Annotated in this window: 73 protein-coding genes and 1 pseudogene (1 of these 74 only partly in view); 32 read left to right on the forward strand and 42 right to left on the reverse strand. The window is 73.6% G+C overall.

The window, feature by feature from the left end:
* Positions 1–754, forward strand: the 3' portion of a protein-coding gene (locus ACIQUR_RS03890) for an Ig-like domain-containing protein (RefSeq protein WP_403657695.1). Its footprint begins 470 nt before the window's first position; only the last 754 of its 1224 coding nucleotides appear in the window; the start codon falls outside the window, past its left edge; the stop codon is at positions 752–754.
* A 250-nt stretch (positions 755–1004) separates the two neighbouring features.
* Here the strand turns inward: ACIQUR_RS03890 and ACIQUR_RS03895 are convergent, their stop codons facing one another.
* From ACIQUR_RS03895 to ACIQUR_RS03930, 8 genes are all read right to left on the reverse strand, one after another.
* On the reverse strand, positions 1005–1445 hold the full coding sequence (locus ACIQUR_RS03895) for a DUF6278 family protein (protein ID WP_403657698.1): 441 nt from the start codon (positions 1443–1445) through the stop codon (positions 1005–1007).
* Positions 1446–1508: 63 nt separating this feature from the next.
* A complete protein-coding gene (locus ACIQUR_RS03900; protein ID WP_403657701.1) occupies positions 1509–2288 on the reverse strand; it encodes an exodeoxyribonuclease III in 780 nt (259 codons plus the stop codon).
* 71 nt (positions 2289–2359) lie between these two features.
* Positions 2360–2992 carry an MBL fold metallo-hydrolase gene (locus ACIQUR_RS03905; protein ID WP_403657704.1) on the reverse strand — a complete coding sequence of 211 codons (633 nt, stop codon included), beginning with the start codon at positions 2990–2992 and terminating at the stop codon, positions 2360–2362.
* A 19-nt stretch (positions 2993–3011) separates the two neighbouring features.
* The gene (locus tag ACIQUR_RS03910) at positions 3012–3590 is read right to left on the reverse strand and encodes a hypothetical protein (protein ID WP_403657707.1); all 579 of its coding nucleotides are present in this window, start codon (positions 3588–3590) and stop codon (positions 3012–3014) included.
* Positions 3587–4774, reverse strand: coding sequence for an ROK family glucokinase (locus ACIQUR_RS03915; RefSeq protein ID WP_403657710.1), 1188 nt, complete (start codon positions 4772–4774; stop codon positions 3587–3589). The genes ACIQUR_RS03910 and ACIQUR_RS03915 overlap by 4 nt, the downstream gene beginning before the upstream one ends.
* A gap of 16 nt (positions 4775–4790) precedes the next feature.
* Positions 4791–5651 carry an ATP-binding cassette domain-containing protein gene (locus ACIQUR_RS03920; protein WP_403657713.1) on the reverse strand — a complete coding sequence of 287 codons (861 nt, stop codon included), beginning with the start codon at positions 5649–5651 and terminating at the stop codon, positions 4791–4793.
* Positions 5648–6679: an ABC transporter permease gene (locus tag ACIQUR_RS03925; RefSeq protein WP_403657716.1), complete on the reverse strand. Its 1032-nt coding sequence runs from the start codon at positions 6677–6679 to the stop codon at positions 5648–5650. Before ACIQUR_RS03925 ends, ACIQUR_RS03920 begins: the two co-directional genes overlap by 4 nt.
* The gene (locus ACIQUR_RS03930) at positions 6676–7686 is read right to left on the reverse strand and encodes a sugar ABC transporter substrate-binding protein (protein WP_403657719.1); all 1011 of its coding nucleotides are present in this window, start codon (positions 7684–7686) and stop codon (positions 6676–6678) included. Before ACIQUR_RS03930 ends, ACIQUR_RS03925 begins: the two co-directional genes overlap by 4 nt.
* Positions 7687–7909: 223 nt before the next feature.
* On the opposite strand from ACIQUR_RS03930, the gene ACIQUR_RS03935 reads away from it, so the two are divergent.
* Positions 7910–8932 (forward strand): Gfo/Idh/MocA family oxidoreductase, encoded by a 1023-nt coding sequence (locus ACIQUR_RS03935; protein ID WP_403657722.1) that lies wholly within the window; start codon positions 7910–7912, stop codon positions 8930–8932.
* Between the two features lie 122 nt (positions 8933–9054).
* Here ACIQUR_RS03935 and ACIQUR_RS03940 read toward each other — a convergent pair whose 3' ends face one another.
* Together ACIQUR_RS03940 and ACIQUR_RS03945 are read right to left on the reverse strand one after the other, a co-directional pair.
* Complete coding sequence (locus ACIQUR_RS03940) at positions 9055–10239, reverse strand: cytochrome P450 (protein ID WP_403657725.1); 1185 nt, start codon at positions 10237–10239, stop codon at positions 9055–9057.
* Between the two features lie 76 nt (positions 10240–10315).
* Positions 10316–11245: a DMT family transporter gene (locus ACIQUR_RS03945; protein ID WP_403657728.1), complete on the reverse strand. Its 930-nt coding sequence runs from the start codon at positions 11243–11245 to the stop codon at positions 10316–10318.
* A 526-nt stretch (positions 11246–11771) separates the two neighbouring features.
* Here ACIQUR_RS03945 and ACIQUR_RS03950 point away from each other — a divergent pair.
* The gene (locus tag ACIQUR_RS03950) at positions 11772–12491 is read left to right on the forward strand and encodes an SDR family oxidoreductase (RefSeq protein ID WP_403658037.1); all 720 of its coding nucleotides are present in this window, start codon (positions 11772–11774) and stop codon (positions 12489–12491) included.
* A gap of 190 nt (positions 12492–12681) precedes the next feature.
* Here ACIQUR_RS03950 and alc read toward each other — a convergent pair whose 3' ends face one another.
* Both alc and allB read right to left on the reverse strand, forming a co-directional pair.
* On the reverse strand, positions 12682–13800 hold the full coding sequence (alc, locus tag ACIQUR_RS03955) for an allantoicase (RefSeq protein WP_403657731.1): 1119 nt from the start codon (positions 13798–13800) through the stop codon (positions 12682–12684).
* 2 nt (positions 13801–13802) lie between these two features.
* The gene (gene allB / locus ACIQUR_RS03960; RefSeq protein ID WP_403657735.1) at positions 13803–15158 is read right to left on the reverse strand and encodes an allantoinase AllB; all 1356 of its coding nucleotides are present in this window, start codon (positions 15156–15158) and stop codon (positions 13803–13805) included.
* A gap of 314 nt (positions 15159–15472) precedes the next feature.
* Between allB and ACIQUR_RS03965 the strand changes: the two genes are divergently transcribed.
* Positions 15473–16276, forward strand: a complete 804-nt coding sequence (locus tag ACIQUR_RS03965) for an IclR family transcriptional regulator (protein WP_399940884.1) — start codon at positions 15473–15475, stop codon at positions 16274–16276.
* 155 nt (positions 16277–16431) lie between these two features.
* Here ACIQUR_RS03965 and ACIQUR_RS03970 read toward each other — a convergent pair whose 3' ends face one another.
* On the reverse strand, positions 16432–17130 hold the full coding sequence (locus ACIQUR_RS03970) for an ABC transporter ATP-binding protein (protein WP_403657739.1): 699 nt from the start codon (positions 17128–17130) through the stop codon (positions 16432–16434).
* The gene (locus ACIQUR_RS03975; protein WP_403657742.1) at positions 17127–18206 is read right to left on the reverse strand and encodes an ABC transporter permease; all 1080 of its coding nucleotides are present in this window, start codon (positions 18204–18206) and stop codon (positions 17127–17129) included. Before ACIQUR_RS03975 ends, ACIQUR_RS03970 begins: the two co-directional genes overlap by 4 nt.
* A gap of 135 nt (positions 18207–18341) precedes the next feature.
* On the opposite strand from ACIQUR_RS03975, the gene ACIQUR_RS03980 reads away from it, so the two are divergent.
* Both ACIQUR_RS03980 and ACIQUR_RS03985 read left to right on the forward strand, forming a co-directional pair.
* A complete protein-coding gene (locus tag ACIQUR_RS03980) occupies positions 18342–19493 on the forward strand; it encodes a sensor histidine kinase (protein ID WP_403657745.1) in 1152 nt (383 codons plus the stop codon).
* The gene (locus ACIQUR_RS03985; protein WP_403657748.1) at positions 19490–20128 is read left to right on the forward strand and encodes a response regulator; all 639 of its coding nucleotides are present in this window, start codon (positions 19490–19492) and stop codon (positions 20126–20128) included. The genes ACIQUR_RS03980 and ACIQUR_RS03985 overlap by 4 nt, the downstream gene beginning before the upstream one ends.
* Positions 20129–20133: 5 nt before the next feature.
* Here ACIQUR_RS03985 and ACIQUR_RS03990 read toward each other — a convergent pair whose 3' ends face one another.
* Complete coding sequence (locus ACIQUR_RS03990; RefSeq protein WP_403657751.1) at positions 20134–21609, reverse strand: PLP-dependent aminotransferase family protein; 1476 nt, start codon at positions 21607–21609, stop codon at positions 20134–20136.
* Positions 21610–21696: 87 nt separating this feature from the next.
* Here ACIQUR_RS03990 and ACIQUR_RS03995 point away from each other — a divergent pair, with 87 nt between their 5' ends.
* Both ACIQUR_RS03995 and ACIQUR_RS04000 read left to right on the forward strand, forming a co-directional pair.
* On the forward strand, positions 21697–21873 hold the full coding sequence (locus ACIQUR_RS03995) for a hypothetical protein (RefSeq protein ID WP_403657754.1): 177 nt from the start codon (positions 21697–21699) through the stop codon (positions 21871–21873).
* Positions 21874–23722: 1849 nt separating this feature from the next.
* Complete coding sequence (locus tag ACIQUR_RS04000) at positions 23723–24154, forward strand: protein-tyrosine phosphatase family protein (RefSeq protein ID WP_403657757.1); 432 nt, start codon at positions 23723–23725, stop codon at positions 24152–24154.
* A 7-nt stretch (positions 24155–24161) separates the two neighbouring features.
* Here the strand turns inward: ACIQUR_RS04000 and ACIQUR_RS04005 are convergent, their stop codons facing one another.
* A complete protein-coding gene (locus tag ACIQUR_RS04005) occupies positions 24162–24443 on the reverse strand; it encodes a DUF5955 family protein (protein ID WP_403657760.1) in 282 nt (93 codons plus the stop codon).
* Between the two features lie 102 nt (positions 24444–24545).
* Here ACIQUR_RS04005 and ACIQUR_RS04010 point away from each other — a divergent pair, with 102 nt between their 5' ends.
* The 3 genes from ACIQUR_RS04010 (at position 24546) to ACIQUR_RS04020 (ending at position 28745) form a co-directional block, all read left to right on the forward strand.
* A complete protein-coding gene (locus tag ACIQUR_RS04010; protein ID WP_403657763.1) occupies positions 24546–25163 on the forward strand; it encodes an NTP transferase domain-containing protein in 618 nt (205 codons plus the stop codon).
* 299 nt (positions 25164–25462) lie between these two features.
* Entirely contained in the window at positions 25463–27082 is a 1620-nt protein-coding gene (gene aceB / locus ACIQUR_RS04015) for a malate synthase A (protein ID WP_403657766.1), read from the forward strand.
* 451 nt (positions 27083–27533) lie between these two features.
* Positions 27534–28745 carry a GDSL-type esterase/lipase family protein gene (locus tag ACIQUR_RS04020; RefSeq protein WP_403657769.1) on the forward strand — a complete coding sequence of 404 codons (1212 nt, stop codon included), beginning with the start codon at positions 27534–27536 and terminating at the stop codon, positions 28743–28745.
* Positions 28746–28859: 114 nt separating this feature from the next.
* Here ACIQUR_RS04020 and ACIQUR_RS04025 read toward each other — a convergent pair whose 3' ends face one another.
* Together ACIQUR_RS04025 and ACIQUR_RS04030 are read right to left on the reverse strand one after the other, a co-directional pair.
* Positions 28860–32186 carry a S8 family peptidase gene (locus ACIQUR_RS04025; RefSeq protein WP_403657772.1) on the reverse strand — a complete coding sequence of 1109 codons (3327 nt, stop codon included), beginning with the start codon at positions 32184–32186 and terminating at the stop codon, positions 28860–28862.
* Between the two features lie 144 nt (positions 32187–32330).
* Positions 32331–34457: an ATP-binding protein gene (locus ACIQUR_RS04030; protein ID WP_403657775.1), complete on the reverse strand. Its 2127-nt coding sequence runs from the start codon at positions 34455–34457 to the stop codon at positions 32331–32333.
* A 185-nt stretch (positions 34458–34642) separates the two neighbouring features.
* On the opposite strand from ACIQUR_RS04030, the gene ACIQUR_RS04035 reads away from it, so the two are divergent.
* Positions 34643–35884 (forward strand): Lrp/AsnC family transcriptional regulator, encoded by a 1242-nt coding sequence (locus ACIQUR_RS04035; RefSeq protein ID WP_403657778.1) that lies wholly within the window; start codon positions 34643–34645, stop codon positions 35882–35884.
* 74 nt (positions 35885–35958) lie between these two features.
* On the opposite strand, the gene ACIQUR_RS04040 is transcribed toward ACIQUR_RS04035, so the two are convergent.
* The 7 genes from ACIQUR_RS04040 to ACIQUR_RS04070 form a co-directional block, all read right to left on the reverse strand.
* Complete coding sequence (locus ACIQUR_RS04040) at positions 35959–37350, reverse strand: nucleobase:cation symporter-2 family protein (RefSeq protein WP_403657781.1); 1392 nt, start codon at positions 37348–37350, stop codon at positions 35959–35961.
* Positions 37351–37623: 273 nt separating this feature from the next.
* A complete protein-coding gene (locus ACIQUR_RS04045) occupies positions 37624–39018 on the reverse strand; it encodes an 8-oxoguanine deaminase (RefSeq protein ID WP_403657784.1) in 1395 nt (464 codons plus the stop codon).
* 219 nt (positions 39019–39237) lie between these two features.
* A complete protein-coding gene (gene pucL / locus ACIQUR_RS04050) occupies positions 39238–40161 on the reverse strand; it encodes a factor-independent urate hydroxylase (protein WP_403657787.1) in 924 nt (307 codons plus the stop codon).
* A gap of 5 nt (positions 40162–40166) precedes the next feature.
* A complete protein-coding gene (gene uraH, locus ACIQUR_RS04055) occupies positions 40167–40559 on the reverse strand; it encodes a hydroxyisourate hydrolase (protein ID WP_403657789.1) in 393 nt (130 codons plus the stop codon).
* 2 nt (positions 40560–40561) lie between these two features.
* Positions 40562–41068: a 2-oxo-4-hydroxy-4-carboxy-5-ureidoimidazoline decarboxylase gene (uraD, locus tag ACIQUR_RS04060; RefSeq protein ID WP_403657792.1), complete on the reverse strand. Its 507-nt coding sequence runs from the start codon at positions 41066–41068 to the stop codon at positions 40562–40564.
* A 164-nt stretch (positions 41069–41232) separates the two neighbouring features.
* Positions 41233–41616 carry a helix-turn-helix domain-containing protein gene (locus ACIQUR_RS04065; RefSeq protein ID WP_399940834.1) on the reverse strand — a complete coding sequence of 128 codons (384 nt, stop codon included), beginning with the start codon at positions 41614–41616 and terminating at the stop codon, positions 41233–41235.
* Positions 41616–41864: a hypothetical protein gene (locus tag ACIQUR_RS04070; RefSeq protein ID WP_403657795.1), complete on the reverse strand. Its 249-nt coding sequence runs from the start codon at positions 41862–41864 to the stop codon at positions 41616–41618. The genes ACIQUR_RS04065 and ACIQUR_RS04070 overlap by 1 nt, the downstream gene beginning before the upstream one ends.
* Positions 41865–41989: 125 nt before the next feature.
* Here ACIQUR_RS04070 and ACIQUR_RS04075 point away from each other — a divergent pair, with 125 nt between their 5' ends.
* The 3 genes from ACIQUR_RS04075 to ACIQUR_RS04085 all read left to right on the forward strand — a co-directional run bounded on the left by ACIQUR_RS04075 (position 41990) and on the right by ACIQUR_RS04085 (position 45465).
* Positions 41990–42823 (forward strand): TIM barrel protein, encoded by an 834-nt coding sequence (locus ACIQUR_RS04075; RefSeq protein WP_403657798.1) that lies wholly within the window; start codon positions 41990–41992, stop codon positions 42821–42823.
* 65 nt (positions 42824–42888) lie between these two features.
* On the forward strand, positions 42889–43779 hold the full coding sequence (locus ACIQUR_RS04080) for a 2-hydroxy-3-oxopropionate reductase (RefSeq protein ID WP_403657801.1): 891 nt from the start codon (positions 42889–42891) through the stop codon (positions 43777–43779).
* 228 nt (positions 43780–44007) lie between these two features.
* A complete protein-coding gene (locus tag ACIQUR_RS04085; RefSeq protein WP_399940822.1) occupies positions 44008–45465 on the forward strand; it encodes a catalase in 1458 nt (485 codons plus the stop codon).
* 500 nt (positions 45466–45965) lie between these two features.
* On the opposite strand, the gene ACIQUR_RS04090 is transcribed toward ACIQUR_RS04085, so the two are convergent.
* Positions 45966–47396 (reverse strand): MFS transporter, encoded by a 1431-nt coding sequence (locus ACIQUR_RS04090; protein ID WP_403657805.1) that lies wholly within the window; start codon positions 47394–47396, stop codon positions 45966–45968.
* A 208-nt stretch (positions 47397–47604) separates the two neighbouring features.
* The gene (gene gcl, locus ACIQUR_RS04095; protein ID WP_403657808.1) at positions 47605–49392 is read right to left on the reverse strand and encodes a glyoxylate carboligase; all 1788 of its coding nucleotides are present in this window, start codon (positions 49390–49392) and stop codon (positions 47605–47607) included.
* A 235-nt stretch (positions 49393–49627) separates the two neighbouring features.
* On the opposite strand from gcl, the gene ACIQUR_RS04100 reads away from it, so the two are divergent.
* Positions 49628–50476, forward strand: coding sequence for a hypothetical protein (locus ACIQUR_RS04100; RefSeq protein WP_403657811.1), 849 nt, complete (start codon positions 49628–49630; stop codon positions 50474–50476).
* Between the two features lie 66 nt (positions 50477–50542).
* A complete protein-coding gene (locus ACIQUR_RS04105) occupies positions 50543–51031 on the forward strand; it encodes a glutathione peroxidase (protein ID WP_399940815.1) in 489 nt (162 codons plus the stop codon).
* Between the two features lie 167 nt (positions 51032–51198).
* Here the strand turns inward: ACIQUR_RS04105 and ACIQUR_RS04110 are convergent, their stop codons facing one another.
* Both ACIQUR_RS04110 and ACIQUR_RS04115 read right to left on the reverse strand, forming a co-directional pair.
* Positions 51199–52728, reverse strand: coding sequence for an AMP-binding protein (locus ACIQUR_RS04110; protein WP_403657815.1), 1530 nt, complete (start codon positions 52726–52728; stop codon positions 51199–51201).
* 201 nt (positions 52729–52929) lie between these two features.
* Entirely contained in the window at positions 52930–54096 is a 1167-nt protein-coding gene (locus ACIQUR_RS04115; RefSeq protein WP_403657818.1) for a winged helix DNA-binding domain-containing protein, read from the reverse strand.
* Between the two features lie 146 nt (positions 54097–54242).
* On the opposite strand from ACIQUR_RS04115, the gene ACIQUR_RS04120 reads away from it, so the two are divergent.
* On the forward strand, positions 54243–55424 hold the full coding sequence (locus tag ACIQUR_RS04120) for a magnesium and cobalt transport protein CorA (protein ID WP_403657821.1): 1182 nt from the start codon (positions 54243–54245) through the stop codon (positions 55422–55424).
* Here the strand turns inward: ACIQUR_RS04120 and ACIQUR_RS04125 are convergent.
* From ACIQUR_RS04125 to ACIQUR_RS04135, 3 genes are all read right to left on the reverse strand, one after another.
* Positions 55402–56805: an MFS transporter gene (locus ACIQUR_RS04125; protein ID WP_403657824.1), complete on the reverse strand. Its 1404-nt coding sequence runs from the start codon at positions 56803–56805 to the stop codon at positions 55402–55404. The two genes, ACIQUR_RS04120 and ACIQUR_RS04125, sit on opposite strands and share 23 nt — an antisense overlap.
* A gap of 194 nt (positions 56806–56999) precedes the next feature.
* Positions 57000–58253: an NAD(P)/FAD-dependent oxidoreductase gene (locus ACIQUR_RS04130; RefSeq protein ID WP_403657827.1), complete on the reverse strand. Its 1254-nt coding sequence runs from the start codon at positions 58251–58253 to the stop codon at positions 57000–57002.
* A 119-nt stretch (positions 58254–58372) separates the two neighbouring features.
* On the reverse strand, positions 58373–59896 hold the full coding sequence (locus tag ACIQUR_RS04135; RefSeq protein ID WP_403657830.1) for an MFS transporter: 1524 nt from the start codon (positions 59894–59896) through the stop codon (positions 58373–58375).
* 168 nt (positions 59897–60064) lie between these two features.
* On the opposite strand from ACIQUR_RS04135, the gene ACIQUR_RS04140 reads away from it, so the two are divergent.
* Both ACIQUR_RS04140 and ACIQUR_RS04145 read left to right on the forward strand, forming a co-directional pair.
* Positions 60065–60526, forward strand: coding sequence for a DIP1984 family protein (locus tag ACIQUR_RS04140; RefSeq protein ID WP_403657833.1), 462 nt, complete (start codon positions 60065–60067; stop codon positions 60524–60526).
* 321 nt (positions 60527–60847) lie between these two features.
* A pseudogene (locus ACIQUR_RS04145) lies at positions 60848–61255 on the forward strand (YidB family protein); the annotation flags it as partial.
* Between the two features lie 57 nt (positions 61256–61312).
* Here ACIQUR_RS04145 and ACIQUR_RS04150 read toward each other — a convergent pair.
* The 3 genes from ACIQUR_RS04150 to ACIQUR_RS04160 all read right to left on the reverse strand — a co-directional run bounded on the left by ACIQUR_RS04150 (position 61313) and on the right by ACIQUR_RS04160 (position 64258).
* Positions 61313–62491, reverse strand: a complete 1179-nt coding sequence (locus tag ACIQUR_RS04150) for a cytochrome P450 (RefSeq protein ID WP_403657836.1) — start codon at positions 62489–62491, stop codon at positions 61313–61315.
* Positions 62491–63189 (reverse strand): tRNA-dependent cyclodipeptide synthase, encoded by a 699-nt coding sequence (locus ACIQUR_RS04155; RefSeq protein WP_399940734.1) that lies wholly within the window; start codon positions 63187–63189, stop codon positions 62491–62493. The genes ACIQUR_RS04150 and ACIQUR_RS04155 overlap by 1 nt, the downstream gene beginning before the upstream one ends.
* Positions 63190–63556: 367 nt before the next feature.
* The gene (locus ACIQUR_RS04160; RefSeq protein ID WP_403657840.1) at positions 63557–64258 is read right to left on the reverse strand and encodes a TetR/AcrR family transcriptional regulator; all 702 of its coding nucleotides are present in this window, start codon (positions 64256–64258) and stop codon (positions 63557–63559) included.
* Between the two features lie 117 nt (positions 64259–64375).
* Between ACIQUR_RS04160 and ACIQUR_RS04165 the strand changes: the two genes are divergently transcribed.
* Genes ACIQUR_RS04165 through ACIQUR_RS04175 form a run of 3 tightly spaced genes read left to right on the forward strand, consistent with a single transcriptional unit; the run spans position 64376 to position 70269 of the window.
* Positions 64376–65329, forward strand: coding sequence for an SDR family NAD(P)-dependent oxidoreductase (locus ACIQUR_RS04165; protein ID WP_403657843.1), 954 nt, complete (start codon positions 64376–64378; stop codon positions 65327–65329).
* Positions 65330–65339: 10 nt separating this feature from the next.
* Positions 65340–67862 (forward strand): SpoIIE family protein phosphatase, encoded by a 2523-nt coding sequence (locus ACIQUR_RS04170; RefSeq protein ID WP_403658040.1) that lies wholly within the window; start codon positions 65340–65342, stop codon positions 67860–67862.
* Entirely contained in the window at positions 67849–70269 is a 2421-nt protein-coding gene (locus ACIQUR_RS04175) for a SpoIIE family protein phosphatase (protein WP_403657846.1), read from the forward strand. The genes ACIQUR_RS04170 and ACIQUR_RS04175 overlap by 14 nt, the downstream gene beginning before the upstream one ends.
* A 10-nt stretch (positions 70270–70279) precedes the next feature.
* On the opposite strand, the gene ACIQUR_RS04180 is transcribed toward ACIQUR_RS04175, so the two are convergent.
* Positions 70280–71593, reverse strand: a complete 1314-nt coding sequence (locus ACIQUR_RS04180) for a phytase (RefSeq protein ID WP_403657849.1) — start codon at positions 71591–71593, stop codon at positions 70280–70282.
* A gap of 321 nt (positions 71594–71914) precedes the next feature.
* On the opposite strand from ACIQUR_RS04180, the gene ACIQUR_RS04185 reads away from it, so the two are divergent.
* From ACIQUR_RS04185 to ACIQUR_RS04195, 3 genes are all read left to right on the forward strand, one after another.
* Positions 71915–72547 carry a hypothetical protein gene (locus tag ACIQUR_RS04185; RefSeq protein WP_403657852.1) on the forward strand — a complete coding sequence of 211 codons (633 nt, stop codon included), beginning with the start codon at positions 71915–71917 and terminating at the stop codon, positions 72545–72547.
* A 75-nt stretch (positions 72548–72622) separates the two neighbouring features.
* Positions 72623–73549 carry an AEC family transporter gene (locus ACIQUR_RS04190; RefSeq protein WP_403657855.1) on the forward strand — a complete coding sequence of 309 codons (927 nt, stop codon included), beginning with the start codon at positions 72623–72625 and terminating at the stop codon, positions 73547–73549.
* Positions 73550–73679: 130 nt separating this feature from the next.
* On the forward strand, positions 73680–74630 hold the full coding sequence (locus tag ACIQUR_RS04195; protein WP_403657858.1) for an HET-C-related protein: 951 nt from the start codon (positions 73680–73682) through the stop codon (positions 74628–74630).
* Positions 74631–74636: 6 nt separating this feature from the next.
* Here ACIQUR_RS04195 and ACIQUR_RS04200 read toward each other — a convergent pair whose 3' ends face one another.
* Entirely contained in the window at positions 74637–75698 is a 1062-nt protein-coding gene (locus ACIQUR_RS04200; RefSeq protein ID WP_403657861.1) for a phosphatidylinositol-specific phospholipase C domain-containing protein, read from the reverse strand.
* A 122-nt stretch (positions 75699–75820) separates the two neighbouring features.
* Positions 75821–77035, reverse strand: coding sequence for an MFS transporter (locus ACIQUR_RS04205; RefSeq protein ID WP_403657864.1), 1215 nt, complete (start codon positions 77033–77035; stop codon positions 75821–75823).
* A 151-nt stretch (positions 77036–77186) separates the two neighbouring features.
* On the opposite strand from ACIQUR_RS04205, the gene ACIQUR_RS04210 reads away from it, so the two are divergent.
* Together ACIQUR_RS04210 and ACIQUR_RS04215 are read left to right on the forward strand one after the other, a co-directional pair.
* Positions 77187–77648, forward strand: coding sequence for a MarR family winged helix-turn-helix transcriptional regulator (locus tag ACIQUR_RS04210; RefSeq protein WP_403657867.1), 462 nt, complete (start codon positions 77187–77189; stop codon positions 77646–77648).
* A gap of 84 nt (positions 77649–77732) precedes the next feature.
* Positions 77733–78341: an HIT family protein gene (locus ACIQUR_RS04215; RefSeq protein ID WP_403657870.1), complete on the forward strand. Its 609-nt coding sequence runs from the start codon at positions 77733–77735 to the stop codon at positions 78339–78341.
* A gap of 105 nt (positions 78342–78446) precedes the next feature.
* On the opposite strand, the gene ACIQUR_RS04220 is transcribed toward ACIQUR_RS04215, so the two are convergent.
* Positions 78447–79376 carry an oxidoreductase gene (locus ACIQUR_RS04220; RefSeq protein WP_403657873.1) on the reverse strand — a complete coding sequence of 310 codons (930 nt, stop codon included), beginning with the start codon at positions 79374–79376 and terminating at the stop codon, positions 78447–78449.
* Positions 79377–79811: 435 nt separating this feature from the next.
* Here ACIQUR_RS04220 and cbiE point away from each other — a divergent pair, with 435 nt between their 5' ends.
* The 4 genes from cbiE (at position 79812) to ACIQUR_RS04240 (ending at position 83947) form a co-directional block, all read left to right on the forward strand.
* Positions 79812–81107, forward strand: a complete 1296-nt coding sequence (gene cbiE / locus ACIQUR_RS04225) for a precorrin-6y C5,15-methyltransferase (decarboxylating) subunit CbiE (protein WP_403657876.1) — start codon at positions 79812–79814, stop codon at positions 81105–81107.
* The gene (cobM, locus tag ACIQUR_RS04230) at positions 81104–81853 is read left to right on the forward strand and encodes a precorrin-4 C(11)-methyltransferase (RefSeq protein ID WP_403657879.1); all 750 of its coding nucleotides are present in this window, start codon (positions 81104–81106) and stop codon (positions 81851–81853) included. The genes cbiE and cobM overlap by 4 nt, the downstream gene beginning before the upstream one ends.
* Complete coding sequence (locus ACIQUR_RS04235) at positions 81843–82637, forward strand: cobalt-precorrin-6A reductase (RefSeq protein WP_403657882.1); 795 nt, start codon at positions 81843–81845, stop codon at positions 82635–82637. Before cobM ends, ACIQUR_RS04235 begins: the two co-directional genes overlap by 11 nt.
* Positions 82638–82873: 236 nt before the next feature.
* Entirely contained in the window at positions 82874–83947 is a 1074-nt protein-coding gene (locus ACIQUR_RS04240; RefSeq protein WP_403657885.1) for a hypothetical protein, read from the forward strand.
* Positions 83948–84156: 209 nt separating this feature from the next.
* On the opposite strand, the gene ACIQUR_RS04245 is transcribed toward ACIQUR_RS04240, so the two are convergent.
* The 3 genes from ACIQUR_RS04245 to ACIQUR_RS04255 are packed head-to-tail and all read right to left on the reverse strand — an operon-like array spanning position 84157 to position 87676.
* Positions 84157–85686 (reverse strand): precorrin-2 C(20)-methyltransferase, encoded by a 1530-nt coding sequence (locus tag ACIQUR_RS04245; protein ID WP_403657888.1) that lies wholly within the window; start codon positions 85684–85686, stop codon positions 84157–84159.
* Positions 85683–86330 carry a precorrin-8X methylmutase gene (locus ACIQUR_RS04250; protein ID WP_403657891.1) on the reverse strand — a complete coding sequence of 216 codons (648 nt, stop codon included), beginning with the start codon at positions 86328–86330 and terminating at the stop codon, positions 85683–85685. The genes ACIQUR_RS04245 and ACIQUR_RS04250 overlap by 4 nt, the downstream gene beginning before the upstream one ends.
* Positions 86327–87676, reverse strand: coding sequence for a cobalamin biosynthesis protein CobG (locus tag ACIQUR_RS04255; RefSeq protein WP_403657894.1), 1350 nt, complete (start codon positions 87674–87676; stop codon positions 86327–86329). Before ACIQUR_RS04255 ends, ACIQUR_RS04250 begins: the two co-directional genes overlap by 4 nt.
* Between the last annotated feature and the right edge of the window lie 335 nt (positions 87677–88011).

Consider the following 88011-nt stretch of genomic DNA (forward strand, 5'->3'; position numbering starts at 1 on the left):
CGGGATCGCGCAGCCGATCTCGCTGGTCTTCGACAACCCGGTGAAGAACAAGGCCGAGGTGGAGAAGCAGCTGAAGGTCACCACCTCGAACAGCACCGAGGGGTCCTGGGGCTGGATGAAGGACTACTCGGGGCAGGACCGGGTGGACTGGCGGCCCAAGGAGTACTGGAAGCCGGGCACCGAGGTGAAGCTCCAGATGAACCTGAACGGCGTGGACTCCGGCCAGGGCGGCGGGTACTTCGTCCGCGACTACAACACGCACTTCTCGATCGGCAAGGACCAGCGGATCAAGGTGTCCCTGGACGACCACCGGCTGACGATGACCCGCGACGGCAGCGAGATCAAGCAGATCCCGATCTCGGCCGGCACCCCGGGCGGCAAGAAGGCCTCCTGGGAGGGCAAGCTGGTCGTGATGGCGAAGGAGGGCACCATCCGGATGGACTCCCAGACGGTGGGCCTGGGCGACGCGTACGACAAGATGGTCGACTACTCGATGCGGCTGACCTGGTCGGGCATGTACGCGCACGCCGCGCCCTGGAACTCCGCCAACTTCGGCCGCGCCAACACCAGCTCGGGCTGCGTGGGCATGAGCAACGCCAACGCCGCCGACTTCTACGCGGCCGTGCAGCCCGGCGACCCGTTCGAGGTGGTGGGCAGCGGTTCCAAGGGCAAGCCGGAGATCGGCAACGGGTACGGCGAGTGGAACGAGTCCTGGGCCGAGTGGACCGCCCGGAGCGCCCTGCACGGCTCCTGACGCCACCGACCTGCGTCTTCAGCCCCACGGGCGCGCAGCTGACCTTCTCCTCAGCCGGGGCCGATCCCTCGTACGTCTCGGTCCCGGTGCGCGAGCAGTGATCGCGGCTGGCGCCGGTGCGGCGAGGCCGTCTGCCCATCTCCTCCTGACCTGTGGCGCATCAGGGCCCAGCGCAAACTATCCAGCCCGGCACGGGACTTCGACTCAGACACGCATAAAGGAGACATTGCCCCTGCGGGGGTGCCTCGGGTCAGCCCTCGGAGGCCTCCGCGTACGCCTGGGACAGCTCGGGGGACCCCGTCATGGCCCAGGCGATCCCCGACTCGACCACGTTCAGCTCGCGCCCCGAGGCCAGCCGGATCACCGGCTGACCGCTGGGCCAGATGCGCCAGCCCGCACCCGGCACGGTACGGATGATCACCGTGCCGAGGTAGAGCCCCGCGTCGTTGCCGAGCCAGGGCGCCGCCTCCGGGTCCCGGCGCCAGCGGGGCAGCAGCTGGTCCAGCGCTTCCAGGGAGGCAGGGGTCTCGTCCAGTTCGAGGCCCGCGGAGGCCGCCTGCGCGCGCAGCAGTTCACACTCCGAGAGCAGCTCGACCACCCCCTCCGGGTCGTCCGCGAGGGCGGTCGCCAGGCCCGAACCCTGTCCGGTTTCGTGTCGCTTTCGCCAGTTGTCCAGGAAGGGGATGTTCATACCACCCAGCGTCGCACCCGTGTCCGCCCTTGGGCCATAGGCGCGCCTGAGCCGCCGCACCCGCTAGACGTCGAGGTCGACCACCACCGGAGCGTGGTCGGACGCGCCCTTGCCCTTGCGCTCCTCGCGGTCCACGTACGCGTCCTTGACGGCCCCGGCGAAGGCCGCGTTGCCGTACACCAGGTCGATGCGCATGCCGCGGTTCTTGGGGAACGCCAGCTGGCGGTAGTCCCAGTAGGTGTACGGGCGGTCGTACTTGAGCGGGCGCGGCACGACGTCCGAGAGGCCGGCGGCACGCAGTGCCTCCAGCGCGGCGCGCTCCGGCGGGGTGACGTGGGTGAGGCCGACGAAGGCCGCCGGGTCGAACACGTCCTCGTCGGTCGGCGCGACGTTGAAGTCGCCCATCACCGCGAACGGCCGCTCCCCCGCCGCGTCTTGGCCCACGGCCTTGGTCAGCGCGCGGAACCAGTCGAGCTTGTAGCCGTAGTGGTCGTGCTCGGGCTCCCGGCCGTTGGGCACGTACACCGACCAGACGCGGACCCCGCCGCAGGTGGCGGAGATGGCGCGGGGCTCCTGGACGCCCTCGTAGTCGGGGCCGTCGGCCAGCCCGGCCACCACGTCCTCCATGCCGACCTTCGAGAGCAGGGCCACGCCGTTCCACCGGCCGGTGGCGTTCACCGCGGAGTCGTACCCCAGTTCCCGCAGCTCGGCGTGCGGGAACTGGTCGGCGGAGCACTTGGTCTCCTGGATGCAGAGCACGTCGGTGCCGCTGCTCTCCAGCCAGGCCAGCAGCCGGGGCAGCCGAGCGGTGATCGAGTTCACGTTCCAGGTGGCGATGCGCATGTACCCCAACCTACCGCCCGGCTCGGACAGTCACCTTCCGGCGCGGTCCGGTCACGGCCCGCGCGGGCCGGTCACAGCTCGGTGGTGCCGCCCGGGCCGAGCCGTGTGTGGTCCGCGCCGCCGAGGGCGCCGATCTGGCCGTCGTAGATCGGGCGGGCGAGGTCCGCGAGGTAGGCGTCGTGGATGTCGATGGCCCGGCGCGGCTTCACCTCCCGCACGTAGTCGATCACTTCGGCGATCTTGTTCCAGGGGGCGTGGACGGGGAGCATCAGCGTGTCGACGGGCCGGTCCGGCACGGTGAGGGCGTCACCGGGGTGGAAGAGCGAGCCGTCCACCAGGAAGCCGACGTTCGTGATCCGCGGGATGTCCGGGTGGATCACGGCGTGCAGCTCGCCGTGGACCTGTACGTCGAACCCGGCGGCGGTGAAGGCGTCGCCGTGCCCGACCGTGTGCACCCGGCCCGGGTAGGCGGGCGACAGCCGCTCGGCGACGGACCGCAGGGTCCAGATCTCCGCCTCCGGGTTCGCCTCCAGGGCGGCCCGCAGCCGGCCCTCCTCGAAGTGGTCCGGGTGCTCGTGCGTGACCAGCAGGGCGTCGGCGCCCAGGCCCGCGTCGGGCTCGCTGAAGGCGCCCGGGTCGATGACGAGCGTCCGCCCGTCCTTCTCCACCGTGACGCAGGAGTGCCGCAGTTTGGTGAGCTTCATGGGGACATCTTGGCCCGGGTCAGGGCGTCGCGGTGGAGACCACGTACACCCGGGCCGAGTTCGGGTCGGTGAAGTCGACCGTGATGTCCTGGGTGGGGCGCGGGTCGGGCTGCTCGTGGGTGGTGCCCTGCCAGGTGCGGTCCGCGGGGAACTTCCAGCCGGCCACCGTGGCGTCCTTGCCGCCGACGGTCACGCCGGGCTTCAGGGCGGCGCGGCTGGTGCCGGTCTCCGCCAGGAAGGTGTCCAGGTCGGCGTGGGTGACGGTGAAGGCGACGTACAGGCGGCTGGTGCGCCAGTTGTTCGTCTCGTAGAAGCGGACGCTCCACGCCCGGTCCGGCACCGGCACCTCGTAGATGCTGCGCTGCACGCGGGACGGCCAGCCGGCCCTGACCTGGGTCGCGGCGGCCTTGGCGGCCTTGTCGCGGCCGCTGCTGCGGCTCTGCTCGGCGGAGATCGCCAGGTAGCCGGCCGGGACGCCGATGAGCAGCACGATGATGATCGCGGTCAGCCAGCGGCGCCTGATCACGTGGCGGCGGTCCTCGACGGGCTTGGCGGCGCTCTCGGGGGCCGGGGCCTGGCGGGGCAGGGTGGGCGTCACTGCTGGTCCTCGGGGGTCTTGCCGGTGGGGCGGGTGCCGAACGCACCGCCGGGGCTGAAGAGGCGGCCGGTCTGCGCGTAGCGCTCGTACCGCTCGACGCGGCGGCGGTTGGCCCGGCGGAACCGGCGGGCCACCAGCCGGGCCAGGTCGGCGGCGCCGACCATGCCGGCCTCGGGTCCCAGCTGGGCCTTGGCGATCCGGGCCTCGGGCCGGTAGCCGCGGCCGGTCAGGTGGCGCCGGAACGCGTCCCGGGCCGGGCCGATGAGCAGGTCGTCGGCCGCGCTGACGCCGCCGCCGATGACGAAGCAGGAGGGGTCGAGGGCGGCGGCGAGGTTGGCGATGCCGACGCCGAGCCACTGGCCGATGTCCTGGAGCAGCTCGACGCACATGGCGTCGCCCTCGCGGGCCAGCTCGGTGATGAGCGGCCCGGTGATCTCCGGGACGTTGCCCTGGACGCGGTCGATGATGTTGTACGCGACCGGGGAGTCGGCGGCCGCCAGCTCGCGGGCCTCGCGGACCAGGGCGTTGCCGGAGCTGTACTGCTCCCAGCAGCCGCGGTTGCCGCAGGGGCACCGGTGGCCGCCGGGCACGACCTGCATGTGGCCGAACTCGCCCGCGACGCCGAACTTGCCCCGCTTGACCTGGCCGTCCTCCAGGATGGCGCCGCCGATGCCGGTGCCCAGGGTGATCATCACCAGGTGGTCCTCGCCCCGGCCGGCGCCGAACCGCCACTCGGCCCAGGCCGCCGTGTTGGCGTCGTTGTCGACCATGACGGGTACGGCCAGCCGGGACTGGAGGGCGTCGCGCAGCGGCTCGTCGCGCCAGGCCAGGTGGGGGGCGAACAGGACGCGGGAGCGGTTGGCGTCGACCCAGCCGGCCGCGCCGATGCCGACGGCGTGCACGTCGTGCCGGTCGGAGAGGTCCAGGACCAGCTCGACGATGGTGTCCTCGACGACCTTGGGGCTCTTGGACTTGTCGGGGGTCTCGGTGCGCAGCTTCTCCAGGATCACGCCGTCGGCGTCGACGACCCCGGCCATGACCTTGGTGCCGCCGATGTCGATGCCGACCGTGGGGACGCGCGGGGCGGTCAGGTGGGACCTGCGCTCCCGGGACCCGACGGTCCGCAGGACGGTGCCCCGCGCCGCGCCGCGGTGGGCGAGCGTGAAGTCCCGGTACGTGCTCATCGCGTGCTGGTGTCCCTCAGTGGTCGGGGGTGGCGGGTGTGGTGGCGGTGTCCTCGGGGGGCTGCCGTGCCCCGTGGGGCGCCGGTCCCCTGTCTGCCGATTCTGCCACCCGCTCCAGTTCGTGGCTCAGTTCCTCGAGCTCCGATCCGCCCGCCATCTGGCGGGTCAGCTCGTCCAGGGTGATGGAGTCGCGGGTGTGGCTGCCGGCCATGGTGCCGCGTTTCAGCAGCACGAAGCGGTCCCCGACGAGGTGGGCGTGGTGCGGGTTGTGGGTGATGAGGACCACGCCGAGACCCGCGTCACGGGCGGCGGCGACGTACTTCAGCACGACCCCGGACTGCTTGACGCCGAGGGCCGCCGTGGGCTCGTCCAGGACCAGCACCTTCGCCCCGAAGTGGACCGCGCGGGCGATGGCCACGCACTGCCGCTCGCCGCCCGAGAGGGTGCCGATGGGCTGGTCGACGTCACGCAGGTCGATGCCCATGCGCAGCAGCTCGGACCGGGTGGTCTCCCGCATCAGGGCGGTGTCGAGGCGGCGGAAGGGGCCCCGGCCCTTCGTGGGCTCGGATCCGAGGAAGAAGTTGCGCCATACGGGCATGAGGGGGACCACGGCCAGGTCCTGGTAGACGGTGGCGATGCCCCGGTCGAGCGCGGCGCGGGGGTTGGCCAGGCGGGTCTCCTCGCCCTCGATCCTGAAGGAGCCGGCGTCGTGCTGGTGCAGACCCGCGATGATCTTGATGAGGGTGGACTTGCCGGCCCCGTTGTCGCCGAGCACACAGGTGATCTCGCCCGCCGAGACCTCCAGGGAGACGTCGTCGAGGGCGCGGATGTTGCCGTAGTGCTTGCCGACCCGGTCCAGTTCGATGAGCGCGGTCACTTGCTCGCCTCCGCCCGCGTGCGCACCCAGGCGTTGAGCAGGGTGGCGAGGAGCAGCATGGCACCCAGGAAGAACTTGAACCAGTCGGGGTTCCACTGGGCGTACACGATGCCGTTGCTGGTCATGCCGAAGATGAAGGCTCCCACGGCGGAGCCGATGGCCGAGCCGTAGCCGCCGGTCATCAGGCAGCCGCCGATCACGGCCGCGATGATGTAGAGGAACTCGTTGCCGACCCCCTCGCCCGACTGGACGACGTCGAACGAGAAGAGGATGTGCTGGCCGGAGATCCAGGCGCAGAGCGCGACGCCCATGTAGAGGCCGATCCGGGTCTTGACCACGGGGACGCCCACGGCGCGGGCGGCCGGCGCGCCGCCGCCCACCGCGAAGATCCAGTTCCCGGCCCTGGTGCGCAGCAGGATCCAGGTGGCGAGGGCCACCAGGCCCAGCCACCACAGGATGGTGATCTTGAGGGTGACGCCGCCCACGTCCCACTGGGAGGCGAAGACGGCGCGGGCGGAGGGGAAGCCCTCCATGTCGGCGATGGACTTCGTGGAGACGGCACCGCTGATCAGCTTGGTGAAGCCGAGGTTCAGACCGGTCAGCATCAGGAAGGTGCCGAGGGTGATGATGAAGCTCGGCAGTCCGGTGCGGGTCAGCATGAACCCGTTGAAGAAGCCGATGGCCAGGGTGACCAGCAGCGAGACCCCGACGCCCACCCAGACGTTCGCGGTCATCTGGTAGCTGAACATCGAGGACACCAGCGCCGCGGTGGTGACCATCACGCCGGCCGAGAGGTCGAACTCGCCGCCGATCATCAGCAGCGCCACCGGCACGGCCATGATCCCGATCGTGGAGGCCGAGTACAGGATCGTGCTCAGGCTGCTGGCCTGCAGGAAGGTGTCCGCGGCGAAGGAGAAGAAGACGAAGACCGCGGCGGCGCCGACCACCGCGCCCAGCTCGGGCCGGGTGAGGAGCCTGCGTACGAGGGAGACGTGCGCCAGGCGCTCGTCCGCGGCGGCACTGCTCATCGGGTGCCCCGCTGGATGTACTCGGTGAGCTTCGCGGCGTCGGTGGCGTCCACGATCTGCGGGCCGGTCAGCACCGGCCGGCCGCCGCCGAGCACGTCCGCGTTGTAGCGGTAGAGCCAGAGCAGGTCCACGGCCTCGTACCCCTGGAGGTACGGCTGCTGGTCGACGGCGAAGCCGAGGCTGCCGTCCTTGAGGCCGGCCGCGACCTGCGGGTTCAGGTCGAAGGTGTCGACCTCCGCCTTGCTGCCGGCCGCCTGCCGCGCCTTGACCGCGGTGGCCGCGAAGGGCGCGCCGAGGGTGACGACGGCGTCGACGGACGGGTCGGCCTGGAGCTTGGCCTGGACCGCCGCCTGGACGGAGGGCATGTTGGTGCCCTCGACGTACAGGTTCTCCAGGGTGCCGCCGAAGGTCTTCTCGGCCCCGGCGCAGCGCTGCTCGTGGCCGACGTTGCCCTGTTCGTGCAGCACGCAGACGGCCTTCTTGCGGCCCCGCTTCGTCAGCTCGGTGCCCACGGCCTCGCCGGCGATGGTCTCGTCCTGGCCGATGTGGGTGAGGGCGCCGTACTCCTGGGACTGGGCGGAGCCCGAGTTCACCGTGATCACGGGGATGCCGGCCCGGACCGCCTTGCCGACGACGTCCTTGAGGGCCTCGGGCTTGGCCAGGGAGACGATCAGGCCGTCGACCTTCTGGTCGATCGCGTTCTGGACGAACTGGGCCTGCTGCTGCGCCTGGTCGTCGTGGGAGTAGACGAAGTTGATGTTGTCCTTGGCGGCCGCCTCCTTGGCGCCCTTCTGCACGATGTCCCAGAAGGTGTCGCCGTCCCCCGCGTGCGTGACCATCGCGAAGGTCCAGCGCGGGGTGGACACGGCCGGCCGCCCGGCCGCAGCCGCCTTACGGGCCTCCTCGGCGCGCTTCCCGCCCGTACTGCTGCACCCCGCGAGGGAGGCCCCCAGCACCGTCGCGAGCAGCACGCCCGCGATCCGCGCCCCTGTACCGATCCTGGCCACGTCGCCGCGCCCTTCCCTTCCCTGGTTCCTGGTGTTCCGCCGCGCCGTGGGTACGGCGCGGCGCCTTCCCGTACACCGCTGCAATCCGGTCAAACCGGTGCCAGCCGCCCAAGTATCCGCCACCGGGTGGCCCGCGGCCGTCATCGGGTCGGGGCGGGGCGAAGGGCGCGGTGGGAACGGACGAGACATTGACAGGCGGACCGGCCGGGGCCACGTTGAATCCATGCGTATCGGGCTGATCGGAACCGGCCGGATCGGTACCTTCCACGCGGCGGCGCTCAGCAGGCACCCCCAGGCGGGGTCGCTGCTGCTGGCCGACGCCGAACCGGCGCGGGCCGCGGCCCTCGCCGACCGGCTGGGCGCCACCGCCGCGCCCACCGTGGACGCCGTGTTCACCTGGGGCGTGGACGCCGTGGTGATCGCCTGCTCCACCGCCGCGCACGCCGGGCTGATCGTGCGGGCCACCCGGGCCGGGCTGCCGGTGTTCTGCGAGAAGCCGGTGGCGGCCGACCTGGCCGGGACGCTGGAGGCGCTGTACGAGGTGTCGGCCGCGGGCGGGGTGCTCCAGCTGGGCTTCATGCGGCGCTTCGACGCGGGCTACCGGACCGCCCGGGAGCTGGTGCGCTCCGGGGCGCTGGGCCGGCTGCACACCGTGCGGACGATGACCGCGGACCCCGCTCCCCCGCCGCCCGGGTACCTGCCGACCTCCGGAGGTCTGTACCGCGACTGCCTGGTGCACGACTTCGACATGGTGCGCTGGGTGACCGGGCGGGAGGTCGTCGAGGTGTACGCGACCGGTTCGGACGCCGGGCCGCCGGCCTTCCGGGAGGCGGGCGACGTCGACACGGCGGCGGCCCTGCTCACGCTCGACGACGGGACGCTGGTGACCGCCACGGGCACCCGCTGCAACGGCGCCGGGTACGACGTCCGGATGGAGCTGGCCGGCGAGCTGGACCAGGTGTCGGCCGGGCTGGACGACCGGACGCCGATCGCCTCGACGGAGCCGCTGGGCCCTCCGCCGGCGCGCAAGCCCTGGACCGGCTTCCTGGAGCGGTTCGCGCCGGCGTACGAGGCGGAGCTGGACGCGTTCGTCCGGCTGGTGCGCGGCGAGGGGCCGAACCACTGCCCGGGCGGCGAGGGGCTGGCGGCGCTGCGGATCGCGGAGGCCTGTGAGCTGTCGCGGCGCGAGCGGCGGCCGGTGGCGCTGCCGGAGATCGCCTCGGTGCGTCCGTCGGCCGCTGCCTGAGGCGGGCGCCGGCGGGCCTTCGGGGGCCGGCGGGCCTTCGGCGGACGGTGTGCCGGTGCGGGTGGGCTCGCTCGTGGGGGCGGGCGGGCCTTCGGGGGCTGCCGTGGGGGGCACGGGCGGGGCTACCAGGTCACCGGGAGCCGCTTCACGCCCCGGATCAGGGTGCCGGGGATCCACTCGGGCGGGCCCGCGTCGGGGTCCGCGGCCAGGTCCGGGAAGCGCGCCAGCAGGGCCCCGACCGCGATGCGGCCCTCCATGCGGGCCAGCGGGGCGCCGATGCAGAAGTGGATGCCGTGCCCGAAGGCCAGGTGCCCCTGCGGGGCGCGGCGGATGTCGAAGGTGTCGGGCGCGGCGAAGCGGGCCGGGTCCCGGTCGGCGGCGGCCAGCGAGATCATCACGGGCTGCCCGGCGGGGATCACGGTGCCGCCGATCTCCACGTCCTCGCGGGCGAAGCGGAAGGTGGCCGATTCGACCGGTCCGTCGTAGCGGAGCATCTCCTCCACGGCGCCGTCCAGCAGGCCCGGGTCGGCACGGAGCGCCGCGAGCTGGCCGGGGTGGGCGAGGAGGGCCCGTACCCCGTTGGCAATCAGGTTGACGGTGGTCTCGTGGCCGGCGACCAGCAGCAGGAAGGCCATGCCGACCAGCTCGTCCGGGGTGAGCCGGTCGCCGTCCTCGTCCTGGGTCCTGATCAGGGCGCTGAGCAGGTCCTCGCCGGGGGCCCGGCGCTTGTCGGCGATCAGCTCGGCGAGGTAGCCGTCCATGGCGGTGAGGGCCTGGGCCTCGGACTCGGCCCCGGTGGGGGCCACCACCTCGTTGGACCAGGCCCGGAAGCTCGCGCGGTCCAGGTCGGGGACGCCCAGCAGCTCGCAGATGACGGTCATGGGCAGCGGGAACGCGAGGGCCCCGACGAGGTCGGCCCGGCGGGCCCCGTCCGCCGCCATGGCGTCCAGCAGCCCCTCGGTGATCTCGTGCACCCGCGGGCGCAGGGCCGCGACGCGGCGGGCGGTGAACTCGCGGGCCACCAGCCCGCGCAGGCGGGTGTGGCGGGGCGGGTCGGACTCCAGCATGTTGGAGTTGACGCTCGCGGCCTCGGTGCGGTCGAACAGTCCGGAGACCTGCCAGTTCTTCGACAGGGCGGGGTGGGCGAGGGCCTGCCGGGCCTCCTGGTGGCCGACGACCAGCCAGACGCTCTCGGTCCCCGCGTCCCGGATGCGGTGGACGGGGCCGGACGCGCGGAGCTTCGCGTAGTAGGGGTACGGGTTCGCGTTGAAGTCCTCGGCGTACGAGCTGATGTCCATGACCGGCATGCGCGCCCTCCCCTGCCTCCGTTTGCGTCAGGGTACGGCCCGGCCGCGCGGGCGGGGTCGGGATCCGGACACGCGTTCAGTGCCCCGGAGCGCTGGCGGCGCGGCGGCCCCAGGTGGTGCCGGCGAGCACCAGGACGGCGCCCAGCAGGCCCCGGGCGCCGAGGTGTTCCCCGCCGACGAGGATGCCGGCGAGGGCGGCCCACAGGGGTTCGGTGCCGAGCAGCAGGCTCACGCGGGAGGGCGAGGTGCGGCGTACGGCCCACATCTGCACGAAGAACGCGAAGAGGGTGCAGAGGAGGGCGAGGAACAGCAGTCCGGCCCACTCCCGGGCGCCGAAGGCCGCGGCGGCGCTCCAGGGCGAGGCGCCGGAGCCGGGCAGGGCGGCCAGCAGGACGAACAGGGCGAGGGCACCGCCGAACTGCGCGGCCGTCAGGGGCAGCGCGTCGGCACCGCGGACGGCGGCCATCCGGGCCATCAGCAGCACGTGCACGGTACGGGCGCACGCCGCCAGCAGGACGAGCAGGTCGCCGGTGGAGGGGGCGGTGAAGCCGCTGCCCTGGGTGAGCAGCACGACCCCGGCGAGGGAGAGGGCGGCGGCCGCGAGGAACCCGCCGGAGGGGCGGGTCCGGGTCAGGGCCGCCTCGGCGAGGGGCGTGAGGACCATGGTGAGGCTGATGATCAGGCCGGCGTTGGTGGCGCTGGTGTGGACGACGCCGTAGGTCTCCAGCAGGAGGATGACGCCGAGGACCAGTCCGAGCAGCCCCGCGCCCCGCCACTGCGCGGCACTCAGTGCCCGCAGCCCGCGCCATCCGGCGACGGCGAGCACGGGAAGGGCGACGGCGAACCGGAGGATGAGCACGGCGGTCACCGTGGCGGGGGTGGAGATGCCCTTGGCGGCGAGGTAGCTGCCGCCCCAGACGACGGCGGCCAGCAGGACGGGCAGGTCGGTCAGCCAGGCACGGCGGGGCGCGAGGCGGGGGGCGGCGAGGGCGGGAGCGGTCGTCACGGGCCGGGTCTCCAGGGGTGTCGCTGCGCTGCGGGATGCGGGGGCGCACGGACGGGTGGAGACGACGGCGGCTCACACGGAAACGTGATCACGCTATACGGGGGCGGGGCCCGGGGGCACCGGGATTTCCGCCCGGGCCGCCGGCCCCGCCCGGGGGTCGGAGGCCGGGCCGAGCGCCCCTGCTCCCCGCGGCCGTCGGCCGGGCCCGGCTTCCTGGGCGAGGAGGTGGGGCCCGTGCCGCTCCGGGGCCGCCCACGACCGGCCCCGCGCCGCGGCGCGGGGAGACCGCACGGGCGAACCGCCGCGCCCCCGGCCGACTCCGCGGCTCCGTACGCGAGGTCGGATTCCTGCCAGCGGTCGCGCGGCGCCGACGATTTCATTGAACGCGCAACCAGTTGTCGGCACGGAGCCGGCGAACGGAAGGAGCGCGGTGATGGGTGAGGACGCGATGGGAGCGGCGGAGGCGGTGCGCCCCGGGGACACCCCGCGGGCCGGGGGCCGTGGAGGTGGGGCGCTCCGGGGGAAGGTGGCGCTGGTGACCGGGGGAAGCCGGGGGCTGGGGGCGGCGGCCGTCCTGCGGCTGGCGGCCGAGGGTGCGGACGTGGCCTTCACCTACGTGCACGACGAGGACGCCGCCCGCACGGTGCTGCGGAAGGTCCGGGCCACCGGGCGCCGGGGCCTCGCGATCCGCGCGGACGCCGCCGACCCGGCGGCCGTCGCCGGCGCGGTGGACCGGGCGGCCGGAACGCTGGGACGCCTCGACGTGCTGGTCAACAACGCCGGTATCGGGGTGCTCGGCCCACTGGAGGACCTCGGGCTCGCCGACGTGGACCGGGTGCTCGCGGTCAACGTGCGGGGCGCCTTCCTCGCGGCGCAGGCCGCCGCCGCGCACCTGGGCCCGGGCGGCCGGGTGATCAACATCGGCAGCTGCATCACCCAGCGGGTGCCCGGCCCCGGCGGCACGCTGTACGCGATGAGCAAGGCGGCGCTGACCGGGCTGACCAAGGCCCTCGCCCGGGAGATGGGCGAGCGGGGCGTCACCGCCAACGTGGTCCACCCGGGTCCGGTCGACACCGACATGAACCCGGCCGCCGGCCCGTACGCCGCGGGTCAGGCGGCGATGACCGCGCTCGGCCGGTTCGGCGCGCCGGACGAGGTGGCGGCCGTGGTCGCCTTCCTGGCCGGCGACGGGGCCGCGTACGTCACGGGCGCGGAGTTCGCGGTGGACGGCGGCCACGCGGCCTGACCGTACGGGCCGCCTCACACCGCCCGTACGCTGCCCACCCGGCTCTCCCCCGGGTGCGCCAAGGGGCGCACCGGTGCTGTCGTGCCGGTGCGCCCCGAGGGCTGTCCCTGGGCCGTGGCCGGATGTCGGTCCGGTCACGCCCCGGGTCACGGGCGGGTGTCGCTCCGCCCGGGTCTCATGTGCCGCGGTGTCAGCCGCCCAGCTCCTGGTGGCGGGCCGTCAGGGCGGCCGTGCCGGCCTCCGTCAGCGAGCCGTACAGGCGCAGGCGGGAGAAGCCGCCGTCCGGGAAGATGTCGATCCGGACGTGGGTGCCGACCGCCGGGGTGTCCAGCACGAAGCGGTGGTTGGTGTCGGGCTGCAGGCGGGTGCGCGGGAGGAACTCCTGCCACTCGCCCTCCTCGCCGGTCTTGACGGACAGCGAGGCCCAGCCGGCCGAGTTGCCCTTGAGGTAGGCGGTGTCGATCTCGATCGCGCGGATCTCGGACTCGGCGACGAGCTGGTAGCGGATCCAGTCGTTGCCGTTGTCGCGGCGGCGGGCGGTCTCCCAGCCGTCGTCCATCTTGCGGGAGCGGCCCGGGTTGATGGTGTTGGTCGGCGGCGAGTAGAAGCGGTTGGAGGCGTCCTGTACGGAGCCGCCGTTCTCCAGCGCGACCACGTCGAAGGAGCCCAGGGTGGCGAGCCACTTCGGGTCCGGGAGGACCTCGCCGTGCACGCGCAGGCGGGCGATGCCGCCGTCGGGGTGCTGGTTGACGCGCAGGTGGGTGAAGCGCTGCTCGAGGGTCACCTCGAAGCCGTTGGCCGCGTGGCCGCCGACGGGGGTGCGCGGGACGAGGGTCGTCCACTTCACGTCGTCGCCGAGGAGCTCCTCGGGGGTGGGCGCGAGGGCGCCCTCCCAGTTGGTGCCCTCGATGGACACGGCCTGCGGCATGTTGCCGCGGAAGTGGGCGGTGTCGACCACGATGCCGCGGATCACGCCGGGGGCGCCCAGGCGCACGAGGGCCCAGTCGTGGTCCTCGGGGGTGGGCCAGGGCTGGGTGGCGGAGACGCCGCGGCGGCGGCGGGTCTCCCAGCCGTCCATGACCTTGCCCTTGTGGCCGAAGTCCTCGGGGTCGAAGTGGGCGGCCTCGGAGATCAGGAGGTTCTCGCGCTGGGCGAAGAACTCGTCGTTGGCGGCGATGACACCGGCGCCGAGCTCGCGGGCGGCGAGGTTCGCGTACTGGGTGAACGGGAACTCGGCCGTGCGGTAGTCGGCGTACGGGTCGCCGCCCCCGTACGGGTTCGCGTTACCGGTGAAAGAAGGGATCGCCACTGTCAGTTCTGCCTTTCGAGGAGGAGGCCGGTGGGCTCGGTCGGGGTGCCGTGGGCGGCGATCCGGACCCCGCGCAGCCAGGTGGACTTCACGACGCCGTGCAGGGTCTTGCCCGCGTACGCCGTGACCTGGTTGCGGTGGTGCAGCTCGCCCGGGTCCACGGTGAAGGTCTCTTCGGGGGCCAGCACGGCGAAGTCGGCGTCGCGGCCGGCCTCGATGCCGCCCTTCTGGGTGAGGCCCGCGAGGCGGGCGGGGGCCTCGGACATCCAGCGGACGACGTCCTCCAGGCTGCGGCCGCGCTTGCGCGCCTCGGTCCAGATGGCGGGCAGGCCCAGCTGGAGGGAGGAGATGCCGCCCCAGGCGGTGGAGAAGTCGTCCGTCTTCAGGTCCGCGGTGGACGGCGAGTGGTCGGAGACGATGCAGTCGATCGTGCCGTCGGCCAGCGCGTCCCACAGGAGGTCCTGGTTGGAGGCCTCGCGGATGGGCGGGCAGCACTTGAACTCGCTGGCGCCGTCCGGCACTTCCTCGGCCGTGAGGGTGAGGTAGTGCGGGCAGGACTCGACGGTGATCCGTACGCCCTCGGCCTTGGCGGCGGCGATCAGCGGCAGCGCGTCGCTGGAGGAGAGGTGCAGCACGTGGACGCGGGCGCCGAGGCGCTTGGCCTGGGCGATCAGGTTGCCGATCGCGGTGTTCTCGGCGTCGCGCGGCCGGGAGGCGAGGAAGTCGGTGTACTTGGGGCCCGGCACGACGGGCGCGGCGTCCAGGTGGTGCGGGTCCTCGGCGTGGACGATCATCAGGCCGCCGAAGCCGGTGATCTCCGCGAGGGAGGCGGCCAGCTGGTCCTGGTCCAGGTGCGGGAACTCGTCGACGCCGGAGGGCGACAGGAAGCACTTGAAGCCGAAGACGCCGGCATCGTGCAGCGGGGCGAGGTCCTTGACGTTGTCCGGCAGGGCGCCGCCCCAGAAGCCGACGTCCACGTGGGCCTTCTCGCGGGCCACGTCCTGCTTGACGCGCAGGTGGTCCACGGTGGTGGTGGGCGGCAGGGAGTTGAGGGGCATGTCGAGGATCGTGGTGATGCCGCCGGCCGCGGCGGCGCGGGTGGCGGTCCAGAAGCCTTCCCACTCGGTGCGGCCCGGGTCGTTCACGTGGACGTGGGTGTCGACCAGGCCGGGGAGCAGCACGTCGTCCCCGAAGTCCTCCAGGCGGGCGCCCTCGGGCACCTCGGCCTCGTACGGCAGCACGGCGGCGATCTTCCCGGCGGCGACCGCGACCGAAGCGGCGCGGGTCCCCTCGGGGGTGATGACCCGAGTCGAGCGCAGTACCAGTTCCACGTCAGCCGACACCCGGAACCTCCCCATCTACTTCCACAGAGCGAAATTCAACGTTCTGTTGACGGAGTCTTCACGCCGATCCTGGACCCGTCAAGAGCGCCCGGAGGGACGCCCGATCCACGCGAGCCGCAATTGGATGTTTCCACAGAATGGAATTAAGATTTCACTCTACAGAACGTAGCTACCGCCACGGTGAGCGGGAAGGCCAACTCCCCGAGGGCGTGAGCCACCCGGACAAACCCCCTCTGACCGGCGGGTACGGCCGTGACCCTGGCACTAGGGCGCCGGGCGGCCGCCGGGTAGGCTGCTTCCTTGCCTGCCAGCACCGAAAGGACCGCGCCGTGCCGACGTCCAGCGCCAGCACCACCGACGCTTCCGCCAAATCCCCCGCCGCCAGCGGTGGCGTCCAGTCCCTCGAGCGCGCCTTCGACCTCCTCGAGCGGATGGCCGACGCCGGGGGCGAAGTCGGCCTGAGCGAGCTCTCCGCCGCGAGCGGACTGCCCCTGCCCACCATCCACCGCCTCATGCGCACCCTGGTCGCCTGCGGGTACGTGCGGCAGCAGCCCAACCGACGGTACTCCCTCGGCCCCCGCCTGATCCGGCTCGGCGAGTCCGCGTCCCGCCTCCTCGGCACCTGGGCCCGGCCGTACCTGACCCGGCTCGTCGAGGAGACCGGCGAGACCGCGAACATGGCCCTGCTCGACGGGGACGAGATCGTCTACGTCGCCCAGGTGCCGTCCAAGCACTCCATGCGCATGTTCACCGAGGTGGGCCGCCGCGTGCTGCCGCACTCCACCGGCGTGGGCAAGGCCCTGCTCGCGTACACCCCGGCCGACGAGGTGCGCGCCCTGCTCGCCCGTACCGGCATGCCCGCCGCCACCGAGAAGACCATCACCACGCCCGAGGGCTTCCTGGAGGCGCTGGAGCAGGTCCGCAAGGTCGGCTACGCGGTCGACGACAACGAGCAGGAGATAGGAGTCCGCTGCCTCGCGGTCTCCGTCCCCGACTCCCCGACCGCCGCCGCGATCTCCATCTCGGGCCCGGCCGGCCGGGTCACCGAGGCCGTCACCGAGCGCTTCGTACCGATCCTCCAGGGCGTGGCGGCGGAGCTGTCGGTGGCGCTCGCCAACCAGAACCCCGCCTGACCCGCGCGGAACGCGCCAGGGCCCCCGCCTCCACGAGGAGGCCGGGGGCCCTGCGTTTTCCCGGACCGGGTATCCGGGTGCCCGGACCCCGCCGGGGCCGGGCCGGTACGCGCCGCCGCCGAGGCGCGTCCGTTCGGGGGGAGGGGGGAGGCCCCTCACGCGGCCCGGAGGCCCGCCTCCGTCAGCCGGCCGTCGGTCATCACCACGGTCCGGTCCATCCGGTCCAGATGGGTGCGGTCGTGCGTGACCAGCACCGTGGCCGTGCCGCGCTCCCGCGTGAGCGTGACCAGCAGGTCAAGGACCGCCGCGCCCCGCTCGTGGTCCAGGGCGCTGGTCGGCTCGTCCACCAGCAGCACGGCCGGGTCGTTCATCAGGGCCCGCGCGATGTTCACCCGCTGCCGCTGGCCGCCCGACAGCTGGTGCGGCCGGCGGCCCGCCTGGCCCGCCAGCCCCACCGCGTCCAGCAGTTCCAGCGCGCGGGCACGCACCTGCCGGTCCCCCCGGCCCGACAGGTGCGCCATCACCTGGAGCTGCTCGGCGCAGCTCAGGGATGCCAGGAGGTTCGGCTGCTGGAAGACGATGCCGATCCGCTCGCGGCGCAGGGCGGCCTTCTCCGCCGCGCTGAGCGCGCCGGTCTCGGTACCGTCGACGACCACCCGGCCGCCGTCCGGCGTGACCAGGGTGGCGGCGACCGCGAGGAGGCTGGACTTGCCCGACCCCGAAGGGCCGACCACGGCCGTCAGCGTGCCCGCGGGCACGGCCAGGTCCACGGCGTCGAGGGCGGTCAGCCGGCCGTCGCCGTCGGGGTAGGTGAGCGTGACGCTGTCGAGCTGGAGGGCGGCGGTGGAGGTCATCGGGCACTCCCGAGGGCGGTGAGCGGGTCGACGGCGGTGATGCGCCGGATGGACAGGGCGGCGCCGAGCACACCGAGGACGATCATCACGGCGGCCGGGACGAGCACGGTGGGCGCGTCGAGCACGAAGGGCACGTCCCCGCCGCCGATCAGCGCGCCCAGACCGGCCGCGAGCGCGGTGCCCAGGCCGGTGCCGGCGGCGAGCATCACCACGGCCTGGCCCAGGGCGTCCTTCAGCAGGTACGGGGTGGAGGCTCCCAGCGCCTTCAGCACCGCGACGTCCCCGCTGCGCTGGATGGTCCAGACGGTGAAGAACGCGCCGATGACCAGGGCGGAGATGGCGAACAGGAAGCCGCGCATCAGCTGGAGCGAGCCGTTCTCCGCGGAGTACGAGCCGATGGCGGTCAGCGCCCGGTCCTTCGCCTCGGTCTTCGTGCCGGCCGCCGCGTCGCCGGCCGCGACGTCCGCCGAGCCGGTGAGGTCCAGCGCGATCACGGTGGCCCGCCGGCCGTCCCCGGACGGGCCCCCGGCCAGCTGCTGCCAGTCGTCGAGGGTCACCCAGACGACGGGGGTGTGGCTGTAGGCGGCGTCACCGCGCACCGTGCCGACGGTGGCCTCCGCGGAACCGACGCGGATCCGGTCCCCGGCGCGTACCCCCAGCTCCTTCGCGGCCTTCTCGGACAGGACCGCGCGGCCCGGGCCCGGCGCGGCCGGGGCGAGCCCGCCGTCCGGCTCGACCCCGAAGACGGAGACGGCGGCGGTCAGCTCACCTGCGGCGGCGTTCAGGGTGCGGATGCCGACCGGCTGGGCGGAGGTGGTGCCGGGCCGGCCGGCCCAGCTCCGCCAGGCGCTCTCGGGCACCGAGGAATTGGTGAAGGACACCTGCCGGCCGCCCGCGGGGGCGGCGAACGCGAGGTGGGTGGCGGGCAGGCCCGTGACGGCCGAGGTGTTCTCCCGGGCCAGGCCCGAGGTCAGACCCGACAGCAGCCCCACGAGCAGGGTGATGAGCACGACGACGGCGCCCATGAGGGCGAACCGCCCCTTGGCGAACCTCAGATCTCTCCATGCGACGAACATGACCCCCACCCTCGTCCCGGCCCGGCCCCCGGGACATCGCGCCGTGGGAGCGATCCTCGTATCGAAGGTGGCACCCGGACATCGAACTTTCGGTTGACCGGGGGCCGCGCATGCCCGGCTTAGGCTGGTTCCACCATGGACTCCCGCCCCCTGACGCCCGTCGCACTCGTGCTCCGGTGCTGCCTGCACGCCCTGTTCGCCGGGCTGCTGGCGCTCGCCGTCGTACGGTCCTCCGGCGCGGGCGACGCGTCGGCCGCCGCCCTCGTGCTGGGCGCCGTCTACGCCGCGGGCGTGTTCACGCCGGCCGTGCACCGCTCACCGCGCGCCGGGGCCCTCTGGCTCTGCGCCCTGGGCGCGGCCTGGCTCGGGCTGCTGGCCGCGTCCCCCGAAGGGCTCTGGCTGGCGTTCCCCCTGTACTTCCTCGAACTGCACCTGCTGCCCGTCCGCTGGGCGCTGCCCGCGGTCGCGCTGACGGCCGGCGCGGCCATCGGGAGCTTCGTGTGGCACGGCGCGGCACTCAACCCGGGGGCCTTCATCGGACCGCTGCTGGGCGCGGCCGTGGCCGTGGCGACGGTCCTCGGCTACCAGGCCCTGTACCGGGAGAGCGAGCGCCGCCGGGAGCTGATCGAGGAGCTGATCACCACGCGGGCCGAGCTCGCCGCCGCCGAGCGGAGCGCGGGCATCATGGCCGAGCGCGAACGGCTGGCCCGGGAGATCCACGACACCCTCGCGCAGGGCCTGTCCTCGATCCAGCTGCTGCTGCGGGCCGCCGAGCGGTCCCTGCCCGAGGGCGCGCCGGCCGCGGAACACATCGCCCGGGCCCGCGAGGAGGCCCAGGCCAACCTCGCCGAGGCGCGCCGCTTCGTCCGGGCGCTCACCCCGCCCGACCTGGAGCACGGCTCGCTGGCCGGCGCCCTGGAGCGGCTGTCCGCCGCCTCCCCCGGACCCCGGGTGCGCTTCTCGCTCAGCGGCACGCCCGTCGCGCTGCCCACCCCGTACGAGGTGGCGCTGCTCCGCATCGCGCAGTCGGCGCTGGCCAACGTGGTCCGGCACGCGGACGCCGGGCGCGCGGAGATCACCCTGACCTTCATGGACGCCTCCGTGACCCTGGACGTGGTGGACGACGGCAAGGGCTTCAGCCCCGCGTCGGCGCCCTCCGGGGACGGCGGCTTCGGACTGCCCGCCATGCGCTCCCGCGCCGAGTCCCTGGGCGGCACCTTCACCGTGGAGTCCGCCCCAGGCCAGGGCACCGCCGTGGCCGTGACCCTGCCGCTGGAGGTGCGGTGACCATCAGACTGCTGCTGGCCGACGACCACCCCGTCGTACGGGCGGGCCTGCGGGCCGTGCTCGACACCGAACCGGACTTCACCGTGGTCGGGGAGGCCGCCACCGCGGAACGGGCGGTCGAACTGGCCGCCGGCCTCGACCCGGACGTGGTCCTGATGGACCTCCAGTTCGGTCCCGGCATGCACGGCTCGGAGGCCACCCGCGCGATCACCGGCCGGCCGGGGGCCCCGCGGGTCCTGGTGCTCACCACCTACGACACCGACGCCGACATCCTGGCCGCGGTGGAGGCGGGCGCCTCCGGCTACCTGCTCAAGGACGCGCCGCCGGAGGAACTCGCGGCGGCGGTCCGCACGGCCGCGGCGGGCCAGTCGGCCCTCGCGCCGGCCGTGGCGCACCGCCTGATGGACCGCATGCGCACCCCGGCCGAGTCCCTCACCAAGCGCGAGCTCGAGGTCCTCCAGCTCGTGGCGGACGGCCTGTCCAACCAGCAGATCAGCAAACAGCTCTTCCTCAGCCAGGCCACCGTCAAGTCCCACCTCGTGCACATCTACGCCAAGCTCGGCGTGGACTCGCGCACCGCCGCCGTGGCCCTGGCGGCCACCCGCAAACTGATCCGCACGCCGGGCACCCCCTGATCCGCTCAGGCCACCCAGTGCGGCCGGTCGACGCCCCGGGCGAGCGGCGCCCCACCGTGGAAGGCGTCCGCGAGCAGCCGCACACCCCGCTCCAGCTCCTCCTCCCCCAGCGTGTACGGGATCCTCAGCCGGTGCTCGAAGGTGCCCGGGTCGACCCCGAAGCGGGCGCCGCGCCCGATGTGCACCCCGGCCGCCTCGGCGCGCTCGGACAGCGCGGAGCTGACCGGCTCGCCCAGGTCCACCCACAGCGAGAGCCCACCGGGCGGCACCCGCCAGGACCACTCGGGCGCGTGCCGCTCCAGCGCCCCGACCAGCGCCGCCCGCCGCTCGCGCAGCCGGTCCAGCCGCTCCGGCAGGGCCTGGTCCAGGCCCCGGACCAGCGGCACGGCCATCAGCTGGTCCAGCACCGAACCGGTCATGTCGGAGGCGACCCGGGAGGCGGTCAGCTCGGTGACCAGATTGCCGGCCGCCCGCACCCACCCGACGCGCAGACCGCCCCAGTGGGTCTTGCTCAGCGAGCCGATGGTCAGCACGTGGTCGGCGCCGCCGCGCGGCGCCAGCGAGGCGAGCGGCGCGGGCGCGGGCACGTCCAGCGCGATGTCGGCGATGGTCTCGTCGACCACCAGCCAGGTCCCCGTCCGCCGGGTGGCCGCCAGCAGCCGCAGCCGGTCCTCCTCCGGCATCAACGCGCCGGTGGGATTGTGGAAGTCGGGGATGACGTACGCGATCCGGGGCACGGTCTGGCGCAGCGCCGACTCCGCGATCTCCATGTCCCACCCGTCGTCCGACACCGCCACGGAGGCCGTGCGCAGCCGCGCGTGACGCAGTGCGTCGAGCGCGTTGGCGTACGTCGGGTTCTCCGTCATCACCCGGTCGCCCGCCCCGCACAGCAGCTGGAGCACCAGCACCAGGGCCTGCTGCGCCCCCGCCGTGATCAGGATCTGCTCGGGCCGGGTGGGCAGCCCCCGCCGGGTGAACCGCGCGGCCACCTCCTCCCGCAGCTCCGGCAGCCCGTACGGGTGGTACCCGTGGTGCCGGGCCAGCCGCGCCATCCTGGGCGCGGCCCAGGCCAGCGCCGACTCCAGGGCCCCCTCCGGAGCCCCCATCGCGGCGATGGCCAGGTCGACGGCCCCGCCCGGTGCCTCGACTCCGGTGACACCGTGTACCCCGACCATGCCGTGGCCCGCCGGAAGTTCCGTCCACGTACCGGACCCGCGGCGCGACCGTACGTACCCGCTCTCGCGCAGCAGGTCGTACGCCGCGGTGACGGTGGCCCGGCTCGCCCCGACCGTCTCGGCGAGGTCGCGCTCGGCGGGCAACCGCACGTGCAGGGGGATCCGCCCGTCGAGGATCAGCTCGCGCACGGCCCCGGCCAGCGCCCGGTACCCGGGGCGCGCGGCGACGTCGGGAGGCAGCAGACCGGTCAGCTGCCGGCTCCCGATGAACCTGTCCGCCGTCTGGACCACTCGCCCACTTGCCATGCCAACCTCCCCTGATTGGCTCTGCCTGCCAGGCCAATCCGGGGTCCAGACTCCCGTTATTGGCCCGAGATTGGCAAGGAGACCACCATGCGTAAGGACTCGAACACGCCCAGCACCCCCCTCACGGACCGCACCGAGCGCGCCCTCCTCGCCTCCCACGAAGCCCGCATCTCGACTCCTCTCCGCATCCGCCTCCCCCGCGCCCTGCGCCTCCCCCGGCTGCACCTCTCGGTCCGGACCGGAGGCAGGACGGCCACGGGCTGACCCCGCCCCCCCGACTGCCCGCCGGAACTCCGCCCAACGGACCGGAGAGCCGGACATCGAGCCCCCCCGGCACCGGGGAAGGGCCCGAACCGGTACAAACCGGGAGCCGGCACGGACGGAACGGCGCCACACCCTCCCGCCCGGGGGCCTCCGGCACCAGATGGGCCCTGAGGTCCGCTGAGCGGAACTGTCGACCGGTCATCCGCGGGCCCAGACGCCGGGAGGGCTCGGACCGGCGGCCGCGGGAGTGCCGGCGGCACGGTTCGCCCCGGACGGCCCGGCGGCCGCCGAGACCGGAGAAGCGCGTAGCGATCGCGGGCGGCTTATGTCCGGCCACTACGGACCGTGGGTCGCGTGGCGGGGCCGGAGCGCGTAGCGATCTGTGGCGGCTTATGAAGGGGCACGGACGGCCCGGAGGCCGCTGAGCCGGGCGGTGGGCCTACGGACGGGGGTGCGCGCCCGCATGGGCGGGGCTGGGCGGCAGCGTTGGGGGCCGGAGGCGTGCTGGGGCGCTGGGGATGCCTCCCTCTTGGTGCTGGGTGATGGCTGTGGGGGTGGGTGGTGGCTTGTGTTGCTCCGGGGCGTTTTTCGGGGGTTGTCCGCCGAGGGGTTTTGCCTTCCGGACCGGGGTGGGCGGTCAAGGGTGACCCGAAGGGTCATCGCGGAGCGACGCGACGAAGGAGCGCCCTTGAGGGCCCGCCCCGGTCCGGAAACCCTCGGTCGGCGGACAACCCCACACCGGGCGGCATCTAGGTACGGGCCCGGGGTGGAGGGCAGCGTTGAAGGGGGTCCGGCGAAGCTCCGGCTCGGGTCTCGGAGCGGTACCCCCGTGTCCGGGGGCTTCGGGTGCCGGCCCGGTCTGTGGGCGTCCGCCGACCGAGGGTTTCCGGGCCGGGGCGCCCTGTCAAGGGCGCTCCTTCGTCGCGTCGCTGCGCGATGACCCTCCGGGTCACCCTTGACAGACCACCCCGGCCCGGAGGCAAAAGCCCTCGGCGGACACCCCCAGAAAAGACGCCCAGGGGGAAGCCATGCCCCTGTCGGTACCGGGTGCGATTCCCCGCACCCAGGTGCGGGCCCGCCCCACGGGGCGGACGCGACAGCGTCCGTAGGCCCACCAGACGGCACGGCGGCCTCCGGGCCAGCCGTGGCCGGACATAAGCCGCCACAGATCGCTACGCGCTTCGGCCGTCCCAGCGGCCGCCAGGCCGTCCGGGGCCGATCACCCCGCCAGCACGGCAAAGCCGCCGCTTCCGAGCCCTCCCGGCGTCGTGACCCGCGGATGACCTGCCCACAATTCCGCCCAGCGGACCTCACGGCCCGGCGGGTGCCGGAGGCCCCGGGCCGGGAGGCCGCGACGCTGTTCCCGCCATACCGGTGGGTGATTTATCCCGGTTCCGAGCCCTGCCGGCGTCTGCACCTCCAGATGACCTGCCCACAATTCCGCCCAGCGGACCTCACCGCCCACCAGGTGCCGGACGCCCCGGGCCGGGAGGGCGCGACACTGTTCCCGTCATGCTGGTGGGTGATTTGTGCTGGTTTCGAGCCCTGCTGGCGTCTGGGCCCGCGGATGACCCTTCGACAATTCCGCTCAGCGGACCTCAGGGCCCACCAGGTGCGGGATGACCCCGGCCGGGAGGGCGCGACGCTGTTCCCGTCATGCTGGTGGGTGATTTGTGACGGTTTCGAGCCCTGCTGGCGTCTGGGCCGGCAGATGACCGTTCGACAGTTCCGCTCAGCGGACCTCACCGCCCACCATGCGCCGGACGCCCCCGGCCGGGAGGGCGCGGCGCTGCCTCTGCCGGTCCGCCGCGAGGATTGCCGCGGGCCCCGCCCGGATTAGGGTGCCCCCATGGCGTTCACCTGGACTTCCGGTTCACCCGGCGTGCTCGCTCTGCCTTCCGGGCGGCTCGTGCGGGGGAGGGCGCTGCGGGGTGGGGTGCCCGACGGGCCTCCGCCTTCCTACGGGGTGTACCTGCTGGGCCGGCCGCCCGCCGCCGCGCCCTGGGAGTACCGGTGGCTGCGCTGGCCGGACTTCCGGTTGCCGCATGACAGGCGGGAGGCGCTGAGCGTGCTCACCCTGGCCTGGGAGCGGGCCGGCACCGAGCGGGTCGAGGTCGCCTGCGGCGGTGGGCGCGGGCGCACCGGGACGGCGTTGGCCTGTCTGGCCGTGCTGGACGGCGTACCCGCGGACGAGGCGGTCGCGTACGTCCGCGCCCGGTACCACCCGCGGGCGGTGGAGACCCCGTGGCAGAAGCGGTACGTGCGGGGCTTCGGGGCCTAGGACCGCGTCAGCCGAAGGCTTCCACTGCCCCCCTGACCTCGCCCAGCGCGCGGGACAGGGCGCTGACCGAGCCGAGGGCGCCCGCCACCACCAGGAGGGACCGGCGGAGGCGGCGGGCCTCGACCGCGCCGCCCAGGGCCATGGCGTGGAGGGCGGCGAGTTCGTCCTCCGCGATGTGCCGGTCGGCGAAGTCGCCGCGGTACGCGGCCAGTTCCCGGCGCAGCCGGCTCACCGCCCGCTGCAGGCCGGCCACCCGGGGGTCCTCGTCCTCGCCCGCGACATCAGCCACCGCGCCGCTCTCCACTCGCGCCTCGCGCAGCGCCTCCGCTGCGCGGGCCAGTCAACCGGTACGGGGCCGCGGACGCCACCACCCCGTGGTAAGCAACATGGCATGTCCCAGAACCCGGTTCCCCAGTCCACGCCCATCGCCGGTCTCCTGCTCGCCGCCGGTGGCGGGCGGCGGCTCGGCGGGCGGCCCAAGGCGCTGCTCCCCCACCACGGCCGCCCGCTCGTGGAGAACGCCGTGCGCGTGCTGCGCGAGGCGGGGTGCGCGCCGGTCCACGTGGTGCTGGGCGCGTCCGCGGCCGAGGTGCGTGAGCGCGCCGACCTGACGGGGTGTGTCGTGGTCGACAACCCGGACTGGGAGGAGGGGATGGGGTCCTCCCTGCGGCTCGGGCTCGCCTCGCTCGGCGGGGCGGACCCGGTGCCGCCGGCCGTCCTGGTCTCCCTGGTGGACCAGCCGGGCATCGGCCCGGAGGCCCTGAAGCGGGTCCTCGCGGCGTACCGCTCCCCGGCCACACTGGCCGCCGCGGCGTACGACGGGGAGCGCGGCCACCCCGTGCTGTTCGGGTCGGACCGCTGGGCGGACATCGCCGCGACCGCGACCGGGGACCGCGGTGCGCGTGTACACCTGACAAACCACGCGGCGGACCTCACTCTGGTCGAGTGCGCGGACATCGCCGAGCCCTACGACATCGACACCCCCTCCGACCTGCGACGCCTGGGCTGAGGGGTGAGCGCGGTCCGTGACCGGCGTGGCACTCAGAGCCAGAATCTGTCGACTCAGAGAATCTCGACATCAACAAACCATTGAACTTCCACCACGTGGAAATTACTATCCACTGGTCAGAAGCGCCCTGAACCCCCAGACGGCGCCCGCGACCGCATTAGGAACTCTCTCCGCCCGGCGGCACTCCGTGCCGCAGGCCGGCCTCACCCGGCACCGGCCGACCTGCCCAGCACGAGCAGATACGAGCAGTACGAGCGTCCTCGCGGCCGCCAGGCACCGCCGCTGAAGGAGTGACAGCTATGTCAGCACCAGCGCCGTCCCCGCTGGCCATCGTCGACGCCGAGCCCCTGCCACGGCAGGACGAGGTCCTCACAGAAGCGGCGCTGGCCTTCGTGGCCGAGCTGCACCGGCGGTTCACCCCCCGCCGCGACGAGCTCCTCGCCCGTCGCGCCGAGCGGCGAGCCGAGATCGCCCGCACCTCCCACCTCGACTTCCTCCCGGACACCGCACAGGTCCGCGAGGGCGACTGGAAGGTCGCGCCGGCGCCGGCCGCGCTCAACGACCGCCGCGTGGAGATCACCGGTCCGACCGACCGCAAGATGACCATCAACGCCCTGAACTCGGGCGCCAAGGTCTGGCTCGCCGACTTCGAGGACGCCTCGGCTCCCACCTGGGAGAACGTCGTCCTCGGCCAGCTCAACCTGATCGACGCCTACGAGCGCCGCATCGACTTCACCGACCCGCGGTCCGGCAAGTCGTACGCCCTGAAGCCCGCCGCCGAGCTCGCGACCGTCGTGATGCGGCCGCGCGGCTGGCACCTGGAGGAGCGTCACCTCCAGATCGACGGCCGCCCGGTGCCCGGCGCGCTCGTCGACTTCGGCCTGTACTTCTTCCACAACGCCCAGCGCCTGATCGACCTCGGCAAGGGCCCGTACTTCTACCTCCCGAAGACGGAGTCGCACCTGGAGGCGCGCCTCTGGAACGAGATCTTCGTCTTCGCCCAGGACTACGTCGGCATCCCGCAGGGCACCGTCCGCGCGACCGTCCTGATCGAGACCATCACGGCCGCGTACGAGATGGAGGAGATCCTCTACGAGCTGCGCGACCACGCCGCGGGCCTGAACGCCGGCCGCTGGGACTACCTCTTCTCCATCGTCAAGAACTTCCGTGACGGCGGCGAGAAGTTCGTCCTCCCGGACCGCAACGCGGTGACGATGACCGCCCCGTTCATGCGGGCGTACACCGAACTCCTGGTCCGCACCTGCCACAAGCGCGGCGCGCACGCCATCGGCGGCATGGCGGCCTTCATCCCGTCCCGCAAGGACGCGGAGGTCAACAAGGTCGCGTTCGAGAAGGTCAAGGCCGACAAGGACCGCGAGGCCGGCGACGGCTTCGACGGCTCGTGGGTCGCGCACCCGGACCTGGTCCCGATCGCGATGGCCTCCTTCGACGCGGTCCTCGGCGACAAGCCGAACCAGAAGGACCGGCTGCGCGAGGACGTCGCCGTCGCCCCCGGCGACCTGATCGCGATCGACTCGCTGGACGCGAAGCCCACGTACGAGGGGCTGCGGAACGCCGTCCAGGTCGGCATCCGCTACATCGAGGCCTGGCTGCGCGGCCTGGGCGCGGTCGCCATCTTCAACCTGATGGAGGACGCGGCCACCGCCGAGATCTCGCGTTCGCAGATCTGGCAGTGGATCAACGCCGGTGTGGTCTTCGAGAACGGCCTGCTCGCCACCGCCGACCTCGCCCGCCAGGTGGCGGCCGAGGAGCTCGCGGCGATCCGCGCCGAGGTCGGCGAGGAGGCCTTCGCGGCCGGCAAGTGGCAGCAGGCGCACGACCTGCTCCTCCAGGTCTCCCTGGACGCCGACTACGCGGACTTCCTGACCCTCCCCGCGTACGACCAGCTGGTCGGCTGACGTACGGGTCCGGGCGGTAACGCACAGCGACCGGACCCACCCGCCGCCCCCGGAGTCACCGACTCCGGGGGCGGCTTCGTTTTCGGCCCGGTTTCGTCCCGGCATCGGAGCGGTTTTTCCGCCCCCGGAAGCCCCGGGGTACCGGAATGCAACCGCGGGTAACCCTTCTCCCCACTGACCCCAGCCCGCTCTCCTGCATCGCCGCTGCTCAGCGGCCGCGCAGCTGAGCACCCCTCAGGAGGAGGGGATTCCGGCCAGTGGGGAAGTGACAGGAACTCAGCCGAACGATCGGTCGGGCGTTACCCAATCGAAATCTGCGGCTACCTAGCGGTAACAAAACGCGCCATGGCACCTTTCCGTTTGCCACCGGCCGGCGGTACCCCCACTTCCCCAGCCATGCGTCCGCGTTGATCCGTTCTGCGTGGGTGCGGCCGAACGCAGGAGTTCCGCAGTGACCGGATCCCGCACCGCAAGCACCTCCCCGTTCCCCCACCGGCGCCCCGGCGCCGCCCCCCGCCGGCGCCTCGCCGCCGCCGCTCTCGCGCTGCCCCTGCTGGCCGGCTCCGTGCTGGCCGCGGGCACGGGCAGCGCCGTGGCGAGCCCCGGCAGCGGGCCCACCGCGATCGTCTCCATGGGCGACAGCTACATCTCCGGCGAGGCCGGCCGCTGGAAGGGCAACAGCCTGACCAACACCGGCAGCCGGGACGGCACCGACCGCGCCTGGGTCAGCGGCAGCACGTACGACCCCAGCCGTGTATACGGAACGACGGCGGCCAACGGCTGCCACCGCTCCGATTCGGCCGAGGTGAAGAGCACCACCGGCACCGGGGCGCAGGCCCTGATCAACCTGGCCTGCTCCGGCGCGGTCACGGACAACGTCTTCCGCTCCTCGAACGGCGGCGTTTCCTACAAGGGCGAGGCCCCGCAGGCGGACCAGCTCGCCGCCGTGGCGGCCGCCAACGACGTCAAGGCCGTCACCCTCTCGATCGGCGGCAACGACCTCGGCTTCGCCGACATCATCACCAAGTGCGCCACGGACTACATCGTCTGGTACTCGTACTGCCACGACGACCAGCAGGGCGTGGTCGACTCCAGGATCGACGGCGTGATGACCAAGGTGGGCAAGGCGATCGACGAGATCCGCGCCGTGATGTCGGCGGCCGGCTACAGCTCCTCGTCGTACCGGCTGATCCTCCAGTCGTACCCCTCGCCGATCCCGCGGGCGGCGGAGAACCGCTACTCCGAGAGCGGCTGGAGCCGGGTGAACACCGGTGGCTGTCCCTTCTGGAACAAGGACTCCGACTGGGCGCGCGACTCCCTCGTCCCGCAGCTCGCGAACCGGCTGAAGGGCGTGGCCGCGGCGAAGGGCGCGCAGTTCCTGGACCTGCGCGACATGCTCCAGGGCCGTGAGGTCTGCTCGAAGTCCAGCAAGCTGGTGAGCCCGACGGTGCCCGCCTCGGGCGCCTCCAGCGAGTGGGCCCGCTGGATCGACAGCAGCGAGTCGCAGGGCAAGGTGCAGGAGTCCATGCACCCGAACCACTACGGGCAGCTCGCCCAGGGGCGTTGTCTGTCCCTGCTGTGGGCGCAGCCGTCCGGCAGCTTCTCCTGCCGGAACACGGCCGGCTCGGACGCGTCGGGGATGTACCTCAGCCCGGTCTCGTAGACGGCGGGCGGGCGCCGGCAGGTCCCGCGCCGACGACGCCGGCCCGGCTCCGCGAACCGCGGGGCCGGGCCGGCGTGCTGCGGGAGCGGCCGCCGTGCCGCCGCTCCCGTCGGATCACGGCGCGAGCCGGTAGGCGTTGCCGATCGTCTCCAGGACGGAGTTGCCGCTCTTGTCCTTCAGGTAGACGCGGAAGGAGACCGCCTTGGCCGAGGCCGGGTGCTTCACGCTGACCGAGCGCGCCCCGTCGGCGGTGGTGGTCACGGTGAGCGGCTTCCAGGTCGTGCCCCCATCGAAGGAGACCTTGACGGTCAGGACGGCGACCCGTCCGGTGCCCGCGGCCGCCCCGGCCACGTGCAGCGGCACCTTCAGGGTGCTGCCCGCCGGCGCCGTGCTGCCCAGGCTCAGTGCCGGGGAGAGCCGCACCGTCGAGAGCGGCAGCCGGGCGGTCTCCTCGCCGGCGGGGCGGGCCGAGGTGAACGTCCAGACGGCGGAGACCTTGGTGCTGGTGGAGGTGTCCGCGGCGGACCGGGTCGCCTCCTTGGTCAGGCGGTACTCGGCCTTCGCCGCCGGGACCTCGGTGCTCAGCCAGTCGTTGGCGGGGGCCTCGGCGATGACCTTGCCGCCGGACTCCAGGCGGCTGAAGCCGCCGGTGGTCACGGAGTTGCCGGAGTGTCCGGCGCCATCGTTGAAGAGCTGGAGGTAGGCGTTGACGAAGTTGCCGCTCCGCGACGCCTCCTGGTCCGTGCCGGCCGCCAGGTCGGGGCCGACCACGCCGGTGTTGAAGTTCAGCGTGTAGCGCTTGCCGGGCTGGTAGGCGGTCATGCCCTGGGTGAAGATGATGCGGCCTTCGTCCCGGGCGTTGCTCTGGGAGGCGATCCAGGACCAGCGCACGCCCTCGGTGCTCAGGTACTGCGTGGTGGCGGCCGGCAGGGTGGTGGTGGACTCCTGGATGCCGACGCTGTAGCCCGCCTCGTCGGCCGGGGACGCGTAGAGCACGCCCTTGGCGGTGGTGACGGAGGCGCCGAAGCCGAGCCGGACCTCGGCGACGTCGGCCTTGGTGACGGTGCGGGTCAGGCCGGTGAACCAGCTGCCGGTGCGGTTGAAGGCCAGGCGGTGGTCGACGTTCTTGCCGGCCGCGCCGGGCACCTTCCAGACGCCGTTGTACTGCGCGCGCAGGCTGGACAGGGACGGGCCGAGGGCGGCGGTGCGGAACTTCGTCGAGCCGGCGACGACCCAGCTGCCGCTCACCCCGGTGCCGGCCGCGTCGTACCCGACGTTGGCGGAGACCAGGCGCGCGGCCGGGTCGGCGGGGGTGATGGCGAAGGGCTTGGCCTTGCTGGCGTCCATGGTGACCGTGGCCTTGCCGGTGACCTTGAGGACCGGCTGGACGAAGACGGCCATCCGGTTGTCGTTGCCGGGGCTGATCACCAGGCTTTCCAGGTGGTAGGTGCCCTTGGCCAGGCGCTGGACGGCCGTGCCGTCCCGCTCGATCTCCGCCCAGACGGGCTCCCTGGGGCCGCCCGCGCCGGTCCGCGTCAGCGACGTGTAGTAGCTGGGCGGGTTCGCGCCGTTCTCGTCCTTGTGCCGCAGCGTGATGTCGTACGACTCGACCTCGCGGACGACCGCCAGGCCGGTGCGCACCGACTGGCCGTCACCGGCGGCCAGCACGCTGCCGCCGAACTGGCCGTCGGCCGTGCCCTTGCGGGTGTCGACGGTGACGGTGGTCTGCGCGGTGCCGCCGGCCGGGACGGTGAGCTGCGTGTTCCTGACGGTGAACATGCCGGCCGGGGCCGGACGGCCGGCGGAGTCGCTGCCGGCTGCGCTCAGCTTGAGGGTGACGGCCTTGGTGCCGTAGTTGCGGTAGGTGAGGGTCTTGGTGGCCGGCTTGTCGTCGCCGTGCGGCCAGAGCTTCGTGCCGAAGTCGAGCGAGCCGGGCGAGGAGACGACGACGGCCGTGCGGGCGCGTGCCAGGTCGATCCGGCCGGCGCCCTGCTGGAGGGCGTTGTTCTTCGGGTTGGGCTTGGCCGACGCGGTGAGCAGGGCCTTGATGCGGGCGCCGCTCCAGGTCGGGTGCTGCTGGAACAGCAGGGCGGCGGCGCCCGAGACGTGCGGGGTGGCCATGGAGGTGCCGCTCTTGGGCACGTAGGCGTTGCCGCCGGTGTCGGCGCCCTGGGTGCTGAGGGCCGCGGTGATGTCGACGCCGGGGGCCGTCACGTCCGGCTTGAGCACCCCGGCGGCCGTCGGTCCGCGGCTGGAGAACTCCGCGAGCCGGTCCTGCTTGTCGACCGCGCCGACGGTGAGGGCCGCGGGGGCGCTGCCGGGCGAGTTGACGGTGCCGTTCTTGTCGCCGTCGTTGCCGGCGGCGACCACGAACAGGGCCTTGGAGGAGAGCCGGGCGACGGCGTCCTCCTTCGGGTCGACGTCGGGGCCGTCCTGGCCGCCGATGCTCATGCTGACGACCTTCGCGCCCTGGTCGACGGCCCACTGCATGCCGCTGACGATGTCCGACTCGCTGCCGTAGCCGTCGTCGCCGAGCACCTTGCCGTCGAGGATCCGGACGCCGGGCGCCACGCCCTTGTAGAGGCCGCCGGAGCGGGCGCCCGAGCCGCCGATGGTGGAGGCGACGTGCGTGCCGTGGCCGTGGCGGTCCTTGCTGTCGGGCGAGTTGCTGAAGTTCTTCTCCGCCTTCTCGACGCCCTTGAGGTCCGGGTGGGTCTGGTCGACGCCGGTGTCCAGGACGGCGACCGTGACGCCCTTGCCGGTGTAGCCGGCCTGCCACATGGCGGGCGCGCCGATCTGCGGCACGCTCTTGTCGAGGGTGGCGCGGACCCGGCCGTCGAGCCAGAGGCGTTCGACGGGCGCCGTCGCGGCGGTGGCTCCCGCCGTGAGGGTGTCCGCGCCGCCGGTGACCCGGGACCAGAAGGCCTTGGCCTGTGCCTTCGGGGTGCTGAGCGCCTCGCCGCCGACGGCCGGCAGCGGGCGACGGTCGCGGGCCAGCCCGGAGAAGGTGTCCCGTACGGGGGCGCCCTGCCGGTAGCGGACGATCAGCGGCAGCGTGGCGCTGTGCGCGTCGCCGAAGCCGTCCCGTACCAGCTGGGCGACGTCGAACAGGCGCCGGTCGAGGACGCCGTCGGCCAGCAGGCGCAGGGCGTCCTGCGGGACGACGTACGTGTGGGCGCCCTCGCGCCGCACCGAGAAGACGATCCCCTCGCGGCCCTCGCCGCGGTCGATGCGGGCGACGCGGCCGTCGGCGCCGACGTGCACGCGGTCGCCGGTGACGAGCGTGACGGCCGCGGGTGCCTTCGCCCGTGCCGCGGCGCCGTCCCGGGCGGCCGGCCGGGCGGCCGGGTTCGCGGCCTGCGTCGCCGACAGGGCGCCGGCCGGGGCCGTCCCCGCGATCAGCGCCACGACCGCCGTGGCGGCGAGCGCCGTCCTTCTCACTGCTGTTCTGGGTTCCACTCCGACCCCCCGTCATGACGTGCCCGTTGCACGCGTCGAGCGGTATCACGCCTCGTCAGGGCGCCCGGTTCTGCGTCCCGCGACGAATTTGATGACCGTTTCATGACCAAAAGCGGAGGGCGGAACTCAGCCTTCCCGGGACTCCGGAAGCAGGGCCCGCAGCCCCGCCCGGGCCCCGGCCGCGTAGGCCCGGGCGAAGACGGGTTCGGTGAGGCGGGCCCGCAGCACCGCCTCTCCCGGGGCGCGTCCCCGGGCCCAGTACGCGGCCGCCCTGGGGTCCTTGAGGAACCCGGCCCGGATCCGGTCCACCGCGCCCAGCAGCCGCGCCGCGTCCCGGTGCCGCCCCAGGTCGGTCTCCAGCCCGGCCAGCAGCTCCCCCGCGGCGGCCTGGCCGAGTACGTCGCCCAGCGCCAGCTGCGCGCCGAGCGCCCGCAGCACCTCGGTCCGGGCGGCGGCCGGCCGCGCCTCCCGCCTGAGCACCTCGGCGTGCGCGTACCCGGACCACGACCGCGCCCACCGGTCCCCGGCGGGCGGGACCCCCGCGACCGGCACCGCCGGGGGTCCGGTGCGGGCCAGCGCCATCAGGTACGAGGCGGCCAGCGCGGCCCGTCCGGGCCCGAACTCCGTTTCCGCGGGCAGTAGTTCCAGGGCCTCGGCGAACTCGGTGACGGCGTCGGCGGGCCGCAGCTCCCACAGCGCCACGGTGCCCCGCACGTGCGCCAGGTAGGCGAGGCAGGTGTCCTCCCCCTCCTGCACGGCGGCGGTCCAGCCCTCGACCAGCAGCGGGTCGGCCCCGTCGCACTCGCCGAGGCAGCCCGCGATCCACGCGTTCAGCCACAGGGCCCGGGCCGGGCGGGGCGCCGGGTGCAGGGCGAGGGCGCGTTCGAGGTGGCGGCGCCCCTCGGTGAGCAGGCCGCAGGCCATCCAGAGGAACCACAGGGTGACCGCGATCTCCAGCGTGGCAGCCGGGCCCGGACCTGCCATCGGGTTCATCGCGGCCCGCAGGTCGGGCAGCTCCCGCAGGGCCAGTTCCCGGGCCTCCCGCTGGCTGCCGCCCCGCCACAGCTGGGCCGCGCGCTCGGCCACCGTCCGGTACCAGTCGTAGTGCCGCCGCACCGCCTCCGCGTTGTCCCCGCGCGCCAGCAGCAGCCGGGCGGCGTGCGCCCGTACGGACAGGGGCAGCCGCCAGCGGCCCGGCCCCGCGTCCAGCAGCAGGCCGGACGCCAGCCGGCCCAGGGCGGCGGCCGCGGCCTCGCGGCCCAGCCGGCCGAACCCGCAGACCGCCACGACGGCCGCCCGGTCGAAGGAGCCGGCGAACACGGAGAGCCGCTCCCACAGCAGCCGCTCGTCCCGGGAGAGCAGCCGGTGACTGCGCTCGGCGTCGGCCCGGGTGCCGCGGCCGGCGCCGCCCGCCAGGAAGCCGAGGGGATCGGACTCCAGGCGGCGCAGCGCCTGCTCCGGCGCGTACTGGTGCAGCTGCCCGGCCGCCAGCTCCAGGGCGCCCGGGATGCCGTCGAGCGCCCGGCACAGCCGCGCCACCGGTTCCGCGTTGCGCCCGGTGATCTCGAAGAACGGGTCGGCACCGCGGGCCCGTTCCACGAAGAGCCGTACGGCGGGGTAGTCGGCGGTCTCGGGCCGGCCCGCGCGCGCCGGCCCGGCCGAGGGGGTCCCCCGGTGGGGCGCGGTGCCGTGGGGCACGGGGTCGCGGGGCGCGGGGTCGCGGGGCGCGGGGTCGTGGGGCGCATGGTCATGGGGCGCGGGGTCGTGGGGCGCGTCGGGCGGCACGGCCAGGGGCGGTACGGCGAACCCCGTCTCGCCCGGGACGCCGAGCCGGCGCTGGGACGTGGCCAGCACCCGCAGCCCCGGAAGCCGCACCAGCAGCTGCGCCACCAGCCCGGCACACAGGTCGCCCAGCTGCTCGCAGCCGTCCAGCACCAGCAGCACGCGCCGCCCGGCCAGTTCGCGGAGCAGCCTGCCCTCCAGCGCGGCCCAGCGGTCTTCGGGCAGCCCGGCGAGGTCGGCCCACACCACGTCGTCACCGGCGGCGGGAGCCGCACGGCCGGCGGCCGGGACCGCGGAGCCGGCGGCCGGGACCGGACGGTCGCGCAGCACGCGGACCGCGCGGAGCGCGAGGCGCGTCTTGCCGATGCCGGCCGGGCCGGTCAGCGTCACCAGCCGTTCGGTGGTCAGCAGGGCCAGTGTGGTGGCCAGTTCTCGCTCCCGGCCGACGAAACTGGACAGCTCGGCCGGCACGGCGGCCCGCACTCCCGCGCCGGCCCCGTCCGCTCTTCCCGAGCCGGACCCGCCCACGCCGCCTCCCCCGATTTTCCAAAGATGCACGCAAGAGCCCCCGTGACTTGTTGAATGCACCAAAGGGAGATCATCGGCTGTGACACCGGACCTCCGGCCGGTGGCCGGGAGAACCGCCAGGGGAGGGTATGAACTCAGCCATTTCCGCCATGGACGACATGGACCGGGCGCTCGTCCACGCACTCCAGCTCGCGCCCCGGGCCAGCTGGGAGCGGCTGGCCCCGGTCCTCGGCGCCCGCCCGGACACGCTGGCCAGGCGCTGGGAGCGGCTGGCGGCGGCCGGGGACGCCTGGACCGCGGGGCTGGGCCTGCGCAGCGGTCTCGCCGTACCGTGCACGGCCTGGGTGGAGGTCACGTGCACGGCGGGCACGGCCCCGGCCGTGGGCCGGACGCTGACCAGCGACGCGCACGCGCTGCGGGTCGAGCACCTCACCGGGAGCCGGGACCTGCTGCTGTTCGTGGCCGTGCCCGACCTGACGGCGCTCTACCGCTACCTGTCGTTCCGGGTGCAGCGGATACCCGGCGTCGTCGCCACCCGGTCCTCGATGGTGACGACGGTGCACTACTCCCCCAACCGGTGGCGCCTGGACCAGCTGACCCCGGCCCAGACCGCGCAGCTCACGGACCAGGTGCAGCGGCCGCCGTCGACGGCCGCGCCGGTCACCGCGCCGCTGTCGGCGGAGGACCGGCCGCTGGTGCTGGCGCTCGCGGGGGACGCGCGGCGCAGCGTGGCCGCGCTGGCCCGCGGGTGCGGGATGAGCGAGTCGACCGTACGGCGGCGGCTGGCCCGGCTGGAGGCGGGCGGGGCACTGCGCTTCAGCTGCTCGCTGGCGTCCGTGCACACCGGCTGGCCGGTGTCGGCGACGCTGTGGGGCGAGGTAGCGGAGCACGAGGTGACGGACTGCGCGGCGGCGGTGTCGGGGCTGCGCGAGACCCGGGCCTGCATGTCGACGAGCGGGCCGTGGAACTTCCTGATCAGCGCACGGCTGCGGACGGTGGCGGAGCTGTCCCGGTACACGGCCGAACTGACCCGCAGGGTGCCCGCGTTGCGCATCGCCGACTCGGCGCTCGCGCTGTACGTGCGCAAGTCCGCGGCCCAGGAGCTGGACCCGGAGGGCCGCCGCGTCCGCACGGTCCCGGCGGACATCTGGTCGGACCCGGCGCCCGCCCAGGCCCCGGGCGGGCGGTCCGATGCGTCTGCCCCGCACGGCCGGGACGGGCGGTCCGGGGCGGCGTCCGGGCACGCACCGGACGCCTGGCCGGGCCCGGGGGCCGGGCGTGCCCCGGCCCCCGCGGGTGACCCCGCGCTGTTACGGGCCCTCGGCCGGGGCCTGGCTCCGGCCTGGCCCCGGCCGCGTACGGCCGGCTGACGCGTCCCGTGGCCCGGACGTCACCGGGCGCGTCCCGTGGCCCGGAGGTCACCGGGCGGGTCCCGTGGCCCAGGTCAGTGCACCGGTACGGGGTCCTGGGCCGCGGCGGCGGCCCGGTCACGGCGTGGACCCAGGTGGTTGAAAGCGAGGTTGAGCAGGATCGCCACCACGCAGCCGGTGCTGATGCCCGAGTCGAGGACGACCAGCAGGTCCTCGGGGAAGGCGTGGTAGAAGTCCGGCGCCGCGATCGGGATCAGGCCGATGCCGATGGAGGCGGCGACGATCAGGGCGTTCTCGCCCTTCTCCATGGCGGCGCCCGCGAGGGTCTGGATGCCGCTCGCCGCGACGGACCCGAAGAGGACGATGCCGGCGCCGCCGAGCACCGGCAGCGGGACGACGGCGATGACGGAGGCGGCCACCGGGCAGAGGCCGAGGGCGATGAGGATCAGTCCGCCGGCTGCGACGACGAAGCGGCTGCGCACCTTGGTCATGGCGACCAGGCCGATGTTCTGGGCGAAGGCGCTGCACATGAAGCCGTTGAAGACGGGGCTGAGGGCGCTGCCGAGGGCGTCGGCACGCAGGCCGCCCTCGATGGTGCGGGCGTCGGCCGGGCGGCCGACGATCCGGCCGAGGGCCAGGATGTCGGCGGTGGACTCGGTCATGCAGACCAGCATCACGATGCACATCGAGACGATCGCGGCGACGTGGAACTGCGGGGCGCCGAAGTGGAACGGCGTGGGGAAGCCCACGAGTCCGGCACGGCCGATGGCGGAGAAGTCGGTGATGCCGACGGGGATCGCGATCAGGGTGCCGGCGACGAGGCCGAGCAGGATGGCGATCTGGCGGAGGAAGCCGCGCAGGAACTTCCGCATCAGCAGCACGAGGGCGAGGGTCGCGGCGGCCATGCCGATGTTGGTGAGGGAGCCGTAGTCGGAGGCGGTGCGGTTGCCGCCCTGGGACCAGTTGAAGGCGACGGGCAGCAGCGAGACGCCGATCAGCGTGATGACCGTACCGGTCACGACCGGCGGGAAGAAGCGCACCAGGCGGCCGAAGTAGGGGGCGGCGAAGAAGCCGAGGGCGCCGGCGACGATGATCGCGCCGAAGATGACGGGGATGGCGTCGGCGCCCTGGTCCTTGCCGATGGCGACCATCGGGGTGACTCCGGCGAACGAGACGCCGTTCACGAAGGGGAGTTTGGCGCCCACCCGCCAGAAGCCGAGGGTCTGGAGGAGGGTGGCGAGGCCGGCGGTGAAGAGGGAGGCCCCCATCAGGAAGGCCGTCTCGGTGGCGGAGAGGCCGACGGCCGGTCCGACGATCATGGGCGGGGCGACGACCCCCGCGTACATGGCGGCCACGTGCTGGAGGCCGCTGGTGAACATCCGGAGCGGGGGCAGGGTCTCGTCGACCGGGTGCCTCTCCGCTGGGCTGGCGACTGCGTCTTTGCGAAACCTGGGCGTGACGGCCACGGGCTTCCTCCGGTCGGTTAACACGTCGGCAGGTGACGTGGGTGTCAGGGAGTGGATCAGTCCTGTGCGCTGTTCGGTTGGGTACGGATGCCCGATTTGTTCAGGGCATGCCAAAAAAGACGGGAGGGGGTGGCGTGTGTACGTACACGAGTCACCGCCCCGGGGGGTGCGGGCACTGACGTCCGCACCCCCCGGGAACGGCTGCCGCGGACCCCGCTCGGGTCCGCGGCCACCGGCCGGGGGCCGTCCCCCCCGGCCGGATTCCGTGGGGGATCAGGCCTGCGCGGCGATCCGCGCGAGGCGCTGGGCCTCTTCCCGCGTGGACACGGCGATGGCGTCCTCGTCAGCGGTCAGCAGGCGGCTGTTCTCGACGATCTGCCGGCCGTTGACGAACGAGGCCGTCACCGGGGCCGCCGCACCGAAGACCAGGGCGGTCACCGGGTCGGCGATCGAGGAGTGCAGGAAGGTGCTCAGGTTCCAGAGCACCAGGTCCGCGAGCTTGCCGACCTCCAGCGAACCGATGCTGTCGGCGCGGCCGAGCACCTGGGCGCCGCCGTAGGTGCCCAGGCGCAGCGACTGGCGGGCGTTGAGCGCGGCCTCGCGGTGCACCGGGTTCAGGCGGTTGATGAGGAGCGCGTTGCGCAGCTCGGTGTGCAGCTCGCCGGACTCGTTGGAGGCGGTGCCGTCGACGCCGAGGCCGACCGGGACGCCGGCGGCGAGCATGTCCGGGACGCGGGCGATGCCGGCGGCCAGACGGGCGTTGGAGGACGGGCAGTGCGCCACACCGGTCTTGGTCCGGGCGAAGGCGGCGATGTCGGAGTCGTTCATGTGGACGCTGTGCGCCATCCACACGTCCTCGCCGAGCCAGCCGGTCGACTCGAAGTAGTCGGTCGGGCCCATGCCGAAGAGCTCGTGGCAGAACTTCTCCTCCTCGACCGTCTCGCTGCCGTGCGTGTGCATGCGCACACCGAGGCGGCGGGCCAGTTCGGCGCCCTGCTTGAGCAGCTCGGTGGAGACCGAGAAGGGGGAGCACGGGGCGACGGCGACCTGGGTCATCGAGTCGAAGGACGCGTCGTGGAACTTCTTGACGGTCGCCTCGGTGTCGGCCAGGGCGCCCTCGAGGGTCTCGACGGCGTGGTCCGGCGGCAGGCCGCCGTCCTTCTCGCTGCGGTCCATGGAGCCGCGGGCGAGGGTGAAGCGGACGCCCATCTCGGACGCGGCGCGGATGATCGAGCCGGAGAGGTCGCCGGAGCCCTTGGGGAAGACGTAGTGGTGGTCCATGGCGGTGGTGACACCGCCCTTGGCCATCGCGGCGAGGGAGCCCTGCGCGGCCGAGTACGTCATCTGCTCGTCGATGCGCGCCCAGGTCGGGTACAGCGCCACGAGCCAGTTGAAGAGGTTGTGGTCGGTCGCCAGGCCACGCGTGATCCACTGGTAGAAGTGGTGGTGCGTGTTGACCAGGCCGGGCGTCACGAGGTGGCCCGTGCCGTCGATGCGGCGTACGACGTTCTCGAGGTTCTCGGGGGCCTTGCCCGCGCCGATGGCCTCGATCCGGTTGCCTGCGATGACGATGTGACCCGAGGCGTACTCGGTGTCGTTGGCGTCGACGGTCGCGATCGCACAGTTCTCGATGACGATGCGCTCGACCGCGCTGTCAGTGGCTGCCATGGGGCTTCCTCGTGCTTTCAGTGGCGGTGCGGGCACGGCAGGACCCAGGGGATTTGAGTGCCGAAACCGGGGGCCCTGGCAGCTGACAGTACTGCCGCCCCGTGTGATGCTCCGGGTGCCGAGTTCAGGAAGTTCTGGGGTGTTGCGGGGGCCGCGCCCCGGGGCCACTGCGGTACCCCGGGACGCGGATGACCAGGCCGCCGGCCGGACGGGCGGTGCCTACAGGTTGGTCAGGTCCACCGGGATGCGCGCGTCGGCGCCGTCGCGGAGGATGGTCGCCTCGATCAGACCGTACGGACGGTCCGCGGCGAAGTACACCTCGTTGTCGTTCTTGAGGCCGAAGGGCTCCAGGTCGACCAGGAAGTGGTGCTTGTTCGGGAGCGAGAAGCGGACCTCGTCGATCTCCGAACGGTGGTTGATGATCCGCGAACCCATCTGGTACAGGGTCTGCTGGAGCGACAGGGAGTAGGTCTCCGCGAAGGCCTCGAGCATGTGCTTCCGGGTGGCCTCGTAGGACTTCTCCCAGTTCGGCATGCGCTGCTCGTCGTCGGTCCAGTTGAACCGCCAGCGGCCCGACACCTGGGTGGCCAGGATGCGGTCGTACGCCTCCTGCAGGGTCGTGTACTTGTCCTTCACGTAGCCCCAGAACTCCGAGTTGGTGGAGTTCATGACGATCAGGTCCTTGAGGCCGGAGATGACCTCCCAGTTCCGGCCGTCGTACGTGATCTGGGTGACGCGGGTCTCCTGGCCCTTGCGGACGAAGGAGTGCTTCACCTCGTCGGCGCCGATGAACTTGGAGTTCGCGTCCGAGGTCTGGATCCGCTCCCAGGCGTACTCCTCGATGCGGATCCGGGCGCGGCCGATCGGCTCCTGGCTGTTGACGAACCAGCGGGCCAGGTGGATGCCGAACTGCTCGGCGGACTCGATGCCGTACTCCTTGGCGAACGCGTACACCGTGTTCTTGGTGGTGTCCGTCGGCAGGACGTTGGCGTTCGAGCCGGAGTAGTGGACGTCGTCCATGTCGCCGGAGAGGGCGACCGAGACGTTCAGGTCCTTGATGTGGTGGGTGTCGCCGTCCCGCGTGATCTTGACGACGCGGTTCTCTGCTTTGCCGTACTGGTTCTGGCCGAGAATCGTGGGCATGTCTGCTAGCTCCCTCGGTAAACGGAGTAGCCGAACGGGTTGAGCAGCAGCGGTACGTGGTAGTGCTCGCCCGGGTTGACCGCGAACGTGATGGTCACCTCGGGGAAGAACGCACCGCTGTCCCTTACGCGGGGGGCGTCCTGCTGCGCCTCGGCGGCTTGCTTCTTGGAAAAGTACGCCTCGGTCTCGAAGTCGAGGCGTACGTGGGTGGTGCCCTCCGGCAGCGCCGGCAGGTCCTTGCAACGCCCGTCGGCGTCGGTGGCCGAACCGCCGAGGGCCGCCCACTCGCCGTCGAAGCCGCTGCGGGCCGACAGGGAGATGGCGACGCCCTCCGCGGGGCGGCCGATGCTGGTGTCCAGGATGTGCGTGGACACCGACGCGGTGGTCTCGGTGCTCATGCTCACTCTCCTTCTGCGAGGCGGGTCAGACGGATCCGGTTGATCTTGACGAGTTCTCCGCGGGCGATCTCCCGCTCGACCTCGTCCGTGTTCTGGATCCGGACCTTGACCGCGTCCCGCATCTGCTCACCGGTCGCACCGGTGGCGCAGATCAGGAAGACGTGGCCGAACTTCTCCTGGTAGGCCAGGTTCAGTTCGAGCAGCTCGGCCTTCAGTTCCTCGGACGCCCCGGCCATGCCGCGCTGCTCGCGCGCCGAGGTCGGGTCACCCGGCTTCGGGCGGCCGATCGGCGGGTGGCCCGCCATCGCCTCTTCCAGGTCCGCGGTGGTGAGCTCCGCCATGGCGGCGTCGCTCGCGGCGAACAGGGCGTCGGCGCTGGTGAAGGGGCGCTGGGCGAGCAGCTTGCTCACCCAAGCCGAACTGGCGCACACCTCGTGGAGCTCGGCCTGGGCCGCTGCGTCCACCAAGGTGTTGAACCGGGCGAGGCCCGGTGTCGTACTCGAAGTCACGGGAAGCCTCCGTGGCCTGTGTGCTTGGCCTTGTGCTTTGACGGGCTTCGCATAGCTAACGCCCTGGACAACACCGCGTCAACACTTTGTTGAAACTTCCGGTACACAAAAGCCGCCGCCCGGCTCAATCGGGCGGCGGCTCGTGACAACGGGTGACTCCGACGTCACCCTTGGCTGTTCTTGTTGGGGTTTTCCCTGTTCAGGTAGTTGTAGACCGTGAAGCGGCTTACGCCCAGAGCGCCGGCGACCGTTTCGACGCCGTGCCGCACCGAGAAGGCGCCCCGCGCCTCCAGTATGCGCACGACGTCCTGCTTCGCCTTGCGGTCCAGCTCCGACAGGGGCATCCCGTGGCGGCGCTCCAGCGCCGCCAGGATGTGGTCCAGGGAGTCCGACAGCTGCGGCAGCCGTACGGCGAGCACGTCCTCGCCCTCCCAGGCCAGCACGACGTCGTCGGGCTGCGCCAGGGACGGGTCCATCAGCTCGCCGCCCATGGCGTCGACCAGCGGCTTGACCGCGGCAACGAAGGGGTGGTCGCGGGGCTCGGTCATCAGGTCTCCTCCCGGACCACGTTGACCTGCAGCGAGACGCGGGTGGCCCCGGCCTCCAGCGAGTCGCGCAGCAGCGCGGCCACCGCGGTCAGCACGGCATCCGCCCCACCCTCGGCCGTATTGCCGAAGGGGCCGACGTCCACCGCGTCCAGCTGCGCCTTCTGGATGACCTCCCGGGCCGCCACGGCGTGGGCCGGGGCTTCCTCGAGGTCGAAGGGCTCGGTCGTGAACTCCACTCTCAATCGCACGCGGCCAAGCTACCCCGAGGTACGGAAAATCCGGCAGGTCCCACTTGACATTCGCGCAGCAGCCCATGCAACCTTCCATCAAGCAGAAAACAACTTCCGCAATACGGAAGGAGCGCACACCCCTCATGGGATACACGGACCAGCGCTTCGATGTGAACCTCTCGATCCTCTTCACGGAACTCCCGCTCCTGGAGCGCCCCGCGGCCGCCGCCGCGGCGGGCTTCACGGCGGTCGAGCTGTGGTGGCCCTGGATCGAGACCCCCACCCCGGCTCAGGAGGAGCTCGACGCCCTCAAGAAGGCCCTTGAGGACGCCGGCACCCAGCTGGTGGGCCTGAACTTCTACGCCGGCCAGCTCCCCGGACCGGACCGCGGCGCGGTGTCCGTCCCGGGTGAGGAGTCGGACCGGTTCCGCGCGAACATCGACGTCGCCGCGGACTTCGCCGCCTCGGTCGGCTGCAAGGCGCTCAACGCGCTCTACGGCAACCGCGTCGAGGGCGTGGACCCCGCCGTCCAGGACGAACTCGCCCTGGAGAACCTGGTCGTCGCGGCCCGCGCCGCCGACCGCGTGGGTGCGATCCTCCTGATCGAGACCCTCAACAAGCCCGAGTCGCCGCTCTACCCGCTGGTGAGCGCGCCGTCCGCGATCGAGGTCGTGGACAAGGTGAACGAGGCGACGGGCCTGGGGAACGCCAAGTTCCTGCTCGACCTGTACCACCTGGCGATGAACGATGAGGACCTCTCCGAGGTCATCGAAAAGTACGCCGCCAAGACCGGGCACGTCCAGATCGCCGACAAGCCGGGCCGTGGTGCTCCGGGCACCGGCGACCTGCCCCTCGAGGAGCTCCTCGACCAGCTCAGGAAGGCCGGTTACGAGGGCTACGTCGGCCTGGAGTACAAGGCCGTCGACGCCGCCGCGTCCTTCGAGTGGCTGCCGGCCGAGGCCCGCGCGGCCCGGTAGGTCCGGACGAAGACCCGGACACCGCCCGAACTTTTCGTACGAAGCTTCAAGAGAAGGACCTCATCATGAGCAACCTCCCCAAGATCGCGTGGATCGGCCTCGGCATCATGGGCTCCCCCATGTCCGAGAACCTCCTGAAGGCCGGCTACTCGGTCACCGGCTTCACGCTGGAGCAGGACAAGCTGGACCGCCTCGCGGCGGCCGGCGGCACCGCGGCCGGCTCGATCGCCGAGGCCGTCAAGGACGCCGACGTCATCATCACGATGGTGCCCGCCTCCCCGCAGGTCGAGGCCATCTCCTACGGCCCCGAGGGCATCCTGGAGAACGCCAAGTCGGGCGCGCTGATCATCGACATGTCGTCGATCACCCCGCAGACCTCGGTCGACCTGGCCAAGAACGCCGCCGAGAAGGGCATCCGCGTCATCGACGCCCCGGTGTCCGGCGGCGAGGCCGGCGCCATCGAGGCCGTGCTCTCCATCATGGTCGGCGGCGAGCAGGCGGACTTCGACGCCGCCCTCCCGATCCTCGAGGCCCTCGGCAAGGTCATCGTCCTGTGCGGCCCGCACGGCTCCGGCCAGACGGTGAAGGCCGCCAACCAGCTCATCGTCGCGGTCAACATCCAGGCCTGCGCCGAGGCCGTCGTCTTCCTCGAGAAGTCCGGCGTGAACCTCCAGGCCGCCCTGGACGTCCTCAACGGCGGTCTGGCCGGCTCCACGGTCCTGACCCGCAAGAAGGACAACTTCCTGAACCGCGACTTCAAGCCCGGCTTCCGGATCGACCTGCACCACAAGGACATGGGCATCGTCACCGACGCCGCCCGCAACGTCGGTGCGGCCCTCCCGGTCGGCGCGGTCGTCGCCCAGCTGGTCGCCTCGCTGCGCGCCCAGGGTGACGGCGGCCTGGACCACTCGGCCCTGCTGCGCGCCGTCGAGCGCCTCTCCGGCGCCCAGGTCTGAGCCTGAGGCCGCCCCTCCGGGGGCGGCGCCTCCCCTCCGGGGGACCTGAGTTTCCGGACGGTGCCGGTGCTGACACCTGTCCTGTCGCGCCCAAGCGCCGGCACCGTCCGGATCACCTCTCCTCCATCTTTCTTCAACAAACTGTTGACGCTGCGTTCCGCCTGAATTTAGGCTCATCCGCATGGCGGAAGACGCTTTCCGTCAGCAGCTCCCGTACGGAAGGTCACCATGTCGAAGCGCGTGCTTACGACCGAGTCCGGCGCCCCGGTCGCCGACAACCAGAACTCCGCCACCGCCGGCGTCGGTGGCCCGCTCCTCATCCAGGACCAGCAGCTCCTCGAGAAGCTCGCCCGCTTCAACCGTGAGCGCATCCCGGAGCGCGTCGTGCACGCCCGTGGCTCGGCCGCGTACGGCTACTTCGAGGTGACCGACGACGTCACCGCCTACACCTCCGCGAAGTTCCTCAACGAGGTCGGCAAGAAGACCGAGACCTTCCTGCGCTTCTCCACCGTCGCCGACTCCCTCGGTGGTGCGGACGCCGTCCGCGACCCGCGCGGCTTCGCGCTGAAGTTCTACACCGAGGACGGCAACTACGACCTCGTCGGCAACAACACCCCGGTGTTCTTCATCAAGGACCCGATCAAGTTCCCCGACTTCATCCACTCCCAGAAGCGCGACCCGTTCACGGGCAAGCAGGAGCCGGACAACGTCTGGGACTTCTGGGCGCACGCCCCCGAGGCGACGCACCAGATCACCTGGCTGATGGGTGACCGCGGCATCCCGGCCTCGTACCGCCACATGAACGGCTACGGCTCCCACACCTACCAGTGGACCAACGCCCAGGGTGAGGCCTTCTTCGTCAAGTACCACTTCAAGACGAACCAGGGCATCCGCTGCCTGTCCTCCGAGCAGGCCGCCGAGGTCGTCGGCAGCGACGCGAACTCGCACCAGACCGACCTGCTCCAGGCCATCGAGCGCGGCGTGAACCCGAGCTGGACCCTGTACGTCCAGATCATGCCGGCCGCCGAGGCCGCGGACTACCGCTTCAACCCGTTCGACCTCACCAAGGTGTGGCCGCACGCGGACTACCCGCTGCAGCGCGTGGGCCGCCTGGTCCTCGACCGCAACCCGGAGAACGTCTTCGCCGAGGTCGAGCAGTCCGCCTTCTCCCCGAACAACTTCGTCCCGGGCATCACCGCCTCGCCGGACAAGATGCTCCAGGGCCGCCTGTTCGCCTACGCGGACGCCCAGCGCTACCGCCTCGGCGTGAACCACACCCTGCTGCCGGTGAACGCCCCCAAGGCCACCACCGCGCAGAACTACGGCCGCGACGGCGCCATGGCGCTGCGCAACGGCTCGCGCCACGACAAGAACTACGAGCCCAACTCGTACCAGGGTCCGGCCGAGACCGGCGACGCCCTCGGCGCCCCGCTGGCGGTGTCCGGCTACACCGGCACCCACGCGGCCCCGGCCCACACCAAGGACGACGACTTCTTCCAGGCCGGTGAGCTGTACCGCCTGATGTCCGAGGACGAGAAGCAGCGTCTGGTGGCGAACATCGCCGGCGGCCTGTCGCAGGTCTCCCGCGAGGACGTCATCGAGAAGAACCTGGCTCACTTCCACGCCGCCGACGCCGACTACGGCAAGCGCGTCGAGGAGGCCGTCCGCGCCCTGCGCGAGGACTGAGCCCACAAGGCCGCGCTCGGGACCTGACGGGAGGTCAGGACCTGGGCGCTGAGCCCGGCACCGCGGACCCGGATGAGGGGTGGTTCGTCGGTGAAGGGTTCAGGACGAGGACCGTGGCGGCGTGCGAGCCAGTGCGGTGGTAATGGGTGTTCGCAGGCCCGTCCCTTGACCTGAGGGGGACGGTGCCGGGACGCCCGTCGCCCGCCGCCACGGTCCCAGCCACTCCTCCACGTACAGGGGCCACGCACAGAGCCCCCTGTAGGTGAGGACCCGGACTCCCGCGAGGGATCCACCAAGACTCCGCCCGGCGGTGCGAACGTCCTGTCGCGCCAGCCTCGTTCCGTCGGGCGGTCACACCTCCCAGGCCAGAGCGCCGGGTTTGCGGACGGTCCCGCGAACCCGGCGCTTTGTCGTTCCCGGCCGGTACGTCCGCCCGGTACGGCGCCCCCGCCGCGGTCCTCAGTGCCGGCCCGCCCGGTACGGCGCTCCCGCCGCGGGCCTCAGTGCCGGGCGGCGATCTCCTCGGGCAGCCGGTACGAGGCCAGCAGGGCCACGACCAGCAGCCCCACGACCGCCAGCGCCGTACCGGCCAGCGCCCCGCCCGGGCCGTAGCCGTGGTCCCCGTACGCCGACCAGCAGGTGACCAGCAGCGCGACGCCGAAGGCGTTGGCCAGCTGCTGCGCCGCGTTGAGGACGCCCGCCGCCGAGCCGGTCTCGGGCCCGGTGACCCCGCCCAGGACCACGTCGAACAGCGGCGGCACGACCAGCCCCATGCCCAGCCCCGTCAGCAGGGTGGCCGGGCCCAGCCGCCAGCCGCTGGTCGCCCACCCGGCCGGCCCGGCCAGGACCGCCAGCAGCACCAGCCCCAGCAGGCTCACCACGATGCCCGCCTGGATGACCAGCCGCCCCTTGCGCCGGGCCAGCGCGGAGGCGGGACCCGCCGTCAGCGCCATGCCGAGCGCCAGCGGGGCCACGGAGTACCCGGCACCCTGCGGGGACATCCCCAGCGGGCCCTGGAGGAAGAGCGAGAGCACCAGCGTCACCCCGCTGAAGGCGGCGAAGAACGCGGTGACCACCAGGAGGCCGCCCGTGTAGGCGGTGTTCCGCAGCAGGCTGGGCAGCACCAGCGGGCTGGGCCGGCGCGGCTGGAGCCTGGCGAAGAGCCAGAAGCCCAGCGGACCGGCCGCCAGGAGCACCAGCGACCACCAGGGCCAGCCCAGGCCGGGGCCCTGCACCAGCGGGTACACCAGGGCCGCCGAGGCCGCCCCGGTCAGCAGCATGCCGGGCAGGTCCAGCCGCAGCGCGGGGTCCGCCTCGCCGCGCGGCATCCAGCGCAGCGCGCCGAGCACCGTGAGCAGGCCCAGCGGCAGGTTCACCAGGAAGACGGACCGCCAGCCGGTGCCGAACAGGTCCGCCCCGACGAGTACGCCGCCCAGCACCGGTCCGCCCACCGCGGCCACGCCGAGCACCGGGCCGAAGAACCCGAACGCCCGGCCCAGTTCGGGGCCGTGGAAGACCTCCTTCAGCAGGCCGAAGCCCTGGGGCAGCAGCAGCGCCCCGAGCGCGCCCTGGAGCGCCCGCCCGGTGATGAGCCAGCCCGGCTCGGTGGCCAGCGAGCACAGCGCGGAGGCGAGGGTGAAGCCGGCGCTGCCGATCAGGAAGAGCCGGCGGCGCCCGTACCGGTCCCCGAGCCGGCCCGCGGTGATCAGCAGCACCGCGAAGGGCAGGGTGTAGGCGGCCTGGAGCCACTGGCCGAGCTCGCGCCCGCCCCCGAGGTCCGCGGCCACCTCGGGGGCGGCGATACCGGTGATGGTGGCGTCGAGCAGGTCCATCACGTCGGCGGTGAGCACCAGGGCGAGGACGGCCCAGCGGTACGGGTACGGGGCTGCGGTCGGGGGCGTCTTCCCGGCGGTGTCCAGGGCGGTTTCCATGGCCGGAAGCTCCCAGGAGCCGGGCGAGCCGCGGTCGAGCCGCACCGGACCTGCCGGAAGGGGGTCCGGGGGGAACCGGAACCGCCGGGTGGGGTTCCGGAACGCGGAGCGGCCCCCGTCCCTCCCGGAGGAGGTGCGGGGGCCGCTTCGTGCGGGGCGGGCAGTTCGTGCTGCCCGCCCCGCGGTCCTGGGGCCTGAAGGGCCTGGATCAGACCTGCAGGGCCTTGATGGCGGTGGGCGCGTGGCCGGGCTCCGTGGCGAGCTCCTCGAACTCGGTCACGTCGCTCATGTCGACCGTCTTGCTCATCGCGATGTTGGTGACGCGCTCCAGGATGGCCTCGACGACGACCGGGACCTGGTGCTCGGCGGCCAGCTTCTTGGCCTGCTCGAAGGCCTCGCCCAGCTTCTCCGGGTCGGTGACGCGGATGGCCTTGACGCCCAGGCCCTCGGCGACCTTGACGTGGTCGACGCCGTAGACGCCGATCTCCGGGGTGTTGATGTTCTCGAACTCGAGGTTGACCTCGAAGTTGATGCCGAGGCCGCCCTGCGCCTGACGGATCAGGCCCAGGTAGGCGTTGTTCACGAGGACGTGGACATAGGGGACCTTGTGCTGGGCGGCGACCGCCAGCTCCTCGATCATGAACTGGAAGTCGTAGTCGCCGGACAGGGCGACGACCGGGACGTCCGGCTGCGCGGTGGCGGCACCGATGGCGGCCGGGATGGTCCAGCCGAGCGGGCCGGCCTGGCCGCAGTTGACCCAGTGGCGCGGCTTGTAGACGTGCAGGAACTGCGCGGCGGCGATCTGCGAGAGGCCGATGGTGGTGACGTAGCGCGTCTCCGGGCCGAAGGCCTTGTTCATCTCCTCGTACACGCGCTGCGGCTTCATCGGGATGTTCTCGAAGTGCGTGCGGCGCTGCAGGGTGGCCTTGCGCTCCTGCGCCGAGGCGGCCCAGGCGGTGAAGTCGGGGAGCTTGCCCGCGGCCTTCCACTCCTTGGCGATCTCGATGAAGAGCTCCAGGGCGACCTTGGCGTCGGAGGCGATGCCGTAGTCCGGGGCGAAGATCTTCCCGAGCTGGGTGGGCTCGATGTCGACGTGGACGAACTTGCGGCCCTTGGTGTACGCGTCCAGGTTGTAGCCCGTGTGGCGGTTGGCCCAGCGGTTGCCGATGCCGATGACGGTGTCGGACTCCAGGAAGGTCGCGTTGCCGTAGCGGTGCGCGGTCTGGACGCCGACCATGCCGGCGGCCAGCTCGTGGTCGTCCGGGATGGTGCCCCAGCCCATCAGGGTGGAGATGACCGGGATGTTCGTCAGCTCGGCGAACTCGACCAGCAGGTCGGAGGCGTCGGCGTTGATGATGCCGCCGCCGGCGACGATCAGCGGGCGCTCGGCCTCCAGGAGGAAGCCGAGGGCCTTCTCGGCCTGGGCGCGGGTCGCGGACGGCTTGTAGACCGGCAGCGGCTCGTAGGTCTCGGGGTCGAACTCGATCTCGGTCAGCTGGACGTCGATCGGCAGGTCGATGAGGACCGGGCCGGGACGGCCGGAGCGCATCAGGTGGAAGGCCTGCTGGAAGACGCCGGGGACCTGCGCGGCCTCCAGGACGGTCGTCGCGGCCTTGGTGACCGGCTTGGCGATCGTCGCGATGTCGACGGCCTGGAAGTCCTCCTTGTGGAGCTTCGAGACCGGGGCCTGGCCGGTGATGCACAGGATCGGGATCGAGTCCGCGATGGCGGAGTACAGGCCGGTGATCATGTCGGTGCCGGCGGGGCCGGACGTACCGATGCAGACACCGATGTTGCCCGCCTGGGCACGGGTGTAGCCCTCGGCCATGTGCGAGGCGCCCTCGACGTGGCGGGCGAGCGTGTGGTTGACGCCGCCGACGTTCTTGAGCTCGCGGTAGAAGGGGTTGATCGCAGCGCCGGGCACGCCGAAGGCCTGCGTGACTCCTTCGCGCTTGAGGATCTCCACTGCCGCGGCGGCGGCTGTCATACGAGGCATCGGTACTCCTGCGATCAGGCTGTTTCCGTCATCCGGAAAATCTGTTCTGCTATGCGAAACAATCTAGGAGGCGTCTTCCGGCGCGTCAAGGCGGTGGGGCACCCCCGAAACCACCAAATGGCGCGTAACCGCCCCGTGAGTCGCACAAATCCGGGGGACCCTCGCGCGCGCCGTCGCTTGTGGTGGACGATGGACCACGCAGAGCGACGGCGGTGGGGACGGCGGAGGGATGTCGATGGCCGAGACGTTTGCGGTGCGTTGCCCGGCGTGCGGGCGGGAGAACGCGTACGCCCCGCCGGTCTTCCCCTGCGCCTGTGGTTCCCCCGTGACCCCGCCCCTGGACCGGGTGGCCTCCCCGGTGCCGCTGACCCACCGGAACTGGTCGGAGACCTGGGTCGCGGTGCGCTGTACGGCGTGCGGGCGGCGGGACGAGTGGCCGCAGCCCGAGGTGGGCTGCTCCTGCGGGACGGTCGTACGGCTGCCCGTGACGCCGCCGGAGGAGATGGACACCCCGGTCGCCCCGCCGGCCGCCCGCCCGGTACGGGAGGACCCGGCGACCCCGCCGGCGCCGCCGGTGCCGCCCGACCGCGCGCCGGACGCGGCCCCGCCGCGCGGGGAGGGCGGGCGGGACTCCGTACCCGCTCCCGGAGGGCACGGTCCCGCGCACATTCCACTGCCGGTGACCGGGCCGGTGCCGCGCCCGGCGTTCCGGCCGGTGACCATCCGTACCGCGCGGGACGCGGTGGCGACCGCCGCGCTGTACCTCCGCTGGCTCGGCTTCCAGGACGTACGGCAGCCCGACGCGCGCCCCGTGCCGTCCGCCGCGGTGGACCTGCGGGCGCCGGGACTGGTGGCGCAGGTGGACCCGACGACCGCGCCGGCCGGCCTGCGGGCGGTCGAGTGCGTCTGGCTGAACGGTCTGACCGCCTCCGCGACCAGCGTGTACTTCTCCCTGGCGGGCTACACCGAGGACGCCCGGGCGCGCGCCGACGACCTGGGCATACCGCTGTTCGTCATGGACCTCACGGGCATGCCCCAGCCGGTGAACGACCCGGCGGACGAGCTGGTGGGCACGGGCGCCTGATCACCTGTTCGACGGGATCGGGCATCATCGGATGCGGCGCACACCATCCCGTCGAGGAGACCCGTCTTGAGCCTGTACGACATCCCCCTGACCACCCTGTCCGACGAGCCCACCAGCCTCGCGCCGTTCAAGGGCAAGGCCATCCTGGTGGTGAACACGGCCTCGCAGTGCGGCCTGACCCCGCAGTACTCCGGACTGGCGCGCCTGCAGTTCAAGTACGAGGAGAAGGGCTTCACCGTCATCGGCGTGCCGTGCAACCAGTTCGGCGGCCAGGAGCCCGGCACCGCCGAGGACATCCAGACCTTCTGCGCGGCCGGCTTCGGCGTCACCTTCCCGATGCTGGAGAAATCGGACGTGAACGGCGCGGACCGGCACCCGCTCTTCGCCGAGCTGGTGAAGACGCCGGACGCCGAGGGCGAGGCGGGCGACGTCCAGTGGAACTTCGAGAAGTTCCTGATCTCGCCGCAGGGCGAGGTCGTGGGCCGCTTCCGCCCGCGCACCGACCCGGAGTCGCCCGAGGTGCTGGCGGCCATCGAGGCGGTCCTGCCGGCGTAGCCGCCGCGCGGTACGTACCGGGGGGCCGCCCGCGCGGGCTGCGGGCGGCCCCTCCGCGTACGGCACGGTCGGCACCCGGGAGGCCCCCGGCCTCCTCGGCGCCCGCGACGTCCTCGGCACCCTCGGCACCCTCGGCACTCCCCTGAGCGCCCGCGACGTTCTCGGCGTCAGTTCACCTGCCGGTCGCGCCCCTCCCAGTACGGTTCGCGCAGCTTGAACTTCTGGATCTTGCCGGTCGCGGTGCGCGGGATGGCCTCGCGGAACTCGACGCTCGTCGGTGCCTTGTACCCGGCCATCCGCTGCTTGCAGTGGGCGATGATCTCGGCCTCGTCCGCGGTCGCCCCCTCCGCGAGGACCACCAGCGCCTTGATCGTCTCGCCCCACTTCTCGTGCGGGACGCCGATCACGGCCACTTCGGCGACCGACGGGTGGCTGAAGATCGTGTCCTCGACCTCGATGGACGAGACGTTCTCGCCCCCGGTGATGATCACGTCCTTCTTGCGGTCGGAGATCGTGAGGTGGCCGTCCTGGCCGTCGAGCGTGCCGCCGTCACCGGTGTGGAACCAGCCGTCCGCCAGCGCCTCCCGGGTCTCCTCCGGCTTGTCCCAGTAGCCGTCGAGGACGACGTTCGAGCGGGCCAGCACCTCCCCGGAGTCCGACACCCGGAGCCTGACCCCGAGGGCGGGCAGTCCGGCGCGGGACAGCTTGTGGGCCCGCTCCTCCGGCGGCAGCCCCTCGTCGGCCGGCCGGGACCGGTTGAAGGTGAGCAGCGGGGAGGTCTCCGTCAGGCCGTAGATCTGGGTGAACTCCCACCCCAGCTCCTCCCCCACCCGCTGGATCGTCCGGCTCGGCGGCGGGGCGCCGGCGCAGACGATCCGCACCCGGTCGCGGCCGGGGATCTCGCCCTCCCACGAGGCCGCCGCGTCGAGCACCGCGTTCCAGACGGCGGGCGCTCCGCACATGAGGGTGACCCCGTGCTCGTCGACGCGGCGCAGGATCTCCGTGCCGTCGACCTTGCGCAGCACCACCTGCTTCACGCCGAGGCCGGCCATCACGTACGGCATGCCCCAGCCGTTGCAGTGGAACATCGGCAGCGTGTGGAGGTAGACGTCGCGCTCCCAGACGCGGGTGTGCAGGCCGAAGGTCACGCCGTTGACCCAGATGTTGCGGTGGGTGAGCTGGACGCCCTTGGGGCGGGCGGTGGTGCCGGAGGTGTAGTTGATGGTGGCGGTGGCGTCCTCGTCGGGACGGGACCAGGGCCGCGGCTCGACGCCGAACCGCATCAGCCCGGTCTCCGTCTCCGCACCGAGCACGAAGCGGTGGCGGGCCTTGACGCCGGCCAGCGCGGCGTCGAGCTCCGGGTCGACGAGCAGGACGGACGCGCCGCTCTGCCGGACGACGTACTCGACCTCCTCGGGCTTGAGGCGGAAGTTCACCGGTACGCAGATCCGGCCGCTCATCGGCACCGCGAACAGCAGCTCCAGCAGCCGCGCCGAGTTGTGGCTGACCACGGCCACCCGCTCGCCCTCGCCCACGCCGAGGGCGTCGAACCCGGCCTGCCAGGCCCGGACCCGCTCGCCGAGGCGGCCGTACGTCGAATCCGGTACCGGCGGGCCGGGCTGGTCGGGCTCGTCGATCACACCGGGGCCGGCGGCGAACCCCAGCTCTGCCCGGTCGAGGAAGTCGGACACGGTCATGGGAACCCGCACTGCTCACTCCTGGCATCTCGTCTGCACGTCGGCACGTCGCGTCGCGCGATGGACTGCGGTCGGTGTGGATGTGGATCACTGCGCAGGGGCATCGTGCCGGGCGGGACGGCGCAGCACCAGTGGGCGTCAGCCGCGGTTGACCGAGGAGCGGCCCACTGGGCCGGGTGGTTCCCGTCCGTCCGCGGGTCCTCAGCCGTCCACCGCCCCGAACCGGACGTCCCCCTCCCCCGCCTCCGTCATGGCGGCGAGCAGGGCCTGTCCCTCGGCGGTGAGCTCGGCCCGCTGCTGCCGGGTGAGCCGGCCGAAGGGCTCGACGGTGAGCACCGCGGCCGCGCCGCCCTTCGGCTGCTCCAGCCGCCAGGTGCCGGCGAGGAACCCGTCGACGAGGAACGTGCACCGCGCCTGGTTCCCCTGCCAGGTACGGCCCCGGTACTCCTCCGGGACGAGGCGGGTGCGGTCGGCGTGGGAGAGGAGCAGGTTGTCGAACTCGGGCAGGAAACGGGCGGGCGCCGGGGTGTCCTCGTCGGGGCGGGGCGCCTCGGGGAGATCGAAGAGCTCGGTGCCGGAGTCGCTCCGGAAGGTGAGGAGCCGGGGCCGGAGGCGTTCGAAGGCGTCGCGGAGCCGGGTCAGCCCGGCCCAGGTCTGCATGTCCTGGACGGAGGCGGGCCCGAAGGCGGCGAGGTAGCGCAGTACGGTCGCATCGAGGACGGCGTCGGCACCGGCGCCGGCGCCGGCAGCGGCGTCCCGGCCGTCATCCGGGGTGTCCCCGGACTCCGTACGTCCGAGCCAGCTGTCCAGCGTGGTGAGCCGGACCTGCCCCGACCGCCCCCAGACCCCGCGCGGGGTGACCTGGACCAGCGGCAGCAGGCAGCGCGCGGCCACCGAGAGCGCGGGCGGGTCGGCGTGCGGCCACTCCTTGAGCAGCTCCTCGCGGATCTCCGCCATGGTGCGGGGCTCGGCCTCCACGAAGCGGCGGCTCAGTGCGGCGAGCCGCGGCAGGTCGACGTCCACGAGGCCCTTCCGGAAGTTGTTGATCTCCCGGTCGCGGGCGGGCTGGACGAGCGGGCGCAGCACGAGTGCGTCCTCGGCCGTGTGGGTGTGGATGGTGGAGCGCATGGTGACCATGCGGAGCACCTCGCGGGACTCCATGAGCGCGGCCAGCGCCACCGGCTCGAAGCCCTCCAGGCGGGACCACAGCTGGAAGTAGGGCGGCTTCACGTTCTGTGCCTGCAGCCCCAGCAGGTGCGCCACGGCGTCCGCCGCGCCCTTCTCGGAGCGGCGGAGCAGCAGCTGGCGGGCGAGGGTGGCGCGGTTGAGGGCGCGGGTGCCGAGCACGGGCTTCTTCGTGGCGTCCATGGGGACCACGCTAACGAGCATTGCGGACGATTTCGGTCCGCAATGGTGATCCGGCCTCCCCGCCCGCGGCCCGATTCATCCGTATATCCTGCTCGGTGTTCGCAAAAGGACCCCCTGGCAGGAACCCGACCGGGAGCTGACCCGACATGGCCGAGCGCCGCGACCGCCGCCCCTCCTCTCCGCAGAAGAGGACCTCCTGGCTGCGCCCCGCCGCTCCCTCCCCCGCACCGGCCTCTCCCCCCACCCCCTCCTCACCCTCTGCCCCCTCCCCCCCCTCGTCCGACTCGCCGGACGCCCCCGGGAACCACCGCAGCGTGGTCGAGGCCGCCCTCTACCGCGACGGGCGCCGGGTCGCGTCCCCGGCCACCCTCGCAGAGACGTTCCGGCAGCTCCGCGAGCAGTGCGACGGCATGGCCTGGATCGGCCTGCACCGCCCCACGGAAGCCGAACTCCACTCCCTGGCCGCCGAGTTCGACCTCCACCCACTGGCGGTGGAGGACGCCCTGGAGGCCCACCAGCGCCCCAAGCTCGAACGCTACGGCGACACCCTCTTCGTCGTACTCCGCGCGGCCCGCTACCTGGACGCCCCGGAGGAGGTCGACTTCGGCGAGCTGCACGTCTTCGTGGGCCCGGACTTCCTGATCACGGTCCGCCACGCGGCCGCCCCGGACCTCTCGGCGGTCCGCCGCCGCATGGAGGAGACCCCGGACCTCCTCAAGCTCGGCCCCGAGGCGGTCCTGTACGCGATCCTCGACGCGGTGGTCGACGGCTACGCGCCGGTGGTGGACGGCGTCCAGACCGACATCGACGAAATCGAGACGGAGGTGTTCCGCGGCGACCCGGAGGTCTCCCGCCGCATCTACGAACTCTCCCGCGAAATGGTCGAGTTCCAGCGCGCCACCCGCCCCCTGGTCGGCATGCTGCACGGCCTGATGGCGGGCTTCGCGAAGTACGGCACGGACGAGGAACTCCAGCGCTACCTCCGCGACGTGGCCGACCACGTCACGCACACCAGCGAACGCGTGGACGGCTTCCGCCAGGCCCTCACCGAAATCCTCACGGTCAACGCCACCCTGGTCACCCAGCAGCAGAACGCCGAAATGCGCGCCCTGGCCGAAGCCGGCTTCGAACAGAACGAGGAGATCAAGAAGATCTCCTCGTGGGCGGCCATCCTCTTCGCCCCCACCCTGGTCGGCACGATCTACGGCATGAACTTCGAAACCATGCCGGAACTCCACTGGGCCGGCGGCTACCCCTTCGCCATCCTCCTCATGGCCGTCGTCTGCACCAGCCTCTACGTCATCTTCAAGAAGCGCGACTGGCTCTAGCGGGCGGTGCGGGTGCGGACTGGGGGGTGGGGCGGAGGGAGGGGGCGGTCAGGGTTGCGGTGAGGGTGACGGCTGTGGTGAACCAGTAGGCCGTGGCGTAGGGGTGGGCGTCGGGGGTGGGGGATGCCGCGAGGATGGCGGCCGTGGCGGCGATGCCGAGGCCGCCGCCGAGTTGGCGGGCCGCCATGACCGTGCCGGTTGCCGCGGCGAAGTGTTCGGGGGCGGTCGAGAGGGCGGCGGCGCTGGAGATGCCGACGGTGGCCGTGCCGATGCCGGCGCCCATCACGGTTCCGGCCGGGAGCCAGAGCGTCCAGAAGTGCGGTTCGGTGTCGATCAGGAGGGCCAGGACCGCCGTCGAGGTGGTGATGAGGGCCGAGCCGGCCGTCACCAGGGTGCGGGGGGTGGGGGTGAAGGGGAGCCGGCCGATGCCGATGCCGGCCGCGGCGGCCACCAGTGCCGCCGGGCTCATCGCGAGACCGGCCTCCAGCGGTGAGTAGCCCCAGGCGTCGGTGAGGAAGAGGACGCCGAGCAGCATCGTGGCGAAGAGGGCCGTGCCGTAGGCGAAGGAGACGCCGCTCGCGACGGCGAACGTGCGGTTGCGGAAGAGGTCGAGCTGCAGCGCCGGCCGCTGGTGGCGGCGCGACCGCTGTACGGCCGCCGCGCCGGTGAGCACCGTGACGCCGGCGGCGGACAGCACGTACGCGGAGGACCAGCCGTGGTCCGGCACCTGGGTGAGGCCGTGGACCGCGGAGCCGATGGAGAGGGCGAGGAGCAGGCCGCCGGCCAGGTCGGGTACGCCGCCGGTGCGGGCTTCGCCGGGGAGGAGTTTCCTGCCGGCGACCAGGACCCAGAGGCCCACCGGCAGGTTGAGGCAGAACAGCGCGCGCCAGTCGAGCGCCTCGACCACGAGGCCGCCGAGTGCGGGTCCCGCCGCGGCGGCCAGGGCGCCCGCCGCGCTCCAGACGCCGATCGCGGCGCGCCTGCGTCCGGCGGGGACTTCGGCGAGGACGAGTCCCAGCGAGGCGGGTACGAGCAGGGCCGCCGCCACGCCCTGGACGGCTCGGGCGGCGAGCAGTACGGGCAGGGTCGGGGCGGCGGCGATCAGCAGCGAGGACGCCGTGAAGAGGGCGACGCCGATCAGGAACAGGCGGGCGCGGCCGACCGCGTCGGCCAGCGGTCCGGCCGGGGCGAGCAGGGCGGCGAACGGGATCACGTAGGCCGTGGCCACCCACGAGACGGTGGTCAGCGAGACGTCGAAGCCGGCGGCGATCGGCGGGACCGCCAGGTTGGTCACGGTGGCGTCGAGGAAGCTGAGGAAGGCGCCCGCGCAGGCGAGTTGGAGGGCCACGGAAGCCCGGCGGGCGGTGGCGTCGGATGTCATGCCGGGGATTTAAGTGCACGATCGTTCGTACGTCAATGAGGTTATGGGCGCGCGCGGCTCCGGCCCCGGCCGGGACACCGGGCTGCGGCGGCCGGGCCCGCGGAGGCTCGCCGCGACAGGCTCCGTTGCGGCGGCTGCGGCCGGTTCCGGATGGCCGCGACCCGCCGACCGGGACCTGTCGGCGGGTCGAGCGGTCAGGTCCGGCGGGTGCGGAGGTTCACCGTCGCCGACCTGAGGACGGCCGCCGGGCTGAGGAAGCCGAGGGGGGTGATCAGGCGGGAGCCGAAGAGGTGCATGTGGCGGGCCAGGGAGGGGTCGCGGGTGGCCGCCGAGAACATCAGGCGTTCCATCGGGTTGAAGGGGCGGGAACGGGCGAAGTCGGCGGCCAGGGACTGGTGGCCGCGCAGCCGCCGGCGGTGGGTACGGGCGTACGCCGCGAGGGAGCGGTCCAGGTCGCCGCGGCCGATCGCGGCCGGGGCGACGGCCTCCGCCAGCCACTGGGCGGACTGGAGGGCCCAGCCGCAGCCGACTCCCCACAGGGGGTCGCCGGTCAGGGCGGCGTCGCCGATCAGCGCCAGGCCCGACGCCGTCGGCCGGCGGGTGTGCAGCGGGTGGTCGACGGTGCCGATGAACTTCGAGACACGCCGGGCGGAGTCGACCGGCGGCGCCTCCGGCAGGGAGCGGATGAAGGAGTTGAAGCTGCCCTCGAGGTCGTTCCGGAAGGCCGGCAGCCGCTTCTTGTCCGCGACCACGGCGAGGACCGTCACGCCGTCGTCGTTCGGAAAGGCGTACGCCATGTCGGGTTCGAGGAACCACGTCTGGCCGATCCCGCCGGGCAGCGGGAGGTCGCGGTAGTGCGCGAGGTATCCGAACCGCGCGTTCTCGTGCTGCCGGGTGGGCACCCCCGCGAGCTTCGCCACGGCGGAGTCCTTGCCGTCGGCGCCGACCACCAGGCGGGCCCGGACCTCCCGCTCGCCCTGCCGGGTCGAGGCGCGTACGCCGACGCTGCGGCCGGCCTCCCGGACCACTCCGGTCACCCGGTGGCCGAGGAGGAGGTCGACGCCGGGGGTTTCGGCGGCCCGGGACCTGATGAGCGGGTCGAGGATGCTGCGCCGGACGTTGTACCCGTACGGCAGCTCGGGGCCGCCCGGCGCCGCCTTCGGCTCGATCCAGCCCCAACGGGTGTGCCAGCGGGCCTCGTTGCGCACGGCTCCCGCCTTCTCGAGGTCGGGTACCAGGCCGAGCTCGTCCAGCACCGGATGGGCGTTGGCCGTGAGGGAGTGGGTGCAGAGCACCTTGTACGCGTCCGGGTCCGGGTCCGACCGGCGTTCCAGCAGCGCGACGCGGACCCCCCGCCTGGCGAGCAGGATCGCCGCGGCGCTGCCGGCGAGGCTGGCCCCGCTGATCACGACGTCGTACTCGTACACCGCGCTCTCGGGCATGGTCATGCGCCGGTCGTTCCCTTCGTCATGGGATACCGCTCGATGGGGTGGGCAGGCGTGGGGCAGTGCATGACTCTACGGAATGGTGCCCAATTCCGGTGCGGTGAGTGTGAGTTGACAATCAGTCATCTCACGGCGGAGGGATGGCCGGCGAGGGAGGCCAGCCGGGCGAGGGACGTGCGGCGCTGGAGGAGGGCGAGGCCGGTGACCGCGGCGCCGAGGGCGAGCCAGCCGACCGGCCCCGCGGGCGTGACGGCCGCGGTGAGGAGGAGCGGGCCGGCGGCCTTCTGGGTGGCCGAGGAGATGCCCGCCACGCCGAGGTACGAGGCCTTCCCCTCGGTCGGGGCGAGGGACACGGCCAGCTCCCAGGACGACACCGACCGCACCAGTTCGGCCGCGGTGACCAGGACCGCGGCGGCCAGCAGGGTCGCGGAGGCCGTCCAGGGGCCGCGGGCCGGGGTGACGGCGACGAGGGCGCAGGCGCCGAGCAGGAACAGCCCGTACCAGGCCACGGACCGGGCCGCCTGGCGCGGCCGCTCGACCTTCGCGGACACGGGGAGCTGGAGGACGACGACCAGCACGGTGTTGAGGAAGAGGAAGGCCGGCACCAGGGCGTGGGGGGCGTCCGTGTGGTGGACGAGCCACAGCGGGAGCCCGACGGACAGGATCGCGTCGTCCAGGCAGAGCGGGATGTCCAGGAGGACGAAGCGGAGGTAGCCCCGGTCCCGCCAGGGGTTCGCGGCCACGGCCGCCGAAGGTGCGGGGCCGACCACGGCCGCCGGAGGGGCGGGGGCCGCGGGGGCCGTCGGTGGTTCCGCCGCGCCCGCGGCTGGTGGTTCCGCCGCGCGCACGGGCCGCGGTTCCGAAATGCGTACGGCCGGCGGTTCCGCCGTGCGCCAGGTCAGGGCGGCCGCCAGCAGGTAGGAGAGGGCGTTGGCCAGGATGAGGAGTTCGTACGCGCCCCGGGTTCCCACGGCGAGTCCCGCGGCGGCGATGCCCGCGCCGACGGCGTAGCCCGCGTTGGCCGCGCTGCGCGACAGCGCCTGGTAGGTGGCGCGCCGTTCGCCCGCCACCCGGGTGGCGAAGAGCATCTCCAGGGTCTTCGCCGCGCGGTCGCCGAGGAACGTGAGGGCGACGATCAGCAGCAGCGCCTCGAAGCGGGTGACGACCAGCAGCGCGAGGAGCGCCACCAGCCGAATCAGGTGACAGGCGATCAGGAGGGGCCGTACGGCGAAGCGTTCGGCCAGGTGGCCGGCGATGGGCGAGCCCACGATGCCGGCCACCGCGCCGGCGCCGAGCATCAGGCCGAGCCGGCCGGCGTCGAGGCCGATGACGAACGTGAAGAACAGGACCATGGAGGCGGCCCAGACGCCGGTTCCGGTGCGGTCGAGGAGCTGGGCGAACAGCATGATGCGGGCGTCGCGACCGCCGGGCGGACGACGGAGCTGCGCGAACAGGCCGCCGCCGGGGGCTCCTCCGGGTACGGGCCCCTCGCGGCCCGTCGCAGAGCCGGTCGCCGCCCCGGCGTCCGGCGCGCCGGCGTCCGACACCCCGGCGTCCGGCGCGCCGCCCGGTTGCCGCCCCGCCGCGCCCCCCGCGCCCCCCGCGTACCCCTCCGGGGCCGTCCCCCGCGTGCCGTTCCGTCCCATGTCGGGCTTCCTCCGTGTCCCCGTAGAGGTATCTCGATGTCGAGATACCTGCGCCAGGGTGCCCGCCCATGAATCTCGACGTCAAGATATTTCTGTCGGGCGCCTCCCCAACGGCCCCTCCGGGACCAGGCATAATGCGGCACTGATCCACGCACAGGGGGACGGACCATGAAGCTTGCCGAAGCACTGGCGCTGCGGGCCGACGCGGCGCGCCGGGTGGAGCAGCTGCGCTCCCGCGTGGTCGGCAACGCGCGCTACCAGGAGGGCGAGACGCCCGTCGAGGACGCCGCGGCCCTGCTCGCCGAGGCCGGGGAGACGCTCGACGGGCTGGAGTCCCTGATCCGTCGCATCAACCGGACCAACTCCCAGGCCGTCATCGACGGCGGCGGCACCCTCACCGACGCGCTCGCGCGCCGCGACGTCCTGCGGCTGCGGCACTCCGTGCTCACCTCGGCCGCGGACGCGGCCGCCGGGCCCGCCGCCGGCCGCCAGATGCGCTCCGAGCTGCGGATGTTCGCGGCACTCCCGGTCGGGGAACTGCGGGCGCAGGCCGATCTGGTGGCCAAGGAGATCCGTGAGATCGACGTACTGATCCAGCGCTCCAACTGGGAGGTCGACCTGCTGGACTGACCTTCACCGGGTGTGGAGCAGGTAGTCGTCACGGAGGCGTGCACAAGCCGAGGACCGGCGGTCAATCCGGTCCTGCGGTGCGCGGAGAGCAGCGCGGGGGTTCGAGTCCCCGGGTCACGGTGCAGCTCAGCACGGCGCACAGGTAACGGCGCACGGCGCACGGTTCACCACCATGTGCAGATCCGCGACGGCGAGGGCGGGTTCGGGGAACCTCCACACCCCGGTACGGGTGAACGTCGCGCGCCGGGCCGCGTGCCGGGGTGCCCCCGTCGCGGGTGCCGACCAACGTAGGGGTCTCCGGGTACTCGACGAAAGGCGGCCGGCATGGGCGACGATCTGGGCAGTCTGCTGGGCGGCCTGCTCGGCGGTGGTTCCGACAGGGGCGGCGACCTGCTGGGCGCCCTGCTGACCTCGCTGGGCGGGGCCGGTACGCACGGGGCGGGCAGCAATCCGCTCGGCGCGCTCATCGACACGCTGAAGGAGGGCGGTCTGGGCGCGAAGGCCGACTCCTGGGTGGGCACGGGCGGCAACCAGGAGGTGAGCGGGCCCGAGGTCGCGCAGGCCCTGCCGTACCAGGCCCTGGACCACGTGGCCGGGCAGGCGGGCGTCACCCCCGAGGAGGCGGCGGACCGGCTGGCCGAGGTGCTGCCCACGGCGGTGGACCGGCTGACCCCCGACGGCACGGTGCCGGAGGGCTCGCTGGAGGACCTGATCAGGCAGCGGATGTGAGCGGGGGCGGGCTCCGCGTCGGCGCCGGAGCCCGCCCCCTGGTTCAGTCCGCGGGGACTACCACATCACGGGCAGGCGCTCCGGGAGGCGCTTCATGAAGCCGGTGCGCCAGACGAGCTGCTCGACCGGCACGGCCAGGCGGATCCGCGGCATGGCCTCCAGCAGGGCGGTCAGCGCGATCTCCGCGTGCTTCTTGCCGAGGGCGGTGGCCGGGCAGTAGTGCGAGCCGCCGCCGAAGGAGAAGTGGGCGGAGGAGTTCTCGCGGTGGAAGTCGAGCTTGTGCGGCTGCGGGAAGACCTTCGGGTCGAAGTTCGCTCCCTCGGGCAGGACGAGGATCAGCTCGCCCTTGCGCACTTCCTGGCCGCCGAGGACGGCGTCCTCCATGACCAGGCGGGGCAGGCCGTCGCCGATGGACAGGTTGATCCGCAGGAGTTCGTCCACCGCCTTCGGCATGATCTCCGGGTGGGCGGCGAGCTGGTCGAGCTCCTCGGGGTGGGTGAGGAGGGTGACCAGCGCCATCGCGAGGAACCCGGCGGTGGAGATGACACCGGCGCCGAACAGCGTGACGCCGACGGTCGCGAACATCTCGTCCGAGACGTGGGCGTACTCCTCGGTGCCGCGCAGCTTGGCGAGGTCGCCGATGAGGCCGCCCTCGGTGTCGTTCAGCCGCTCCTTCATGTACGCGATGTCCCGGTCCCAGTTGAGCCGGGCGGCCGGGATCTCGGTGGCGGAGTTCATGAACGCGATCGGCAGCGACTCGGCCAGGAGCGGGGTGTCCTCCAGCGGGATGCCCAGCAGGTAGCTGTGCATGGCCTCGCTGAAGGGGTCGGCGAACATCGAGCGGACGTCCACCGGGGCGCCGTGCTTGAGCATCCGCTCGACCAGCTCGGCGGCGTGGTCGCGCATCCACTCCTGCAGGCCGGGGGACTTGGGGTTGATGGCCTTCATCACGGCCTTGCGGAGCCCGGCTCCGGTGATGTTGCCCATGTTGTTGACCACCTCCGGCGGGATGGTCAGCGCGTACTGGCGCGGCACACCCGGGTCGGAGGTGTTCTTGAGGCTGAAGTTGTCGTCCTCCAGCACCTGCTTGACCAGTTCGTACGAGGAGACCAGCCAGGCCTCGGCCCCGGCGATGGTACGCACCTTCGTGATCGGCGCGAGCTCGGCGACCTCCGTCGGGAGCTGGGTCCCGTCCCAGGTGAACGGGAAGTCCAGGATCGTCTCGGCGGCGGACATCAGTGGTCTCCTTCAGCGGGGGTGACGATGGCGTGGCCCTGGTTGCGGGAGGCCCGCACACCGGCGCCGCGCGCGTAGAGCAGGTCCGCCATGGGCAGCGCGGCGTGGTAGCAGTTCAGGGAGGACTGCACGCCGAGGATGGCGGGGGTGTCGAGGAAGAGCGGGGCCTCGGCGCACACGTAGTCGATGCAGACCTGGCGCTGCCGTGCGGTCGGGGCCCTGCCGTCGAGGACCTTCGAGGACAGGAAGATGTCGACCAGGGCGTTGCAGGTCTCGCGGAACGCCGGGTCGCTGTCGAGGCGGCCGATCAGCTCCGCGTGCATCCGCCGGTACTCGGGGATGTCGCGCAGCGCCGACATGGGCCGGCCGCGGAGGCGTTCACCGCTCGGGTCGTTGTCGGCGACGGCGGCGGTGACCTTGGCGCGAACGCCGCGGAGGTTCTTGACGGCCTTGCGGCGCGCTTCGTCCTCCGGGTAGCCGAGCGCCTCGTACATCTCGGCCACGTGCAAGTCGGTATATATCAGGTCGACTTGTGCGAAGTTGTCGAGTCCCCAGCGGGCGAGATCCTGAACCCGCTGGTGGGAGAAGTAGGAGTTTCCGGGGCTGATGCCGATCACCGCGTGTTCGCCTTCATCGGCGATGACCTGGCAGTGCGGGGTGTAGGGCTGAACCTGGAACGCAACTGTCGTTGTCGTCATGGATGTTGCCGCATCCTTGACGCCGCGATTCCCCGTGCGGGCTCCTTGCCCAGGGTGCGGCGACGTCCGCACAGAACCTACTGACGATCTTCGCCACGACAACACAAGTAACTGAATGTACACCTGATGTTCACTTTGCGTGGCTGAAACTGGCCCCTCGTGGACCGGAGTTCCGGTCGGCCGACCGGGACCGCCCGGGCGATGCGGCGCCCGGGTCGACCGAGGGGCCGCGGGGTCACGCCGCGCGATCGGCCGTGGCCGAAAGTGATTGGACCATCCCATGGCACCCACGCGCCCGCTGGACCCCGCGCACCCCCGGCGACCCGGAGGTCACTACCCGGGGAGGCGGGGCGAGGCCGCCGCCGGATCAGGCCGGCCGCAGTCCGCGGAGGGCGGTTTCGACCACCCGGTCGGCATACTCGGCGGTGAGCGGACCGCCGCGCTGGAGCCAGCGGTTGGTGAGCGGGCCCCAGATCAGGTCGACGGCGACGTCGAGGTCGACGTCGGCGGCGAGCTGACCGGCCGCGCGGGCGGCCAGCAGGCGGCCGCGCTTCATCGCGTGCAGCGGCGCCTGCAGCCGCTCGGCGTACGCGTCCGCCAGTGCGGGGTCGTTGATGACCTCGGTGGTGAGCGCGCGCAGTACGCCGTCGAAGGCCGGGTCGGCGAGCTCGGCGGCGGTGGCGCGCAGCACCGTCTTCAGGTCGGCCTCCAGGTCCCCGGTGTCGGGCAGGCCGGGCGCGGCCTCCGCCGCGGCCCCCCTGTCCCGCGCCACCCCGCCGGGCACTCCCCCGTCGGCCTCGCCGCCGCCGGCGCCGCCCTCGCCCTCGGCGCCGCTCAGCATCAGCACCGCGTCGAGCAGCACGGCGCCCTTCGAGGGCCACCAGCGGTAGATGGTCTGCTTGCCGACGCCGGCCCGGGCGGCGATGGCCTCGATGCCGAGCTTCGCGTAGCCGACCTCGCCGGCGAGTTCGACGGCCGCGGTGAGGATGGCGCGCCGGGAGGCCTCACTGCGGCGCGCGGCGCTGGGGGTGCCCTTCGCGCCGCCCGGGGGGTTCTTCGCTGGAGTCATGGCCGCACCCTAACAAAGAGACGAGACGGTCCGTCTTGACAGCCCGGCGAAGGTGGCCCATAGTCATCCCATCAAGGCGAGACGGACCGTCTCGTCTCATTGAAACGAGGAGACCGCATGACCCGCGCCACCGCCCCCGCCACCACCCCCGCCGCCTCCGCCACCCCCCGCGTCTGGCTCGTCACCGGCGCCAGCCGCGGCCTGGGCCGGGCCTTCGCCGAGGCCGCCCTCGCCGCGGGCGACTCCGTCGCCGCGCTCGCCCGCACCACCACCGCCCTGGACGAGCTCGCCGCCGCCCACCCGGGCCGGGTGCACGTCCTCACCGCGGACGTCACCGACCGCGCGGCGGTGTTCGCCGCGGTCGCCGACGCCGTCGGCCACTTCGGGCACCTCGACGTGGTCGTCAACAACGCCGGCACCCTGTCGATGGGCATGACCGAGGAGTTCACCGAGGCCGAGGCCCGCGCCCAGATGGAGGTGAACTTCTTCGGCGCGCTGTGGGTCTGCCAGGCCGTCATGCCGCACCTGCGGGAGCGCAAGGCCGGCCACATCGTCCAGATCTCCAGCATCGGCGGCATCGCCGCCTTCCCCGCCACCGGGCTCTACAGCGCGAGCAAGTTCGCCCTGGAGGGCATGAGCGAGGCCCTGGCCATGGAGGCGGCCGCCTTCGGCGTCAAGGTGAGCATCGTCCAGCCGGGCGGCTACTGGACCGACCTCTACACCTCGATGCACGCGGCCGCGCCCCTCGACGCGTACGCCCCGCTGCGCGCCGAACTGGAGGCCCAGTGGGCCGAGGGGTCCGTCGACAGCGAGCCGCGCCTCGCCGCGGACGCCGTGCTCGCGCTCGTCGGCGCCGAGGAACCGCCGCTGCGGCTGCTGCTCGGCTCCATGGTGTACGACCTGGCCTTCGACGTGGCCCGGCGGCGCATGGACACCTGGGCCGCCTGGGAGCGGACCAGCCGCGCCGCGGAGCGGGCCGTGCCCATGCCCGTACCGGCCGAGGCGGGCCACGTACCCGCGGAGGCCGGCCCCGTCCAGGCGGCCGGCGGGCCCGCCGGTGACCCCGCCTGACCCGCGCGAGATGCGGGGGGCGCCGGAACGGGAGCATGCTGTCTGTGTGAACGGACGGGCTCCGGACGGACTGGCCCTGGTGCTCGCCCATGCCGTCGTGGGCGCCATCGAGTCCGTGGGCGGGTACGCCGGCGGCGTGTACCTGCGGTCGGGGACGGCAGAGCTGCTCAGACTGGCAGTGCTCGCCGGCCTGCCCGGACCCCTCTTCCGGCCCTGGTGGCGGATGCACATGAACCGCCCGTTCCCCGTCGCGGAGGCCCACCGCTCCGGCATGCCGGTCCACCTCGCCGACCCCGACGAGGCCATGCGCCGCTTCCCGCAACTGATGGCGGGCCTGCCGTACCCCTTCGGCTCGCTGTTCGAGCCGGTCGCCGCCCGCGGCGAGAAGTACGGCGTCCTGATGGTGCTCCGCCCCGCCACCCCCGGCACCCCCGTCAGCCATGCCCACCGGCGCCGCCTGCACCGGGCCGCCGACCGGCTCGGCGCGGCCCTCGCGGCCCTCACCGACGAGGGCGCGAGCGTGGAGTGGGAGGCCGAGCCGGTCACCGTCCAGCCCCCCGGCAGCCCCGCCCCGCCCGCCCGCGTCGGCCGCTTCGCCTGGGACCCGGCCACCGGTGAGGTCACCCCCGACCCGGACCTCCGCGCCGACCTGGCCCGCGGCGCCGGCCGGGGCCGCCGCGACCGCCCCGCCCCCGGCCGCTTCCCCGGCACCGTCGACGCGCTCACCGAGGGCTGGGCACCCGAGGACGCGTACGGTCTCCGGGTGGCCGCCCGCCGGCTGGCCGAGTCACCGGGCGAGGGCTCCCGCCGCATCCGGCTCCGCGGCCCCCGGGGCGGCATGCGGCTGCTGGAACTCTCCGCGCCCGAGGCCCCCGGCGCCCCCCTGACCGGCGTGCTCCTCGACCTGCACGGCGGCCCCGTCGCCGGCGAGGCCACCGACCGCCTGCCGCAGGCGCTGCTCTGCCTGGACCGGCTCGGCCGGGTCGGCTACGTCAACGACAGCGCCGAGGCCCTGCTCGGCCGCGCCCGCGAGGAACTGACCGGCGAGGTGCTGTGGGAGGCGCTGCCCTGGTTCGCCAACCCCGCGTACGAGGACTTCTTCCGCGCCGTCTTCCTCTCGCACGACCCGGTGAACTTCCTGGCCCGCCGCGGCACCGCGGAGTGGGTCTCCGTCTCGCTGCACCCCTCCCCCGGCGGGGTGACCGTCCTGCTGTCCGCCGCCGAGCACCCGGCGTACGCGCCCGGCTCCGTGGTCAGCCCCGGCACGGGTCTCGGCTCCCCCGCCGACCGGGCCGCGGCGCTGTACCGGCCGGTGGCCCTGGCCATCGCCCTCACCGAGGCCATCACCGCCCGCCAGGTCTCGGCCGTGGTCACCGAGGAGCTGCTGCCCGCCTTCGGCGGCCGCCAGCTGGCGATCTACCTCCTCAACGAACGGCACCTGTACCTCGCCTGGGAGACCGGCTTCCCGCAGGGCTTCCTCGACCGCTTCGACGGGGTCGCGCTCGACACCCGCCTGCCGGGCGTGGAGACGCTCACCACCGGCCGCCCGCTGTTCTTCGAGTCCATGGAGCACCTCGCCGCCGCCTACCCTGGCATCCCGCTGGACTCGCACGTCGGCGCCCGCGCCTTCCTGCCGCTGATCGCCTCCGGCCGACCGGTCGGCTCCTGCATCCTCGGCTTCGACAAGCCGCGCGGCTTCAGCCCGGAGGAGCGGACCGTGCTCACCGCCCTCGCCGGACTGATCGCCCAGGCCCTCCAGCGCGCCCAGCGGTACGACACCGAATCCGCGGTCGCCCGCGGCCTCCAGGACGCGCTGCTGCCGCACCGGCTGCCCGTACGGCCCAACGTGGACACCGTGGGCCGCTACCTGCCCGGCACCCAGGGCATGGACGTCGGCGGCGACTGGTACGACGTCATCGAGACCGACGGCGGGCTGCTGGCCCTGGTCATCGGCGACGTCCAGGGACACGGTGTGAACGCGGCCGCGACCATGGGCCAGCTGCGCAGCGCCGTACGCGCCTTCTCCCTCAGCGGGCACGACCCGCGCGAGGTGATGACCGGCACCAACCGGCTGCTGATCGACCTCGACCCGGGCCAGTTCGCCAGCTGCCTGTACGTGGTACTCGACCCCTCCGACGGGCGCGCCCGGGCGGTCCGGGCCGGCCACCCCCAGCCGCTGGTCCGCCACCCGGACGGCATCACCGAGGAACTCGACCTGCCGGGCGGCGTGGTGCTCGGCATCGACGGGGCGGCCGAGTACCCGATGACCGAGCTGCGCCTCGAACCCGGCGCCGTCCTGGCCCTGTTCACCGACGGCCTGGTCGAACAGCCCGGCGCCGACATCGACCTCGGCATCGAACGCCTGCGCCGCGCCCTCGCCGAGGCCGGCCAGGACTCCCTCGCCGCCACCGCGGACCGGCTCATCGGCGAGGCCGGCCAGGTCGACGACCGGCCCGACGACATCGCCCTGCTGCTCGCCTCCCGCCGGGTGGACGCCGGGACCGCGGGAGGTGACCGCAGTGGACGCTCCTGACCGCGACCCGGCCCGGTACGGGCGGGACGAGGACCCGCGCGGCCCGCTGGACGTCTCCCGCGCCGCCACCGCCGTGATCGACGCCGGTGGCACCGTGCTGGGCTGGAGCACGGCGGCCGAGGACCTGCTCGGCTACTCCCCCGCCGAGGTGCTGGGCCACCCCGTGGCCCGGTACGTCGCCCAGGAGGCCGGCGCGCCCGTGCCCCTGGACGCCCTCCCCGGCCCCGGCCGGCGGACCGCCGTACTGCGGCACCGGGACGGCCACACCGTCCGGGTCAGCCTGGCCGTGCTGCCGCTGCACACCGAGGACGCTTCCCCCGCCCGGCTGTTGGCGATGGCCGACGCCGACGAGAGCGAGCAGTGGGAGGCCCTCCAGTCGATGCTGCGCGGGCTGGTCACCCAGTCCCCCGTCGGCCTCGCCATCTACGACACCGCCCTGAAGGTGGTCTGGACGAACCAGGCGCTCTGCGAGGAGATGGGCAACTCCCAGTACGTCGGCCGGGGCCCGGACGAAATGGTCGGCGACGGCCACGTGCTCACCCCGGACAGCCCGCCCACCCTCACCGAGACGCTGCGCAGGGTGCTGGAGAACGGGCAGCCCGTGATCGACCTGCACTACCGCGGCCGGGCGCCCGTCGACCCGGACCGCGAACGCGTCTGGTCCTGTTCGTACTACCGCCTCCAGGACGCCGCCGGCACCCCCCTCGGCGTCTGCGAGGAGTCGGTGGACATCACCGAGCGGTACCTCGCCCAGCAGCGGCTCGACCTGCTGGTCCGGGCCGGCGGCAGTGTCGGGGTCAGCCTCGACATGGCGCGCACCGCACGGGAGCTCGCCGCGGTGGCCGTGCCGAGCTTCGCGGACGACCTGGTGGTGGACCTGCTGGCCGAGGTGCTGGAGGGCGACCGGCCCACGCCCGGCGCCACGCCCCACGGTCCGCTGGTCCGGGTGGGCGCGGGCGAGGAGCCGCAGCGGATCGCCCTGCTCCCGGACGGCCCGCAGGCCCGGGCGCTGACCACCGGCCTGCCGGTGCGCGAGGACGGCTCGGCGGGCGCCGCCGCGGGCGGGCGGGCGCGGCTGGCGGTGCCGCTGCGCGCCGAGGCGAGCGTGCTCGGGGTGGTCACCTTCACCTGGGAGCACCGGACGAACGCCTTCGACCCGGGGGAACTGGCCGTCGCCGAGGAGCTGGTGGCGCGGGTCGCGGTGTGCGTCGACAACGCCCGCCGCTACACCCGTGAGCACACCGCCGCCCTGATGCTCCAGCGCAGCCTGCTGCCGCGGATCCTGCCCCGGCTGACGGCGGTGGAGCTGGCCTACCGCTACCTGCCGGCGGACAGCAAGGCGGGGGTGGGCGGCGACTGGTTCGACGTGATCGCCCTGTCCGGCACCCGGGTCGGGCTGGTGGTCGGCGACGTGGTCGGGCACGGGCTGCGGGCCGCCGCGACCATGGGCCGGCTGCGGACGAGCGTACGGGCGCTGGCGCGGCTGGACCTGGCCCCGGACGAACTGCTCTCCCGGCTGGACGACCTGGTGGCGCAGGCCGCCAACGAGCGGGCCGCGGTGCTGATCGACGGGGAGTCCGTGCCGGACGACGAGGCCCTGGGCGTCACCTGCCTGTACGCGGTGTACGACCCGGTGGCCGGGACCTGCTCGATGGCCCGGGCCGGGCACCCGCTGCCGGCGGTGGTGGACCCGGCGACGGGTACCGTCAGGTTCCCCGACCTGCCGGCCGGGCCGCCGCTCGGCCTGGGCGGTCTGCCGTTCGAGTCGGCCGAACTGCAGCTGCCGCGCGGCTCGTTGCTGGCGCTGTTCACCGACGGCCTGGTGCGGGGGCGGGACCGGGACGTGGACGTGCAGCTCGACGCGCTGCGCCGGGTGCTGGCCGACCACCGCCGGCCGCTGGACGAGCTGTGCGACGAGACGGTCGCCACGCTGCTGCCCCGCTCCGTGGACGACGACGCGGCGCTGCTCCTGGTCCGTACGCACACCCTCGGCTCGCACCAGGTGGCCGTGTGGGAGCTGGAGTCCGATCCGCGCTCGGTGGGCCGGGCCCGCGCGCTGGCGGTCCGGCAGGTCTCCGAATGGGGCCTGGACGAGCTCGCGTTCACCACCGAGCTGGTGGTGAGCGAGCTCGTCACGAACGCCGTGCGGTACGCCGCGTCGGGCCCGGTGCAGCTGCGGCTGATCCGGGACCAGACGTTGATCTGCGAGGTGTCCGACACCGGCCACACCTCGCCGCACCTGCGGCGGGCGTCGGGCGACGACGAGGGCGGCCGGGGCCTGTTCCTGATCGCCCAGATGACCCAGCAGTGGGGCACCCGGTACACCTCCTCGGGCAAGACCATCTGGGCGGAACAGGCGCTGCCGTTCGTGAAGACGCCCTCGGCGCGGAGGGTCCGGCCGCGGTGAGCGGGGCCGGTCAGCGGCGGACGGCGTCCAGCACGGTGCCGAGGTCCACGAACTTGAACCCGGTGGCCTCGCGGCCGGCCGGGGCCGGGGTGGCCCGGCCGTCCTGGACGACGAGGAGTCCGCGCGGGTAGCGGCGGCCGAGCGGGCCGGTGAACGCGGCGGCGCCGTCGCAGACCTCGGAACCGTCGAGCACCGTGTCGCGGGCGCCGATGCGGAAGCCGCCGCGGTACGCGTTGCGGTCGGCGACGTCCCGGTCGTACAGGGCGAAGGTGTCGTCGCCCTGGCTGGAGGCCAGCAGGTAGCCGTGGCCGCCGCGGCGGACCAGGGTCAGGCCCTCGACGTCGGCGGTGAGGTGCTTGCCGCCGTAGCCGGGGTCGGCGCCGGGCGTGCACTCCTCGGTGTCCGCGTCGTACGTGGCCGGCACGCCGTACTCGCGGACCTTGTCGATCAGCTTCGGGGTGCCCTTGAGGTCGGCGCTGACGCGCCAGATGCCCACGTCCTCCTGGCCCGCGTAGAGCACGCCGTTCAGCGGGTCCACCACCATGCCCTCGATCTGGGGCAGTTCACCGGGCTCGCCGCAGGGGCGCCAGGTCCGGCCGTCGGGGAGCCGGAAGGAGGAGGGCAGGTCCAGGGTGCGGACGGTGCGGTAGGTGACGGTGCCGGTGGCGGTGGGGCGCAGCTCCAGCAGGGCGACCCGGGTCCGCTCGCGGCGGCTGACCAGGGCGTACGAGCGTCCGGTGCGCGCGTCGGTCCAGGTGGCCAGGCCGTAGGCGGTGCGCTGGTCGTTGATCTGGTCCTGGTCGCGGTTGAAGACCGGCGGGACGGACGGGTCGGTGACGTCGACGAGCGGGCCGCCGCGGTGGCCGGGGGCGATGCGGTGGAAGCGGAGGCGGTCGTTGCCGCGGTCGGTGGTGACGGCCAGGTCGGCGCGTCCGGTGGGCAGGCGCAGGCCGTGCACCAGGTCGACGTTGTTGAAGCGGCCGGGGGCGTCGTCGGGCCGGCCGGTGGAGGGCGGGGTGATCTTCTGGACGGTGCGGGCGTCGAGGTCGTAGACGCGCAGGCCGCCCTCCTTGGCGGTGGCGATGACCAGGCTGCGGTCGGGGTCGGCCGGGTTGCGCCAGATCGCGGGGTCGTCGGCGTTGGCGTTGCCGCCGGCCTCGTCGTCGTACAGCGTCGCGGTCTCGGCGCGGGGGGTCACGACGGGCAGCGCCCGCGCGGCGCCGGCCGGGCCGGGCTGGGCCTGGGCGGGTACGACGGCGGCGAGCACGGCCAGGGCCGAGGTGAGGACGAGGGCCGCCGTGCGGACGGGACGGGGCTTGGGCATGAGGGGGTCTCCCGACGGTCGGTAACACGCGGATCGGGCGAGAGAATCGAACGCGGAGGCGGCGGGCGGGCCGACGCGGTCCGGCCGGGGACCGTCCGCAGGGTGAACACCCGGGGCGGTGCGCCCGTGCCGCGCGGTACGCGACGCGGGCCCTCGTATGTCCCCGCGGTCTCCGGGAGTTCCCCGATCGGCAACAGCGCGATCGCGGATCCGTGACGAACGGGCGGACGGCGTTACCCTGCGGGTTCCGGCCACGCTACCTTCCTCCCCGAGGTTCAACGGCTGCCGGTCGGCGGCACCTGGCGCAGGGGGAGAGGCGACATGAAGCGGAGCGGTCGGAGAGCGGGGTTCGCGACGGCGGCACTGTGCGGTGCGCTGGTGCTGACCGGATGCAAGGGCGACGGGGACGCCGCCGGGGCACCGAAGGCCCCCGCGCCCGCGAAGCCCGCCGCCTCCGCGCCCTCGGCGCCCGCGGGGACGGCGAGCGCCACCCCCGTCGCGGAGCCGACCGCCGACGGCAAGCCGGCCGCGACGACCGCGCCGCCGAAGGCCCCGGCCGGGAAGCCGAAGGCGCCCGCCACGGCCAAGCCGGGGGCGGCCCCGTCCTGCGACCACAAGATGCCGATCTCCCCCGACGAGGTCGCGGTGTACCGGTACACGCCCGAGGGCGGGTTCCTGAGCCTGATCGTGCGGCACGGCAACTGGGGCTGCGGGACGCCGGACTCGGACGGGGCTCCGTTCGAGACGGTGGGGGTCGAGACCTTCATCCCGCTCGACCAGGCCGCTTCCATCACGGTGGTCACGCCGATCGTGGAGTCCACCGAGAACCAGAAGATCGGCGTGCAGGAATTCCTCGACTGGCTGGAGGCGCACCCGAACTCGGGCCTGGTCTTCAGGTACGGCCTGGGCAAGGACGGGGCGATCCACCAGCTGGACCAGGTCTTCACGCCCTGACCGGGGGACCTCCGAAAAGCACCGTGGCGGGACCTGCCCACCGGGTTCCGCCACGGGTGATCGATACTGGGCGCCGTGACGGGGACGGTGCTCGCGGGTTTTCTGCCGATCTGGTCCATCACCGCCGTGGGGTGGGCGGCCGGGCGCTTCGACGTCCTGGGGCCGCACGCGCAGGGGGTGCTGGGCCGGTTCGCGTTCACCTTCGCCATGCCGGCCCTGCTGTTCCTGACGATGTCCAGGTCCCGGGTCGGCGACCTGTTCCAGCCCGGGGTGCTCGTCTTCGCGCTCAGCCTGCTGGCCGTGTTCGCGGTGGGACTGGTGCTCGGGCACTGGGTGTTCCGGCGCGGGCCCGGCGAGCGGGCGATCGGGGCGATGGCCGCCGCGTACGTGAACTCGGCGAACCTGGGCATCCCGGTGGCCGTGCACGTACTGGAGGACACCTCGTTCCTGGTGGCGGCGGCGCTCTTCCAGACCCTGCTGATCACTCCGCTGATCCTCACGCTGATCGACCTCGGGACCCGGCGCGGGACGCGGGAGCGCTGGCTGGCGCTGCTGAAACTGCCGTTCCGGAACCCGATCGTGGCGGCCTCGGGGGGCGGGCTGGCGGTGGCGGCGCTGGGCCGTCCGCTGCCGCCCGAGGTGACCGAGCCGCTGCAGCTGCTGGGCGGGGCGGCGGTGCCGGCGGCGCTGTTCGCCCTCGGGATGTCCCTGCACGCCCGGGTGCGGCCGGACACCGGGGGCCGGGCCGAGCGGGGGGTGCTGGTCACGCTGAAGGTGGTGGGGCAGCCGCTCCTCGCGTACGCGCTGGGGCGCTGGGCGTTCGGGCTCGGCGGGCACGCGCTGCTGTCGGTGGTGCTGGTGGCCGGGCTGCCGACCGCCCAGAACGCCTTCCTCTTCGCCTCCGAGTACCGGCTGGACACCGATCTGGCCAGGGACACCGTCCTGCTGTCCACGCTCTGCTCGATGGTGTCCCTGTCGGCCATCGCCTGGCTGCTGGCCTGAAACGGCCTGGCTGCCGGGCCGCGTCCGTTCGGCCGTACGGGTGAGTCGCGGGGGCGCGGGAACGGTGCCATCCTGGGCACACGCCGGCAGCGGGCGGGCCCGGTGCGGCGCGTCCGAGGGGTGACCTGCCATGTCCGGAACCCGCCGGCGGGGGCGTGGGGGCCTGCTGCTGGCCTGCGTGTCGTCGGTGGCCCTGACGCTGGCGGTGCCGGCCCCGGCGGGGGCGTACACGCTGGGCAACCACGCGGAGATCACCCGGGCCGCGCTGCCGTGGCAGCCGCTCACCGAGGACCAGATGGCGAGCCCGGTGCGGGGCGCGGTGGTCGCGAGCGACGTCGACCCGGCGTACCGGCACCAGGGGCCGATGCACTGCGACAACGCCGACTGGTTCCCCGACGGGTCGTACCCGCGCACGATCGAGGACCGCAACACCGAGCTGACGGCCTGTGCCACCGGGGCGCTGGCGCAGTTCGAGGCGGCGGTGGCGGCGGCGGACGGGCTGGTCGACGAGCGCGGCCGGGTGTCCGAGGGCCAGACCGGGCTGCGTGCCGGCTGCGTCTGGAACGGGCCGGAGCGGCGGGCCAAGTGCGAGGTGATCCGGCACCTCGGGCTGGCCTGGCACGCCGTGGAGGACTTCTACGCGCACAGCAACTGGGCGGACGTGGCCGGGTCCGGGTCCCTGGGCCTGGCGAACCCGGCGGGGCTGGCGCGGCCCGAGGTCGCGCCGTTCTTCGCGTTCGCGCGCTACCGGCACATGAGCGACGCCGCCGTCCGCCGGGACATCGTGGAGAGGGCGCCGGACGAGCTGACCACCGGCTGCTACGAGGACCTGGACTCGGCCGGTGTGCAACAGGACTGCACGGACCGGGTCGGCCACGCCGATCTGGCGAAGGACTTCCGCGGCATGCCGCGGACCCGGACCGAGCACAACTTCGACCGGGCCGCGGTGCTGGCCCAGGAGGCGGTCGAGCGCCAGTGGGCGGACTTCCGGGAGGCGCTGCGGACCACCTACCCGGGCGGGCGGGGGGAGCTGATGGTCTGCGCCCTGGTCCACGACACGCCGTGGGAGAGCTGCCGCTGACGCCGGTCAGCCGCGGGGGACGACCGTGGACAGGACCCGGGGCAGCGGGTACCAGTCGGCGGAGACGATGCTGGCGTGGCCGCGGGCCAGGAGGTTCACCCGGTCCAGGGCCTGGGCCTCGGTGGGGCGGGTGCCGTCGATGGCGGGGGCCACGCCCGCCGCGTCGGTCATCACCAGGAGGTAGTGCCGCTGGTCGTACCAGGCGGCGTCGGCCGTGCCGGTGACATAGGCGTTGGCGTCGCCGTCGAAGACCACGAACCAGGGGCGGATCGAGGCGTCGGCGTAGCGGGTGCGCGGGTCGCCGGCGGCGGCGCGGAGGACCGCGGGGAAGACGCCGGCCTGGCCGAGGCGGCCCGCGGTGGCGAGGTCGCGCAGGTACTGGGCGTACTCGCGGTCGGTCCAGAGGGTGTCGTTGGGGTTGTCCTGCTCGACGGTGCCGGGGATCAGCTCGATGACGAACTTCCCGGCCAGGGCGGAGCGGGCGGGCCAGCCGCGCGCCTGCACGGCCGCGTCGAGGGTCGGGTACCCGGCGGCGAGCTCGGCGGGCCGGTAGAGCGCGTCGCCCAGCTTGGCCGTGAGCAGCGCGTCGAGCTGGGCGGGGCCCCGGCTCAGGTTGGACGCGAAGCCGTCCTTCAGCTCCATCTTGATGAGCACGGGCCGGTGGCCGGGGTGCCCGTCGTGCCAGGCGCGCAGGTCGGAGAGGCAGCCGGCCAGGTTCTGGTTGCGGGACTTGGTGCGCAGCTGGCCGGGGCTGGTGGCGTTCTCGCAGTTGTTGTCGTTGCCGAAGGGGTTGCTGTGCGAGACCCGCCAGGAGCTGCCGAAGAAGTTGGTCCACACGTCGAGTTCGAGCATGGCCGCGCCGGAGTCGAGGGCGTCGGCGAGGTACGGGAACTTCGACTTCTCGTAGGCGTTGTGGACGCCGACCCCGGTGGAGGCCGAGTAGGCCTGGTCCGCGGCGGCCTGCGGGGCCGCCGTCCGGTCCGCGGCGCCGGCCGGTGCCGCGGTCAGCGCGCCCACGGCCAGGGCCAGTCCCGCCAGTGCCGCTCCCGCGCGTACCAGTCTCCGCATGCCAGCGCTCCCCTCGCTCGTCGGTCAACGAGGGGGGAGCGTAGGGGAGTTGGGTGGCCGGGGGGAAGACGTCGGGTTACCGATCAGTACGGCGGGTTCCCGCCGCGCCCGAGGGGCTTGCGTCAGTGGCCGTTTACTGCCAACTCCTGCTGTGCGGGCTGGTGTTGGGCGACGACGCGGCTCCTGCTGCGGGTGTCCCGCCGCTCCAGGGCGCCGGACAGCAGGGCGAGGGCCAGGGCGGCCGCGGCGAGGGCCGCGCCCACCCAGTCGGGGGCCGTGTACCCGTACCCGGCGGAGATGACCAGGCCGCCGAGCCAGGCGGCCAGGGCGTTGCCGAGGTTGAAGGCGCCGATGTTGACGGCGGAGGCGAGGGTCGGGGCGCCGGCGGCCTGGTCGAGGACCCGCTTCTGGAGGGGCGGTACGGTCGCGAAGCCGAGGGCGCCGACGAGGGTGAGGGTGACGGCGGCGGCCGCCTTGTGGTGGGCGGTGACGGTGAACAGGGCCAGCGTCACGGCCAGGGCGCCGAGGCTCACGTACAGCATCGGCATCAGGGCGCGGTCGGCGAACCGGCCGCCGACGAGGTTGCCGCCGACCATGCCGAGGCCGAAGAGCACCAGGAGCCAGGTGACGGAAGAGCCGGCGAAGCCGGTGACGCCGGTCAGCATGGGGGCGATGTAGGTGACGGCCGCGAAGACGCCGCCGAAGCCGAGCACGGTCATCGCCATGGCGAGCAGCACCTGGACGTTGCGGAAGGCCGCCAGCTCGTGGCGGAGCCGTACGCCCTCGGGGCGGGGCAGCTGGGGGACCAGCCGGGCGATGCCGAGCAGGCCGACCACGCCGAGGGCCGCGACGACGAGGAAGGTGACGCGCCAGCCCGCGCGCTGGCCGAGGAAGGTGCCGAGGGGTACGCCGACGACGTTGGCGACGGTCAGGCCGGTGAACATCAGGGCGATGGCGCCGGCCCGCCTGGCGGGGGCGACGAGGCCGGCCGCGACGACGGAGCCGATGCCGAAGAAGGCACCGTGGGCGAGCGAGGCGACGATGCGGCCCGCGAGCATGACGCCGAAGGCGGGCGCGAGGGCGGAGAGCAGGTTGCCGGCGACGAACAGCCCCATCAGCAGCATGAGCATCCGCTTGCGCGGGACCTTGGTGCCGAGGGCGGTCATCAGCGGGGCCCCGGCGACGACGCCGAGGGCGTAGCCGGTCACGAGCAGTCCCGCGGCGGGGATGGTGACGCCGAAGTCGGCGGCGACCTCGGGGAGCAACCCCATGATCACGAACTCGGTGGTGCCGATGCCGAAGGCACCGATCGCGAGGGCGAGGAGGGCGAGGGGCATGGGAGGAGGGGCCTTCCCGGGAGTGCGGTGCGGGTCATTCATTGCATGAGCCTTTAACGAGCGTCCACAATAGTTGCAGACGCGGGTTATTTGCAAGCGCGGTACATTGGGGGTGACGGTGACGTCGTACGGAAGAGGAGAGGAGCGCCCGATGACCGCCACGGACGCCTCGCTGACCGGCCTGGCCCAGGGCTGGTGCGCGCTGTCGCTGCTGCACGGCCGGATCGAGGCTCACCTGGAGCGGGCCCTGCAGGCCGGCCACGGGCTCAGCGTGCGCGAGTTCTCCCTGCTCGACGTCCTCAGCCGGCAGCACGACGGGCCCGGCGGGCACCTCCAGATGAAGCAGGTCGCCGACGCCGTCGTCCTCAGCCAGAGCGCGACGACCCGGCTGGTCACACGACTGGAAGAGCGCGGACTGCTCTCCCGCTACCTCTGCCCCACCGACCGGCGCGGGATCTACACCGAGGTGAGCGAGGCGGGCGCGGCCCTGCTGGCCGAGGCCCGGCCCACGAACGGCGCCGCGCTGCACGAAGCCCTGACGGAGGCCGCCACCCGGCCCGAGCTGGCACCGCTGGTCGAGGCGCTGGGCGCGGTGGGGGCGGCGCGCGGCTGAGGCCGGGCGGAGGGCGGCGCGCGGCTGAGGCCGGGCGGGGGGCGGCGCGCGGGTCCCGCGTGCACGGTGTGCGAGGCTGCGGCCATGACTGTCGAACCCAGTGAATTCGTCAAGCGGTTGCCCCTCGGGGAGCGCATCCCGATGCCCGAGGGCGGCATACCGTTCTGGGAGGTGTTCCCCTACGAGGGGGACCTCCGGATCAAGGTACTGGACGAGCCCGTGCTGCCCGAGCCCCCGCGGGAGGGCGAGGAGGACCGGCCCTGCAAGGTGTGCCCGTCCGCGGACGGCGCGTACGACGGCATCCTGTGGAGCGACGAGCACTGGTGGGTCCGCGGGTTCGCCGATCCGGAGGGGCTCCCCGCGATGGTGATGCTGCTGCCCCGCGCGCACTTCGACCTGAGCGACATGCCGCCCGAGCGGGCCGCCGAGCTGGGCCCCCTGCTCCAGCGGGTGGAGGGGGCGGTGCTGGCGGCGGACGGCGTCGCGCGGGTCCACGTCAACCGGTACGGCGACGGGGCCGAGCACCTGCACTGGTGGTTCTTCGCCCGCCCGGCCGGGATGCTGCAGCTGCGCGGGACCTGCCTGCCGCTGTGGGGCGACGTGCTGCCCAAGGTGCCCCTGGAGGAGTGGCGGGAGACGCACCGGCGGATCGCGCGGGCACTGGCGGCCGGGGGCGGCGCGGCACACGTGTAGGCGGGGCGGGCCCCGTACGCCGCCTCGCAGGCCGCCTCGCGCGCCGCGCCGTGCGCCGCGCCGTGCGCCGGGTCCGGGAGGCCCCCGCCCCGCCGGAACGTGCCGTCAGGCGTCCAGGGACGCGTACCGGACTCCGGTGAGGTCCTCGGACGCGGCCCAGAGGCGTTCGCCCGAGGCGTCGTCCAGCGTCCATCCGGCCCGCCAGGACCGGGTGGGCGCCCCGCGCCAGCCCAGCCTCGGACCGATGAAGGCGTCGGGGGCCACCCCGGCCGCGGTGGCGGCGTACAGGGTGGGCAGGGCTCCGCCGGCGGCGGGCTGGGCGACGACCCGGTTGGCCAGCTCCATCATCCGCTCCGCGACCCTGCGGCCCTCCTGCCGGGCGGCCGCCGTCTGGAGGTTGGTGGCCGCGTAGCCGGGGTGGGCGGCGGCCGCGACCACGCCGGAACCGGCCGCCGCCAGCCGCCGGGCCAGCTCGTGGACGAAGAGCAGGTTGGCGGTCTTGGAGCGGCCGTACGCGATCCAACGGCGGTAGCGCCGCTCGGCGTTGAGGTCACCGTGGTCCAGGTCGGACAGGGCGTGGAAGCCGCTGGAGAGGGTGACCACCCGCGCCCCGCGGGTGCGCAGCAGGGCGGGCATCAGCAGTCCGGTGAGCGCGAAGTGGCCGAGGTGGTTGACCCCGAACTGCGTCTCGAAGCCGTCCGCGGTACGGCCGTACGGCAGGGCCATCACGCCCGCGTTGTTGACGAGCAGGTCGAGTCCGTCGTGCCGGTCGGCGTGGCCGGCGGCGAACTTCCGTACGGAGGACAGGTCCGCCAGGTCGAGCTCCGCGAACTCGGCATCGGCCCCGGGGACTTCGGCACCCAGCCGGGCGAGGGCCGCCTCTCCCCTGCTCCGGCTGCGGCAGGCGAGGACGACGTGCGCCCCGGCCCGGGCCAGCTCGCGGGCGGTGACGTAGCCGATGCCGCTGTTGGCCCCGGTGACCACGGCCGTACGCCCCCGCTGGGAGGGGATGTCCTGCGCGCTCCACCCCGTCATTCGCCCGCACTCTCCTTCCGGCCGCGGCGACGGACCGGGCACCGCTCCCCGGCCGGCCGCCGGACCACCCGACTCTCCACGCCCGATTCCCGACACCCGCATCATGCCGCTACCGCCGGTAAGGGCGCCATGGGGTCCGGGCGGCGAGGCCGCGGACCGGAGCCCGCCCCCGGTCCGCCTGCCCGGGCGCGCCCCGGCGGGAGCCGGGTGGGCCCCGGCGGGAGCCGGGTGGGCCCCGGCGGGAGCCGGGTGGGCCCCGGCGGGAGCCGGGTGGGCCCCGGCGGGAGCCTGGCGGGAGCCCGGCGGCGTGAGGACGGCCACAGGGGCCGGGGCCCCCGTGCAGGTCAGGGGCCAGTAGAGTCGGGTCCCGCTCCCCTCCAGCTGACCCCGAGGACCCGGCCCGTGAGTTCCCCAGTGCCCCCGTCACCGTCACCCGTGACCGTCGTCGGGATCGGCGCGGACGGCTGGGCGGGGCTCTCCGCCACGGCCCGCGCGCACCTCGGCGCCGCCGAGGTGCTCATCGGCGGCGGCCGGCAGCTCGACCTGCTGCCCGCGGCGGACTGCCCGGGCGAGCGGGTGGCCTGGCCCTCGCCGCTCCGGCCCGCCGTCCCGCGGCTGCTCGCCGCGCACGCCGGGCGCCGGATCGCCGTACTGGCCAGCGGGGATCCGATGTTCTACGGGATCGGCCGGGCCCTCACCGAGGAGCTGGGCGCCGGCCGGCTCCGGGTGCTGCCGCACCCGTCCTCCGTCTCCTACGCCTGTGCCCGGCTGGGCTGGCCGGTCGAGGAGACCGAGGTCGTCACGCTGGTGGGGCGGCCCGCCGCGGGCCTGGTCGCCGCCCTGCACGACGGCCGCCGGCTGCTGGTGCTGAGCGCCGGTGCCGGCACCCCCGCCGAAGTGGCCGCACTGCTGCGGGAGCGCGGCTTCGGGCCGAGCCGGATGACCGTACTGGAGCAGCTCGGCTCCGAGCGCGAGGACTCCTTCACCGGCCGGGCCGAGGACTGGTCGCGCGCTCCGGGCGATCCGCTCAACGTCATCGCACTGGAGTGCCGGCGGGCCGAGGGCGCGCTGCGGCTGGCCGTCACGCCGGGCCTGCCGGACGCCGCGTACGAGCACGACGGACAGCTGACCAAGCGTCACGTACGGGCCGTCACCCTGGGCGCGCTGGCTCCCGCCCCCGGCGAGCTGCTGTGGGACATCGGCGGGGGCTCCGGGTCCATCGCCATCGAGTGGATGCGCGCGCACCGGTCCTGCCGGGCCGTGACCGTCGAGCGGGACGCCGTACGAGCCGAGCGCATCGTGCGCAACGCGCTCGCGCTCGGGGTGCCGGGGCTGCGCGTCGTCCGCGGCGCCGCGCCGGACGCACTGTCCGAACTGCCCGTGCCGGACGCGGTGTTCATCGGCGGCGGCCTGACCGCGCCCGGGCTGCTGGAGGCCTGCTGGGCCGCACTGCGGCCGGGTGGCCGGCTGGTCGCCAACACCGTCACGCTGGAGTCCGAGGCGCTGCTCGCCCGGTGGCACCGGGAGCTGGGAGGTGAGCTGGTGAAGCTCGCGGTCTCCCACGCGGTGCCGGTGGGCGGGTTCACGGGCTGGCGGCAGGCGATGCCGATCACGCAGTGGTCCGTGAGCAAGCCGGGCGGCGCGGCGGAGGCCGCGGGTCCTAAGGCGGGGACCACGGCCGCGGCCGGCACCGCCACGACACCACACGTCACATCGGGAGATCACATATGACCGTGTACTTCATCGGCGCCGGCCCCGGCGCCGCGGACCTGATCACGGTGCGCGGTGCCCGGACGCTGGCCTCCTGCCAGGTCTGCCTGTACGCGGGCAGCCTGGTCCCCCGCGAGCTGCTGGCCGAGTGCCCGCCCGGCGCCCGGCTGGTCGACACCGCGCAGCTGAACCTCGACGAGATCGTCGCGGAGCTGGTGCGGGCCCACGAGGCGGGCCAGGACGTCGCGCGGCTGCACTCGGGCGACCCGTCCGTGTTCAGCGCGGTGGCCGAGCAGATGCGGCGCCTGGACCAGGCCGGCGTGCCGTACGAGGTCGTGCCGGGCGTACCGGCCTTCGCCGCGGCGGCGGCCGCGCTGAAGCGGGAGCTGACCGTGCCCACGGTGGGCCAGACGGTGATCCTGACCCGCATCGCGCAGCAGGCCACCCCGATGCCGCCGGGCGAGGACCTGGCGACGCTGGGCCGCAGCGGGGCGCTGCTGGTGCTGCACCTGGCCACCCGGTACGTGGACCGGGTGGTGGAGGAGTTGCTGCCGCACTACGGCGCCGACTGCCCGGCCGCGGTGGTGGCGATGGCCAGCCGCCCGGACGAACTGGTGCTGCGCGGCACGCTCGACGACATCGCCGGGCAGGTGAAGGCGGCCGGCCTGGTGCGCACGGCGGTCATCATCGTGGGCCGGACGCTGGGCGCGGAGCAGTTCCGCGACAGCCACCTGTACTCCGCCGAGCGCGACCGGCATGTCTGCTAGGACGCCCGCGGCGGCGCACGTCCTGGTACTGGGCGGCACCACCGAGGGGCGCCGTCTGGCCGAGGCGCTGGCCGGCGAGCCCGGCCTGCGCGTCACCAGCTCGCTCGCGGGGCGCGTGAACCGGCCCGTGCTGCCGCCGGGCGAGACCCGGATCGGCGGCTTCGGCGGCCCCGAGGGCCTGGCCGACTGGCTCCGGGAGCACGCCGTGGACGCGGTGGTGGACGCCACGCACCCCTTCGCGGAGCGGATGAGCTTCCACGCGGCCGCGGCCGCCGCCGCGGCCGGCGTGCCGCTGCTGGCGCTGCGCCGGCCCTCGTGGGCGCCGGTGCCGGGCGACGACTGGCACGAGGTGTCCTCGCTGGAGGAGGCGGCCGCCGTGCTGCCGGGGCTGGGCGAGCGGGTCTTCCTCACCACCGGCCGGATGGGCCTGGCGGCCTTCGCCGGCCTGGACGACCTCTGGTTCCTGGTCCGCTCGGTGGACGCACCGGAGGGCCCCCGGCCGGCCCGCACCGAAGTCCTGCTGGACCGCGGCCCGTTCACCCTGGACGGCGAACGCGCCCTGCTGCGCGCCCACGCCGTCGACGTCCTGGTCACCAAGGACAGCGGCGGCGCCGCCACCTCCCCGAAGCTGACGGCCGCCCGCGAGGCGAACGTCCCGGTCGTCATCGTCCGCCGCCCACCGGTCCCCCCGGGCATCGCGGTCGCGGCCGACGTACCCGAAGCGCTCGTCTGGCTGCACCGCACGGTCCGTCCGCTCCCGGAGCCCGGCACCACCGGACGCTGACCCCGCCCGGCGCCCCAGCCTCCCGGCCACCTCTCCGACGCCCGCCCGCACGCACTCGCCCCCGCCCCCGCCGCCACCGCCACCGCCACGGCCACCGCCACCGCGCACACGCTCCTCCGCGTCACCGCTCGTGACGTCCCCGACGCCCCCGGTATGACCTCCGAGGTAATCGACCGGGGCGTGGGGCCGCGGCGATGGTGGTCCCACGCAAGCGGCAACAGGGAGAGGTGCGGGGGATGTTCGCGGGTCGGCGTGGTGTGGTCGTGGGTGTGGCGGCGGTGCTGGCGGTGGGGGCCGGGGGTGGGGGGACGGCTGCCGTCGCGGGTGCCGCCGCCGGGGCGCCGTCCTTCGGGGACTGCCCCGCGGTGCGGGAGCGGGTGGACCGGCTGGAGGGCCGGATCACGCCCAATGCCTGCGCCTTCATACGGCGGCAGCTCGCCTTCGGGGAGATGCCGACCGGCACTCCCCCGGCCCCCGGGGACCTGGCCCACCCGCGGGTCAGGGCGTACCTGGACGTCTTCGATGCGGACGCCTCCCTCTGGGAGGCCGGCGGCACGGTGCAGCGGGGCCACACCACGATCGGCACCTCCATCGCCGGCTCGCTGCGGCTCGCGCCGGACCTGCGCTACCGGGGCACGGACGTGGTCGCGGACGGCGCCGTGATGATGTTCGGCCAGTGGAACGAGGTCACCCTCAAGGGCCGCACGGTGGCCTACCCGCAGATCGCCCGCAACGTGCTCGGCGACGACGGCAAGACCCTCCAGGCGCGCCGCTACTACGACCGGGCCGCGCTGTTCCGCGACACCCTTCCCGGCGCGGTGCCGGACCTGTTCGGGAACGTCGCCGACCAGGCGGACGGCGCGCCGGGGACGGACCGGCGGGCGCCGGAGCGGTTCCGGGCCGACGAGATCGCCGACCGGCTGGCCGCGTGGAACGCCGGGGACGCCGGGGCGCTGGTCCGGCGGATGGCCGGGGCACGGCTGACCGGCCCGGGGGTGGGGCGGCCGCTGGCGGCTCCGGAGGCGAAGACGGCGTACCTGGAGCGGCTCTTCGAGACCGCGGGCCTGCGGTTCCAGGCCGGCCAGGCTGCCTTCGAGCGGACCACGGCGTACGTGGAGTGGCACGGCACCGCCCGCATCCCCCTCGCCCAGGACGACCCGGCGGCGGAACCCCGCTTCCGCGAGGTGTCCTTCGGCATCGTGGAGCGCTTCGGGCCGGGCGGCGCCTGGGAGCTGTACTTCGACACGCTCCCGCTCGTCGCCGACCAGTCCCGGATCGGCACCCTCTTCCAGCAGCTCGCCCAGCCGTAGCCCCAGCGGGCGGCGGGCACGGATCGACTTCCTTTCGTGTTCCATGCCCCCAAGCTCCCAGCCCGCCGGGGTGCGTGCCTCCCCCCGCACGGGGGATCCCCCTCCCCCGCACGGGGGAGGGGGAGGGCCGTCCGCGTCGGGCGGCGGGCGTCAGGGCGCCGCGGCTCGCGCGGCCGCCGCCGCGGCCCGTCCGCCGCCCCGTCCGGGCGTCACGCCTCCGGGTAGCGGCGCGGGGTCCAGGTGACCTGCTCGCCGTCCCCGCGGCGGGCCACCTGGGTCTGCGACGAGCCGACCAGCAGGATCGTCCGCATGTCGACCTCGGCCGGGTCGAGGTCGGCCAGCCTCACGATGCGGACCGACTGCTCCGGTCCGCCCACGTCGCGGGCCAGCACGACCGGCGTGTCCGGGGACCGGTGCTCCAGCAGCAGCTCCCGGGCCTTGCCGACCTGCCAGGTGCGGCTGCGGGAACCGGGGTTGTACAGGGCCAGCACCAGGTCGGCCCGGGCCGCCGCGGCCAGCCGCTCCGCGATGACCTCCCACGGCTTGAGCCGGTCCGAGAGGGAGATGGTCGCGTAGTCGTGGCCCAGCGGCGCGCCGGCGGCCGCCGCCGCGGCGTTGGCGGCCGTCACACCCGGCAGCACGCGCACCGGCACGTCCCGGTACCCGTCCTGCGCCGCGACCTCCAGGACGGCGGTGGCCATGGCGAAGACACCCGGGTCGCCGCCGGAGACCACCGCGACCCGCTTGCCGCGCCGCGCCAGGTCCAGGGCGAACTCGGCGCGCTCCGACTCCACCTTGTTGTCCGAGCCGTGCCGCACCTGGCCCGCCCTGCGGGGCACCCGGTCGAGGTACGTGGTGTACCCGACCAGCACCTCGGCGTCGGCCAGCGCCCGGCGGGTCTCCGGGGTCAGCCACAGCGGGCCGGCCGGCCCGGTGCCCACGACCACGACCTCGCCGGTCTCCGCCGCCGGCCGGCTGCCGGGGTTGCCGACCCGGCTCGGCACCACGGCCACCGCGAAGTACGGGACCGACTCCGGATCCGTGTCGGCGAGTTCACCGGTCCGCTCGCCCGCCATGGTGGCGCGCTCGACGTACTTGGCCTCGGCGAGCCGCCCGGACGTCTCCATGGCCCGGCGGACGGCCGGGAAGGTGCGGCCGAGCTTCATCACCACGGCGGAGTCGGTGGCGGCCAGACGGGCCGTCAGCTCCTCCTCGGGGAGCGTGCCGGGCAGGATCGTGAGCACCTCCTCGCCCTCGACCAGCGGCGTCTGGAGCCGTGCGGCGGCGGCGCTCACCGAGGTCACACCGGGAATCACCTCGGTCGGGTAGCGGTCGGCCAGCCGCTTGTGCATGTGCATGTACGAGCCGTAGAAGAGCGGGTCGCCCTCCGCGAGCACCGCGACCGTCCGGCCGGCGTCCAGGTGCGCGGCCAGCCGGGCCGCGGCGGAGGCGTAGAACTCCTCCATCGCACCCTGGTAGCCGCCCGGGTGGTCCGTGGTCTCGGTCGTGACCGGGTAGACCAGGGGTTCCTCGATGTGGTCCGCGCGCAGGTGCTCCGCGGCGATCGAGCGCGCTATCGAGCGGCCGTGGCGGGCGCTGTGGTACGCCACCACGTCCGCCTCGGCGATCACCTGGACGGCGCGCAGCGTCATCAGCGAGGGGTCGCCGGGGCCGAGCCCGACACCGTAGAGGCGCCCGGCGGCGGGCCGGGTGGTCTGCTCGGCGGTCTGCTGGCTCATTCTTCCTCGCTCGCGATCGCGTTGATGGCGGCGGCCGCGATCGCGCTGCCGCCACGCCTGCCCCGCACGATCAGGTGGTCGAGCCCGGAGTGGTGCGCGGCCAGCGCGTCCTTGGACTCGGCGGCCCCGATGAAGCCGACCGGCACGCCGATGACCGCGGCCGGGCGCGGCGCGCCCTCCTCGATCATCTCCAGCAGCCGGAAGAGCGCGGTCGGCGCGTTGCCGACGGCGATCACGGAGCCCTCCAGCAGGCCCCGGTCGCGCCACAGCTCAAGGGCGGCCGCACTGCGCGTCGTACCCATCTTGCGGGCCAGCTCCGGCACTTCGGGGTCGGAGAGGGTGCACACGACCCGGTTGTCGGCGGGCAGCCGCCTGCGGGTCACGCCGCTGGCGACCATCTGTACGTCGCAGAGGATCGGCGCGCCGGCGTGCAGGGCGGCCCGGCCGCGCACCACGACGTCGTCGGTGTAGCCGAGGTCCCGGGTGAGGTCGGTCATGCCGCAGGCGTGGATCATGCGCACCGCCACCTGGGCGACCGAGGCGGGCAGCCCGGCGAGATCCGCCTCGGCGCGGATCGTGGCAAAGGACTGGCGATAGATCGACGCGCCGTCCTTCTCGTACTCGAACACGGTGTACTCGCTCATTTCTTCACTGCGGTCTGCGACGACGGGTGAGGGGTGGTACGCGCCTCCGCCAGGGCGGCGGCGAGGTCGGAGGGGGCCAGGCCGGTACGGGCCGGCCGACCGGGGGCGGTGAGCCGGTAGCCGTCGGGCGCGGCGACGAGGTCGGCCCAGGCGGTGCCGCGCGGGTGTCCGCACCGCCGCTCGCACCCGGAGAAGTGGACGGGCATCGCGCCCGGTGCGGCCGGCCGGTCCGCCCGTACGGCGAGCTGCGCGTCGGCCCGCACGTCGGCCAGGGACTTGGCACAACCGGGGCGCCCGGTGCAGGCCGTGACGGACTCCCAGACGCTGTCGGCCGCGACGACGAGCCCGGCAGCCTCCAGCAGCCCGGCACCGTCGACCGGCACGTCCGCGAGGACGACGCCGCGCCAGGGGGTGATGCGCAGGGGGCCGCGGGACTGCCCGGCGACGCGGACCAGCTCCCGCCACTGACCGGCGGTGAACCGTCCGAGGGGCGGCAGCACGCACAGGTGCGACCGGGGACCGGGACCCACCCCGCGGGGCCGCACCGGCTCCGCGCAGGGCCACTTGACGTCACCCCGGTACCGGGCGCCGATCCCGGCCCGGCTCAGCCGGCCGGCGAACTCCCCCGCGGACAAGGCGTGTCCGGCGGGCAGCTCGGCCACCCGCCAGGCCCTGGTCCCGGCCACGTCCACGGCGTCGAGGAAGGCATGAGCAGCGAGCAGCGCGGCCCGCGGCGCGTCACCGGCATCCACCTCAACGGCATCCGCGCCACCCCCGAGCCGCACCAGGGCCCGCCCCGACCCGAGAAGCCCACCCCCTGGGGCGGATCCACCGAGCGCCAGCACGGTGACGTCGGGATCGAGCGCGGCGACATCGCCGCGGCCATCATCAAAAGCAAACAGGAAACGCCCGGACAAAGCGGTCACCCGCGCATCCGCACACAGCATGCGGTCGAACTCCCGCACCCAGGGCAGCACATCACGCTCCGGCGGCCCGTCCAGCCCGGACATGGGGGTGGCCACGATGTTCCGCACCCGCTCGTGACCGGGCGCGGGCAGCAGCCCGGCCCCGTCCAGCAGCGCGGCCAGCTCCGCCCCGCAGGCATCCGCGAGACCGCGCAACTGCACGTTGCCGCGCGACGTGACGTCCAGGTTTCCGTCCCCGAACCGCCCGGCGGCCTGCCCCAGCAGGTCGGCCTGACGAGCGGTGAGGAGACCGCCGGGCAGGCGTACGCGCGCCAGGTACCCGTCGTCCGCCGCGTGCAGACGCAGCGCACCCGGGCAGGCGTCTCCGCCGTCCCGTATGACTGGTTCGTCCCGGGACGCGGGGGAAGGGGCTGGGGGCATGGCGGCGAGCATACCCACGATTCTCGGGCCCCGGTCTGTGGCCGTCACCACCCCCTCCCGTCACGGTCCTCGCAGGCCGGCACCCCCACCCGGTCCCCGCCGACCCGCCCGACCCCGCCAGGGCGAAGCCCGTCCGCCTCCCGCCACGGCGATACCAGCGCCGGGTACCGGCATGCCCCGCACACCACGACGGGCCCCACCCCCCTTGGCCGCCCCGGCCGGTCGTGTGGTGTGTGGGGAAGGTGCTTGAGGCGTCGTGGCAGGCTGGACCGGAGGCAGGCCCGGGCCTGGGGTGGCCGAAGGCCAGGGCGAAGCCCCAAAGCCCCAGGGGTGGG

The sequence above is a fragment of the Streptomyces sp. NPDC101132 genome (assembly GCF_044759225.1).
In the GTDB taxonomy this organism is placed as follows: Bacteria; Actinomycetota; Actinomycetes; order Streptomycetales; family Streptomycetaceae; genus Streptomyces.

Bases quoted from the DNA above. Each gene is read 5' to 3' on its own strand.
- ACIQUR_RS04170 (WP_403658040.1), top strand. From the start codon at position 65,340: ATGCGGGGGGCGCCGGAACGGGAGCATGCTGTCTGTGTGAACGGACGG.
- ACIQUR_RS04165 (WP_403657843.1), top strand. From the start codon at position 64,376: ATGACCCGCGCCACCGCCCCCGCCACCACCCCCGCCGCCTCCGCCACC.
- uraH (WP_403657789.1), bottom strand. From the start codon at position 40,559: ATGAGCACCGAGACCACCGCGTCGGTGTCCACGCACATCCTGGACACC.
- ACIQUR_RS04155 (WP_399940734.1), bottom strand. From the start codon at position 63,189: ATGACGACAACGACAGTTGCGTTCCAGGTTCAGCCCTACACCCCGCAC.
- ACIQUR_RS04150 (WP_403657836.1), bottom strand. From the start codon at position 62,491: ATGTCCGCCGCCGAGACGATCCTGGACTTCCCGTTCACCTGGGACGGG.
- ACIQUR_RS03925 (WP_403657716.1), bottom strand. From the start codon at position 6,679: ATGAGCAGTGCCGCCGCGGACGAGCGCCTGGCGCACGTCTCCCTCGTA.
- ACIQUR_RS04100 (WP_403657811.1), top strand. From the start codon at position 49,628: ATGGCCGAGACGTTTGCGGTGCGTTGCCCGGCGTGCGGGCGGGAGAAC.
- ACIQUR_RS04140 (WP_403657833.1), top strand. From the start codon at position 60,065: ATGAAGCTTGCCGAAGCACTGGCGCTGCGGGCCGACGCGGCGCGCCGG.
- ACIQUR_RS04210 (WP_403657867.1), top strand. From the start codon at position 77,187: ATGACCGCCACGGACGCCTCGCTGACCGGCCTGGCCCAGGGCTGGTGC.
- ACIQUR_RS04215 (WP_403657870.1), top strand. From the start codon at position 77,733: ATGACTGTCGAACCCAGTGAATTCGTCAAGCGGTTGCCCCTCGGGGAG.
- pucL (WP_403657787.1), bottom strand. From the start codon at position 40,161: ATGCCCACGATTCTCGGCCAGAACCAGTACGGCAAAGCAGAGAACCGC.
- ACIQUR_RS04130 (WP_403657827.1), bottom strand. From the start codon at position 58,253: ATGACCATGCCCGAGAGCGCGGTGTACGAGTACGACGTCGTGATCAGC.
- allB (WP_403657735.1), bottom strand. From the start codon at position 15,158: ATGGGGAGGTTCCGGGTGTCGGCTGACGTGGAACTGGTACTGCGCTCG.
- ACIQUR_RS03940 (WP_403657725.1), bottom strand. From the start codon at position 10,239: ATGCCGGTCATGGACATCAGCTCGTACGCCGAGGACTTCAACGCGAAC.
- ACIQUR_RS03990 (WP_403657751.1), bottom strand. From the start codon at position 21,609: ATGGCAAGTGGGCGAGTGGTCCAGACGGCGGACAGGTTCATCGGGAGC.
- ACIQUR_RS03975 (WP_403657742.1), bottom strand. From the start codon at position 18,206: ATGTTCGTCGCATGGAGAGATCTGAGGTTCGCCAAGGGGCGGTTCGCC.
- ACIQUR_RS03935 (WP_403657722.1), top strand. From the start codon at position 7,910: ATGCGTATCGGGCTGATCGGAACCGGCCGGATCGGTACCTTCCACGCG.
- ACIQUR_RS04160 (WP_403657840.1), bottom strand. From the start codon at position 64,258: ATGACTCCAGCGAAGAACCCCCCGGGCGGCGCGAAGGGCACCCCCAGC.
- ACIQUR_RS03980 (WP_403657745.1), top strand. From the start codon at position 18,342: ATGGACTCCCGCCCCCTGACGCCCGTCGCACTCGTGCTCCGGTGCTGC.
- ACIQUR_RS04235 (WP_403657882.1), top strand. From the start codon at position 81,843: ATGTCTGCTAGGACGCCCGCGGCGGCGCACGTCCTGGTACTGGGCGGC.
- ACIQUR_RS04135 (WP_403657830.1), bottom strand. From the start codon at position 59,896: ATGGGACGGAACGGCACGCGGGGGACGGCCCCGGAGGGGTACGCGGGG.
- ACIQUR_RS03995 (WP_403657754.1), top strand. From the start codon at position 21,697: ATGCGTAAGGACTCGAACACGCCCAGCACCCCCCTCACGGACCGCACC.
- cobM (WP_403657879.1), top strand. From the start codon at position 81,104: ATGACCGTGTACTTCATCGGCGCCGGCCCCGGCGCCGCGGACCTGATC.
- ACIQUR_RS03895 (WP_403657698.1), bottom strand. From the start codon at position 1,445: ATGAACATCCCCTTCCTGGACAACTGGCGAAAGCGACACGAAACCGGA.
- ACIQUR_RS04195 (WP_403657858.1), top strand. From the start codon at position 73,680: ATGTCCGGAACCCGCCGGCGGGGGCGTGGGGGCCTGCTGCTGGCCTGC.
- ACIQUR_RS04255 (WP_403657894.1), bottom strand. From the start codon at position 87,676: ATGCCCCCAGCCCCTTCCCCCGCGTCCCGGGACGAACCAGTCATACGG.
- ACIQUR_RS04200 (WP_403657861.1), bottom strand. From the start codon at position 75,698: ATGCGGAGACTGGTACGCGCGGGAGCGGCACTGGCGGGACTGGCCCTG.
- ACIQUR_RS04065 (WP_399940834.1), bottom strand. From the start codon at position 41,616: ATGACCGAGCCCCGCGACCACCCCTTCGTTGCCGCGGTCAAGCCGCTG.
- ACIQUR_RS04080 (WP_403657801.1), top strand. From the start codon at position 42,889: ATGAGCAACCTCCCCAAGATCGCGTGGATCGGCCTCGGCATCATGGGC.
- ACIQUR_RS04115 (WP_403657818.1), bottom strand. From the start codon at position 54,096: ATGGACGCCACGAAGAAGCCCGTGCTCGGCACCCGCGCCCTCAACCGC.
- ACIQUR_RS04240 (WP_403657885.1), top strand. From the start codon at position 82,874: ATGTTCGCGGGTCGGCGTGGTGTGGTCGTGGGTGTGGCGGCGGTGCTG.
- ACIQUR_RS04120 (WP_403657821.1), top strand. From the start codon at position 54,243: ATGGCCGAGCGCCGCGACCGCCGCCCCTCCTCTCCGCAGAAGAGGACC.
- ACIQUR_RS04085 (WP_399940822.1), top strand. From the start codon at position 44,008: ATGTCGAAGCGCGTGCTTACGACCGAGTCCGGCGCCCCGGTCGCCGAC.
- ACIQUR_RS04245 (WP_403657888.1), bottom strand. From the start codon at position 85,686: ATGAGCCAGCAGACCGCCGAGCAGACCACCCGGCCCGCCGCCGGGCGC.
- ACIQUR_RS04090 (WP_403657805.1), bottom strand. From the start codon at position 47,396: ATGGAAACCGCCCTGGACACCGCCGGGAAGACGCCCCCGACCGCAGCC.
- ACIQUR_RS03915 (WP_403657710.1), bottom strand. From the start codon at position 4,774: ATGAGCACGTACCGGGACTTCACGCTCGCCCACCGCGGCGCGGCGCGG.
- ACIQUR_RS03905 (WP_403657704.1), bottom strand. From the start codon at position 2,992: ATGAAGCTCACCAAACTGCGGCACTCCTGCGTCACGGTGGAGAAGGAC.
- ACIQUR_RS04185 (WP_403657852.1), top strand. From the start codon at position 71,915: ATGAAGCGGAGCGGTCGGAGAGCGGGGTTCGCGACGGCGGCACTGTGC.
- ACIQUR_RS04125 (WP_403657824.1), bottom strand. From the start codon at position 56,805: ATGACATCCGACGCCACCGCCCGCCGGGCTTCCGTGGCCCTCCAACTC.
- gcl (WP_403657808.1), bottom strand. From the start codon at position 49,392: ATGCCTCGTATGACAGCCGCCGCCGCGGCAGTGGAGATCCTCAAGCGC.
- ACIQUR_RS04110 (WP_403657815.1), bottom strand. From the start codon at position 52,728: ATGACCGTGTCCGACTTCCTCGACCGGGCAGAGCTGGGGTTCGCCGCC.
- ACIQUR_RS04220 (WP_403657873.1), bottom strand. From the start codon at position 79,376: ATGACGGGGTGGAGCGCGCAGGACATCCCCTCCCAGCGGGGGCGTACG.
- ACIQUR_RS04250 (WP_403657891.1), bottom strand. From the start codon at position 86,330: ATGAGCGAGTACACCGTGTTCGAGTACGAGAAGGACGGCGCGTCGATC.
- ACIQUR_RS04045 (WP_403657784.1), bottom strand. From the start codon at position 39,018: ATGGCAGCCACTGACAGCGCGGTCGAGCGCATCGTCATCGAGAACTGT.
- ACIQUR_RS03970 (WP_403657739.1), bottom strand. From the start codon at position 17,130: ATGACCTCCACCGCCGCCCTCCAGCTCGACAGCGTCACGCTCACCTAC.
- aceB (WP_403657766.1), top strand. From the start codon at position 25,463: ATGTCAGCACCAGCGCCGTCCCCGCTGGCCATCGTCGACGCCGAGCCC.
- ACIQUR_RS04075 (WP_403657798.1), top strand. From the start codon at position 41,990: ATGGGATACACGGACCAGCGCTTCGATGTGAACCTCTCGATCCTCTTC.
- ACIQUR_RS04010 (WP_403657763.1), top strand. From the start codon at position 24,546: ATGTCCCAGAACCCGGTTCCCCAGTCCACGCCCATCGCCGGTCTCCTG.
- ACIQUR_RS03900 (WP_403657701.1), bottom strand. From the start codon at position 2,288: ATGCGCATCGCCACCTGGAACGTGAACTCGATCACCGCTCGGCTGCCC.
- ACIQUR_RS04035 (WP_403657778.1), top strand. From the start codon at position 34,643: ATGAACTCAGCCATTTCCGCCATGGACGACATGGACCGGGCGCTCGTC.
- ACIQUR_RS04205 (WP_403657864.1), bottom strand. From the start codon at position 77,035: ATGCCCCTCGCCCTCCTCGCCCTCGCGATCGGTGCCTTCGGCATCGGC.
- ACIQUR_RS04180 (WP_403657849.1), bottom strand. From the start codon at position 71,593: ATGCCCAAGCCCCGTCCCGTCCGCACGGCGGCCCTCGTCCTCACCTCG.
- ACIQUR_RS04000 (WP_403657757.1), top strand. From the start codon at position 23,723: ATGGCGTTCACCTGGACTTCCGGTTCACCCGGCGTGCTCGCTCTGCCT.